At 52.1% G+C, this 115,343-nt stretch carries 100 protein-coding genes (2 of these 100 running past the window's edge); 32 read left to right on the forward strand and 68 right to left on the reverse strand.

Going from position 1 to position 115,343, the window contains the following annotated elements:
• The 6 genes from AC0YN4_RS22990 to AC0YN4_RS23015 form a co-directional block, all read right to left on the reverse strand.
• Positions 1 to 1,078 carry the start of a helix-turn-helix domain-containing protein gene (locus tag AC0YN4_RS22990; RefSeq protein WP_475836860.1) on the reverse strand. 1,133 nt of this gene lie to the left of the window's left edge, so only the first 1,078 of its 2,211 coding nucleotides appear in the window; it begins with the start codon at positions 1,076 to 1,078; its stop codon lies beyond the left edge, outside the window.
• Positions 1,079 to 1,186: 108 nt separating this feature from the next.
• Positions 1,187 to 2,569: an alpha-L-fucosidase gene (locus tag AC0YN4_RS22995; RefSeq protein ID WP_475782807.1), complete on the reverse strand. Its 1,383-nt coding sequence runs from the start codon at positions 2,567 to 2,569 to the stop codon at positions 1,187 to 1,189.
• Between the two features lie 35 nt (positions 2,570 to 2,604).
• Complete coding sequence (locus AC0YN4_RS23000) at positions 2,605 to 3,870, reverse strand: glycoside hydrolase family 125 protein (RefSeq protein WP_475782936.1); 1,266 nt, start codon at positions 3,868 to 3,870, stop codon at positions 2,605 to 2,607.
• A gap of 95 nt (positions 3,871 to 3,965) precedes the next feature.
• Positions 3,966 to 5,747 (reverse strand): beta-galactosidase, encoded by a 1,782-nt coding sequence (locus tag AC0YN4_RS23005; RefSeq protein WP_475836938.1) that lies wholly within the window; start codon positions 5,745 to 5,747, stop codon positions 3,966 to 3,968.
• A 263-nt stretch (positions 5,748 to 6,010) separates the two neighbouring features.
• Positions 6,011 to 6,919: an AraC family transcriptional regulator gene (locus AC0YN4_RS23010; RefSeq protein WP_475782808.1), complete on the reverse strand. Its 909-nt coding sequence runs from the start codon at positions 6,917 to 6,919 to the stop codon at positions 6,011 to 6,013.
• Between the two features lie 158 nt (positions 6,920 to 7,077).
• Positions 7,078 to 7,731, reverse strand: coding sequence for a glycosyltransferase (locus AC0YN4_RS23015; RefSeq protein WP_475836939.1), 654 nt, complete (start codon positions 7,729 to 7,731; stop codon positions 7,078 to 7,080).
• Between the two features lie 503 nt (positions 7,732 to 8,234).
• Here AC0YN4_RS23015 and AC0YN4_RS23020 point away from each other — a divergent pair.
• Positions 8,235 to 8,510, forward strand: coding sequence for a hypothetical protein (locus AC0YN4_RS23020; protein ID WP_475836861.1), 276 nt, complete (start codon positions 8,235 to 8,237; stop codon positions 8,508 to 8,510).
• 100 nt (positions 8,511 to 8,610) lie between these two features.
• Here the strand turns inward: AC0YN4_RS23020 and AC0YN4_RS23025 are convergent, their stop codons facing one another.
• Complete coding sequence (locus AC0YN4_RS23025) at positions 8,611 to 10,518, reverse strand: beta-L-arabinofuranosidase domain-containing protein (RefSeq protein ID WP_475836862.1); 1,908 nt, start codon at positions 10,516 to 10,518, stop codon at positions 8,611 to 8,613.
• Positions 10,519 to 10,713: 195 nt separating this feature from the next.
• Between AC0YN4_RS23025 and AC0YN4_RS23030 the strand changes: the two genes are divergently transcribed.
• Positions 10,714 to 11,571 carry a helix-turn-helix domain-containing protein gene (locus tag AC0YN4_RS23030; RefSeq protein ID WP_475836863.1) on the forward strand — a complete coding sequence of 286 codons (858 nt, stop codon included), beginning with the start codon at positions 10,714 to 10,716 and terminating at the stop codon, positions 11,569 to 11,571.
• Positions 11,572 to 11,648: 77 nt separating this feature from the next.
• Here AC0YN4_RS23030 and AC0YN4_RS23035 read toward each other — a convergent pair whose 3' ends face one another.
• The 3 genes from AC0YN4_RS23035 to AC0YN4_RS23045 all read right to left on the reverse strand — a co-directional run bounded on the left by AC0YN4_RS23035 (position 11,649) and on the right by AC0YN4_RS23045 (position 14,428).
• Positions 11,649 to 12,077, reverse strand: a complete 429-nt coding sequence (locus AC0YN4_RS23035) for an SRPBCC family protein (RefSeq protein WP_475836864.1) — start codon at positions 12,075 to 12,077, stop codon at positions 11,649 to 11,651.
• A gap of 62 nt (positions 12,078 to 12,139) precedes the next feature.
• A complete protein-coding gene (locus AC0YN4_RS23040) occupies positions 12,140 to 12,613 on the reverse strand; it encodes an N-acetyltransferase family protein (protein ID WP_475836865.1) in 474 nt (157 codons plus the stop codon).
• A gap of 351 nt (positions 12,614 to 12,964) precedes the next feature.
• A complete protein-coding gene (locus tag AC0YN4_RS23045) occupies positions 12,965 to 14,428 on the reverse strand; it encodes an MDR family MFS transporter (protein WP_475782814.1) in 1,464 nt (487 codons plus the stop codon).
• 155 nt (positions 14,429 to 14,583) lie between these two features.
• Here AC0YN4_RS23045 and AC0YN4_RS23050 point away from each other — a divergent pair, with 155 nt between their 5' ends.
• Both AC0YN4_RS23050 and AC0YN4_RS23055 read left to right on the forward strand, forming a co-directional pair.
• On the forward strand, positions 14,584 to 15,105 hold the full coding sequence (locus AC0YN4_RS23050; protein ID WP_475782815.1) for a PadR family transcriptional regulator: 522 nt from the start codon (positions 14,584 to 14,586) through the stop codon (positions 15,103 to 15,105).
• Between the two features lie 162 nt (positions 15,106 to 15,267).
• Positions 15,268 to 18,600, forward strand: coding sequence for a DEAD/DEAH box helicase (locus AC0YN4_RS23055; RefSeq protein ID WP_475836866.1), 3,333 nt, complete (start codon positions 15,268 to 15,270; stop codon positions 18,598 to 18,600).
• A 69-nt stretch (positions 18,601 to 18,669) separates the two neighbouring features.
• Here AC0YN4_RS23055 and AC0YN4_RS23060 read toward each other — a convergent pair whose 3' ends face one another.
• Positions 18,670 to 19,059 (reverse strand): VOC family protein, encoded by a 390-nt coding sequence (locus AC0YN4_RS23060; protein WP_475836867.1) that lies wholly within the window; start codon positions 19,057 to 19,059, stop codon positions 18,670 to 18,672.
• Between the two features lie 41 nt (positions 19,060 to 19,100).
• Complete coding sequence (locus AC0YN4_RS23065) at positions 19,101 to 20,276, reverse strand: sialidase family protein (protein ID WP_475836868.1); 1,176 nt, start codon at positions 20,274 to 20,276, stop codon at positions 19,101 to 19,103.
• A gap of 196 nt (positions 20,277 to 20,472) precedes the next feature.
• Between AC0YN4_RS23065 and AC0YN4_RS23070 the strand changes: the two genes are divergently transcribed.
• Complete coding sequence (locus tag AC0YN4_RS23070; RefSeq protein ID WP_475782819.1) at positions 20,473 to 20,727, forward strand: hypothetical protein; 255 nt, start codon at positions 20,473 to 20,475, stop codon at positions 20,725 to 20,727.
• A 122-nt stretch (positions 20,728 to 20,849) separates the two neighbouring features.
• Here AC0YN4_RS23070 and AC0YN4_RS23075 read toward each other — a convergent pair whose 3' ends face one another.
• A complete protein-coding gene (locus AC0YN4_RS23075; protein WP_475782820.1) occupies positions 20,850 to 21,410 on the reverse strand; it encodes a hypothetical protein in 561 nt (186 codons plus the stop codon).
• A 321-nt stretch (positions 21,411 to 21,731) separates the two neighbouring features.
• Between AC0YN4_RS23075 and AC0YN4_RS23080 the strand changes: the two genes are divergently transcribed.
• Genes AC0YN4_RS23080 through AC0YN4_RS23090 form a run of 3 tightly spaced genes read left to right on the forward strand, consistent with a single transcriptional unit; the run spans position 21,732 to position 25,356 of the window.
• The gene (locus tag AC0YN4_RS23080) at positions 21,732 to 22,811 is read left to right on the forward strand and encodes a LacI family DNA-binding transcriptional regulator (protein ID WP_475782821.1); all 1,080 of its coding nucleotides are present in this window, start codon (positions 21,732 to 21,734) and stop codon (positions 22,809 to 22,811) included.
• Between the two features lie 8 nt (positions 22,812 to 22,819).
• Positions 22,820 to 25,198: an alpha-L-rhamnosidase-related protein gene (locus tag AC0YN4_RS23085; protein WP_475836869.1), complete on the forward strand. Its 2,379-nt coding sequence runs from the start codon at positions 22,820 to 22,822 to the stop codon at positions 25,196 to 25,198.
• Positions 25,199 to 25,209: 11 nt separating this feature from the next.
• Positions 25,210 to 25,356, forward strand: coding sequence for a hypothetical protein (locus AC0YN4_RS23090; RefSeq protein WP_475836870.1), 147 nt, complete (start codon positions 25,210 to 25,212; stop codon positions 25,354 to 25,356).
• Positions 25,357 to 25,640: 284 nt separating this feature from the next.
• Here AC0YN4_RS23090 and AC0YN4_RS23095 read toward each other — a convergent pair whose 3' ends face one another.
• The 11 genes from AC0YN4_RS23095 to AC0YN4_RS23145 form a co-directional block, all read right to left on the reverse strand.
• A complete protein-coding gene (locus tag AC0YN4_RS23095; protein WP_475782824.1) occupies positions 25,641 to 26,519 on the reverse strand; it encodes an ROK family protein in 879 nt (292 codons plus the stop codon).
• A gap of 92 nt (positions 26,520 to 26,611) precedes the next feature.
• Positions 26,612 to 27,352: an alpha/beta hydrolase family protein gene (locus tag AC0YN4_RS23100; RefSeq protein WP_475836871.1), complete on the reverse strand. Its 741-nt coding sequence runs from the start codon at positions 27,350 to 27,352 to the stop codon at positions 26,612 to 26,614.
• Positions 27,345 to 28,634, reverse strand: coding sequence for a M48 family metallopeptidase (locus AC0YN4_RS23105; RefSeq protein WP_475836872.1), 1,290 nt, complete (start codon positions 28,632 to 28,634; stop codon positions 27,345 to 27,347). The genes AC0YN4_RS23100 and AC0YN4_RS23105 overlap by 8 nt, the downstream gene beginning before the upstream one ends.
• Positions 28,635 to 28,732: 98 nt before the next feature.
• On the reverse strand, positions 28,733 to 29,818 hold the full coding sequence (locus AC0YN4_RS23110; protein WP_475836873.1) for a glycoside hydrolase family 172 protein: 1,086 nt from the start codon (positions 29,816 to 29,818) through the stop codon (positions 28,733 to 28,735).
• A 140-nt stretch (positions 29,819 to 29,958) separates the two neighbouring features.
• Positions 29,959 to 31,311, reverse strand: a complete 1,353-nt coding sequence (locus AC0YN4_RS23115; RefSeq protein WP_475836874.1) for an ABC transporter substrate-binding protein — start codon at positions 31,309 to 31,311, stop codon at positions 29,959 to 29,961.
• A gap of 1 nt (position 31,312) precedes the next feature.
• A complete protein-coding gene (locus AC0YN4_RS23120; protein WP_475836875.1) occupies positions 31,313 to 33,598 on the reverse strand; it encodes a putative bifunctional diguanylate cyclase/phosphodiesterase in 2,286 nt (761 codons plus the stop codon).
• Positions 33,599 to 33,795: 197 nt separating this feature from the next.
• Complete coding sequence (locus tag AC0YN4_RS23125) at positions 33,796 to 34,104, reverse strand: thioredoxin family protein (RefSeq protein WP_475782830.1); 309 nt, start codon at positions 34,102 to 34,104, stop codon at positions 33,796 to 33,798.
• A 45-nt stretch (positions 34,105 to 34,149) separates the two neighbouring features.
• The gene (gene rnhA / locus AC0YN4_RS23130; RefSeq protein ID WP_475836876.1) at positions 34,150 to 34,809 is read right to left on the reverse strand and encodes a ribonuclease H; all 660 of its coding nucleotides are present in this window, start codon (positions 34,807 to 34,809) and stop codon (positions 34,150 to 34,152) included.
• A gap of 4 nt (positions 34,810 to 34,813) precedes the next feature.
• Complete coding sequence (locus AC0YN4_RS23135; RefSeq protein ID WP_475836877.1) at positions 34,814 to 36,136, reverse strand: diguanylate cyclase domain-containing protein; 1,323 nt, start codon at positions 36,134 to 36,136, stop codon at positions 34,814 to 34,816.
• A gap of 174 nt (positions 36,137 to 36,310) precedes the next feature.
• A complete protein-coding gene (locus tag AC0YN4_RS23140; RefSeq protein ID WP_475836878.1) occupies positions 36,311 to 36,778 on the reverse strand; it encodes a chemotaxis protein CheD in 468 nt (155 codons plus the stop codon).
• A gap of 132 nt (positions 36,779 to 36,910) precedes the next feature.
• Positions 36,911 to 38,209, reverse strand: a complete 1,299-nt coding sequence (locus AC0YN4_RS23145) for an NCS2 family permease (RefSeq protein WP_475836879.1) — start codon at positions 38,207 to 38,209, stop codon at positions 36,911 to 36,913.
• A gap of 182 nt (positions 38,210 to 38,391) precedes the next feature.
• On the opposite strand from AC0YN4_RS23145, the gene AC0YN4_RS23150 reads away from it, so the two are divergent.
• Both AC0YN4_RS23150 and AC0YN4_RS23155 read left to right on the forward strand, forming a co-directional pair.
• Positions 38,392 to 40,056: an SWIM zinc finger family protein gene (locus tag AC0YN4_RS23150; RefSeq protein ID WP_475836880.1), complete on the forward strand. Its 1,665-nt coding sequence runs from the start codon at positions 38,392 to 38,394 to the stop codon at positions 40,054 to 40,056.
• Positions 40,053 to 43,097 carry a DEAD/DEAH box helicase gene (locus AC0YN4_RS23155; RefSeq protein ID WP_475836881.1) on the forward strand — a complete coding sequence of 1,015 codons (3,045 nt, stop codon included), beginning with the start codon at positions 40,053 to 40,055 and terminating at the stop codon, positions 43,095 to 43,097. Before AC0YN4_RS23150 ends, AC0YN4_RS23155 begins: the two co-directional genes overlap by 4 nt.
• A gap of 431 nt (positions 43,098 to 43,528) precedes the next feature.
• On the opposite strand, the gene AC0YN4_RS23160 is transcribed toward AC0YN4_RS23155, so the two are convergent.
• The 5 genes from AC0YN4_RS23160 to AC0YN4_RS23180 form a co-directional block, all read right to left on the reverse strand.
• The gene (locus tag AC0YN4_RS23160) at positions 43,529 to 44,014 is read right to left on the reverse strand and encodes a hypothetical protein (RefSeq protein ID WP_475836882.1); all 486 of its coding nucleotides are present in this window, start codon (positions 44,012 to 44,014) and stop codon (positions 43,529 to 43,531) included.
• Positions 44,015 to 44,111: 97 nt separating this feature from the next.
• Complete coding sequence (locus AC0YN4_RS23165; RefSeq protein ID WP_475836883.1) at positions 44,112 to 44,783, reverse strand: carboxylesterase family protein; 672 nt, start codon at positions 44,781 to 44,783, stop codon at positions 44,112 to 44,114.
• 100 nt (positions 44,784 to 44,883) lie between these two features.
• A complete protein-coding gene (locus tag AC0YN4_RS23170; protein ID WP_475782839.1) occupies positions 44,884 to 45,750 on the reverse strand; it encodes a metallophosphoesterase family protein in 867 nt (288 codons plus the stop codon).
• 31 nt (positions 45,751 to 45,781) lie between these two features.
• A complete protein-coding gene (locus AC0YN4_RS23175; RefSeq protein WP_475836940.1) occupies positions 45,782 to 46,123 on the reverse strand; it encodes a DMT family transporter in 342 nt (113 codons plus the stop codon).
• A complete protein-coding gene (locus tag AC0YN4_RS23180; protein WP_475836884.1) occupies positions 46,123 to 46,905 on the reverse strand; it encodes an HAD family hydrolase in 783 nt (260 codons plus the stop codon). Before AC0YN4_RS23180 ends, AC0YN4_RS23175 begins: the two co-directional genes overlap by 1 nt.
• A gap of 222 nt (positions 46,906 to 47,127) precedes the next feature.
• Here AC0YN4_RS23180 and AC0YN4_RS23185 point away from each other — a divergent pair, with 222 nt between their 5' ends.
• On the forward strand, positions 47,128 to 47,685 hold the full coding sequence (locus AC0YN4_RS23185) for a GbsR/MarR family transcriptional regulator (RefSeq protein ID WP_475782842.1): 558 nt from the start codon (positions 47,128 to 47,130) through the stop codon (positions 47,683 to 47,685).
• A 71-nt stretch (positions 47,686 to 47,756) separates the two neighbouring features.
• On the opposite strand, the gene AC0YN4_RS23190 is transcribed toward AC0YN4_RS23185, so the two are convergent.
• Positions 47,757 to 48,563 (reverse strand): polysaccharide deacetylase family protein, encoded by an 807-nt coding sequence (locus AC0YN4_RS23190; RefSeq protein ID WP_475836885.1) that lies wholly within the window; start codon positions 48,561 to 48,563, stop codon positions 47,757 to 47,759.
• 164 nt (positions 48,564 to 48,727) lie between these two features.
• Between AC0YN4_RS23190 and modA the strand changes: the two genes are divergently transcribed.
• Both modA and modB read left to right on the forward strand, forming a co-directional pair.
• Entirely contained in the window at positions 48,728 to 49,507 is a 780-nt protein-coding gene (gene modA / locus AC0YN4_RS23195) for a molybdate ABC transporter substrate-binding protein (protein WP_475836886.1), read from the forward strand.
• A 23-nt stretch (positions 49,508 to 49,530) separates the two neighbouring features.
• Positions 49,531 to 50,199: a molybdate ABC transporter permease subunit gene (gene modB / locus AC0YN4_RS23200; RefSeq protein ID WP_475836887.1), complete on the forward strand. Its 669-nt coding sequence runs from the start codon at positions 49,531 to 49,533 to the stop codon at positions 50,197 to 50,199.
• A gap of 113 nt (positions 50,200 to 50,312) precedes the next feature.
• Here the strand turns inward: modB and AC0YN4_RS23205 are convergent, their stop codons facing one another.
• Positions 50,313 to 51,311 carry a substrate-binding domain-containing protein gene (locus AC0YN4_RS23205; protein WP_475836888.1) on the reverse strand — a complete coding sequence of 333 codons (999 nt, stop codon included), beginning with the start codon at positions 51,309 to 51,311 and terminating at the stop codon, positions 50,313 to 50,315.
• A 118-nt stretch (positions 51,312 to 51,429) separates the two neighbouring features.
• Between AC0YN4_RS23205 and AC0YN4_RS23210 the strand changes: the two genes are divergently transcribed.
• On the forward strand, positions 51,430 to 52,695 hold the full coding sequence (locus AC0YN4_RS23210; RefSeq protein ID WP_475782847.1) for an MDR family MFS transporter: 1,266 nt from the start codon (positions 51,430 to 51,432) through the stop codon (positions 52,693 to 52,695).
• A gap of 464 nt (positions 52,696 to 53,159) precedes the next feature.
• On the opposite strand, the gene AC0YN4_RS23215 is transcribed toward AC0YN4_RS23210, so the two are convergent.
• From AC0YN4_RS23215 to AC0YN4_RS23230, 4 genes are read right to left on the reverse strand one after another with little or no spacing between them, the layout of a single operon-like run.
• On the reverse strand, positions 53,160 to 53,864 hold the full coding sequence (locus tag AC0YN4_RS23215; RefSeq protein ID WP_475782848.1) for a hypothetical protein: 705 nt from the start codon (positions 53,862 to 53,864) through the stop codon (positions 53,160 to 53,162).
• Between the two features lies 1 nt (position 53,865).
• Positions 53,866 to 55,854 carry a DUF8034 domain-containing protein gene (locus AC0YN4_RS23220; protein ID WP_475836889.1) on the reverse strand — a complete coding sequence of 663 codons (1,989 nt, stop codon included), beginning with the start codon at positions 55,852 to 55,854 and terminating at the stop codon, positions 53,866 to 53,868.
• Positions 55,841 to 56,590 carry an RraA family protein gene (locus AC0YN4_RS23225; protein ID WP_475782850.1) on the reverse strand — a complete coding sequence of 250 codons (750 nt, stop codon included), beginning with the start codon at positions 56,588 to 56,590 and terminating at the stop codon, positions 55,841 to 55,843. The genes AC0YN4_RS23220 and AC0YN4_RS23225 overlap by 14 nt, the downstream gene beginning before the upstream one ends.
• A 59-nt stretch (positions 56,591 to 56,649) precedes the next feature.
• A complete protein-coding gene (locus AC0YN4_RS23230) occupies positions 56,650 to 57,555 on the reverse strand; it encodes an aldo/keto reductase (protein WP_475782851.1) in 906 nt (301 codons plus the stop codon).
• Positions 57,556 to 57,694: 139 nt separating this feature from the next.
• Here AC0YN4_RS23230 and AC0YN4_RS23235 point away from each other — a divergent pair, with 139 nt between their 5' ends.
• Positions 57,695 to 58,543 carry a helix-turn-helix transcriptional regulator gene (locus tag AC0YN4_RS23235; RefSeq protein WP_475836890.1) on the forward strand — a complete coding sequence of 283 codons (849 nt, stop codon included), beginning with the start codon at positions 57,695 to 57,697 and terminating at the stop codon, positions 58,541 to 58,543.
• A gap of 127 nt (positions 58,544 to 58,670) precedes the next feature.
• Here AC0YN4_RS23235 and AC0YN4_RS23240 read toward each other — a convergent pair whose 3' ends face one another.
• The 8 genes from AC0YN4_RS23240 to AC0YN4_RS23275 all read right to left on the reverse strand — a co-directional run bounded on the left by AC0YN4_RS23240 (position 58,671) and on the right by AC0YN4_RS23275 (position 67,724).
• Entirely contained in the window at positions 58,671 to 59,141 is a 471-nt protein-coding gene (locus tag AC0YN4_RS23240) for a hypothetical protein (RefSeq protein WP_475782939.1), read from the reverse strand.
• Between the two features lie 31 nt (positions 59,142 to 59,172).
• Entirely contained in the window at positions 59,173 to 60,075 is a 903-nt protein-coding gene (locus tag AC0YN4_RS23245) for an ABC transporter ATP-binding protein (RefSeq protein ID WP_475836891.1), read from the reverse strand.
• Positions 60,068 to 61,057, reverse strand: coding sequence for an ABC transporter ATP-binding protein (locus tag AC0YN4_RS23250; protein WP_475836892.1), 990 nt, complete (start codon positions 61,055 to 61,057; stop codon positions 60,068 to 60,070). Before AC0YN4_RS23250 ends, AC0YN4_RS23245 begins: the two co-directional genes overlap by 8 nt.
• Before the next feature lie 33 nt (positions 61,058 to 61,090).
• Complete coding sequence (locus tag AC0YN4_RS23255; protein WP_475836893.1) at positions 61,091 to 61,936, reverse strand: ABC transporter permease; 846 nt, start codon at positions 61,934 to 61,936, stop codon at positions 61,091 to 61,093.
• 4 nt (positions 61,937 to 61,940) lie between these two features.
• Complete coding sequence (locus AC0YN4_RS23260) at positions 61,941 to 62,891, reverse strand: ABC transporter permease (RefSeq protein WP_475782856.1); 951 nt, start codon at positions 62,889 to 62,891, stop codon at positions 61,941 to 61,943.
• 69 nt (positions 62,892 to 62,960) lie between these two features.
• Positions 62,961 to 64,604 carry an ABC transporter substrate-binding protein gene (locus AC0YN4_RS23265; RefSeq protein WP_475836894.1) on the reverse strand — a complete coding sequence of 548 codons (1,644 nt, stop codon included), beginning with the start codon at positions 64,602 to 64,604 and terminating at the stop codon, positions 62,961 to 62,963.
• A 241-nt stretch (positions 64,605 to 64,845) separates the two neighbouring features.
• Positions 64,846 to 65,937 (reverse strand): Gfo/Idh/MocA family protein, encoded by a 1,092-nt coding sequence (locus AC0YN4_RS23270; RefSeq protein WP_475836895.1) that lies wholly within the window; start codon positions 65,935 to 65,937, stop codon positions 64,846 to 64,848.
• 161 nt (positions 65,938 to 66,098) lie between these two features.
• A complete protein-coding gene (locus AC0YN4_RS23275; RefSeq protein WP_475836896.1) occupies positions 66,099 to 67,724 on the reverse strand; it encodes a type 2 periplasmic-binding domain-containing protein in 1,626 nt (541 codons plus the stop codon).
• A 148-nt stretch (positions 67,725 to 67,872) separates the two neighbouring features.
• On the opposite strand from AC0YN4_RS23275, the gene AC0YN4_RS23280 reads away from it, so the two are divergent.
• Both AC0YN4_RS23280 and AC0YN4_RS23285 read left to right on the forward strand, forming a co-directional pair.
• On the forward strand, positions 67,873 to 69,675 hold the full coding sequence (locus tag AC0YN4_RS23280; RefSeq protein WP_475782859.1) for a sensor histidine kinase: 1,803 nt from the start codon (positions 67,873 to 67,875) through the stop codon (positions 69,673 to 69,675).
• The gene (locus tag AC0YN4_RS23285) at positions 69,656 to 70,441 is read left to right on the forward strand and encodes a response regulator transcription factor (RefSeq protein WP_475836897.1); all 786 of its coding nucleotides are present in this window, start codon (positions 69,656 to 69,658) and stop codon (positions 70,439 to 70,441) included. The genes AC0YN4_RS23280 and AC0YN4_RS23285 overlap by 20 nt, the downstream gene beginning before the upstream one ends.
• A gap of 72 nt (positions 70,442 to 70,513) precedes the next feature.
• Here AC0YN4_RS23285 and AC0YN4_RS23290 read toward each other — a convergent pair whose 3' ends face one another.
• The 6 genes from AC0YN4_RS23290 to AC0YN4_RS23315 all read right to left on the reverse strand — a co-directional run bounded on the left by AC0YN4_RS23290 (position 70,514) and on the right by AC0YN4_RS23315 (position 77,514).
• On the reverse strand, positions 70,514 to 71,395 hold the full coding sequence (locus AC0YN4_RS23290; RefSeq protein WP_475782861.1) for a carbohydrate ABC transporter permease: 882 nt from the start codon (positions 71,393 to 71,395) through the stop codon (positions 70,514 to 70,516).
• Between the two features lie 19 nt (positions 71,396 to 71,414).
• Positions 71,415 to 72,314, reverse strand: coding sequence for an ABC transporter permease (locus AC0YN4_RS23295; protein WP_090982813.1), 900 nt, complete (start codon positions 72,312 to 72,314; stop codon positions 71,415 to 71,417).
• A 97-nt stretch (positions 72,315 to 72,411) separates the two neighbouring features.
• A complete protein-coding gene (locus tag AC0YN4_RS23300) occupies positions 72,412 to 74,157 on the reverse strand; it encodes a type 2 periplasmic-binding domain-containing protein (protein ID WP_475836898.1) in 1,746 nt (581 codons plus the stop codon).
• Between the two features lie 782 nt (positions 74,158 to 74,939).
• Entirely contained in the window at positions 74,940 to 75,452 is a 513-nt protein-coding gene (locus AC0YN4_RS23305; protein WP_475782863.1) for an acyl-CoA thioesterase, read from the reverse strand.
• A gap of 60 nt (positions 75,453 to 75,512) precedes the next feature.
• Entirely contained in the window at positions 75,513 to 76,241 is a 729-nt protein-coding gene (locus AC0YN4_RS23310) for a polysaccharide deacetylase family protein (protein WP_475782864.1), read from the reverse strand.
• Positions 76,242 to 76,389: 148 nt separating this feature from the next.
• On the reverse strand, positions 76,390 to 77,514 hold the full coding sequence (locus AC0YN4_RS23315; protein WP_475836899.1) for a phosphodiester glycosidase family protein: 1,125 nt from the start codon (positions 77,512 to 77,514) through the stop codon (positions 76,390 to 76,392).
• A gap of 225 nt (positions 77,515 to 77,739) precedes the next feature.
• Here AC0YN4_RS23315 and AC0YN4_RS23320 point away from each other — a divergent pair, with 225 nt between their 5' ends.
• From AC0YN4_RS23320 to AC0YN4_RS23330, 3 genes are all read left to right on the forward strand, one after another.
• Positions 77,740 to 78,015: a hypothetical protein gene (locus tag AC0YN4_RS23320; RefSeq protein WP_475782866.1), complete on the forward strand. Its 276-nt coding sequence runs from the start codon at positions 77,740 to 77,742 to the stop codon at positions 78,013 to 78,015.
• 18 nt (positions 78,016 to 78,033) lie between these two features.
• Positions 78,034 to 78,390, forward strand: a complete 357-nt coding sequence (locus AC0YN4_RS23325) for a spore coat protein (protein WP_475836900.1) — start codon at positions 78,034 to 78,036, stop codon at positions 78,388 to 78,390.
• A 157-nt stretch (positions 78,391 to 78,547) separates the two neighbouring features.
• Positions 78,548 to 80,032, forward strand: coding sequence for an RCC1 domain-containing protein (locus AC0YN4_RS23330; protein WP_475836901.1), 1,485 nt, complete (start codon positions 78,548 to 78,550; stop codon positions 80,030 to 80,032).
• A 49-nt stretch (positions 80,033 to 80,081) separates the two neighbouring features.
• Here the strand turns inward: AC0YN4_RS23330 and htpG are convergent, their stop codons facing one another.
• Both htpG and AC0YN4_RS23340 read right to left on the reverse strand, forming a co-directional pair.
• Positions 80,082 to 81,974 carry a molecular chaperone HtpG gene (gene htpG, locus AC0YN4_RS23335; RefSeq protein WP_475836902.1) on the reverse strand — a complete coding sequence of 631 codons (1,893 nt, stop codon included), beginning with the start codon at positions 81,972 to 81,974 and terminating at the stop codon, positions 80,082 to 80,084.
• A gap of 119 nt (positions 81,975 to 82,093) precedes the next feature.
• Positions 82,094 to 82,525, reverse strand: coding sequence for an organic hydroperoxide resistance protein (locus tag AC0YN4_RS23340; RefSeq protein WP_475782870.1), 432 nt, complete (start codon positions 82,523 to 82,525; stop codon positions 82,094 to 82,096).
• Positions 82,526 to 82,748: 223 nt separating this feature from the next.
• Here AC0YN4_RS23340 and AC0YN4_RS23345 point away from each other — a divergent pair, with 223 nt between their 5' ends.
• Positions 82,749 to 83,312, forward strand: coding sequence for a hypothetical protein (locus AC0YN4_RS23345; RefSeq protein WP_475836903.1), 564 nt, complete (start codon positions 82,749 to 82,751; stop codon positions 83,310 to 83,312).
• Positions 83,313 to 83,320: 8 nt separating this feature from the next.
• On the opposite strand, the gene AC0YN4_RS23350 is transcribed toward AC0YN4_RS23345, so the two are convergent.
• The 5 genes from AC0YN4_RS23350 to AC0YN4_RS23370 form a co-directional block, all read right to left on the reverse strand.
• The gene (locus AC0YN4_RS23350) at positions 83,321 to 84,970 is read right to left on the reverse strand and encodes a thiamine pyrophosphate-binding protein (RefSeq protein ID WP_475836904.1); all 1,650 of its coding nucleotides are present in this window, start codon (positions 84,968 to 84,970) and stop codon (positions 83,321 to 83,323) included.
• A 21-nt stretch (positions 84,971 to 84,991) separates the two neighbouring features.
• Complete coding sequence (locus AC0YN4_RS23355; protein ID WP_475782873.1) at positions 84,992 to 87,766, reverse strand: EAL domain-containing protein; 2,775 nt, start codon at positions 87,764 to 87,766, stop codon at positions 84,992 to 84,994.
• Between the two features lie 266 nt (positions 87,767 to 88,032).
• Entirely contained in the window at positions 88,033 to 90,156 is a 2,124-nt protein-coding gene (locus AC0YN4_RS23360) for a CocE/NonD family hydrolase (RefSeq protein ID WP_475836905.1), read from the reverse strand.
• Between the two features lie 17 nt (positions 90,157 to 90,173).
• Entirely contained in the window at positions 90,174 to 91,337 is a 1,164-nt protein-coding gene (locus AC0YN4_RS23365; RefSeq protein WP_475836906.1) for a dipeptidase, read from the reverse strand.
• A gap of 15 nt (positions 91,338 to 91,352) precedes the next feature.
• Complete coding sequence (locus AC0YN4_RS23370) at positions 91,353 to 92,333, reverse strand: ornithine cyclodeaminase family protein (RefSeq protein WP_475836907.1); 981 nt, start codon at positions 92,331 to 92,333, stop codon at positions 91,353 to 91,355.
• 184 nt (positions 92,334 to 92,517) lie between these two features.
• On the opposite strand from AC0YN4_RS23370, the gene AC0YN4_RS23375 reads away from it, so the two are divergent.
• From AC0YN4_RS23375 to AC0YN4_RS23390, 4 genes are read left to right on the forward strand one after another with little or no spacing between them, the layout of a single operon-like run.
• Positions 92,518 to 94,062, forward strand: coding sequence for a sensor histidine kinase (locus AC0YN4_RS23375; RefSeq protein ID WP_475836908.1), 1,545 nt, complete (start codon positions 92,518 to 92,520; stop codon positions 94,060 to 94,062).
• The gene (locus tag AC0YN4_RS23380) at positions 94,059 to 94,763 is read left to right on the forward strand and encodes a response regulator transcription factor (RefSeq protein WP_475836909.1); all 705 of its coding nucleotides are present in this window, start codon (positions 94,059 to 94,061) and stop codon (positions 94,761 to 94,763) included. The genes AC0YN4_RS23375 and AC0YN4_RS23380 overlap by 4 nt, the downstream gene beginning before the upstream one ends.
• A gap of 21 nt (positions 94,764 to 94,784) precedes the next feature.
• Complete coding sequence (locus AC0YN4_RS23385; protein WP_475836910.1) at positions 94,785 to 95,318, forward strand: hypothetical protein; 534 nt, start codon at positions 94,785 to 94,787, stop codon at positions 95,316 to 95,318.
• Positions 95,315 to 95,683, forward strand: coding sequence for a DUF6220 domain-containing protein (locus AC0YN4_RS23390; protein WP_475782880.1), 369 nt, complete (start codon positions 95,315 to 95,317; stop codon positions 95,681 to 95,683). Before AC0YN4_RS23385 ends, AC0YN4_RS23390 begins: the two co-directional genes overlap by 4 nt.
• 196 nt (positions 95,684 to 95,879) lie before the next feature.
• Here the strand turns inward: AC0YN4_RS23390 and AC0YN4_RS23395 are convergent, their stop codons facing one another.
• On the reverse strand, positions 95,880 to 96,698 hold the full coding sequence (locus AC0YN4_RS23395) for a phytanoyl-CoA dioxygenase family protein (protein WP_090982727.1): 819 nt from the start codon (positions 96,696 to 96,698) through the stop codon (positions 95,880 to 95,882).
• A gap of 105 nt (positions 96,699 to 96,803) precedes the next feature.
• Here AC0YN4_RS23395 and AC0YN4_RS23400 point away from each other — a divergent pair, with 105 nt between their 5' ends.
• Together AC0YN4_RS23400 and AC0YN4_RS23405 are read left to right on the forward strand one after the other, a co-directional pair.
• Positions 96,804 to 97,652, forward strand: coding sequence for an AraC family transcriptional regulator (locus tag AC0YN4_RS23400; RefSeq protein ID WP_475836911.1), 849 nt, complete (start codon positions 96,804 to 96,806; stop codon positions 97,650 to 97,652).
• An 83-nt stretch (positions 97,653 to 97,735) separates the two neighbouring features.
• Positions 97,736 to 98,653 carry an aldo/keto reductase gene (locus AC0YN4_RS23405; RefSeq protein ID WP_475836912.1) on the forward strand — a complete coding sequence of 306 codons (918 nt, stop codon included), beginning with the start codon at positions 97,736 to 97,738 and terminating at the stop codon, positions 98,651 to 98,653.
• Positions 98,654 to 98,733: 80 nt separating this feature from the next.
• On the opposite strand, the gene AC0YN4_RS23410 is transcribed toward AC0YN4_RS23405, so the two are convergent.
• The 4 genes from AC0YN4_RS23410 to AC0YN4_RS23425 form a co-directional block, all read right to left on the reverse strand.
• Positions 98,734 to 99,585, reverse strand: a complete 852-nt coding sequence (locus tag AC0YN4_RS23410) for an aldo/keto reductase (protein ID WP_475782883.1) — start codon at positions 99,583 to 99,585, stop codon at positions 98,734 to 98,736.
• A 120-nt stretch (positions 99,586 to 99,705) separates the two neighbouring features.
• Positions 99,706 to 101,100, reverse strand: a complete 1,395-nt coding sequence (locus AC0YN4_RS23415; RefSeq protein WP_475836913.1) for an MATE family efflux transporter — start codon at positions 101,098 to 101,100, stop codon at positions 99,706 to 99,708.
• A 150-nt stretch (positions 101,101 to 101,250) separates the two neighbouring features.
• Positions 101,251 to 102,105: a patatin-like phospholipase family protein gene (locus AC0YN4_RS23420; RefSeq protein ID WP_475836914.1), complete on the reverse strand. Its 855-nt coding sequence runs from the start codon at positions 102,103 to 102,105 to the stop codon at positions 101,251 to 101,253.
• A 130-nt stretch (positions 102,106 to 102,235) separates the two neighbouring features.
• On the reverse strand, positions 102,236 to 102,727 hold the full coding sequence (locus AC0YN4_RS23425) for an HPP family protein (RefSeq protein WP_475782886.1): 492 nt from the start codon (positions 102,725 to 102,727) through the stop codon (positions 102,236 to 102,238).
• 155 nt (positions 102,728 to 102,882) lie between these two features.
• Here AC0YN4_RS23425 and AC0YN4_RS23430 point away from each other — a divergent pair, with 155 nt between their 5' ends.
• Entirely contained in the window at positions 102,883 to 103,329 is a 447-nt protein-coding gene (locus tag AC0YN4_RS23430; RefSeq protein WP_475782887.1) for a DUF4395 domain-containing protein, read from the forward strand.
• Between the two features lie 61 nt (positions 103,330 to 103,390).
• On the opposite strand, the gene AC0YN4_RS23435 is transcribed toward AC0YN4_RS23430, so the two are convergent.
• On the reverse strand, positions 103,391 to 103,786 hold the full coding sequence (locus AC0YN4_RS23435; protein WP_475782888.1) for a hypothetical protein: 396 nt from the start codon (positions 103,784 to 103,786) through the stop codon (positions 103,391 to 103,393).
• A gap of 314 nt (positions 103,787 to 104,100) precedes the next feature.
• Between AC0YN4_RS23435 and AC0YN4_RS23440 the strand changes: the two genes are divergently transcribed.
• The 3 genes from AC0YN4_RS23440 (at position 104,101) to AC0YN4_RS23450 (ending at position 107,430) form a co-directional block, all read left to right on the forward strand.
• Positions 104,101 to 105,102 (forward strand): Gfo/Idh/MocA family protein, encoded by a 1,002-nt coding sequence (locus AC0YN4_RS23440; RefSeq protein WP_475782889.1) that lies wholly within the window; start codon positions 104,101 to 104,103, stop codon positions 105,100 to 105,102.
• A gap of 1 nt (position 105,103) precedes the next feature.
• Complete coding sequence (locus AC0YN4_RS23445) at positions 105,104 to 106,096, forward strand: Gfo/Idh/MocA family protein (RefSeq protein WP_475782890.1); 993 nt, start codon at positions 105,104 to 105,106, stop codon at positions 106,094 to 106,096.
• 296 nt (positions 106,097 to 106,392) lie between these two features.
• The gene (locus tag AC0YN4_RS23450) at positions 106,393 to 107,430 is read left to right on the forward strand and encodes a CapA family protein (RefSeq protein WP_475782891.1); all 1,038 of its coding nucleotides are present in this window, start codon (positions 106,393 to 106,395) and stop codon (positions 107,428 to 107,430) included.
• An 82-nt stretch (positions 107,431 to 107,512) separates the two neighbouring features.
• Here the strand turns inward: AC0YN4_RS23450 and kynB are convergent, their stop codons facing one another.
• From kynB to kynU, 3 genes are read right to left on the reverse strand one after another with little or no spacing between them, the layout of a single operon-like run.
• Positions 107,513 to 108,133: an arylformamidase gene (kynB, locus tag AC0YN4_RS23455; protein ID WP_475836915.1), complete on the reverse strand. Its 621-nt coding sequence runs from the start codon at positions 108,131 to 108,133 to the stop codon at positions 107,513 to 107,515.
• Between the two features lie 52 nt (positions 108,134 to 108,185).
• Positions 108,186 to 109,037: a tryptophan 2,3-dioxygenase gene (gene kynA / locus AC0YN4_RS23460; RefSeq protein ID WP_475782893.1), complete on the reverse strand. Its 852-nt coding sequence runs from the start codon at positions 109,035 to 109,037 to the stop codon at positions 108,186 to 108,188.
• A gap of 26 nt (positions 109,038 to 109,063) precedes the next feature.
• Positions 109,064 to 110,350 (reverse strand): kynureninase, encoded by a 1,287-nt coding sequence (kynU, locus tag AC0YN4_RS23465; protein WP_475782894.1) that lies wholly within the window; start codon positions 110,348 to 110,350, stop codon positions 109,064 to 109,066.
• Positions 110,351 to 110,530: 180 nt separating this feature from the next.
• Here kynU and AC0YN4_RS23470 point away from each other — a divergent pair, with 180 nt between their 5' ends.
• Positions 110,531 to 111,145, forward strand: a complete 615-nt coding sequence (locus AC0YN4_RS23470; RefSeq protein WP_475782895.1) for a TetR/AcrR family transcriptional regulator — start codon at positions 110,531 to 110,533, stop codon at positions 111,143 to 111,145.
• A 42-nt stretch (positions 111,146 to 111,187) separates the two neighbouring features.
• Here the strand turns inward: AC0YN4_RS23470 and AC0YN4_RS23475 are convergent, their stop codons facing one another.
• From AC0YN4_RS23475 to AC0YN4_RS23485, 3 genes are all read right to left on the reverse strand, one after another.
• Positions 111,188 to 112,885 (reverse strand): S-layer homology domain-containing protein, encoded by a 1,698-nt coding sequence (locus tag AC0YN4_RS23475; RefSeq protein ID WP_475836916.1) that lies wholly within the window; start codon positions 112,883 to 112,885, stop codon positions 111,188 to 111,190.
• Between the two features lie 63 nt (positions 112,886 to 112,948).
• Entirely contained in the window at positions 112,949 to 114,043 is a 1,095-nt protein-coding gene (locus AC0YN4_RS23480) for an S-layer homology domain-containing protein (protein ID WP_475836941.1), read from the reverse strand.
• Between the two features lie 249 nt (positions 114,044 to 114,292).
• Positions 114,293 to 115,343, reverse strand: partial view of a methyl-accepting chemotaxis protein gene (locus AC0YN4_RS23485; protein WP_475836917.1) — the 3' portion only. It continues 707 nt past the right edge of the window; only the last 1,051 of its 1,758 coding nucleotides appear in the window; the start codon falls outside the window, past its right edge; the stop codon is at positions 114,293 to 114,295.

The following is a 115,343-nucleotide window of genomic DNA, read 5'->3' on the forward strand; positions in this document are numbered from 1 at the left end:
GAATAGGCACCCGTCCTTCCATGGCCTCATGAAAGCGATGCTTCTTCTTCAGAATAACTGTTTCTTTGTTCTGCTCCCTTGTCTTCGTCGTTTCCTCCATCAGATGCTCCAGCGCACCGCGGATAAACCCGAATTCATTGTCTCCGGTTTTGCCATCCTCCGGTTTAATTAACGCACTTGTGCGAATCAGGGAAACTAACTGACTGATCGGTTTATAATTGCGCCTCGTCACGTGGACGACCCAGATAACGCCCAGGAGAACCGCAACGATGGCAATGATGACCCAAATGCTATAGAAATTGAGGGCAAGCCGCGACAAAACCGAATCAACCGGCCCGCTCTCCACTTCCCATCCCGTATAAGGAGAAACGTAATGGGAAAGCACACTTCTGCTTCCTTGGCTTGCCGCGCTGTTATCCACTAAGCTGCTGCCAAGCTTGTCGCTGATGTGAACAAAAGTGAGATTCTGATTGTACATCGGCGTAATGGAGGCTTTCAATTTGGACAAGCTGACATTCACGACGATATAACCCTTCTTCTCCGTCGTAAAATGCGGATAATCCTGCACAAGCGTAATGACATCCTTCAGTTTCTCAGCCGTATAGGGTTTATAGCTTCTTTTTCCTGTCCATTTCCCCGGCGGCAGTCTCTGCTCTATGTAAGGTTGTATAAATGGCTTGTCCACGAAGTCTGCGGTGATGCCGGATCCGTCGCCAACGACGAAATCATCCTTTAACCGGATGAGATACGCGGAATCTATGATCGGATAATTAAGCTTCCAGTCATCCATGAGCGTATTCGCTTGCATCGTGATGTACACATCTTCGCTCTTCGCATTAAAGAACTTCCTTAGCTCCGCAGTCGAAAGCGTGTCCCGCAGGATGCGGTAATCCAGCGTTTTGAGCGAATTGTCTGTGAACCGTACAACCTGCTGGGCAAGAAATTCATTGGCCTTAATCGCTTCTTTGCGGTTCTGTTCATTCAGCGTTTGGAAGAAAACCACGAATAGTATGGTTACCACGACAAAAAACACGGGAAGATAAGATAATAGTAATTTACGGAACCAATTGCTGTTCATGTTCATCCCCCATTATCTTATGTTCCCGCGCTACCGGTTAAAAATACACTTTATTCTACACTAATCAATCGCTTATTTCCAATCCCCCAAGTAAAACGATTCTATCATTTACTTCGTAGCCATGCGGAAAACATGTGCAATCGGAGCTGCTCCGACAAGCTGACTCTTCGGAAGATGTACGATTATGCCTTCTTGATCCAGCGTGTAGAACACATTTTCTTCCGTTCCCACGAGCTCGATGCCCGTAATCGCTTCTGTATACGGAATTCGGATCTGTTCGGAAACCGGCGAATCTTCGCTTGCATACAGATACGTGCAGTATACGGTGTCACCTTTGCGCGTAAATGCACAATCACTAGTATAGTAAGGCGCGCAAATGCGCGTGCCATAGACCGCTTCGCCATACACTTTCATCCAAGCTCCGAGATCCTTCATGCTCTTCACTGCGCCTTTAGGCAATCTGCCGTCAGGCTGTGGTCCGACATTGAGCGCCAGGTTGCCGCCTTTAGCTACAACCTCCATCAAGATATGAACCAATTGGCGCGCCGACTTGTACTTGTCCTCGAAGCCGAACGAGAACGACGTACCAATCGTGATGCAGCTTTCCCATGGCACATGCAGCGGACGATCCGGGATCGTTTGCTCCGGTGTGACGTAGTTCTCATACGCGCCGCCAACTGTACGGTCAGCCGACAGCAGCCATGGCTGCGATGTCTGACGTGCACGCTCGACCACTTCGCCCAAACGAATATCTTGATTCACTTTACCGCCATCTCGTACCCAACCGGCATCCAGCCATAGAATGTCGATACGGCCGTAGCGAGTCATCAGCTCCATAATTTGCTCATGCGTGAACTGGACAAATTTCTCCCACATGGAAGGATGCTCCGCCGGATTGTAAGAAGGTCCGCGCCACATATGGCGGCCTCTCTCCATTCCCGGTGCCCAGTAATAAGGGGTATTCCAGTCCGCTTTAGAGAAATACGTCGCGATCGCAAGCCCTTTATCACGGAAGGCATCGAATACATTCTTGCAAATGTCCGCGTAACGGTGCGCATGGAAAGGCGTTTCCTTGCCAGTAATGCGGTAATCCGTCGTATGCGTGTCCCACATGCAGAAGCCATCGTGATGCTTAGTCGTGAAGATCAAATATTTGAAACCGCCCTCGGCAGCTACTTCAGCCCACTTCTCCGGTTCGAAGCGAATCGGATTGAACGTCTTGTTCAGCGCGAAATACTCGCGTTTCATTTCTTCATAGTCATTCGTCCAATCGACGTCGTTTCGTGCCCAGTCGCCGTCTTCGTCACTAAGTGTCCACGATTCCACCATGCCGATTTGGGAATAGGGACCCCAGTGCATCATCAAGGCGAGCTTCTGATCCTGGAACCATTCCAGACGCTCCAAGGTTATAGGGTCTGTCGGTTTGACCCATTCAGATTCACTGCTATAATTATGAACGCCATTTTCCACTTCATGTACGGTTTCACTCATGTATTTAGCCTCCTTAATAGTTAACGATGCTTCGCTTAGGCGAGCATGGCTCCAATCTTCTTCTCATTCATCAGCTTCAGAATCAGCTCGCCGAACAACGTGTTTGCCCAAGCAAACCACGATCTTGTGAATTGCGCCGGATCATCCACGCTGAAGCCTTCATGCATGAAGCCGGTATTGCCATCTGTCGCGATCAGCAGCTTCACCAGCTCCGCGATCTCCTGATCGTCGGTCGAGGTGAGTGCTTGCATGACCAAGCTGATATGCCAGATATAACGCGGCGGTGTATGCGGGCTTCCGATGCCTTTCGCACAGCTGCCTTCGTAGTAATAAGGGTTGTCCTTGCTTAGGATGAATCGGCGCGTATTCAGGTAAATCGGATCGTCCTTGGCTGCATAGCCCAGGTAAGGAATAGACAACAGGCTTGGCACGTTTGCATCGTCCATCAGCGTGTAATTGCCCTGCCCATCGGTTTCATAGGCGTACATATCGCCGTACACCGGATGCTTGTAGATGCCGAAATCGCGAATGCCAAGGTCAATCTCTTCCTGCAGCGCCAGCGCTTCGCTCTGCAGAGATGCATCGCCCAGCACCTCGTTTGCGATTTCAGCCAAATAACCCAGCACCACGCTCGCGAACATGTTAGCCGGAACCAGATATCCATAGGCGCACGCATCATCACTTGGCCGGAAGCCGGACCATGTCATGCCTGTGTAGCTGACCGGTGCGCCCATTCCGTTGTTGTGGATCGTATCGCTCGGCGGGCCGGACAGACGAGTGAAGCGGTAAGGCGACTCCTCTACATGCTTCTGCTCCGTGCGCCATAGCTGTAGAATTCGTACCGCCGCCTGCTTGAAATCGTCATCGAAAGCAGCTGTGCTGCCTGTTTGTTTCCAGTACAGGTAGCTGATCTGGAGCGGATAACAGAGGGAATCAATCTCGTATTTGCGCTCCCATACCCATGGGCTTGGTGCAGGCAATTCGGTCACATCGTTCTCGTAGCGCATGTCGTTGGCCTCTTCATTGAAGGCATTCGCATAGGGATCGATGAGGATGCAGCGGAATTGGCGTTTCAACAGCCCTTCAATAATGCCGCGAAGCTCCGGATCTTCCGAAGCCAGCTGAATATAGGGCCTGACCTGTGCACTGGAATCTCGCAGCCACATCGCCGGGATGTCGCCGGTAAATACGAAGGATGTTCCGTCTTCCAGCTGGCGTGTAGTTGTTTCCAATGTGTTCGGGAAGCATTGCTTAAACATATGAAGCAGCTTCGGGTGCAAGGCTAGCTCGGCCTCCGCCATAGCTAGGATGTTTTCGATGGATTGCGGCAGTTTCGGTTTCAATTCAGTAGTCAGAGGATTCACCTTCTTATGTGTATTTTTCTTATTTCTTACGTTTAGTTGGCTGCTTGCTGCGGCTGGTGATTCAGCACCGGCGTATCCGTAAGCATAACCGTCGATGCTTGCGACGCATCATGCAGCTCGAATACGATGATTTCATTGCTGCCTTCACGGAGAAGAGGGGCTGGCACATACAGCGTTTGCTGAGGGCCTTTGCTCCAGTAACGCCCCAGGTTGAAGCCATTTATGAAGACGACACCTTTCGTCCAGCCCTGCATGTCCAGGAACGTATCTGCGCCGGCCTCCGAAACGTGGAAAGTTCCTTTATAGAACCGAGGTCTATCCGTATTCGAGCTGTTCGCGGCCCAAGCCAGCTTCGATAAGTCTTCAAGCGGAATCGGCCGAATGGTCCAATTGAAGAGAAATTGGAACCCCAGTCGAACCCCTTCCGTGATCCCTTTGCGGTCTCTTAGGTAAGGGCCATAGTTGATTCTGCCCATATTCTCAACGAGAATATCCAGCCTCGCGCCTCCGGCCGGCACTTCAATCGCCAGCGATTGCGGCGTCTGCGATCGTTCGATTACGCCTCTGAATTCGCCATCCACATAAACCAATGCCCGGTCGCGTACCTCTTGCAGATAGAGCTGCTCTGAAGGCCGCGGTCCGGAAATGTGCGTTGAATACAAAATAAAACCATAATTCTGTCCAACCTTCTCCATCGGAAGCGGTGTAACGGATTGGAACGGTGCCGACAGAACGTCGAGCTGCTCCCATAATGCTGCCTGCTCAGTTAATTCGACTTGCCCGTAGGCACGGCGAGGGATAACAGGAGGTAACTCCAACGGACCGAGCTCCTCATACCGTGCAATGACTTCTCGGACCGCATAATACTTGGCTGTTGGCACACCAGTCTCATCCAACGGAGAATCGTAGTCATAGCTCGTAATCGTGGGCTCGAAGAGATTAGGCTCCTGGCAGTTTGCGCCATTATAGAAGCCGAAATTTGTACCGCCATGGAACATGTAGAAGTTGACGGAAGCGCCGGCAGCCAGCATTTCGTCCAGCACTGCTGCCGCGTCTGCAGCATCGCGTGTATGATGCGGTTTGCCCCAATGGTCAAACCACCCATTCCAATACTCCATGCACATAAGCGGCGAATCCGGCTGATATTCCTTCAGCTTATCGAAGGAAGAGGTCGGATTGGAGCCAAAGTTGACCGTTGACAGCACGCCTTGGACAGATCCGCCCTGCAGCAGCGCATCAGTGGGTCCATCGGAGGTGAACAGCGGTACATCAATACCGCGTTTAATAAGCGCCTGTTGCAAATAGTCCAGGTACACGGCGTCGTTGCCATAGCTGCCATATTCGTTCTCGATTTGTACGGCGATAATCGGTCCGCCATTTGTACAAAGCAGCGGTTTCAACCGCGGAATGAGTACATCATAATAAGCATCAACCTTGCTCAGATAAGCGGGATAGCTGCATCTCAGCTGCATATCGGAATCAGCCAGCAGCCATGCAGGCAGACCGCCAAATTCCCATTCCGCACAAATATATGGACTCGGACGAACAATGACATGCAAGCCGAGGCTGCCCGCAAGCTCGATATAAGCAAACACATCGGCAAGTCCATCGAAACAGAACTGCCCTTCGTACGGCTCATGTACATTCCAGGGAATGTACGTCTCCACCGTGTTTAGTCCGCAAGCTTTCAACTTCATTAAACGGTCTTGCCAGTACTGAGGGACAATCCGGAAATAATGCATAGCGCCGGACAGAAGGCGGACAGGCTTGCCTTCATACACAAACGCACTTCCTTCTATCGAAAAATGGGTCAACATGCTCGCTCCTTACCTCTGTCTTGTAGACATAGGATAAACGCGGTACTTCCTGCGCTCAACGGGATTTTTTCGGGAAGTTCCCCTTTTTCCACCCTAAACAGGGCACTACACCATTTTCCCAAGCCCCTTCTACGTTGAAAAAGGAGAAGTCGGCGAAACTTGCATCCTCCATGACGCAAAATTCGCCTGCCGGCAGCAATAAGAAAAGGCGCATCCGATTATCGGCTGCGCCTCTTCTTAGCAGACCTATAGGTTAAAGCTTACGCTTCTTTGCGTTTCACAGGGAGATAAATGTCCATCTCCACGAGCTCTCGGCCCGGATGGCAGCGATAATCATACAGCTCGAACTCCGCGGAGCCGGCATGCTCATAACCGGAATGCGGGAACCACTCGCCGAAGATCGCTCCCCATGTGCTTTGGATCGTGTTAGAGAACTGCTCGGTCGGCACCTTCGGTGTCGTAAACACCGCATATTCAGCAGCTCCGAACTCGCGGCAGACGAGACCCTCCGGCACATTGTCGAAGTTCTCGGCTTCCATGCCAATCAGGTACTTGAAGCTTCCGGTCGCCATGTCGAAGCCGTGGCAGATGCCGAGCTCGATCGGGCTTTCCTTATGAACGCGGTTCGGAATACGGCCCGCCCAGCCGTTCTTCAGATACTCCTGCCAGTATGCCGGAATCTGGCGTTGATTCTCGCCATCGTTCGTGGATGTTGTAAGCTCGTAGCCGATGACCTTGTAAGCGGGTTTCGTTTCAATCCGATAATCCATGCGAATGCCTCCCAAATAAGGATTGTATTTGCGCTGCAGCACATTTAGCTTCGAGTAAGCCGGCGGCTTGATCCCTTGCTTGCGGTAGTCAGCCGGCGTCATCTCGAACATGCGCTTGAAGGCGCGGGTGAACGTTTCATGATTCTGAAAGCCATAGTTCAGCGCAATGTCGAGCAGCCTTGTATCCGAATAGGCAACCTGCCAAGCCGATAACGCCAGACGACGCTTACGCACGTATTCCATTACGGTATCTCCCGCCATGGACAGAAAGACCCGGTGGAAATGAAAGTCGGACAGCCTCGCGACTTGCGCCAGCCGCGATAAGGACAGCTCCTCCGCTACATGTGCTTCTACGTAATCAATAGTCGTTTGGATCTGCAGCAGGTAATCCTCCCTCATTCGAGATGCATGACCTCCTCTTCCTTGCTGTACTCGTACTCCTTGTATTGTAACGTGGCTCCATGCTAATTTCTTGATGATTCTTGCTGAATCCTGCTCGCAGCATAAAAAAAGACCACCGTACTTTCCCGGCGGCCACTTCGTGCAATTTAAGCTACTTATTTGAACTTATCAGGAAACTGAGCAACGATCCCCTGTGCGAGAATATCCGCAAACATCAGCATGTGTGCCAGTCCTTCATCGAAAGCAAGAATATCGCCATTCCAGTCCTTCTTCAGCCTCGCGGTCACCGCAACCGTAATGAGCTGCAAATGCCGATCCATCATGCTCTTGATTTCTTTGTGCGTCCAATTCGGGTTAGCGCCGCTTAGAAATTTGGCAATATCGTCGGCATTGCGGTACCACGCTTTATTGTGCTTCTCCAAGTCCGCCTGATTCTCAGCCTTCGCCGCTTCAAGCACTTGTCCGGCAATCAGGATATGCTCCCGCAGCAGCTCAGCCAGCTTGTTGCCTGCGTTCTCGCCATAGTACGGCTTAATGGCGTTGCCGAGATCCTGCTGATTGCGAAGCAGGCGCTCCAGCACCTTATCGCGGTCCGCAAGTCCCTCGGTCGCGCTCACAATGTAGGATCTTGTCCAGTAGACATGGTCGCCCCACTGCTTCCGGAGCTCTTTGTTCAGGTTTACCATCGACTGCGTATAGCGAAGTTGATGGGCATGATGATCTTGCCTTGACGCTGAGGCATGTATTGGAGTAACTCCCAGCCCAAGCAGCACGCATACGAGCGTTAGGCTTAGCCATTGTTTTCTCATCCGCATTGTTGTTCTTCTCCTTTTGTGAGGCCGGTATAGTCGGTATGGTTAGCTCCTTTATTGTGGACATTTCCATTCATTTCATACACACAAGGTGAAACAGCCCGACCTTCACAGCGCAGCGCGTTTCATTCCGGTGTAATAGAAGCATTGTAGAAGGTGAGACTTATACTTTCTTCTATGTAGAGGCAGAAACCCGTACCCTTTGGCCACTCTCGGCATCTATTAACAGGAGTATAGCAACTAGCAGCGACATGAATGAGAGAGTAGGAGATAAGAGAATGTCGATGAGGAGAAACAGCAGTAGAGTCGTCACAAGCAGCAGCAAAACACGAGGAAATACCGTCAAAAACAGCCGAAAAGTTCGAAGCAGCAGCATGTCATGCACCGCCGGGAGCGGCTACAGTAGAGCCGTTTATTCCACGGGAATAATTCGGCGAAATCCCGGTACCAACTTCGCCCTCGTTGACCTCGTCAACCTTGGCTATAGAAATGCCTTACGAATGAGTTTTCGAGTATTCGACTGGTCGAGCGGCCTGCCTGTCGCACTCACGTTGGCGCCGTGTAACACGACCAACTGCTTCGTATCCCTGGCCCCAGGCACGTCGAATTTCGTGTACGCGGACGTATCGAGCGTGAAGTATAAGTACGAAGTGCGCATCAGCCGCAGCACAGCGAATCGCAACGTGATCCTCAACGTGTTCGGCCTTAGCCAAGAGCCTGTCACGCCGCAGATTGGCAACAACGTGCTGCAGCATGCGCTTGTCCGCATTAGATGAGATTGCATCATTCATCTCTTTACCATCACGATAAAGCACCAAAAAGTGGCTGAACAGAGTCCCCTCGGTTCAGCCACTTCGTTTACACATCCAGCTTCGCTTATACCCGCTTCTTCCACGCCTTCTCGCGTTCCCCGATCAGCGGGAATTCGCCAATCCGCAGGCGCGCGCTGCCGTAAGGGACAAGCGTCAATTCCGCGATCTCCTGACCTTCGGTCTTCGGATAGATCGGCGGCGTCCCCGCGTTGTTGCCCTCCATCTTCCACTCCCGCACCAGCTGACCGATTGCCTTCAACGTAACAGGCGCATGCTCGGCATCGAATGGTTGATACGGCACTTCACTCTCGCTAACCGCATAGTCGTTGTCTGCCAACAGGCCGTATTTCCAAGGCGTGCCCGGGTAAACCTCCCAGTCGTGAAACTTCGCCCGCTTCGTGAGCAGCTGCCAGTTCTCTTGAATCGGCAGGGCATAGACAAGCGGTCCGCGCTCAACGCTAATCGCATACAGATTGCGGGATGTCGTCGTAACGACCATCGGCAAACCAAGCGTCAGCACGTCTCCGTTCTTCCACTCGCGCTCCACGCGCGCATAACCATTAACGACGTTTAGCGAAACGTTAGCGCCGTTAACCGACAAGCTTGGCGAACCGCACCAGGCCGGAATGCGCAGCGAAATGGAGAAGGCTTCACTCGGACGATCCAGCGCCACAGCTATGTTAACTGTATCACGAAACGGATACTCACCGCTCACCGTTACCGTTGCCGTCGCACCGCTTCCAACCGACGCGTTCACCACGCTAGGCGCATACGACACAGCCGCCAAGCCGCCGTTCCCGTCACCCATCCACAGATGGGACGTAAACTTAGGCCAGCCCTGATGCATATTCGACGTGCAGCAGCCGAAATGCGGCTCCAGACCAAACAAGTTCGCATCGGGGCCGTTGCTCCAAGTCCGCGGAGCCACGTTGCACACGATTTGATTGACCTGCTGATCATATTGATGCGAAGTCCAGTCCTTAGAGATTGCGGCCGGGAGCGCGTTGAAAGCCACCTTTTCCAAAATATCCCCAAACCGTCCTTCGCCGAACACGCGTGTCAGATGCTCCATGGAATACATATACTCGACCACGGCGCACAGCTCGACGCCTTGACTTGGGCTCGTCCCCGATAACCACTCGTCTCCGGAGAACATGCCATGCGCTTGACCATGGTACGTCATCAAGCTGTCGATTCCGCGATGAACGGCAGCAAGCTCAACCTCTTCACCGCTTAGCTCATACCGGATCGCCGGGGTTTTGATGCCCATTGCCACATTGACGACATGCGTGCTCCAATCCCACTCCTCCACTTTGCGCCAGTACGGGAAGTCGTGAAACACATCGGTCCAATCGAGCGTCTGCTCGGCTACCGTCGCTGCCAGCTCCAGCAAGAACGCATCCCCTGTCTCTTTGTACAGCCATTGCACGCACAGTACCATCTCTGCGCCGCGTGCCTTGGCCCATCCCTCAAGCGGGTTAGCTGCAATATGACTGTGCACGTAACGGAAATATCGGGTCAAGAACGGAACAATACGCTCATCCCCCGTCACTTCCGCATATTGGGTCATCACCTTGAGCATGATCATGTAATGCCACCAGTCGTGCTTCTTGTTGATGTCATTATTGACCGATTGAATCGTTCCGCGCGGACCGAAATTGCCATCCTCCCCTTGGCTTGCGAGCGACCATTCCACCCAGCGCTGCGCTTTGGCAATCAGCCCCTCGTCCTCCAGCAAATAAGCAAGCGGCAGCAGTCCGTCCAAATAATAAGGCCCGCGCTCCCAGCTCTCCCCTTGACCGCCAATCCAACCGTTATCCGGCCCAACATCGCTCCAATGCTCTTCCAAATGTCCGGTTAATCCATCTGCCTGAATACGCAGCTGATTGCGGAGCCAGCCTGCAGGCTTAATCGCCCCTAGCGGTAAAGCTTGAAATGCTGTGGCGATCAGCTTATTTATCGTCGTCTCCATATAAGTCGTCTCCTTCAGATCCTCATAGTAAGATTGCTATGAAGCGAATATAGCATGGTTACGTGTATACAGCCGATAGCCGATGACAACCCTTTTTTATCTAATCACAACATGAATTCAAATTCGCCCATATGGCACAATTCCTGATAAACACTTATGATAAAAGCAAAACTCTCCGAAAGGAGCGACTCTCGAATGTTCCGATTTACTTCTCCGCCCATGCCGCACTATATCACTTCGGGCGAGGATACCTATACAGCAGGCGGCAAGCATCCGGGCCGTGCAAGCATCGGTGTATTCGATCTGCTCGCCGTAACACGCGGCACGCTCTATCTGGAAGAGGATGGTGTGCCGCTCACCGTTAGTGCCAATCAGTTTGCCATTCTGCGTCCGGATCGCGCGCACAAGACCGTGATTCCCTGCCAAGAGGAGACGCATTTCTACTGGCTTCATTTTCAAACGCTTGGCAGCTGGAGTGTTGTAGCGGAACGCGAACCGCATATGCCCCCGCCTATTAATGATCCCTACCCACAGATCGAAACCTTCGCGTTTCATGTGCCGAGATTCGGTGAGCTGCTCGCAAGGGAAGGCGTCTATGAACGGCTGCAAAATCTGCTGCTGCTCCATGCCGACTTCCATGCTGCAGCCCGTTTTCGCCAGCAAACCCTGCTGCTCGAGCTGCTGCTCCAGCTGCAAGAGGAGGGCAGCCATACCGCTGCTGCCAAGGACACGCAGCTTGCGCTCGCGGATGAAGCGGCTGCTTTCTTGCGCCGCAATTACCGGGAACAGCTCAGCTACAAGGAGCTGTCGGATCAGCTGCATTTTCACGCCAACTACATCGCGCTCTGCATGAAGAAAGCATTCGGCTGCACGCCGCAGGACTACCTCACACGCTACCGCATCGAGCAGGCGAAGCAGCTGCTCATTCATACCAGTGAGCCCATCGGTAAGATTGCCGAAGAAACCGGCTTCCAGACCTTCCCCTACTTCGTCCGCTGCTTCAGCAAGCACACGGGCGCTCGCCCGAAGGAGTTCCGGCTTCGATATCGATGATCAGCGAATGACAAAAGGCAGCTCAGCTTAGGACAACTTGCTTTCGTCCTGAGCCGAACTGCCTTTGCTAAACGGATTTATTTGACAATTCCCGTCCGGAGCTGCGTCACGCCGAACTCCAAGTACCCTTTCAAGCACGTCAGCACAAACACCCAGCCTTCTTTGTTGTCCACGATTTTACTCAGCAGCTCAGGATCATGATCTTGAAAGCCCTCTTCATTAATGGCAATAATCGTACACTCGTCAGGCTGCTCTTCCAAGGTAATGGTGACAATATGATCCTCGCCGGCCCATTGAAACACGATCTTCTTATCTGCCTCAACCTCAAGCAGCGTTATGCCCACTTCGGCATTGTACTCTTTGTAAATCAGCGTAACGCTCTTGCCTTTCTCCCATCGCTCCGAGCTGGTAGAGAACCAGAAGTTACCGATCTTAGCAGGGTCTACGAAGGCTTCGAACAGGTCGCGTGCCGGTCTGGCGATTCGAAATTTGGTTAGGTTATTCATAGGTATGTATCTCCTTTTGTCGCTCGGATTCATGGGAATGCGTGTGCCGGTGGCCCCGCTTCCTATTCTAGGATCTTCTGATAACTGGCAATGTCGAGCCACCTGCCAAACTTATGACCCACTTCTTTGAATAGTGCCGCTCGCTCGTAACCTAGTCGCTCAAACATTCGAATACTTCGCTCATTCTCCGTGCACACCGTGGCAACAAGCACATGAAACTCGCTCGCCCGCGCTTTCGTCTCCAGAAAAGCAACCATCTCTGCGCCAATTCGCTTGCCGAGATGCCCCGGAGCCAGATAAATCGTGACCTCCGCCGTCGTATTGTAGGCCTGCTTGTTCTTATGCTGCGCAAGCAATCCGTAGCCTATTATCGCACCTTCTTCTTCACACACATAGGTGCTGTACAGCGGATTGGCAGGCAGTACATTCGGCCGAATTTCGTCCATCGTCAGGGGAAGCGTGTGAAAAGAAACCGTCGTATGCACGACATAATGATTGTAAATCTCCAACACCTGCGGCAGATAACGTTCTTCCATCCGGGCAAATCGCATGATATTCGTCCCTTTCAGCAGTAGGTTCGACTCCCAATCCGCAATCCACTTTAACTCTACTCACCATACCATATTTTAGCGCGCAAAACGTAACCTATCGCGCCACCTGCAACAAACTAACCATGCTTATTCTAACGAACCATGGGGGCCTTATTTGGTCTCAAATGACGGCCAAAAAATTCTAACGAACCCACAGGGCCTTATTCAGTGAATTTCAGGTCCGTTGGGGCATGTTTTCTCCGAATAAGACCTGCTGGGTTCGTTAGAGTATCGAGCGGCGAGCGCAAAAAAGCCTCCCGTCGTCTCATCAGACAACGGAGAGGCTCCCTTCCACTTTTACGCCGATTGGCGTGCTTCCACGGCAGCAACCTTCTGCTGCTTCGCTTTGCCGACGAACAGCGCAAGCGGGAATGCAACAGCAGCGATTAAGGTTGCCAGCAGATATACATCGTTGACACTCATCGTGAACGCCATGTTCGCGATGTGCAGCTCATTCGTATCGCCGGCCATCGCGAGATCAGTACCGTGTTGAACGGAACGCGACGCAAGCAAGGTGGTGAAGATCGCAATCGCGAAGGAACCGAATACGTTACGCGTCCAGTTGGAGATCGAGGAAGCATGACCAACCAAGTGACGCGGAATTTGCTCCATCGCCGCGTTGCTCGCAGGCATCATAACCATCGCGATGCCGAGGTTACGAACCGTCATCCACCAAAGGATGTAGGAATGAGAAACGTCGATACTGAGCCAGCTAAGCGTCAGCGTACCGAGCGCAAGCAGCGGGATGCCCATCGCCATCAGCCAGCGCGGTCCGATTTTGCCATATAATTTGCCGACAACAGGCATAATAAGAGCCATAGCCAGCGAAGCCGGAAGAAGAATCAGCCCCGTGTCCATCGCAGACACATGCTGAATGCGCTGCAGGAAGATCGGCGTCAGGAATGTACCGGAGTACAAGCTGATCGTGAGAACAATCGTAATGATTAAGTTCAGCGTATAACGTCCGTTCTTAAACACATGCAAATTAAGCAGCGGAGTATCGGTCGTAAGCTCCCGCCAAATGAAGAGTACCAGCATCACAACACCTACGACGAGAAGCGAAATAATCCGGCCCGAATCCCAGCCCCAGTTGTGACCTTGACCAAGCGCAAGCAGCAACGAAGAACTGCTGACAAGGACGGTAATAAACCCGATGCCATCGAAGCTCTTCGGCACACTGAGACGATAGAATGGAATAAAGGCAAACACCAGCACGATCGAAATCAAGCCGATTGGAATGTTCATCAAGAACAGCCACTGCCAAGCGAAATTCTCCAGCAGCCAGCCGCTGAACGTCGGTCCGATTGCCGGAGCCATCATCGCAGCAAGCGACCAGAGCGCAATCGCCATCGCTTGTTTCTCACGCGGAACCACTTGATAGATAATAGCCATCGATGCCGGCAAGATCAAGCCGCTGAATGCGCCCTGCATAACACGGAATGCGATAAGCGAATACTCATCCCAAGATGCGGCACAAAGCACAGATGCAACAACGAAGCCGATAAGCGCGAATAAATAAAGCCGCTTATAGCTGAATTTCTCTCCCAAGTATCCAACGATCGGAGCCAGTGTGCCCATCGCCAGCATAAAGCCCGTCAGCGTCCATTGAATGGAGCCGAGCGTGGTATGAAAATGGTCCTGCAAAATCGGCAGCGCAATATTAATCGTACTCGATGCCAAAACACACAAAAAAGAGCCGACAAAAATCGCCGTCATAATCGGCCAAAACTTTACTTTGTCCTGCTGCTCCTGTTCAGTCAACTTCATTTCCCCCTCAATACCAGAGCATCTTCTCAAACAGGCACCTCTCCCGGCACCGTTGCATATATGTCGGTATTTACATATAATCAAAACCAATGACAATCATATACCACTACCAATAATATGTCAAAACTAACATATGGGAAGGACATCCTATGAACACCCTTGCTTATGGGCTCCTTAGTCTACTCTCTTATTCTCCTGATTCAGGTTATGACCTGATGTTAAAAATCCAGTCCTGTTGGCCCGCCAAGCACAGCCAAATCTATCCGCTCCTCTCCCAGATGGAGAGCGAGGGCTATGTTCGGCACGTACTCGTCACCCAAACCGATAAGCCGGATAAGAAGGTTTATTCGATAACCGATAAGGGTCGCGACGCCCTTCGCGCCTGGCTGACTGTACCTGCCAACGACCCCGTAATACGTGATGAGCTTATACTCAAAGTATTTGCCATGGATCAAGGTGACCCGGACGATATGAAGCGCCAGCTGGAGCTTCGCATCAATTACTGCCGCGACAGGGTACACTGGCTGGATCGCAGAATCGAATTCTATTCCTCGAAGGAGCCGCCTCCTTCACGGGGCATGCGGCTGCTGCTGGAGAGAGGACGGTTCGCCACGCAGTCCGATCTGAACTGGGCGGAATGGGCGCTTGAACAGCTGGAAGACGAATCGTAAACAAGAAGAGCTGAGATCCGGCGGACAATGCCAGGGACTCAGCTCTTTTATCTTATAGAGATGCAATAAGCTGGTGCAGCCATGATCAAAACGGTTATGATGCTGATAGAGCTTCACGAGCAGACCTTGCCCGATAGGGCACAAAGGAAAGGAATACCGCACATGAGCTACCATCTGACGCAGTCCGCTATTCTTTCGATGTGCGGGCAGCTTTCCTATAAGAAAGGGGAATCCGCTTTCCGCAGCCGGAAAGTAGCGATTACCTATTATGATCCGGACGCCGCTCGATGCGAGGCGACAGTCAAGCTGCAGGAAACGTTCGAAGTCAGCATCCGTTTCGATGACGATGGCGATGTTGCCGCCAAATGCAACTGCCCCTCCTTATCTTCCTACGACAAATATTGCTCCCATGTCGCGGCCGTCCTCTTGCTCTTGTACGATGCGCAGCAGAGCGGCCGAGCTCCGATGGGAGGGGGTAGCCAAACCGCACAAACCGCACATGCCGGCAACAGCCCTACTTCCGGTTCTGCCTCCCTAGAGTCGAGCGGCGAGCTCGCCCGCGAGCTGCTCTCCATGTTCGCTCCGGCGAGCTCGCGGAAGTCCATTCGCAGCGCTCAGACTCAGTTCGATACCCGCGAACCGCTTGCCGTCACCTTCGTCTGCAAGCCGTTTACTTACAGCGGCGGCAAGCTGCTGCTTGGCATCGAGCTGAAGGTCGGAACGAAGCGGCCGATCATCGTACAGCAGATTCGCGAGTTTCTCCGTCACATTGAACTCGGCGAGCCGTTTACGATTGCGAAATCCTTTCACTATGATCCGCAGCTGCACAGCTTCCTGCCGGAAGACTTCGAGGTGATCCGGCAGCTGATTGCGGTGCTGCAGCAGGAACGCTTATACCAAGAAACATCGAGCATCTATGCCATACATGCGGCTCCGCTCAGCGGCCAGCGTATGCTGCCGATCCCGCCCGGTGCTTGGAAGCCTCTGCTCGCCACGTTGATCAGCGCGCCTTCGACGATGCTCGAGCAAGGCAATACCGCTTATCCAACCATTGCGATATCCGAAGAGCGGATTCCGCCACTAACCTTCGATCTCCGGCAGCTTCATGAAAGCGGCGCTCCAATTCGCGACCGAGGCAGCTATCACGTTCAAGCGCAAGGCTTGGACCAACTGGTCATCATTGAAGCCTACGGTCTTATTCTCGTGGATGGCAGATTTATCGAGCTGCCGCCAGCCGCTTGCCGCCGACTGGCAGTGCTGCAGCAGCTGCAAGAACGGTCCTCCTTGCCTTATATCCCGATCCTTCCGGAACAAATCGAGCCCTTCATGGAGCGCGTAGTGCCGGAGCTGCTGAAGCTGGGCACTGTCCATATCGCGGAAGACGTGTCGCGCCGCATCACGCATCGGCCGCTCAAGGCTAAGCTGTTCCTCGACCGCGTCCGGGACAGACTTCTCGCTGCGCTGGAATTCCACTATGGCGACCTGGTCATCAATCCGCTGGAAGCCGAGAGCGAGGTCCGTACGAACGGACCGATTCTCGTGCGTGATGGCGAGCAGGAACGCCAGATTCTCACGCTTATGGAAGAGGCTTCTTTCGCCAAAACGGAGGCCGGCTACTTCTTAGGTGACGAGGACAGTGAATATCACTTCCTCTACCATGTCGTGCCGCAGCTGGAGAAGCTGCTGACGGTCCATGCCACTTCGGCCGTACGTACACGCATCCATACGGGAAGCGTACCGCCGATTGTGAAAGTCCAGTTTAACGAACGAACGAATTGGCTGGATTTCAAATTCGATATCGATGGCATACCTGAGGCCGAAATTCGCAAGCTGCTTAAGTCCATTGAGGAGAAGCGCAAATTTCACCGCTTGGCAACCGGCGCTCTAATGCCGCTTGAGACGGAAGCGATGCAGGAAATCATTCGCATGATTAACGAGGCTCGGTTCACGCTGAAGGATCTGCGCGATTCCGGCATTTCCATCCCGCTCTTCCGTGGTCTGCATCTGATGGATACGCCGAGGCAAGGCAGCTCGGTCAAGCTCGATAAACCGCTCAGACAGCTGCTCGAGAATCTCCGAAATCCGGATAATCTGGATTTCGAACTGCCGGAAGGCATGTCCGGCGTGCTGCGGGACTATCAAAGCTATGGTTATCAGTGGATGCGGACGCTGGCCAGATATGGCTTCGGCGGAATTCTTGCAGATGATATGGGGCTTGGCAAGACGTTGCAGGCCATCGCGTTCCTACAATCGTTCCTACCGGATATTCGCGAAGAACGACTGCCCGCACTAATCGTCGCCCCCGCTTCCATCACCTACAACTGGCGAAATGAGCTGCGTAAATTCGCGCCAAGCCTTCGCGTCGCGATTGTCGATGGGACGAAGCAAGAGCGAGACGCAATACTGAGAAGAAGCTCGACCCTTGATGTCTTAATTACATCTTATCCGCTGTTGCGGCGGGACATCGAAGCTTATGCCGGCATGTCCTTTCACACCTTGATTCTGGATGAAGCGCAAGCATTCAAGAATTACACCACTCAGACTGCGCAAAGCGTAAAGCTGCTGAAGGCGCGTCATCATTTCGCTCTGACAGGAACGCCTGTAGAGAATCGATTGGAGGATCTGTGGTCGATCTTCGATGCGGTGTGCCCCGAGCTCTTCCCGGCAAGACGCGCCTTCGGCGATCTGCCGCGCGAAGTCGTCGCGAAGCGCTCGCGTCCGTTCTTGCTGCGCCGCGTGAAGACCGACGTTCTGAAGGAGCTGCCGGAGAAGATCGAGTCCACGCAGGTGTCGAAGCTGCTGCCGGAGCAGAAGAAGCTGTATGCCGCCTATCTCGCCAAGCTTCGCGAGGAGACGCTGAAGCATCTGAACAAGGATACGCTGCATAAGAATCGGATCCGCATCTTAGCCGGCCTTACCCGTCTGCGCCAGCTATGCTGCCATCCCGCCCTCTTCATCGAGGACTATGCGGGCAGTTCAGCCAAGCTGGAGCAGCTGCTGGAGCTGATCGACGAATGCCGCGAAGCAGGCAAGCGGCTGCTCGTATTCTCGCAGTTCGTGGAGATGCTGAAGATCATCAAGCTGGAAATGCAGCGGCGCGAAATCCCCCATTTCTACTTGGATGGCAGTACGCCGTCCTCGGAACGAGCTGAGCTAAGCACAAGGTTCAACGATGGCGAGCGGGATTTATTCCTCATCTCGCTGAAAGCCGGCGGTACGGGACTTAACCTCACGGGTGCAGACACCGTCATTCTCTATGACCTCTGGTGGAACCCTGCCGTAGAGCAGCAGGCCGCCGACCGCGCGCATCGCATCGGACAGAAGAAGGTCGTCCAAGTCATCCGACTCGTCTCCGAAGGCACAGTCGAGGACAAAATGTACGAGCTGCAGCAGCGCAAGAAGAACCTCATCGACGAGGTGATTCAGCCCGGTCAAGAGGCGCTCTCTGCCCTCACCGCCGAGGAAATACAGGAGCTGCTTATGATCGAAGGATAGCTCCGCAGCACAAAAAAGACCGACTCCCCCGCGTAACGGCTACGCGTTCGGAATCGGTCTTTTTTCTACTTAGGAATCGTGCCGGGCGGCATTGAGCTCAATCACATTACTATCGGGATCGAGCAGGAAAATCTGAGAGAAACCCGTGATACTGTTACGGTTGTGACGATGCGGGATGCCGCACTCATTCAGCCAATCGATTGTTTCGTCAAAGTCGGCCACGCGAATCGCAAAATGTCCGTCCCTCGTATCAATGCCACTGGTGCGCTTCGTCTCGCCGTCATGTACGAGCAAATGCAGCTGCTGACCACCGCCGCCAACGGCATACCAAGCCCCTTCAAAATCAAACGCCGGCCGCTGAATCTCCTGTAAGCCGATCACATCTCGATAAAATGCCTTCGCCCGCTCGATATCTGTAACGATCAAGCTCACATGATGAATGCCCTCGTGGTGAATCATCGCGCTCGTTCACCGCCTTTTTCCCACCATTATAGCATCATTTACTGAGGCTCTGGCAGCGAAAATCGTTTCGTCCACGTCTTCCCGCCGTCAACGGTCCGGTAGACGCCGGACTTCGACAGGCTCGTTACCGCCAGATAGCCGGTAGTCGGCGACACGAACGAAAGCTTCCCTTCATACCCGGGCACAGCTATCGGCAAATTGCTCCATGTCTTGCCATCATCCAGCGATCGGCCGAATTGCAGATTATCCAGCGCTCCGCTGCCGGCTGCCAGGAATGCCCCTTGGCGCCCAAGCACCGCCATATCTGTCGGCCTTCCCGCCGGTCCTTCAAGTGTACCCGCAGGAGCAACCGGTCCCGGCGCCGGTCCGCCACCCGCAGTAGGATGCGAGATCACTTGCTTCCAGTGCGCGCCTGCATCCGCGGTATGGAACAACGAGTAGGACGTCTGCGACATCCCGGAATCGCCAACCAGCAGCACCCATATATCAGAGCTGTCCGTGCCATAGATGGCTCCGCCATAGTTGAGGGATGCTTTGACCTTAAGGGAATCGGTCCAGTGGCGACCGCCGTCAGTCGTGCGCTTCACCTCATACCCGCCGGCAGCCAGCACCGTAATGACCCAGCCTTTATTTTCCGTTACGAAATGAACATAGCGGGAGTTCGGCGGTGTCGTCAATTTGGTCCATGTTTGGCCGCCATTCGTCGTCTTGAAGGTGAATGCACGCGTAAACCCGTAACCCACTTGCTCGTTCAGAAAATCAATCCGCTCAAAACCATACTGCCCTGTAGGCACCCATGTATAGTCGCCGCCGCCATTTGTCGTTTTGAGCAGCGTATTCTGCTTCGTTGCACTCGTCTTTGCCAGCACATAGCCAACCGAATTGGTCAAGAACTCCATCTGGCTGAAGCTCAGCTTGCCTGTGTTATAGATGGCTTGCCAGTGGCAGCCCCCGTCTGATGTGCCGATCATGAAGCCGTTCCCGGCCGCGCGTCCGATAGTGGCGCCTAAGAACTGAATCGCCTGTATATGCGGAGCGTTCGTATCCGTCATCGCCTGTAAGTTCAATCCATGATTATCGGTTCTGCAGGCTGCGGAAGCCTCCGGTTCCGGCGCTGCCGCCTGTGCAGAAGCGTTATACCTCGCCGGCACCCATAAAGATGTCCCAAGCAGCACGGCCATCACCCACATCGCAACTCTTCTTCCTCTTCTCATCAACATCGCCTCATATTCGTAAATTACCCAACGTTCCCCATTCTCTATCTCTTCTTCCTCTGACGAGTGAACGAAGCGGCCGGTTGCAGGACACGGAACCAAAATCTAACACTGCTTTTACAATTCTCACATCTTCCTCTAATCATTCGTTGCTATACTGGGTTCAACTAAACCACGAAGGAGCTGCACCAAATCCATGTCCACGTCTACGTCTACGAATTCCAGCATCATCTACACCACCAGGTTGAGCGAAAGTGACACCATGACCAACAAACTGATTTACCAAGTGAAACAGAATCAACTGTCAGATCAAGAGCTAAACAGACTTCAAACCCGCTGCAGTAAAGAACTAAGCGACCTGCGTAACGAACTGAACGTCTTGCTTCAAGAGCTTCGCATGATCGCAGATCGCAATACGGACAAGCCCCTTTCCCCTTCGAAAGCTGCCTAATCCTCGTTTTCATTCTTATCTACATGTTCATCGACCTATCCTCTACACCTACAACCAAACCCTGACTAAGCCAAAACAAGCCCGCGGTCACATAATCAAGTGCCGGGGCTTGTTTGCTTCTATTATTCACCTGCGATATTCCAGCGATGACGATATTGTTCCAGCTTAGGATGCAGCGATTGCGATGGTTTAGATGCCAGCAGCAATCTTAATTTGACGATCCACTCCTCGAACGAAGAGTAAGAGGCGAACAAATTAGCCGTCTCCGGCGTGATATACAAGAAGTAGGGGGATGGGTAGGACTCTGCCAGATGGCGCAGTGCCGCTTCGATCGGCGTATATTTCTTCCGCTTGCCTTCCAGCCCCTCTATGACAATGGTTAGCCCTCCGCTGTCTCTTCCGCCGACCTCATGCTGAGCTTCAAGCTCACGTTTCCAATCATGCAGTCGATCCAGCCTTTTATAATAAGGCAGCACGGTTTCCTTCGTCATCCGTCTGATTGTCTCTTCATGCAGCGGGTACAGCACCAGCTTGGCAAAACGATGCTTTACCGCCGTTTCCACGGCAAAAGCAAGACTCTCGTTTGACATCCGCTGGAAGGAATCATACACAATCATGGTTCCTTTTAGCTGCTCCTTAGGCGGCTCATAGCCATATGGAACGGTCTGGCCAATTTGATTCAAATCCGATCTCCTCCCTCCCAAGGTACTCTTTACCTGCTTGCTGTACTGAGTATACCCCGGCATTTGTGAATTGATGTCGTACTTGCGAAGGTTAAAACGTTTTAATTATGAGTCTAGCGACAAAGTTGCATAGCCCACTCCCACTTATTCTAACGAATCGTAGAAGTCTTATTTGCCCGAAAATAACCCCTTCTCAGATGTAACGAATCGTGGGGGTCTTATTTCGGGACCCCTTACTTATCATAACAAATTCCATATATTGACGCTCTCAAATCGGTGTGCTACGTTAGCCGTATAAAACGTTTTTAGAGGGTGCGAGCGATGAGAAAGTCAGACCGCAGCGTCACGATCAAAGATATTGCGCGAGAAGCCGGCGTATCGATTTCTACGGTTTCTTTCGCCTTTAATGGCACCGCACCTGTCGCACCTGATACGAAAGACCGCATATTCGAGGTTATCAAACGGCTGAACTATCAGCCAAACTCTGCAGCCCGCGGCCTTGTCACACGCAAGACGAACAATATTTGTTTGTTTACGCCTCAGCCTGCTTCTAATTTCTTCTCCTTTGCAGGCAACAGCGTGTTTCCCCATCTGCTGCAAGGCATAGGCGAGATACTGGATCAGAAGGATTATAATCTGCTGATTTCCTGGGATAATCAAGGCCATAAAGCCAAAACACCGAAGCTCATCAAGCTGATGCGCGAGCGTGCGATGGACGGTGTGCTGATCTGCTTGCCTAGCCACGATTCCTCGGTCATCGAAGAGCTGCTGGGCCATCATTTTCCCGTCGTCATCATTGGCAGCAATGGTCTGAAGAACCAGGTCAATTCCGTCGACGTCGATAATTACGATATCGCCTACCGCAACGTGCAGCATCTACTGGCGCTCGGGCATACGCGAATCGCATTCATCAGCCCGGGACCACTCGAATTTCTCGTATGTGAGGATCGGCTTGAAGGCTATCGTGGCGCCCTTGAAGAGGCAGGAATTCGGTACCGCGATGAGTACCTGTTTATCGGTGATGAGCTTGAAGGAAGCGGCTACCGCGCTGCGAATGCTTTGCTTAGCTTGAAGGAGCCGCCGACTGCCATCGTATCCGGACGGGATACACAAGCTGTCGGGGTGTACGAATATGCGAGGGAGCATCGCATATCCATCCCGGATGACCTCGCACTCATCAGCTTCGAGAACTCCGAGCTCGCCGAGAAATACGGTATTTCATCGGCGACAACAGATCTGCATGAGATCGGCAAGGAAGGCGCGAGGCTCCTCTATAAACTGCTCACCCGCAAGAAAGAACGCAGCGCTCAGAATATCGTCATCCCGTCGGAGCTTATTATTAGGTCCAGCTGTGGCGGCGCGAATCAGAAGATAGATAAGATAACCCATTCCCGGAGGTAGAACTCGCTATGTTTAAACATGCACGCCCCATCTGGCCGGAAGGGCTAGAGCAGGAAATGAATTGCACCGGCGGCTTTAGAGCTCAGTTTCAAGGGATTGGGACGGAACGCCGGATTGTAAGAATCACGGCTTCCTCCCGTTATCGCGTTTATGTGAATGGGCATTTCTGCGGGCATGGCCCGGCGGCAGGACCGCACGGCCATTACCGCGTCGATGAATGGGAGCTTTCGCCGAGTGTGGTGCAGGAAGGTCTGAACAGCGTCGCCATTGAAGTCGCGGGCTATAATGTGAACAGCTTTTACACGCTTGACCAGCCTTCTTTTGTCCAGGCAGAGGTTGAGCTTGATGGCGTTGTCGCAGCTGCGACAGGTGATTCGGCTCGAGGTTTCGACGTGTTCGTGCTTCCGGAACGCGTGCAGAAGGTGCAGCGTTACAGCTTCCAGCGTGCTTTTATCGAGGCGTATCAGTTGGATGCGCATGTTCATGAGTGGCGCACAAACGCGGATTCGATCCCCGCTTCCCCGGCGGCTTCGAGTGCTATTATGGAAGAGAAACAGCTTCTGCCGCGGCGGGTAAGTTATTCGGACTTTACGGTCAAAGCTCCGGCTGCCATCGTTGCCTCCGGCACGGTTGCGAAACGCGCCGATGGCGGGGCTGACGCAAATTCCCCTTGGCGGGACCGTGCGTTAACCGGAATTGGCCCCTTGTTCAAAGGCTTCGAGATCAGCGAGCTGGCGCTCCTGCCTACGGATGAGTTGGGGGAGCTCGAGACGAGCCTGCCCAGTGATGCGGCAGCCGTTGCGTATGATGGGCAACCACTTCAATTGGGCACACAGGATACTTCGATACTGGCTTTTGACCGCAATCTATCCGGGTTTATTGGCATTCAGTTCACATGTGAGCGTGCTTCGCGCATTGCGATTACATTCGATGAGATTCTCTTGCATGGCGATGTCGATCATCTGCGGCTGGAATGCTCGAACGTCATCCATCTCGCCTGCGAGCCTGGTGCTTATGCCTTCGAATCGATTGAACCGTATACGCTGAAATATATGAAAATCATCGTTCTCGAAGGTGACTGCCTTCTCTCCGGCTGCACCTTACGGGAATATGCGAATCCGGATGCGGATCGCGCGAATTTCAGCAGCTCTGATGAGGCACTAGGGAAAATCTTCGAAGCAGCGAGGGAATCGTTCCGTCAGAATGCGGTTGATATTTTCATGGACTGCCCTTCTCGTGAACGTGCCGGCTGGTTGTGCGACAGCTTCTTCACAGCACGTGTTGAGGCCGATTTGACCGGACGCTCCGTCATTGAGCACAATTTCCTTGAGAATTTTGCGCTGCCGGAGCATTTCGCTCATCTGCCTGAGGGCATGCTGCCCATGTGTTATCCCGCGGATCATTACAGCGGCGAGTTCATTCCCAATTGGTCGCTGTGGTTCATTATTCAGCTGGAGGAATTCCGTTCGCGCGGCGGGGATGAGGCGCTGATTCGTTCCCTGCAGCCGCGAGTGGATGCGCTGCTGCGTTATTTTGAAGGCTTCCATAATGAGTTTGGGCTGCTGGAGAACTTGGAGAGCTGGGTGTTTATCGAATGGTCGAAGGCGAACAGCTTTGTTAGCGGCATTAACTTCCCTTCCAACATGCTCTACGCCGGGGCACTGGAAGCAGCAGGCCGGCTTTACCATAACGACGATTACTTGGCGCAAGGGGTCGCACTGAAGCAGGTCATTCGGGAATTTTCGTTCGATGGGAAGTTCTTCGTCGATCAGGCGATTGAGAATGCGGATGGCGAAATCGAAATGACCGACAACCGCACCGAAGTGTGCCAATACTACGCTGCCTTCTTCGGGATTGCGGATGCCGAGACGCAGCACGATTGGTACGCGAGCCTCGTTCACGATTTCAGCCCGAGCCGCGGCGCGGAGGAACCAACCATCGCCGATATTAGCGAGATCCATCCAGCAAACGCGTTTATCGGCTATTATTTGCGCATGGAGCTGTTATCGCAATTAGGCGCCTCCGCACAGCTGCTGGAGGAGATCAAAGCTTTCTTCGGCTTAATGGCTGAGCAAACCGGTACGCTCTGGGAGCATAACCGTACGACTGCCAGCTGCAACCACGGCTTTGCCTCCCATGTCGTACGCAGTCTGTACCGCGATGCGCTTGGCATCGAATCGCTCGATCTGAAGCGGAATAAGCTGTCGATCGTCTTCACGAACACGTCGCTGCAATGGTGCAGCGGGAAGCTGCCGACACCGGAGGGGCTTGTCGAACTGGAATGGCGCATCGAGGATGGCGAGCTTCGTTACCGGATATCGGCACCGCCGCAGCTTACGGTTGAGGTGCGTAATTTCAGCGGGAAGCCGCTTGTTCGTGAGGAGTAGGAGGAACGAGTATGTCGCACTATGAGCACATGTACAACGAAATCGGCGATCAGCTGGTCGTAAGCGATGAAGTCGTGAAGGGCAGCATGTTCGGCGCAAAATGTTTGAAAATCAACGCACCATCACGCATCATCACGACCATCACACCTCGCACGTGATTGAGAAAATGCTGCCTTTCATGCAACATTTATCGGGAAATGGTGGCCTCACGGAGGAAATGTTGCGCTAACTACAACATTTTCATCTCATCAAGCCATATATGGGCCATTCTTCATTGAAATGCTGCCATTTGTGCTACATTGGGCTCCATTTACCCACCGATGAGGGTGAAATGTTGCATTTCCGGCATCATTTCCGCCTCCAACAGCCCGGTCCGCTCGCACAAAACAAAAAGCTGCTCCAAAAGTCGCCTAATCGCAACTATTGGAGCAGCTTTTATTGATTACTTCGCGCTAAGCGCTCGCAGGCCAAGTGCCAACGCACCGCTCAAGCCGGCGTTGTCGCCAAGACCCGGAGGCACGATGTACTCGTCGATGCCGCCAAGCAACGCTTCCGCGCTGACGTAACCGTTCAGGTTCTTGCGAACCTCTTCACGGATGAGCGGGAAGAGATGCTCCTGATGCATAACGCCGCCGCCCAGAATAATACGCTTCGGCGACATGAGCAGAACCGCACTCGATACGGCCTGTCCAATATAGAAAGCCTCCATCGCCCAAGCCGGATGATCCACACCTAGCTCGCTGCCCTTCACTTTCCATCTGCCCTCAAGCGCCGGACCTGCAGCCATGCCTTCCAAGCAATCGCCATGATACGGGCAGAAGCCTTCATACGTATCCTCCGGATGACGACGCGTCAACACGTGTCCGCCCTCCGGATGAACCAATCCATGAACGAGCTTGCCTTCTGCATATACGCCGACACCGACACCGGTACCGATCGTGTAATAGAGACAGCTGTCCAGTCCGGCAGCCGCGCCCCAAGTTGCTTCACCGAGTGCAGCCGCGTTTACATCCGTATCCCAGCCAAAAGGAACGTCAAACACCTTGCGCAGCTCCGGCAGGAATGGATAGTTGCCCCAGCCCGGCTTCGGCGTTGTCGTAACATAGCCGTATAACGGACTATTCGGATCAATATTAATCGGACCGAACGAGCCGATCCCGATAGCTTCTACTTCTTTCTCACGGAAATACGCAATCACGTTCGCCAGCGTTTTCTCCGGCTGCTCGGTCGGGAAGCTCACCCGATCCAGAATTTCGCCTTTCTCATTACCGATCCCACAAACAAACTTCGTACCGCCGGCTTCCACCGCTCCAATAAGCATTATCCCCAGTTCCTCCCAGTCATAGTGTCACCATAATTAGTTTGTATACTATGCAAAATAGCAAAATTACCAGAGAACAGCAAGACTTTGTTCTAGATGATTCCGCTAAGCCAGCCCCATACCGCCTGCAGCGTCAGCCAATGGTTCGACAAGCCCATCCGATTCGTATACGGTGCATGCTCTCGAAAATAATCCGCATGTTTGCCAATAATCGGTACGCCGCATGCTCCGGCCGGCCCATGCTTATCCGGCTGCCATACAGGCAGGAAGCCGCGCTGCCCGCGAGCCCAGCCGCCGAATGTGCCCAGCCGGCTTATCTTATCAATCGCTCGGTCGCCAACAGACTCCGGCGACTCCGCGGTAGCATGAACAAACAGCACCGACTGCCGCAGCTCCTGCGCAATGCGGCATCGCGGCGAGCCAATCATCACTACCGGGCTCGGTGCCCCGCCCTCTTGCTCATGCAGAAGCTTCGCCGCTTGCACGGCTGCTACGCCGCCGCCGCTGTGGCCGATCAGAATCGTCCGGCCTCCCTGCAGCCCTCGGCGAAGTCGTCCGGCCTGAATCTCAGCGACCACGCGCTTCCCTCCAATGGAGCGAGCAGCATGCCGCGAACTAAGCCGCATATCACGCCCGATTTCCCAAAGCTGCGGGATGACGTTCCGGCTCCAATCCCCATAGGGGAAGAGCAGCTGCGAAGCACCTACCTCGTAGCCTTCTCGAGTCAGTATAGCATGCAGCGCAGCTCGAAAGCTCTCCATGAATTGCGGAGCGGTCGCCAGACCGCTCAGCAGATAGAGCGAGACCTCGCCTTTGGCAGGAGAATTACTCATGCGTTCCTTCCCCTTTATGCTCACGTTCGAATGTCATAGCCGCCGCAATCCGCTCCAGATCGCTGGGATGCGTATCCCGGAACCAGCGCACCAGCAGCGGCGGGTTAATATCGCTCAGCGTAATAACCGCAGTCTTCTGCTGCATCGAGATAGAGCCGTCCGCACTGCCGAGCAAATCCATCGCATAGGCATCAGCCGCGGATTCCGCGCCTCGCGACACGAGATTGCTAACCGGCAGCGACGCGAAAGACAGCACAGCGATAATCAGCAGCAAGAACGGCAGTGCCGTCATATCGGAGCGACTGCGAATGCCGAAGCGATCCCCGTAGCGGCGAATGCTCCATGTATAGATCCAGCCGCCAACAACAATAACCACAAGGGACGAACCGACAGCGCCTAGTGCGCTCCACTCTAAGTGGTGCATCACATAGTGCCCCATCTCATGCGCCATAATGAGCAGAATCTCCTGCTCGGTCAGCTGTTTCAGCGTCGTGTCCCACAGCACGATGCGCAGAGAAGAACCAATCCCAGTCACATAAGCGTTGATCGCATTGGTCTTGGTGGACATATCCGCCTCATACACACGATCAGCCGGTATATCTGCTTTGGCAGCGAGCTCCAGAATTCTTGCTTCCAGCTGCGGATTAGACAGCTCCGTAAAATGATTGTACAGCGGATCAATGACGACCGGCTGCACATACATCATGAACACCGTGAACGGCACCGAGATCAGCCACAGCTTCAGCCACCATCGGCCCTTGCGAGAGAGAATCCAGAATGCTACCGCAGAAACAGCCAGCAGCGTCACATACCCCACGCCAAAGGCAACCAGTTTATCCCGAATCCACCCCGGTACAGGCTGCGTCGTAATGCCATACGACTTCGACAAGCTATAGCCAAACACGCGAAGCGGCAAATATAACACAAACGAAGCCGCGTCAACTAGCAGCACGAATAGCGGAAACCGCACAACAAGCGGCAGCCCCCGGCGCTCCAATGCATCCCGCCAATAACGAGCGAGACCGCCGAAGAGCAGAAACAGATAAATCAGCCATTCCCATGGCCCGCTAATGAAGAATATCCAATTACGCAGCGCATTCAACACCGCACTGTCCTTCAGCTGCTCCGCGCTGAAGAATGTCGCCGGATCGGCGGCGGTCCCGACATACGCAGCCGGTACGTTATTCGGCGAGGTAAACCAGACATATACAGCCATCAAGACCGCATAGCCGGCCGTTAGTGCGATCCATTTCCATAACCCGGCGAACTTTCGCGAAGGCATAGAGTTACCACCTGCTTTTCCAATGTTTGGGATGAGATTATCATAGCACAGAAAAGAAGCCGACTCATCTTGAGCCGGCTTCCATCCACAAACACGAATTAAATAACTTCCCGCTCGTCATTGCCCGGCAAAGCTGGGAATGGCGCATGCGGTTCCGCTTGATACCAGAAGGTCGTAGAAGCGATATCGCTTTGCTGAGGCAGGTAGCGGCCGCCGGAACGCCAGCCCAGATCTTGAATCGTCACGCGCAGCTCGGATTCGAAACGAATCGGATCCTGAACATGCCAACGATACATTCCGAAACGTTGTTGGCTGCGGTACAGGCCATCCGGCTTAATGACTTGGTGCATACCGAGGAATGGCGTGGAGTAAACCCCATATTGTCCCTGCGGATGCTCCCAGTTCCATGCACCGCCGAAATAATCCTCCGTACCCGTTCCGCAGATCGTCGGGAACTCGCTGTCGCCGTCCATGAAGAACTTGATTTCGCCTTCGCCCCACCAGCCGGTGTTATTGACTTGCCAAGCGAGATAAGTACCCACGTAATGGCCTTTACCTTTAACGCCGTCAATTAACGTATGAACATCCTTGTAAGCGACCGGATTGCTTCTTCTCCACTGGGCGTGGAAATAAGCCATATCCTCCGGCACTTCCGTAAGGGTGTAATCGATTTGATAGTACAGGACAGCCTTGTCCGACTTCGACGTATTCTCCATTGTGAGGCGCGCCGAGCCGCGGAAAGGCATTTGCCAGTAGCTGTTCATGCCTCCGGCCGGATTAACCGCAACCGGGAACGAATTCACGTTGCAGCGCTCTTGCCAGCCGTTACAGAAGAAGTCGCCGACAGGTACTTCTACGGAAGGCGTCTCCTCATTGTCCCAATAAATGCGGAAGATCATATTTCTCCACGAACCGGGATGGCAGGTCAACCAAATATGTTGAATCGCACCGGGTCCGGTAATTTCGCCCATCGTTAATGTTTCTCCCGCCGCGATTTCGACGGATGGCGATACTTTCCAGCTGACTCCCAAATCACGTGCGCAGTTTGCGCCTGTACCCTCAGCAGCCATGGCGCCCTTGCCTGGCTCACCCGTAAAGTTCTCCGGGCTGATCGATCTCGTCTTCGCATTCGACAGTCTTGCTAGGTTTCCAATTCCCAAATCCAAACCATTAAAGTTATACAAGTCGCTGTACACTCCTCACGATAGAATGAAAACGGTTTACTTTTGTAACATGGCACCTATGCTACTCCCGCTTGGGACAAACTGTCAACGTTTTTTTGTAAAAAAAAGCAAGTCCACCCAACCGGCGGACTTGCTTCTTACTAACGCTGCATGAGCTCCTTCTGTTCCTTCCAGAAGGTATCCCAAGCCGTCAACGTTTCCTTCAACGTTGCTTCCCCGAGGAGCATCTGCTGTTCTGCTTTGGTCGAGCGTCTCTCCCATTCGGAATAGCTGGGGTATTGAATCGGAAGTCGATAGTACATGTATTTATCCGGGTTATTGTTCATTTCGATCAATGGTTTATAGGGACCTGTCATAAAAAACGGATCTGCAGCCGCAGTCGTGTGAATCGGCACCAATCCGTATCGTTTGCCCATAGAGATGTTCTGCTCCGGGCTCGACAGATACGCAATCAGCTTCCATGCCTCTTCCTTATGCAGCGATTGCGTGGGAATTCCCCAGCCTGCCGCTCCGACTGTAATTAACGCCTTGCCATTCGGTCCTGCTGGCATCGGGGCTGTGGCCCATGTGCCATGCGGCATCTTAGCCTGAAGCGTCTGAATGACATCGGAATCCTGGAGCAGCATAGCAGTCTGACCCGAGGTGAACGCATTGACCTGCTCTTCAAACCCAAAATACAACGACTCCTCCGGCGAGGCGTTCTTATAGAGCAGTTCAAATAACGAAAGTGCTTGCTCCGCTTCAGGCGACGAATACGCACTCGTGCCGTCTTTGCGGAAGGCGCCGTCATCCACATTCATCCCATCGCCATTGTACGTCCGGACCATCGTATCAAAGATCGAATTGGCTCCCTTCGCGCCGCGGAAGGAGAATCCGTAGCGGTTCTTGCTGCGATCGGTCAGCTTCACGGCCGTCTCATACAGCTCCTGCCACGTTGCCGGCGGCATCAGCTTCTGACTGTCGAACCAATCCTTGCGATAATAGAGCTGCCGTTCATACAGTCCGTTGGCCAGAAAATAAAGCTGTCCCTGCACACTGCCCACATTCAGCGGAATTTCCGCCACGGTCGAGAAATCCTTCCAGCTCGCAGCATACGTATCCAGGGGATCAATGTACTGTTTACTTACATAATCCGCAATATTAACATCCCGTACCTCGATCACGTCCAGATCTTGTTTAGCGGCAAGCATCGTTCGAATCGTCTCGTCCGCTTGGTCGAATGGAGGCGAGATTAACTCCACATGAATCATCGGGTTCTGCGCTTCGAATTTCGCAATTTGTTCTTTCAAGATGCCTGTTCGCTGAGGGTTCGTCAAACTTTCCATCATCTTAAGGGTAACCTTCTCCGATGGCGCATTCGCCTGCACCGGCTCGCTCCTTAGACTGCCATTCTCCGAACTCGAATTATTCTTGGCGCTGCAGCCTGTTACCATGGTCAACATCATCAATGCGTAAACAAACGGGCGCAGCTTTCTAGTAGGATGAACTCCCATGCTATAGCCTCCTGCCTGCATAACTGACATTTTCGACTAAACGATTCGCGCATTCCTCTGGTAAGAGAGGACGACTGAATATGTATCCCTGAACATCATCACAGTTCAATTCGCTCAGTAGCTTCACTTGTTCCATCGTCTCGACGCCTTCGGCCGTTACGCATAAATTCAAACTGTGCGACATGACGATGATCGCTCCGACAATCGCGCGCTCCTTCGGGTTCTGGATCATATCGTCCAAGAAGGACTTGTCCACCTTCAGTCGATGAATGGGGAAGTTCTTCAAGTAGCTGAGCGAAGAGTAACCTGTTCCAAAATCATCGATGGAAATTTTGACACCCAGCTCAGAAAGGCCTTGCAGCGTAAGAATGACCTTCTCGACATCCTGCATCGCGATCGATTCCGTAATTTCAAGCTCCAGATATTGCGGTGAAAGGCCTGTCTGTTGCAAAATGTTCGATACCGTTTCAATAATGCCGTTGCTCTGAAATTGATGAATGGATAAGTTGACGGAAACTTGTACCGCGGGTAATCCGGCGTCTTGCCATGCCTTATTCTGCTTGCAGGCTGTATATAGAATCCATTCCCCTATCGGAATGATGAGACGGGAATCCTCGGCGATCGGGATAAATTCAGCCGGCGAAATAAGTCCATGCTCGTGATGTCTCCACCTGACCAGCGCCTCGACACCGGCGATTCGTCCGGTTGCGAGCTCATATTGCGGCTGATACATCAGCAGCAGCTGCTCCCGCTCCAGCGCCTTGCGCAAATCCCGCTCCAGCGACAGGTTGCCGTATGACTTCTTATCCATCGCTGCATCGTAAAACCTGTGACTGCTTCGTCCGCTTTCTTTGACGCTGTACATCGCCATATCGGCATTCTTAATGAGCGACTGTCCATCCTCGCCGTGGTGCGGATAAATACTGACACCGATGCTGGCGGAAACAAACAATTCTTTATCCTGATAATAAATAGGCTGCTGGATGAGTGCTGCAATTTCATAAATAACCGTTTCAACCTCGTCATACTCACTGATTTGAGGCATTAATACAAGAAACTCATCCCCGCCGAATCGTGCTATGGTGAAGGCTTTATTGAGGTGCCGCTTCAGCTTATCCGAAATATCAACGAGCAGCTTGTCACCCGCACCATGTCCGAAGGTATCGTTAATGATCTTGAGTCGATCCAAGTCAATAAACAGGACGGCAAAACGCTGCCCATGCTGCTTGGCAATGACGATCTCCTTCTCCAAGAGTTCGTTAAACAGCTTGCGGTTGGCCAAATCGGTCAAATGGTCATGATACGCCATATAGCGGATCCTGGCATCACTTCGCCTGCGCTGGTACAAATAATTGAGCAAATACGTCACAATCGCAATGGTAAGCACGCTTGCGAGTGTTGTATTGCGAATTTTACGTGTATCCTTCACAAGCTCCGAGACCGGAATCACCGCCTCAACCTTCCAACCCGCGGTGGACAGCTTGCCGGCCACAATCAACTGCTGCGTGCCGTTCACCTTGATCGTAGCGGTATCGATCGTCGACAAGGAGGCATCCTTGTCTATATCGGTCCGGTTCAGTGCAGGAACCGCGTAAACCTCTCCTTCACCGGCACCACGCGCCGCGCTTAGCAGATGGTTGCTCCCATCTAACAGGACAATTTCGCCGCTGTCCCCAAGCTGTCTATCGGAGAGCGTATCATTCAACACACGAGTACTAATCTCGACCATGAGAAGATATCGTCGGCCGGAGCTCAGTGTCAAATTGCGGCTGATCGCAAACGACGACAAGCCGGACATGTAACCCTCGCTCTTCGTTTCATGCCATACGATCCTGCCTCCGGCCAAAGCTTGTTTATACCAATCGGTATGGGTGTAATCGATACTAGGTACATCAGGAGGGGTGGTCGTGATGACCTTCAAATCGGAATCCCGAGGCAAGAGGTGGACGGCCGTGATTTCGCCTTTGCTGAAGAAACGGACGGCAATGGTTGTTTTGATCGCATTCGAAGCGGTGTAACGTTCCAGCTGTCCGCTGCTGGTGCTGCTGTAATCGGCCAAATTGCTTAAGATCACGCCGTCTGTAATAAAGTTGTACGTCAGGTCCTCATAACTCCGTAACGTGAGGTTCAATTTATCGACAGACTGCATAACCATCTGCTGCGTCGAGAGCGTCATCTTCTCTTTCAGTATGGACTTGGACTGTGAGTAAGAGAAGAAGCTGATTCCGGCGACCAGCAAGGTAGAGCATAATAATATAAATAGAAAGGGCTTGAAATTCGCCTTCACAAACTCCGCCTCCTCAATCAGCATCTATATGTAGTAAAGCGGCATTTTCGACAAATTCCACCAAAAATCGTGCTTTTGGACTAATCTGATACTAATGTACCACACAGTCGTTAGTAAAGTTATTTAGTAACTGTTAGATTTCTATTTTTTCTCAAAAAAATAGAAAAAAAACGTTCCGATCTGTGAGGAAAGGAACGTTACTTAAGCAGTCGATAGAGGTCATCAACAGACCTCATCGCGTATTCGAACCGGACCGGCTCTCCATCCTCCAGAAGGACGAGACAAGGTACACTGGCGATTCGCCATTCATCTCGCAGGGTCGGTGAGAAATTGATATTCATCGTCCGAATCGGTGTCGTGCTGCCGGCTGCTTCTACGATTTCGAGCATGCGCAGCCCCAGCTTGCATGTCCCGCATAGCGGCGTGAAGAAGTAGATCGCTTCCCGCCCCTTCTTCGCTTTGGGCTGTCCCAGCCATTCCTGTTCGGTCATCTCTTGAAAAGCCATATGCATACTCCAATCATCTGCCTGTATTCGGCGTAGAACGGACGCTTACTTGCGCCCGTAATCCGCTTTAATCTCGCCCCACTGCTTCGTCTGCCACTTGAGTACTTTATTCGAATACGTATTGGTTTGCAGCCACTTGACGGCACGGTCTACCATGCCCCAAATTTCTGCCGTTGACGCATCCCTGACAAGCGTAGAGGATACTTCCTTCTGTCTCACCCATTTGAGTGCATTCATCGAATCGCTGTATACCGTCTTATTACTGCCAAGTTTCTTCAAATAAGCCAGTCCATGTACAATGGCGAGAAACTCTCCGAGGTTATTCGTGCCTTTGGATACCGGGCCTACGGCGAAGATCACTTCGCCCGTTTGCGTATCCACGCCTTTATATTCCACGGGTCCGGGATTACCGTTTGTGCCAACGTCTACGGAGATGCTGTTATAATCTATCTCTTCGCTGCCTGCTTCCGCTGCGGAGCTCTTCCGTTTAAAGTTCTGCCCGGAACTGCTCGAGGCGCTGCTGCTGCCTTGTCCCCAATGTCTCTTCCATCCGCCTTGATAGGCTTCGTCGGCTGCTGCCTTTGTTTCATAGGACTTGAATTTCGCATCGTCAAATCCGCTCGTTTGAGCCTGACACTCACTCCAATTGCTGTATACGCCTGGCTTTCTTCCTACCCAAACGACATAAAACTTCTGCTTGGCCACCTGCCTACACACCTTCTTTAATCAAAGATTCACTGCCATAGACCTTCATTTGATTCCGGCCCCGCTGCTTGGCCTCATAGAGTCCCTTGTCCGCATGCCGAACGAGCATCTCTTTGTCGATCAAGACCGTCGGCCTTAAGGCTGCTACACCTACACTAATTGTAACCGAGCTGCTAACGTGCGAAGCACGATGCGGGATACCCAGCTTCTTGATTTGATTGCCCAGCATGCTGCCAAACACCGCTGCATCTTCAATGTTCGTTTCCGGAAGCAGCACGATAAATTCCTCACCGCCGTATCGCGCAACAAATCCGCCGTTCGGCAGCGGTAAACTGCTTAGTACGCCGGCGACTTGCCGCAAGCAGGAATCCCCTTCTTGATGTCCATAGCTATCATTATACGCTTTAAAATAGTCGATGTCGCAAAGGATAACCGACAACGAAAGCGCCCCCTGAACAGCCAGCTCCCACTCTTTGTCGAACATTTCATCAAAATGTCGGCGGTTAGCAATGCCCGTCAGTCCGTCGACATGGGCTAGTTGAGAAAGCAGCTTATTCGTTTCCTGCAATTGCTGTTTCTCAAGCTTACGCTGCGTGATATCTCGGAAAATGACCATAACGGCAGGCTCGCCATTATATTGCATCCAAGATGCTGTCACTTCCACATCGATCGACTGCCCATCCACGCGCAAATAGACGCTCTCGAAGGGCCGCAGGACGTCCCTGTTCTCAAGCACTTGCTGGACATGCTTGCTTGCTCTTGCCAAATAATCCGGATGCACCATCGCCCGAAGCGGACGCTCCATTAACTGTTCGAGACTGCCATCGCCCAGAAATTGAACCGCCTTCTGATTGGCGAGTACAAGCTCGCTCTTCACGATAACCATAATCGCATCCGGCGACAGATCTACTAAACGGCGATAGCGGTCTTCACTTTCTTGCATGTCCTGCTCCGCTTTCTTCCGCCCGGTGATATCGCTGCCAACTATGATGACTTCCACCGTTTCGCCGTCTTTCCTAATCGGCATGACACTGTTCAGATAGGTATATCCCTTTAGCTCGGACTCGTATTGAAACTGTTCCCCTGCCCATGCCCGGTCGTATATGCTTCTAATATAGCTGTGCATACTCTCCGGCATGATATCTTCCATGGTCTTGCCAATGTCCGCTTGCGTCAGCCCGAGCCTATAGAATAGTTGGCCGTCAGCCATCGTGTAATGATAGCGGCCATCTACCTTCTTAATCTTAAACGTAATTCCCTGCTGCTCTCGCAGCAAGGTCGCATATTCTAACTGAAGCGCTTTGAACTGCGCCACCGCTCTGCTCATCCGAACGTAATAGAAGCGGCCCCCTAAGAGAGCCGCTGAAATTGCACCTATAATTGTGGTTGTACTTATCCAAGTCGTCATGTCTGTGCACCTGCTTGATAGGTTTATCAGTCATCATTCGACAACAATGGTGAATTTTCCTCTAAATGTAATATCGCCGATTGTCTACTCAACTTACGAACTGAGAGGTAACGTGGAGAGCTTAATCTCGCCTGTCTTCACACTCATAATAAGCGTACGGCTTACTTGGCCGCCGACTTCAGCCTTAATGGGCTCTATGTTCATGTGCTGCAGCATGAGCTGCACTTGCTCCAGGTTGCGGCTTCCGATCCGGAAGTAATCACGCTTCTTCGGCTGTGCGCCTCCGAACAGCTGGATAATCAGGTTGTGCTTGCGGCAGCCAAACTGCTCCACCATCTTGCGAATAAGTAATGGAACGCCTGTTGTGGCAAAATGTCCCGGTCGTTTAAGCTCGTCCTTCACGGAAAGCGGCTGCGGAAGCACAATATGAATTAAGCCCGCTACTTTCTTAACCGGGCAGTAAGCTGTAACCGCCACACAGGTGGACAGGGAGAAGGTTGTGATAGTCTCTACTTGGTTGCCTGAACAAACCCATTCTCCCAATCCAACGACTCTATTCATGCTGACTGACTCCTATCCCCTGTGGCGGCTACATTTGTTTGCTGCTCTGTCAGTATAGCAAGAAAATGTTAGATTTCTTCTAGCGTACAAGTTGTATTCAAGAAAGTTTCACTCATACTTTTCAAACTTTTTTTAATGATTGAAAAATGCGAGCTGGATGAAGAATAAGACCGCGAACAAATAGAAGATCGGGTGGACATCTTTGCTTCTGCCGCGTACCAGCTTCAGAACCGGATAGACGATAAATCCTACGCCGATGCCTGTCGCTATGCTATACGTTAAAGGCATAAGGACAACGATGAGGAATGCAGGGAATGCTTCCTCGATGTCATGCCACTCGATTTTGCGCAGCACATTCAGCATCAAGAAACCGACGATAATAAGTGCAGGCGCTGTAATTGCCGGAATGCCTGCCAGTATGGATACCACAGGTGAGAAGAATAAGGTTACCGCGAGAAGGATACTAACGACTACAGCTGTAAGCCCTGTTCTGCCGCCGATCGCAACGCCTGCACTGGATTCAATATAAGCGGAAGTCGGACTTGTTCCAAGCAGCGCACCGACCGTTGTACCGGCAGCATCAGCCAGCAGCGCCCCTTGCGAACGCGGAAATTTATTGTCTTGTAACAGATTGGCCTGCTCGGCCACCCCCAGCATGGTTCCTGTCGTATCAAACAAGGTGATCAGCAGGAAGGTGAAAATGACCGAATAGAGCCCTTTCGCAAACACGCTGCCAATATCCAGCTGGAAGGCTGTTGCAGACAGTCCGCTAGGCATGGAAACAATGGCATCGGGAAAGTGCATCTGCCCGGTTATCAACGCTATGATGGCTGTAATGATCATGCCTATAAATAGAAACCCGCGTACCCGGTAAGCCATTAGGATAAGAGAAATAACAAGGCCTACTATAGTAAGCAGCGTCATCGGCGCAGAGAGATCGCCCAGTGTCAGCAGTGTTGCCGGAGAGTCGACGATGATCTTTGCATTTTGCAAGCCGATGAAGGTAATGAACAACCCGATCCCTGCCGTGATGGCATGTTTCAGACTTGTAGGAATCGCATCGAGCAGCGCGTAGCGGAACGAAGTGAGTGACAGCAGCACGAACAGAATTCCCGCAACAAACACGGCTCCAAGCGCTACCTGCCACGATATCCCGCTTCCACCTACGACACTGAAGGCAAAGTAGGCGTTTAACCCCATCCCGGGCGCAATAACGATCGGATAGTTTGCGAATAAACCCATAATTAGCGTTGCGACTATACTGGCCAGCACCGTTGCGATGAATACGCCGTGAAAATCCATGCCCGCTTCGCTCAGAATGCCCGGGTTTACGATGACGATATAAACCATGGTTAGAAACGTCGTGATCCCTGCCATGATTTCGGTTGACACCGTAGTGCCACGTTCTTGCAGTTTAAATAGGTTGTCCATGTCTTGCAGCGCCTCCTGTAAACCTTGTTGACCTAGCTTCCCCCAAATCAAAAAAACCTAACCTGCACGCATAGGGATAGTCATAGATACACGTATTCTATGGGCTGCCGATGAAATTTACAGGAATATTGTCTCTGTTCGCCTTTGTGTGAATCGAAACCTGATATAATAGAATGCAGTTTATGAGAATTCAATTGCAGGAGACGATTATGACGATATCACTCCCTTTTTCCATTAATGACACCGAGTGGACCGCGCTCGTTATGCAGGTGGGTACCCATTTCGACGACCTCACGATCAAACGAGGCTTCCAATACTATAAACAGGACCGGGTCCATTCGGCCATCATGACCGAACCTACAGTAATAGAAGCTTCGGTGGACGGCTCAGAGATGTACGATGTAAGTTTGTACCTGGATGATCTTCCGGAAAGCACGTGCACTTGTCCTGTCAAATCGAAAGGCTGCAAGCATGTTGTCGCAGTCTTGCTCTATTACGCCGCCTCGCAAGGGCGTTCCGTGCATGCCATTGTGAATGCTCGCTCCGCGGCAACTGCTCATGCAAATGCCGCGGCTAAAGGCGCTATAGGGACCGGAAAGGCTCAACCGGCCGTTCGCCCCGCAGCACTTCGTGCGGATGAGCTCGCAGCACTGAGCATAGCCGAGTGGCATGCGCGGTTTGGCAAGACGTTAGGCCCTTTCAATCACAGCCCTCGCTTCTTGCAGGAAGCGAAGGAAATGCTCTCGGGCATCCACAGCATGAAGCCGCCTCTCACACTGGTGCCGGAGCAGCTGTTTAATCTGCATGCTTACTTGTTCGTGCTGGAGAAGCTGGTGAAGCCGGCCCAGGAGGACTGGCGCCATTCCGGCCATTTCATGGGGTATCATACCCAGCTTGCGATGGATGAGCTGCTCGAAGCTGCGCTTCGCTGTTTAACCGAACCGCTGCCTATTGGTTCAGAGTCCGATTATTGGCCGCGCCTGAAGGAAACGCTGGCTTATTTGCGAGCGCATATGCTGAGGGAAGATCGCAGCTTGAACTGTTTTGCCAAGCTGTATCAGCTGTTCTGGATGAAGTGGATCCGTCCAAACTTGGATGGCAGCGAAGAGCTGGTGCAAGACGAATTGCGCGAGCTGCAGCAGGCCGAAGACGTTCATGGGCAGCATCTGTCCCGTGTGCCTTGGATGCTGGCGCAATGTTTGCTGTTCTTCGAACTGCACCAAGACGAGGACGCTTGGGCGCTGCTTCAAGCAGAAGGTAAACGAGCCTCTCTGCAGCCGAGCCAAGTAGACCCTTTATTAGAAGCGCTCGTGCAGGCTGAGGCATGGCCAAGGCTCGTGAACTGGCTGGAACAGGTCGGTCCGATGCTCAGCCGTTATCGCAGCGATGACTTCAATTCCTATGGCGGCTATTGGGAGACTGCGCTCACGCATGTTCAAGATGCGGAGCCGCGGATGTGGGCGACGCTTGGCGCCATGCTCCCCTATTCCCGCAGTCTCTACGAAGAGGCGCTGCTGACCTACGGCAGATGGCAGCAGTGGATGGATTATCAAATCAGCTCTGGTAAAGAGCCCCTTGCGTTTAAGGTCGGTGTGCTGAAGCCGATCGAGAAAGAAGCGCCGGAGCTGCTGCTTCCTTTCTACCATCAAGCCGTTGAGCGTTACGTGCTGCTGAAGAATAGAGACAGCTATAAGGCTGCCGTGAAGCTGTTGAAACGTCTGAACAAGCTGTATAAGAAAACCAAGCAGGACGAGCGCTGGGAAGTCTTCATCGGCGGTTTTGTTGCCCGCCACAGCCGCCTTCGGGCCTTGCAAGAAGAGCTTCGGAAAGGAGGATTGCTGTCATGAGCACGTACACGGAGACGATCTCGATTCAAGTCAGCCTGACTTCGCATGGGGATGCACTCATTCACGGCACGATACCGGGCCTCCTCGTAACGGGCGTATACGTGAAGCATCGGCTATTCGCATGGCACGCGCCTTCCTTCTACGGAACGGAGCTGGAGATCGAGAAGGTCCAGGACATGGAACTTGTGGTGCTCCCCTCAGAGCATGTCATTTCCTTCTTTGGCGAGCGCCGGCTGCTGGAGCATATGGAGTGGAATTGGGAAAATGATGCCGAGGCGCTGGTAAAGCTGGCACCTGTTCTCTCCGCATGTCTAGAGGAACGGAAGTATGCGCCAAGCTTCGCGGCTTACCGGAGCGGCAAGCTGCAGTGGATCTGGGACGAGGCGCAGCTGGATGCCGAGGCTATTGGGCTGCTTCGGCAATATGGATTGCAGGCCGAAGCCGGTGTTGATGACGGTGGGGAAAGCGAAGATGATGCTTTCTTCGCCGGTTTGCGCGCCGCGTTCTCGGCGGCTGTGTACGCGCGCTATTATGGAACGGAAGAGACAGCGGCAGATTTGCGCCGCGACTTCCCGATGCTCTTCGCGAAGGATCGTGCATCGGCAGTCGCCGGCATGGATGCACAAGCCTGGCTTGTCGCAGCCGGCTGGAAGGCCGATACGTCGCCGTTCCGGCCCTTGCTGCAGCTGCTTGAGCCGTCGGATGAAGGCGAGGATGAGTGGCAGCTTGCGCTCGTGCTGCAAGATAAGCGCGAGCCTTCGCTGCTCGTTCCGCTGCGGCTGACGAGGGATGGCTCGGCGCTAGGCTCGTGGCCGACTTCTTGGACGCCGCATGTGCGCGAGCGTTCGGCCGCTTGGCTGACGCATCTGCAGGCAAGCTTGCCTGCAGAACGGCTTGACGGCGGCGACGACGATGTCTTGAATGGCCCGCTGACCGATGCTGATGCATGGCAATTCTTGACCGAGGGCAGCCAGCGGCTGCTCGCAGCGGGCTGGCAAGTGCTGCTTCCCGCTTGGTGGGAAGCAGCCAGCCGCAAGAAACCGCGGCTGCGGGCCAAGGTTCGTCCGGGCGCAGGCGGTGATCGCACAAGCGGCGACGGTTCGCTGTTCGGTCTTGATTCGCTCGTGGATTTCGACTGGCGGATTGCGATCGGGGATACCGATCTGACCGAGGAGGAATTCATGGAGCTTGTTGCCCGCGGCGAACGTCTCGTCCGTTTCCGGGGCCGCTGGGTGCCGCTGGATCCGGTGCTTCTCGCGCAAATTCGCAAAGCGATGGCTAGTGTGGATCGCAGCAGCGGCTTGTCTTTTCAAGACATTATGCAGCTGCATTTGCTTGGGAACGGTGCGGATGGCGCGGTTGACGGTGCCGCAGATAGCGGCGGCGCTGTCGGCGGCGAGGCAGATCCGGGCCGTGTTCAGCTTGAAGTGGAGCTTAATGAGCATCTGACGAAGCTCATGGCGCAGCTGACGCAGCAGACGGAATGGCCTTCGGTCCCTATTCCTGCAGGCTTGCAGGCGGAGCTGCGCAGCTATCAACGGGATGGCTTTGCATGGCTCGCCTTCCTGCGCCGCTTCGGACTCGGCGCTTGTCTCGCCGACGACATGGGGCTTGGCAAAACCGTTCAGTTTATTACCTACCTCCTCCATGTGAAGGAGATGACTGAGCTTAACGGCGATGGTCGTGGTGATGGCTGCGGTGGGGCGGTTTCGGTACCTTCTCTGCTTATTTGTCCGACCTCCGTGCTCGGCAATTGGCAGAAGGAGCTCAAGCGATTCGCCCCCTCGCTGCGCATCATGCTTCATTACGGAAGCAGGCGGCAGAGCGGCGAAGCTTTCCTCGCAGAGGCGAAGGAAGCGGATCTTGTGCTCACTTCGTTTGCTACCGCTGCGCTGGATCAGGATACAATCAGCAGTTTTAACTGGTCTTCGGTCTGCCTGGATGAGGCGCAGAACATTAAGAACGCCGGGACCAAACAATCTGTGGCCATCCGCAGCTTCCCTGCTCGGCACCGCATTGCGCTGACCGGTACTCCCATTGAGAATCGACTTTCCGAGCTATGGTCGATCTATGATTTTATCAATCCGGGGTATCTCGGCAGCTCTCGCGCCTTCAATGAGCAATTCAGCCAAGCCATCGAGAAGGCGCGCGATGAGGAACGTACGCAGGATTTGCAGAAGCTGGTGAAGCCGTTCATGCTTCGCCGCAAGAAGAAGGATCCCGCGATTCAGCTCGATCTGCCGGATAAGAATGAGATGAAAACCTACATTAATCTCACCGCAGAGCAAGGCGCGCTCTACGATCAGACAGTTAATCAGCTGATGGAGAAGATGCAGTCGCTGGAGGGCATTGAGCGCAAAGGCGCCATTCTCGCTGCGCTTACCCAGCTCAAGCAGCTATGTGATCATCCGATGCTGCTCACGAAGGAACCGATTCCGGAACCGGATGAGGAAGGGTTGCTGGCTACGGAGCCCTTGATCGGCCGATCGGCTAAGCTGGAGCGACTGCTGGCGATGGTAAGGGAGTTGCGCGAGGAAGGCGAGCGCTGTTTGATTTTCACGCAGTATATTGGGATGGGGCAGATGCTGCAGCGGGTGCTGGGGCAGGAATTGCAGGAGCCGGTGCTCTATTTGCACGGCGGAACGTCCAAGACGGGCCGCGACCGGATGATCGAGCAGTTCCAGTCACAGTCTCTTCCGGCTGCGGAACAGCCGAACGTGTTTGTGCTGTCCATTAAGGCCGGAGGAGTCGGGCTGAATTTGACAGCGGCGAACCATGTCTTCCACTTTGATAGGTGGTGGAACCCGGCTGTAGAGAACCAAGCCACCGACCGGGCATACCGGATGGGCCAGACTCGCGATGTGCAGGTGCACAAGTTCATCTCGCTCGGCACGCTGGAGGAACGCATCGACGAAATGCTGGAGAGCAAGCAGCAACTGAGCGACAACGTCATCACTAGCTCCGAAGGCTGGATCACCGAACTGTCGACCGAAGCGCTGAAGGACATGTTCACCCTGCGCCGCGATTGGATGGTAGGTTAGCCGGTTTGATAATAATGCTTTCTCAAAATTGCCGCATTAGGGCGGCTTTTTGAGAAAGCTTTTTTTGTGTCGTGCTGCGCAAGCACCAGATGCCTCGTTCGCCGCTCCTGCAAACTAAGCAGTTTGTTCCTGAACGATCCACCCGTTGTCATTTTGCGATTCGAAAATTCTAACGAACCGTAGAGGTCTTATTCGGTGAAATTCGAACAATATAAGGCTGTAAATTCAATAATAAGACCTGTAGGATCCGTTAGATTTTAAAAAGCACTCTTTTACCCCAAATAAGCCCTCAGTGGTTCGTTAGCGTGTAAGTCTGCTGAGAAACTGTTGCGATGGCATCGACAATCGAGCGAGGACAGCGGACAGCCCCGCAGTTGAAGGGCATTGGAGTCAACAACAAAGGCGACCCTTCCAAGGCCGCCTTCTTCTATCTATTTCACCTCAACCGCAAAATAAAACTCTGCCTGCCCTTGGTCAAGGAACCACTCGCAATGAATGTGGTACAAGTAAACACCTTTCTCGGCGGGGACGTAGTAGGGATCACCCTGATAATCCTTGCTTGTATGGGTCAGCGTGAACTCTTTAATCCCCGGCGGCGGGACTTGCTCTATTAGAGCACCACCTCCGACGACGACGGATTCCACTTCCGGTATAGATGCATCCACACTTGTGCAGGTTGCAGAATCCCGAGCGGATGAGCCGCACCACGAGTAGGCGCTTAGTTTCACGGGAATCGTTTCCCCATCGATAACGATCTTCGGTAATGGAGGTTTATCCCCTTTGATCCATCTTGAAGCGATTGCTTCCTGGACCGCCCCTTCCCCTGCCTTGTTCTGATGCGAGCCGAGGAGGAATCCTCCATAGAATGCACATGCGAGCGCAATCAGCTCAATCAATATGATGTTAGTTCTATTCATGCCAGCTCCCCCCTTTACCTCACCAGACGGCCGCTCTACATAGAAGGTTGCACGCACAGCACACTCACAGCTCCGTTTCAAGCAAAGAGCCCAGCCACTAACCGGCTGAGCTCTCTCTCCGTTCATGCTGCAAAAACCACTGGTACAGCTCCGTATTCCGGTACGTCTCACTCATGATGGGGTGCTTCAGCCCCGGGTAGCTCGTGAAGGCGATATTGCCGCCGATCGCTTGGAGTGCCTGCACCATATCGCGAGAACCGCTCACTGGCACAACATCGTCGTCTTCGCCGTGGAACGCCCAGATCGGGACGTCCTTCAGCAAGGCCGCTGCCTCGGGCTGGTACCAACCGGAGAGCGGAGCCACCGCCGCGAAGCGCTCCGGATAACGAGCCGCCAGATCCCATGCCCCGTTGCCGCCCATACTAAACCCGGTTAAATAAAGACGCCGCTCATCAATCCGGCAGGTCGCAACGAGATGATCGATCATCGCCATCACGCCATCGCGCTCGATCGGCCAGAACGAATGTGTCCTACACTGCGGAGCCGCGACGACAAATTTGAAAATGCCGCGGCTCTCCGCAATTGCCGGCAGCCCGTATCCGTCAAGCGCGCTCAGGTCGTCGCCGCGACGATTAATGCCGTGAAGAAACACGATCAGCGGCCAATTCTTCTCTTCGTGCTCGTCATAGCCCGATGGCAGAAAGAGCTGATAGCCAATCGAGATCGGCTTCCTGATTTCGGTCTGCAAGCTTTGCTTATACAATGCCATTCACAGCGTCCTCCCGCCAATTAACTTGGTAAAATAATACATCCACCAAGTCCGAATGACAACAATAAAATAGGACACCTACAAAGGTGCCCTGCTACAACTAAGATGAGACCGGATAATTCACTTGAAATTGCGCGCCTTCCACCCATTCGCCTCGTTCAAAGTCCCTGCCGATCACGAGCACACGATCGGGATACACTTCTACATAATAGCCTTGACTGCCGTCCTTATGCTCATCCTCATCGGTCCATAGGTAAGCCGTCGAAGCGGCATTAAACATCGCCGGCAGCTGCCCGCCCCCGTCGAAGAAATTATGCGGTGCATCCAGCTCCCAGTGCGTGTGACCGGTGAATAGAATCGCTTGGCGATGTTTGGCCAGCACGGCTTTGAGCTCCGCATCCTGCGTGACGCCATACCAGTTCTGCGCTTCCAGCGAGCCTGCAACCGTATCCTTCAGCGGCTGATGCAAGAAGACAAACACCGGCTTATCGGGCGAGGCCTCTTCGCCAAGCTTCGCATCCAGCCAAGCAAGCTGCGTCTCCGACAAGGTGCAGTACAGACCGATCCCCTCCTCCGTTCCGAGGAAGATAAAATGATACCCTTCAATCCAATGGTCATGATACATGCCGCTCATGCCGGTTTGCGCTAAGAATAGCTCCATGTGATGCTGCCATTCATCACCAATATCATGATTGCCGCTCGTCACGTACAACTTCGGGAGCGCCTCTCGGCTCGCATTCCAAATCCGGTTAAATTCCTCATACTCCTCGATAAACCCGTTATCCGTCAAATCGCCGGCATGCATGATACCGCAGCTTCCTTCACCATTCGCCGCAATATCGGCCAGCGCCCGCTCCAAATTCCGATTATGCTCATGCGCCGGATCATTGTTAATATGCGTGTCCGTTATGACTTGGAAGGAGAGCAAAGGCCGCTCCGAGAGCTCTTGATTAATTTTGATTTCCATAGAATGCAAATATCCCCCTTTGAAGTCGGTTTCAATGCGCCTTACTGCTCACTTGCAATCCGATAACACCAACAAGGATCAAACCAATCCATAAGAAGGAGACCGGAGGCAGTTTCTCGTCGAAAATAAAATACCCGGCAATCGTAATCAGCACGATTCCGACACCTGACCAAACGGCATAGACAACGCTAACCTGCAAATAACCAAGCGCGTAATTAATTAATGTGAAGCTTGCTGCATAGCAGACAAACATGATAATCGAAGGAATCAGCTTCGTGAAGCTTGCGGACAATTTCATCGAAATCGTACCGGTTAGCTCGAAGGCGATAGCAATCGCTAATAGAATCCAACCCACGGTGCTCTCACCTTTCATCATAGCTGCTTACGCAGTTCTAATTCAGACATAGAGACGATAACGGCATCCGCATCGGGCAGCTTCGCCCTAGCGCCATCACTAGCGTCGGCCGCAATACCGATGGCAACTGCCGCTCCGGCGAATCGGGCCATCTTCATATCGCCATTGGTATCCCCGATGACAGCCACCCTCGAAGGAGAAAGCGACAGCCTCGAGCAGGCCAGCTCCACCATATCCGGGAACGGCTTGCCCCGCTCCACCTGATCCGTACCGATACAGGCTGCAAAATAGGACGTAAGCCCAAGCCATTCCAATTGCTTGACGGCTGCCTCGGTCTCATCCGCAGTTACGACAGCAAGGGTAAGCCCGTTCTCGCGGCATTGCTCCAGGAAAGGAATGACGCCGGGAAGCGCTTTGGCTGCTCGCGCCGCGTTAAGCTGCTCATCCGCATATTGCCGGCATTGCTGCACGGCGAGCTTCGCCTCGGCCCATGATAGGCCCGCGAGATAACCTTGCCAGGCGAGCACGGCAACCAGATCATCGATCGTGCCCATCGCAAGGGGACCATTGCGATCGTAGTCGATGATCTCCCCATTCGAGGCATGACGCGTCCCCCATAGGGTTGCGATATCGAGCTGCATCGGCGGCAATTGGTTTGCCTCGAGCTGGTTAGCGAACGCGTCCAGCATATGCTCGCTCCATTTGCCCCAAGTGAAGATAAAATCGATTAACGTGCCGTCCTTATCAAATAAAATAGCATCAATCGGATAACTAACACCTGCTGCCGTCAATTGATTCAAGTCTTCATCCCCCTCATTACCACTATACTCATATCATGCGCCTTCATCAATCGCAATTTGTTCAATAAATATTTAATTTTTGTCCAATAACAGCATATTCACGTATTTAATGATTTAAATTCAATAATTATTGAACTAAATAAACAAGGTTATTTCGTTTCTCCCATCGGTTTGGTATAATTTCTCGGAACCCTTGTACATTCGGAGGCGGAGGCGTAGAACGTGAAGAAAGTCACTTCGGGGAAACTGAAAGAACCGGTGTCGCCGCGCGAGCAGTTTCGCATGAAGGTCATCGATGCCATTGCAAAAACAATGGACTTGTACGGCGTTAATTATTCCTTTGGCCAGCTCTACGGCATTATGCTCTTCGAGGATCGGCCGATGACCCAAGAAGAGATGCAAGCCAGCATGAACATGAGCAAGAGCAATATGAGCTACGCCGTCCGCGCATTAATCGATTCCAAAATGATGGTCAAACTCGAAGAGAAGGCTGACCGTAAAGAGCTCTATGAAGTCGAAACGGATTTCTTCAAAGCGTTCCAACAATTCTTCGCAGCGAAGCTGCAGCGGGAAATCGATGTCATGCGCAGCGCTATTGACGAAGTGTTCCCTTCCTTATCGGAGATGATCCTCGAGCTGGACACCTCGGAGGAAGAGCGGATGTTATGTCTTAAGGACCTCCATAAATTAAAACACGCCGTACGTTATTATGAATGGCTGCAGCAATTCGTCAACCAGCTGGAGAGCGGACAATTCTTTCAGGGCTACTCAACTGAATAACACGTATATGCAAAAGAACCTTCAAACCCACTATTGCAGTGGCGTTGAAGGTTCTTTTTTCATAAACGCGATTAGCTTTCACCTTGTGGCTCCATCTTCTGCTCAAACGCAGGCAGATCCAGCTCACCGGAGATGAACAGCCGCTTTAGAAGATATGGATTCTGCAACGAGGTTGTCATGCCATCATCGAACGTAAATGCATAATCATACCCGCTGTCCTTCACGATCTTCATGGTCTCAAAGCTGCGCAGTCCATACGGATAAGCGATGACACGAACAGGTTTGGAGAAATGATTCTCAAGTGCGGCCTTGGAACCGGCAATTTCATCAACCTGGCCTTTCGCCGTGTGGAGGGGCAAATACGGATGCGTCCTCGTATGTGACATCAGATCCCAGCCGCTGCTGCCGAGCTGATCAACTTCGCTCCAATTCATATAGTCCGGCCCGCCAACCCAGTTGGTCACCAGAAACTCCACAGCCACATAACCATACTTGTTCAAGATCGGATAGGCATTCGTATAGTTGTCCTTATAGCCGTCATCGAACGTGATCAGCACATTTCGTCCATCGTTCGGCATTTTTCCATTCATTAATAGCTCGAATTGATCCAAGTTAATGCTCCGATAGCCTTGTTCGTGCAGCCATTGCATCTGTTCCTCGAGGTGAGCCGGACTGACCACATACTCCCCTGATTTCTTATCCGTAATCGAATGATAGCAGAGCACCGGAATCTGAACCTCTGACTCCCTGCCCGAGGCGAAAACAACCACCGCTTTCTTGTAGGTAAGCAGCTGATTGACACCAATAGTGAAGGATAGAATTGCAAAAATAAAACCAACGCACAGAATAAGAAGCTTGCGCTTGTAACGTCTATTCACTATGATCTTTTCTCCCGATTTTGCAGATTAGTTTTCACACTAGTTATTACTAAACCATACTAAATAGATCTAAATATAAAATAGAGATTCAATTCAGTAGGCTACTATGTTACGATACATCACATACATGATTTCATAGACGATGAAATGGAGTGTTCTTACTTATGATGAAACGCACTGCTGTGAAGATGCTGAGCATCGCCTTGCCAGTGGCTCTTCTTGCTGCAACGGCACAACCTGCAATCGCTGCTTCGAAGAAAACAGAGCTGCTTGTTTCGGCTGCCGCAAGCTTGAAGGACAGCCTTGCTGAAATCGAGAAAGGCTATGAAGCCAGCCATCCTACGATTGACTTGGTGTTTAACCTTGGTTCATCCGGTACCTTGCAGAAGCAAATCGAGCAAGGCGCTCCTGCTGACTTGTTCCTCTCTGCAGGTCAGAAACAAATGGACGCACTTAGTGATGCGAAGCTAATTGACCGCAGCTCGCTGCTGCTGAAGAATGAGCTCATCATGGTCGTACCAACCGACAGCAAGAAAGCATTTACTACCGTTAAGCAAATGGCGGATAAAGATATCGAAACGATTGCGATCGGTCAACCGGAATCCGTTCCGGCCGGTCAATATGCGAAAGAAACGTTAACTACTCGCAAGGTATGGGATTCTGTTACATCCAAACTGGTCTACGCTAAAGACGTTCGCCAAGTGCTGACTTACGTAGAGACCGGGAATGTAGATGCAGGTTTCGTCTATAGGACAGATGCGCTCACTTCCAAGAAAGTAAAAGTGGCTCTTCGTATTATTCCGGGCGTTCATAAGCCGATTCTTTATCCGGCCGGTATCGTGAAAGACACGAAACATCTGAAAGAGGCTGCTGATTTCTATACGTATTTACAAGGCAGCAAGGCTGATGCTATATTCGTCAAATACGGTTTTATGCTGCCATAAGTCATAAGTCAGGATGATGAACAATGGATTGGCCAACCTTTCTTGAACCCATATCACTTTCCATCCAAGTATCGCTGATCGCCAGTGTCATCATGCTGGTGTTATCCGTCTTCATCGCTTGGCGGATGGCCCGAATGCGATTCTTCGGCAAAAGCATTGTCGATGCGATTCTGATGCTCCCGCTCGTGCTTCCGCCAACGGTCATCGGGTTCATCCTGCTCATTACCTTCGGTCGGCGAAGCTGGGCCGGCAAGCTCTATGAGCAGCTGTTCGGCGGTCCGATTATTTTCACTTGGGAAGCTGCCGTCATCGCTGCTGTAGTCGTCGCGTTTCCGCTAGCTTATCGTACAATGAAAGCCGGCTTTGAGGGAATAGACCGCTCACTGGAAAATTCGGCAAGGGTGTACGGAGCGTCCGAATGGCAGGTGTTTCGATATATTACGCTTCCTCTCGCTTTTCGCTCGGTGACGACCGGCTATATTCTGGGCTTCGCACGCGGGCTCGGCGAATTCGGAGCAACGCTCATGATCGCCGGGAATATTCCGGGCAGAACGCAGACGATTCCTACCGCCATCTATGTTGCGATGGACGGAGGCAGCATGCGGATGGCATGGGCGTGGGCCGGATCCATGGTGGTGCTCTCCTTTATCATGCTCCTGATCGTCAATCGAATAACCAAAGAAGATCACTAATTGGAGAATCTCCTTTGCCTCGCATGCTGCGTGGCGAAGGGGATTTCATGCATAAGAGCCCCTCGCCGTGCACATCGAAGTGAAGTGCTCGCCGAGGGGCTCTCTTTGTCATTTTACATATCGAGCAGAATCCGTCCGCTCTCCTGCAAATCATAACCGCGAATGCTCCGCAGCTCACTTTGATAAGCGTCGGATTGCAGAATCTGCACGACAGCTTCAATCCACCGCAGATTATCCGGTCGCTTCAGCATGACCAGATCGTAACGCTCCTGAATAAGCGGCACGAATTCCACGCCTCCGACGATGTTTGCTGCCTGCTCGATCCCAACGCCAACATCGGCTTCACCCGAGGCGATTTTGCCGGCGATAGCCAGATGGCTATGTTCTTCATCCCGGTAACCGTCAAGCTGCTGCGCTGAAATCTGATGCAGCCTCAGCTGTTCATCGAGCAGCACGCGCGCACCCGAGCCTTGCTCGCGGTTCACGATTCTTAGCCCCGGCTGACTCAAATCTCCCCATGTCCGGACCTGCTTCGGATTCCCTTGTTTGACATAGAAGCCAGCCGAACGCGCGAGCAGATGAACGACAATGACCGGCTTGCCGACAAGTAACTTGCGAATATAGGGCAAATTATATGTACCTGTATCCCCGTCAAGCAAATGGGTGCTTACGATGTCGGATTCGCCCTTGTACATGGAGATCAAACTGTCCATGCTGCCGACGAATGAACGCAGCGGCCGATAGCCTGGCAATTGCTTCTCCATATGCTTACTCAGCATGTCGAGGCTAATATCATGGCCGGTGATGACAAGCGAGCGTTCTGAAGCAGTACCCGGCTGCGGTGCAAACGGAAAAGTCGAGGCCGACGACGATGTGAGTCCCTGCGACTGCGAGTGTGACTGTAATTGCTGGTGCGCGGCTCCTTGACCGGAGGCTCCGGTTCCTTGGGCCCGATGCTTGTACACGTCAAGAGCGGAAGCATCCACCCGGATCTGCTTCCCGACCCGGTAAGAAGGGAGCTCGCCTTTCTTGATCAGATCATACACGGTGAGCTTGGATATTTTGAGCAGCTTGGCTATTTCTTCGGTCGTATAAGACGTATCGCTGGACATAGACACCTCTTTGTCATTTGTACTGTTCGTTCAATTATGACAGCCATTTCTTGTTGTTTCAATATGAATAGAAGGTGTATGATGGTTAAACACTTAGAACCAGAGGGATTTGCACAACATGAAAATCAGAGATTGGGATTCAAATTTAAAAATCCGCCTTGGCGGGGAAGCTGCTTTTAACGTTATTTTCTGGACCTTCTTTCCTTTCCTCTCCATCTATTTCACCCGCGAGTTCGGCAAAGGCTGGACCGGTGTCCTCCTCGTATTGTCTCAGCTGTTATCCGTATTTGCGAATTTGCTCGGTGGCTACTGCGCGGACCGTTTCGGACGCAAGCGCATGATGGTGTTTGCCGCATATGGACAAGCCATCGGTTATGGACTGTTCGCCCTTGCCGCATCTCCGTGGCTGTCGATGCCGATTCTCGGTTTCACCGGCTTCACCATGGCGAGCTTCTTCGGTGCCTTGTACTGGCCTGCCAGCCAAGCGATGGTCGCCGATGTGGTCGAGGAGAAAGACCAGGCGAGTGTCTTCGCCATCTTCTATACCGCGGCCAACGTAGCCGTTGTTGTCGGACCGTTGCTCGGGTCGCTATTATATGAGGATAATCCATATTCGGTATTGATGGGAGCCGCCATTATCTGTATGCTGCTCGCGCTCTTCATGAACTACCGCCTGCAGGAGACGCTTCCGGAGAAACTCGCCGAACGCAAACGCTCGAATGCCGGCGATCCTTGGTACCGTGCAGTCGCTGTGCAACTGCGGGACTACAAGGTTATCGCGTCGGACCGCGTCTTTCTGCTCTTCACCATAGCGGGCGTTCTGCTCTCGCAAACGTTCATGCAGCTCGACCTCTTGTTCCCGGTCTTCTTGAAGGAAACCATTCAGCAAGCCACGATCTTCTCGTTCAAGGACTGGCATCTGGAAGTCACCGGACAACAGTTGTTTGGCCTGATCGTATCGGAGAACGGACTGCTCGTCGCCCTCTTCACCGTCCTTGTGACCAAGTGGATTGTCGGCTTCCGCGATCGGTACATCTTCATCGGAGGTGCCTTACTCTATGCCGTAGGCATTCAGATGTTCGGCCTCATGTCCACCTTCTGGGGCTTCACGCTCGCGATTGCCATCTTCACCTTAGCTGAGCTGATGTCCGCAGGACCGCAGCAGGCCTTCATTGCAAGGCTTGCGCCGGAAGAGATGCGCGGGCAATATTTTGCCGCCGCCAGCTTGCGCTACACGCTCGGACGGACACTCTCGCCGCTCACCATTCCGCTAACCAGCTGGATTGGCTTCACATGGACGTTTACGTTGCTGGCCGTCCTCGCCGCATTCTCTGCGGTCATTTATAACAGCATGTTTAACTTATTCGATAAGCAGTCGGCATAAGCGGAAGGTCAGCGCTAGAGTGCGTCGAGAAAACCGACGTTTGATACTAGATCGTGCCGTGTGCCGGAAGGTAGAAAACCGATGTTAGGACTCCGACCGCCGCGATGAGCGCATGCTTGATCGTCGCATTTCAGCGCTAACGGTTGTCACAGTGGTTATTTGGCCCCAATTTCCCCTTTTTATTTTCTAACGGTTGCCAGCGAGCTTATTTGAACGATTTCCACTGGGAATCGACCCATTTGCCGCAAATAACGTCTGCCACAACCGTAGATTTTCAAAATAGCTGATTTGCATGAAATAGTTACGCTGACAACCGTTAGGACAAACTCAGCCTGCTCCAGTTGTCGGCCTCATAAAGATGTAAGTGCATACAGAAATACAGAAAAACCTTATCCTGCATGGGCGGCTCGCAACGTTCGCGGTACCTCCAAGCTAGGTAAGGTTTATTCATGTTATGCAGCTGCCTACTCTCGGCCCATATAGAACAGCTCTTCCATCACACACCAAAGTCGCTCCGCTTCCGGTTTATCCGTCCACGGCTCGAAATGCGGCTCCATCGCTACGCCCCAATCAGGCGGTGTTTCGTTCGTTGAGAGCAGTCCCTTTCGAGGTGCCTCCACAATTGCGGGGAGCTCCTGATAGGAGAAGATATATTCGCCCAGACTGCCGATTATATAATATTTGTTGAACAATCTCGGTTTCTCTTCCTGCAGCTGATAATGCAAGAATACATAACTGGCGTACTGATCCGGCTTCAGCCTCGACAGACTGCCGACCCGCTGCGTTGGCCGGTAGTCCGGATGCCGCCAAGGTACGTCAGAGTGCGGAAGGTCATCGTGAAAAATATCATTCATCCGCAGCTCGAGGCTGCCCCCATCTCCGCCGATATTCGGCCATGTTTCCAGCAGTGCTGACAGCTTCTCATCGGCAGCCCATAAGCGAGCCCGCTCGACCTGATTGCTGGTGCCGTCGCTATTGCCGCCTTGCAACTGCTCCAAATAAGTAAACAGGTACCGCCCTTCGCGAAATACGCTGCATGTTTCTACGCCGCACTGCTTCAGCCGCGCCTTTAATGAAGCATCCGCTCCAGCCAGCTCGGTCAGGAATGCCTCCTCCATACCCGGCTTAATGGCAGAAATCCAGATGATCCGTTCGATCTCATTAGACATGTTATTCACTCCAAGGCTCCTGATAGGATGGATCGTTTGCGAACCGGGCCATGCCGAGTTCAAGCGTCGTATGGCTGCCTGGCTCAATCGTCACTTGCAGCCACTTATCGTTTACCTCTGCAGCAGCTGTTGCCGATTGCGGATTGAACAAGCCGCTTGGCAGCTTCTCCATCGTCGTGGACGCGCTAAGCTGGCTGCCATCGTTCACAGCAGCGCCAAACACCGTATACGCCACATTCGTGAATTGATGCTCGCCGAATGCGCCTGCTTGCAAGATTACGCTGCGGGACTCTGTCGGGTGAAGATTGACCAGCTTCACCGTCGTCCGTTCCGCTTCCAGCTTCTCAACCAGCGCCGCCACATCGGCAGGCAATCCCGGTCGCTTCGCATCGGCATCGTAATAACGGAGCCTCGCCTGCAGCAGACCACCGTTATACAGCGGAGACGGCGCACCGAGTGTAAGCTGCAGCAACCCTTCCAGCGTTACCGTATTGCGAATTTGCAAGTAATCGTCCCGGTAGCCGGCCGGATCTTCCGTATCCGTCCTCATGAAGCTGAGACGTTGATAAATCTGCGTCAAATTATAGTTCAGAATCTCTTCCGGATAGCTCGGATATTCCCCTTCCAAATAGGAAACCCAGCAATAATCATGCCCGGCTTGGTCCTTGTTCCGGAAATAACGGATTTGATTGTAATCCGGCTTAGCATAATTGCGAAGCGATTTTAGAAGCGTATGGTCGGCTTCCTCCATCGACATGTACCAGAGATGCGTCGGATAGAACGGCTCGATGGTCGTGAACTCGAACGCATGATCCTTCCACGTCACCGTCTTCCCATCATCATCGAGAATAATATTGGAGGTCGTATACTGATACCAACCCGGATCGCCGAATTTATTAGGCAAATAGCGGGTACCATCTTCCCCAACAATCGCCTTGTCGTTCATGATGGTCAGCTGTGAGCGCAGAAACTCCATGTATGCCGGATCCCGTTCGAGCAGCAGTGCATTTTGCGCAGCTACACCAACGCCTTGACCAATACTTACCCAGCCATGCGGCCAAGTCCAGCCATACCAACCGCCGTACCACTTGCCGCCGTTATGCTCCCCGATGATCCCGTTCAAGCCGACATTATCCGGAATCAGGCCGCCGTTCTGTTTTGCCCTGTCGATCCAAGCATCAACGTACTCCTTCACCCATGTTTTGTACTTCGGATCGCCCGTGTGCAAATACGCATTCGTCACCATGCTGGTGGCGAGCAAATTCAGCGGAATATCGCCGCGCGAGGCACGTTCGACAATCGCCTTGCCCATCGCCAGCGCGCCTTCGTCATGCTTCAAATCATCCAGCGTTGCCACGCCCGGCACATCCTGGAAGTGCAGTCCGTAGTGCTTCATCCAATCGATATAGTACCAGCCGCTAAAATGAGTCGTGAAATTGCGGTCAGTCGCACCTTTGCTGCCTGAATGCGGATAAGGTATGATGCGATGCTCCGGGTCATAATTGATCGCTTCCGGGTCTTCGTTTAGGAATAGTCCGGCAAAACGCTTCGCCCGCTCTTTGATAACCGGATCATTCGGGTCCATCAAACCCATATGGTAGAACATCGTATACCCTTCGCCTTGGTGGAACCAGTCATAGCCCTGCTCATATTCCTTCTCGACCATTTTGTGGCCGGTACCGGAATCGTAACGCGCGAATTGCGTCGTAATCGCGTCGAATTCCTTCTTGGACAACGTCTTAAACTTCTCATGACCGCCTAAGATATAGAACAACGGCCAATTGAAAAAGCTCTCGTACATATCGTCCAACGCATCGATGCCGGTATGAGTATCCGTGGTTGGCCACAGAATCGTGCCGTCCGGACGAATATACCGTTCCAATAACGGCTCTACCGCGTCGTTCATCAGATTGATGAGCTGACGCTCCAGCAGCGCCCACTTCGGCGGCTCATAGAAAGCAAGATTAGCATGCAGTTTAAGCATAGCCATGCTCCTTCTTCCAGTTCTCGAATTCAATCTTCGCTTCTGCGTTTGGCGGGTAATGCGTGTGCAGAGACGCGCCTTCGTCCAGCTTCATCTTAATCCAGCGCTCCTCCAGCTCATCATGCGCTCTGGCAATCTTGACGATATCCTCCACGCATTGCGGCGGAATCGCTACAGCCCCATCACGGTCTACCAAAATAATATCGCCCGGCACGACAGACACCCCGCCGCAGCGAATCGGTTCATTGAAACCAACGGACATCAACGACCGCGGAATCGCGCCGCCGTGAACGCCTCTGGCCAGCACCGGGAAATTCACTGCTTTTACCCGCTGCAAGTCGCGGATACAGCCATCCACGATAATGGCTTGACCACCAAGGTAACGCAGACGACGTGTAAAAATATCACCGATTACGCCGGTTTCCATATGGCTGCCGGTATCAATCACGAGCACATCATTCGGCGTAATCGACTCCAGCGCAACCCGGTGCGGCGATTCCGGAAGGGTGTCATACTGCTGCTTCACGAGATCCTCACGAAGTGGGACGAAACGCAAGGTTACCGCGCGGCCTACCGCACTTTCCTGACCTTCGGGGAAGCTTAGCGGCATAATGCCTTGCATATAGGCGTTGCGGTACCCCATCTCAACAAGGGTATGGGAAGCTGTGCTTACACTGACCAGTTTCAATTCCTCCAGCAATTCATCGCTGATCGTATGGGTGTTTTTCACAATATAGGTCATGGTCGCAAACGCTCCTTTAGATGGTTAATTAGTTGGGATCATGAATGGGATTAATAGGATTAGGCAAATAAGGACGGGCTGTCGGCGAACAAACTCATCACTCGGCTGTGATCTTCCGGCGCCAAGCCTTGGCCGTCGCAATAGGAGATGTTGGCACGCAATGAGCGGCTTGAAGCGGTGCCGGTCAGCGTGACATGAATATCCGGATTTTGCAGGCTAAAACGCATCCCCGGCTCAACCAGCCCTTTGGGCTCCGTGCGCCGCAGGAACGCTAAACTCTCCATACGTCTGGCTGCTTCGCTGGTCAGTTCTTCATTCAGGAACTTCGCAGGCGCATCCGCAAGAAGCCCCATGCCGAGAACGCTGCCGTTAATCACCGCGATGTTCTTCTCCTTGGCGAGCGGAATGATCTCCTTGGCAGCTGAATAATCGAGCAGCATATAACGTGCGTAGAATTGAATGGAATCGAACAAATCGGTCTCCATATAACGTTTCAGCAAATCTAGGTTGCGAGTCGTTACACCGAGATAACGAATCTTGCCTTCTTCCCGCAGCTTCTGCATCGCCGGAATCGCTTCGTTGATAATGACGTCATACGGTTTCTTCTCCACATCATGGAGCTGAAGCAGATCGATATAATCCGTCTGTAAGCGCTTTAGACTTTCTTCGACGGAGTTCATGATGCCCGCGTAATCGTAATCCTTATCGAAACGCGCCGCTTTCGTGGCGAGTACAATCTTCTCGCGTCTTCCACCGACGAGTGCCCGGCCGAAGCGTTCTTCCGATAAGCCGCCTCCGTATAACGGAGCCGTGTCGATGAAATTAACGCCCAGATCCAGCGACTCGTGAATGACGCGCTCGATTTCCGCTTCATTGACATCCTTGAAGTCGCCTCCGATTGGTGCGCCTCCCAGGCCAAGCTTGGATACCTTAAGTCCCGTTCGTCCAAATGTCGTATACTCCATGCCTCAGCGTCCTTCCACTTAAGAAGTATATTGATTTTGTTATTTCGTCTTCCATAAACTCAATATATACTATTATTATCGCGAATCGGATACCTGTTTTTTGCGATTTATATACCAACTTTTTGCGGAGCTGATGAAGATGTACGATGCCCACTTTTTAGCCAAACCCGATTTCAACCGTTTCCCGGCATACCCAATTGGCATTGGCCATATCTTCGATGAGCCCAATCACTTCGTTAATGGCATGCGTTATGCACAGAATTTCTACAATATTCACTTTGTCGTACGAGGCAGCGGGTGGCTCCGAACGAGTGTCGGATCCGTTGAGCTGAAGCCCGGCATGGGCTTCGTCTATGCGGAGGATCAGCATCAGCACTTCGGGACCTACGCGGATGACCCGTGGGAAGTGTGGTGGATTTACTTGAGCGGGGAAGGAATCCGGGATTTGATCGGCGATAAGCGGATCGGAGATGTCTGGGCTTTCTCGTATGTAGGCAATACGCGGCTGATCGCGCTTATGGAAGAGCTTTGGGACGCGGCAAGCAAGAACGATATGGCCTGCGTACCACGGTATGCCGCCTTATCGTATGAGATCCTGCTCGAAATTCTGCTCCATTCCGCTGACTTGAACGCGCCAAGCGAGCCCGGCTTGGTGCATGCCATCAGGCGCGCCGCCGAATTCATGCGCATGAACTGCGCCAAGGATTTGCCGCTGCAGAAGCTGGCCGATCAATGCGGAATAAGCCCGGCTTATTTCAGCCGGACTTTCCACATGCAGATGGGGATGCCGCCGCTAACCTATCTGAATATGCAGCGCATTGAGCTTTCGAAGCAAATGCTGATTACGACGTCCAAACCCGTGAAACAGATCGCCATTGAGGTCGGCTTCTCGAAGCCGAGCTACTACATCGAGCGCTTCCGCCTCGCCGAAGGCGTAACGCCCTCTGTGTTCCGTGACCGGTACATGAGGCCGGAGGCGCTGCCTTAGTAAAGAGGAGAGACGCCGCGCAAGCAATACTACGCAATAGAGGCGCCAATACTGCAACACAAAAAAGCTGCCCCCAAGTCACAAGATGCACTTGGGGAACAGCTATTCATGGAGCTACTTTATGCCGTTAAGCCTGCGGCTGCGGTACGATCCGATACACCGCCGCACCTGTGCCAGCACCGGCCTCCGCTTCACTCTCGTCGCCGAGAATTGTCCAGCCATGCGACAAGACCCCCGACAGGCGCGCCTTCTCCGCCGGCGTCAGCGTAGTGACAACCGCTTCGCGGCCTTCCTCGAGCACAAGCTCAGGCTCCTGAACGAATGCAATGGCAATCCAGCTGCGAATGCCGCGAATGGTATTGTATTTGATCTGATACCCGGAGCGAACCGCCGCTTCGAACGTTGCCGGTTCTTTGGCAGCGAAAGCCGCCAGCTCCTCGTAGTTGAACTCATAAATGCTGGTGTCATCCTTCGGCAGGTCGCCTTGCTGAGTACGACGAATCAGTTCATCGTCCGACCAGCCCAGTACACGCAGCGATTCAATCAGCATTGCGTCCCATTGGGATAATTTCACCCGTTCCGTTCCTTCTGCTGCCATCATGATTTCCTCCCTACTGTATCAATCCATTCTACTCCAGCGCTACAAAATGACCCGGGCTGACTTCCCGCAAATCCGGCACGATTGCCCCGGCATCTTTCGTCCAGATCACGCGCTCGCTTACTGCACGCGGGTCCGGTACCGGGATCGAGGATAACAGCGCCTTCGTATAAGGATGCAGCGGATTCTCGTACAACTCCTCGCTTGATGCTACCTCGACCAACCGGCCGCCGTACATGACGCCAATCCGGTCCGAAATATGCCGTACCATCGACAAGTCATGCGCAATGAAGAGATACGTTAAGCCAAACTCCTGCTGCAAATCTTCCAGCATGTTAATGACCTGCGCCTGAACGGATACGTCGAGTGCCGAGATCGGCTCGTCGCATACGACAAAATCCGGTCGCACCGACAATGCTCTGGCAATTGAAATCCGCTGACGCTGACCGCCGCTGAACTCATGCGGATAACGAAGCAGATGCTCCCGCTTCAGTCCAACCCGCTCGAGCAGCGCAGCCACGGCGTCCTTGCGTTCAGCGCCGCGATGCAGCCCGTGAATATCCATAGGTTCCCCAATTAGCTCCAGCACGTTCATGCCGGGATTAAGCGATGAATACGGATCTTGGAAAATCGATTGGATGCGGCGACGGAACGGCTTCAACTGCCGCTCGCCAAGCGATGACAGCTGATGGCCGTCAAAGTGAACCTCACCCGCTGTATAGTCATAAAGCCGAAGCAAGCAGCGGCCGACAGTAGACTTACCGCTGCCGGACTCGCCGACAAGGCCGAACGTTTCTCCGCGTTTGATGCCGAAGCTGACGCCGTCAACGGCCTTCAGCACCGCGGTCGGTCTTCCCCATACATCTGTGCTCTTCGTGAAATGCTTCTTCAATCCTCGCACTTCTACGAGCAAATCATCACGTCGTTCACTCATGGTTGCCGACCTCCTTATCAACCGTTAACCAGCACAGCGAACGGTGCCCCGGCGAAACCTCCGTGACCGGCGGCAGTGCTGCGCACTTGGACATGGCATGCGGACAACGCGCCATGAACGGGCAACCCGGCGGCGGGTCTATTAAATTAGGCGGAGTGCCGTCGATTGGCACCAGCCGCTCCTTGGAGCCATTGCCCGGCTTCGGCAAGGAACGAAGCAATCCTTGTGTGTAAGGATGCTGCGGACTGTAGAAGATCTGCTCTACCGGTCCTTCCTCCATCACCATGCCGCCGTACATGACGACAACGCGGCTGCACACCTGCGCAACTACGCCTAAATCATGCGTAATGAGCGCGATTGCAGTCTGGGAGCGTTCTTTCAACTCCTTGAGCAAATCCAGAATTTGCGCCTGAATCGTCACGTCGAGCGCCGTTGTCGGCTCATCGGCAATGAGCAGCTCCGGCTGGCAGGATAGCGCCATCGCGATCATGACCCGCTGACGCATACCCCCGCTGAACTCATGCGGGTATTGACGCACGCGCCGCTCCGGCTCCGTAATGCCGACTTGTCGCAGCATCTCGATCGCCTCGGCGAGCGCGGCTTTCGGTCTCAAGCCGCGATGCCGCTCAATAATCTCCGACATCTGCTTCCCGATCCGCTGTACGGGATTGAGCGCCGTCATCGGGTCCTGGAACACCATCGCGATCCGATTGCCGCGCAGCTTGCGCCATTCTTTATCCGTTAGATTGGTGATTGATCTCCTGTCAAACTCAATATCCCCTTGAAGCACTTTGCCCGGCGGCGGAATAAGTCCCATCAGCGCTTTGGCTGTTACACTCTTACCGCTGCCGGATTCGCCGACGATGCCGACGGTTTCCCCTGCATCAATATGAAAGCTGACGCCGCGGACAGCTTGATTCTCCCCCTCACGGGTAAAGAACGAAACCTTAAGGTCCGTGGCGGTCAGTAAGCGTTTTGTCATCTGTGACTCACTCCCTTGTGCCTGGTTCACCGGTTATCTCCGAGTGAGCTTCGGTTCAAATCCGACGCGCAGAATATCACCCAGCACGTTGAAGCTAAGAACCGTCAGTAATATAAATAGTCCTGGAAACACCGCCAAGTAAGGCGCCTGTGCGATATAGCCCTGCGCATTGTTGAGCATGCTGCCCCACGTTGCGCTAGGCGGCTGCACCCCAAAGCCCAGAAAGCTAAGAGATGACTCCATCATAATCGCGTTACCGATCGTATTCGTAGCGCCTACGATAATGACAGGCATCAGGTTCGGCAGAATATGCCGAATGATAATGCCGACGGCGCTCTGCCCGGAAGCTTTGGCATATAGCACGAATTCACGTTCTTTCACCGTCATCGTCTCGGCCCTTATAATTCGAGCGATATTCATCCACATTAATAATGCAATAATTAGAATAATGCTGCCGACATTCGGCTTCAAGAAAATGCTGAGCAAGAGCAGGACTAGGAACGAAGGAATCGACATGATGACCTCCACGCCCCGCATGAGTACATTATCCAGCTTGCCGCCGAAATAGCCGCTGATCACCCCGATGGTGACGCCAATACCCGTCGCCACTAACATGGATGCGAAGCCAACCATCAGCGACACACGACCACCGAACAAAGCCCTTGTAAAATAATCACGACCGAAGTCATCCGTCCCGAACCAGTGGGCCGAGCTCGGCTTCTTCAGCCGTTCCAATACATTCAATTGATTGGGATCCTGCGAGGAGAGAAACGCCAGAATAGCGCCGATCGTCAGCACCGCCAAGATAACGACGGCCGCGATCCCAAATTTATTCGACAGTAGCTCGATTCTAACATTGCGCCATTTGGTGCGATTCATGAAGTCACCTCGTCTGTTTGATTCTCGGATCGGCAATGCCGTACAGCAGATCCGCGGCCAGATTCCCTATTATCAGCATCACGGATGAGAACAGCGTTATGCCCATAATAACGGGATAATCCATTCCCCTCGCGGCTGTCATGCCCAGTGATCCGATACCCGGCCAGGAAAATATCGTTTCCGTCACGATAGCGCCTGCCACCAAATCGGCCATGGACAGCCCAAGCAGCGTAATAACAGGCAGCAGCACATGCTTCATGACATGGCGATACAGAATCTTCATTCGAGTTGAACCGAATGCATATTGGATTTGTACATAGTCTTCTTTCAATTGTCCGATCGTACTCGAACGGATATAGCGCACATAGCCGGGCATGAACCCGAATGCCAACACGAGACAAGGCAGAATGCCATGCTTAATGACATCCCAAGCAGAGCTCGTACCGATTGTCCGCATGCCCATACTTGGCAGCCAGTGCAGCTTAACCGCAAAGAAATAAATAAACAGAATGGCAAGCCAGAACAGCGGCACAGAAATACCGATATAGGATAGGAAATTAATCAGCTTGTCCACCCATTTATTGCGGTATGCCCCTGCCAACAGCCCCAGCGGGATCGCAAGCAGTACGGCCAATCCAATCGCGGCGCCCATCAGCCCTGCCGTTGCAGGTAACCGATCGATGATTTGCTCTGTCACCGGCTGATGATTAATGAAGGAGTAACCCAGGTTACCTGTAAGGCAAGCTTTCAGCCACTCCCAATACTGTACAATCGCGGGCTGATCGAGCCCCATATTATGCCGAATCCGTTCAATATCGTCCGCATGCATGGCTGGCGTAACGAACGAAAGCACCGGATCGCCCGGAGCCATCTTAATCATAGCAAAGCAGACAACCGAGACGAAGAAGAGCATCGGGATGGTCTGCAATAATCGTTTGGCAATGAGCTGTCTCATGCTGGATTCTCCTTGCTTTCAAGTAGCAAAAAATAAGCTGGAACGATCCAGCTTATTTTTTGAACGTTCTTATTTCAAATATAGTTTGGACGGATCTTCGAAGATTACGACTGGTTTCAGAACCGCTTCGTCAATGCCGCCATAGCGTTTGTCCATGGCAACGATTGTTTTCGTGTAACCGATTGGGAAGAGAGGAGCATCATCCGCAACGATTTCTTGAATCTTCTTGTACACTTCACCGCGTTTTGCAGTATCGCCTTCCGCAGCGCCTTGCTTCCACAAGCCGTCTACTTCCGCATTGGAGTAATGTGTCGTGTTATAGTCAGCACCTGTCGCGTACAAGATGCTGTATGCATCAGGGTCAGAACCCATAATGTAACCACCAACGAAGAATTCGAAATCGGCTGCCTTCGGATCGTAAGCCTTATCGCCGAAAGCCGATGCATCCATATTTTGCAGTTCTACATTAAGACCGACTTCTTTAAGCTTCTGTTGCACGTATAGGGAAACCGACTCTTGAACTTTGTTGCCGCTCGACACGATGAAACGCAGCTTCTGTCCTTCTTTAACGCCTGCTGCTTTCAACAGCTCTTTCGCTTTCGCTGTATCATTGTCAAATGAAGCAACGTCATTCGTTTGGTAAAGGGTATCCGGCGTCAGGATCGAATGAGCCTGCTCTGCATAATCAGCAGAGGAGTAAGCCGCTTGAATGAGTTCTTCACGGTTTAGCGCATAAGACAGAGCTTGACGAACTTCTTTCTTCTTCAGAATGCCGGTGTCGCTGTTTGCATTGAAGTTCAGGTAAGACAGACGACCTTCGCTATAAGGCTTAATTTCGAAATTGCCTGTAGCATCAATTGTCGCTACGTCTTGCGGATCCAAGTATTTCACGTTGATTTCGCCGCTTTGCAGCGCTAGGTTCGCTGCATTCGTATCCTTAGCAACACGGTACGTAATGGAATCCAGATGCGGTTTGCCGCCAAAATAGTTATCGAAACGATCAAGCGTCAGGTACTCGCCTGTTTTGTATTCTTTGAATTTGAATGCACCGGAACCGATTGGCGCTGCATTCTTCGTGCTTTTCTCAATATCCGCTTCGTTCTCGAAGACGTGCTTCGGAATCGGCGTGATTTGTACCAAGGTTGCTTCGAATGCCGGGCTAACGCTCGGAAGCTTGAAGTCAACAGTAGTATCATCCACTTTAACCGCTTCGATTGGCTTGCCGCCAATGATCAGGTTGCCGCGCAGGAAGCTGTTTTGTTTCTCTTCCAGAATCTTATTGAATGTGAAGACAACGTCATCGGCAGTCAGTTTCTCGCCATCGTGCCAAGTCAGGCCGCTCTTCAGCTTTAAGGTATAAGTTAGGTTATCGGCAGATGGCGTCAAGCTCTCTGCAAGATAGAATGTTTTCTTGCCGTTGTTGATTTGAAACAATGGTGCATATAGAGCTTGGTCAATTGTCAGGCTGACACGGTCGCTTGCATAGTTCGGGTTAAGGATTGTCGGATCAGCCGCTACAGCAATAATGAGGCTGCCGCCATCCTTCGGCTGCGATGCGTCGGTACCCGCATTGTCAGAGCTCTGTGTATTATTGGCCGGAGCGTTATTCGAAGCTGTGTTGTTCGAGTTCGAATTGCCACCGGAGCATGCACTGATTACCAGGGTAAGTAGGGCTAGAACGATAACGACGGGTAAACTTCTCTTGCTGCGCATTCTCTCATCCTCCAAGTATCTCTATGAAGAGTTTCAATTTGATATTCGTAATCATACATCGGAATACTCGGAATTACAATACCCATTCCAATAAGTATTCGTTAAATCTTAATTTTACCCATTATACTTCATTTATGAATCGCTGTGCGCGGGCAAATAAGGCAAAAAAGCGACCATTTACTGGCAAAATGCCGAGAATGATCGCTTTTTCTCAAAGACGTCTATACCTTCATAAAACAAACTAGCCGCGTGTAACGGATTGAATGTTGCCGGATGCCGCGCTCTCATATACCGCTTGGATACATTTGAAGTTAAACACCGCATCTTCGTTCAAGAGCGCAGCCGAATCATGACCCAGTACGCGTTCTACGAAGAAGTAAAGCGGCGCATCCATAAAGCTGTACGCATTGTCATTCGGAACTTGCGCTTCTTTCTCGGCTACAGAGCCTTGCTCGTCGAAGCGTTGAACGACTGCATCGCCGCCGAAATACGGCGACCATTTCACTGCGCCCAGCGTACCTTCAATCTCAACCAAGGAATAAGCTTCGCCATGCGTACAGGAAGAACGCTCATATTGCACGAGCACAGGACGGTCTTGGCCTTGTGCATGATAGCGCATTAGAGCGCCGGAGTTATGCTCCACATCGTAAACGACATCTTGCGGATCTGCGCCTGTTATAGGCTTTGCGATCCAGCCGCCAAGCACATCTACAGCCGATGGCTGAAGAATATCAGCAAGTACGGTGAAATCGTACGGACCCCAGTCCGTCAGAATGCCGCCGCCGCAAAGCTTGCTGTTCAAGAACCAACGGCTCTCCGGTTGGTACTCGACGCCTGCTCTTCCGCGTTGATCGCGGTGAATGAAGCTCACTTTGTAGATTTCGCCCAGGGCGCCGGAAGCTACAATCGCCTTCACTTGCTCTGTCTTCGGCAGACCGATAAAGCGGTCGCTGCAGTCGCCAAACAGCTTGCCTTGGTCCTTCGCCAGCTGCGAAAGCTCATCTGCTTCGGCAGCGTTCATCACAAGCGGCTTCTCGCAAAGTACGTGTCGGCCGGATTTCAGCGCATAGCTGGACAGCTCGAAATGCGTGAATGGCGGTGTGCATACAACAACGACATCATGCTCTTGTGCTTCTTCTGCCAGCATATCCTTCATATCGCTGAACGTAACCGCATGCGGAAACTGCTCAACAAAACTAGCCAATGCTTTCGGATTCGGATCCGCGACCTTCAGTTCGATGTCTGTCGGTGTTTCCCCGTAAAATTTATAAGCTGCTTCTGCGTGTGTGCGGGCGATGAAGCCTGCGCCAATCAGGTAAATTCTTGTTGTCATTCATGCTCACTCCTATACGTATAATGATAACCAGTCCCGAACTTCGTGCGCGGGCACGGAATACGTTATTATAACCCGAAAACGGTTACTCTATCAATCGTTATTCCGAAAAACCACGTCTCGCTTCCAACCCTGTCCAAATGTGCCACGGAAAGAGCCCCTTACTTCTTCAGCTCTTCCTTTACTTCCTCGACGATTTTGTCGCCGCCTTGCTCCTTCCAGTCCTTTACGAACTGGTCAAACGCATTTATCGGCTCATCGCCCAGTACGATCTTGTAGAAGGTTTCGGTCTCCATCGTCTGCAGGTTCGCCCAGCGAGTCTCCATCGTCTTCGTCATAGCCGAATACACCGGTTCGGTCACGTTCATCGGTAGTTTCAGTATGCCCGCTCCCATTAAATATGCTGCAGGCGGAGCCCAATCATCTGCATTCTTTCTCGGGTTCTTCCGATCGCGCAGCTCTTGCTCATAGACCAGCTGCATCTCGCCGTCCATCTCTTCCTTCTTCACCTTGCCGGCCAACGCATCCAGCAGCAGATCATGCTTACGCGTAGCCGCATCGGCATAGTCGATCGTCATCAGAAGCGGCCATAGGCCATGTCCAGAATCCAGCTTGATCGCCTGCTCATCAGGCGTACGCTCCGCCTGCACGCGCATGTTGGAGTACACAACCGCCGCCTCCGGATGCTCATAACCTTTTCGCACAACGAGAAAATTGTTACTTACCGGAACGCTCGCAATATTATATTGACCTTTCTCATCTTCAATCATGAATGGCTTCCAATCCGCTTCGGGATTCTTCTTCACGGCATCGACGAGTGCCCACGGCACCCACCAGGGGCCGAAGAAGGCTCCGCTCTTCCCGTTTAGGACCAGCTCGTCCGGATTCTTGCGAAGCGCAAACTCCTTATCAATCAAGCCTTCCGCATACATATCGTGAATCGCGTTAAGCGCTTGCTTCGTCCCGAACGTCGTAGATCCGTATACAACATCGCCATTCTCATCCTTGATCCAGATCATCGGATAGGCATGAAAGGCATTAAAGATGCCTTTGAAATCATGAATGCCGCCGCCCTCTGTTGCAAGCTGAAAGCTATTCCCCGTTAGTCCAATCGTGTCCGCTTGTCCATTGCCGTCCGGGTCCTTCTCGATGAATGCATGGAGTACCTGTTTCAGCTCATCGATTGTCCTCGGCGCCTTGAGATTCACTTTATCCAGCCAGTCTTTGCGAAGCCACAGAATGGACGGTGCATCCGCTTGAATCGCCACGCTTGGCAGCGCCATCAGCTTGCCGTCATAAGTGGCTTTCTCCAGCGCCTTGTCCTCTGTCGACTTATAGAAATCCTTCATTTGAGCCGAAGCGTATCGCTTGTAGACAGTCGTTAGATCCTCAAGCTGATTGGCTGCAGCCATGGCGCGAAAGGTCTTCTCATCCACAATCATCGCGTCCGGTATCTCGTCATTTGCGATCGCGAGCTGCATCTTCTGATCGAAATCCGTAGAAGAAGCGTCCCATAGCACCTTGGTCTTAATATTCGTTTTGTTAAATACATAATCCGTATATTCATTATCTTCAATCGTTTCCCCCGACTTCAACTTCAGACCGGGTCCAACGGATTTAATAACGCTCATTTCCACCGGCTCCGGGAGCTTGAAATAATCAACCTTCTCGGGATTGGCCTCATCGCTGCCGACATTCCCCGTCTTGTCCGCGTTGCCGCCTCCGCAGCCTGCCAATACTAAGGATGCAGCCATAACTAAAGAAACGGCTTTCATTAGCTTGTTCAATTCGCAATAGCCCCCTCTCCCGGTTGCTTGCCGTGCTGCTTCCATCATAGCATGAAAATTGAATGATATTAAATGCCTATGCCATGTAGTATATTACACGGCAAGTGAATTATAATTGTGGGGGAGATCACGCTTACATCAGGAGAAGGTGAATGGACTGAAACTGCGCAAACCTCGAATCGGCATCGTGAAGAAAATGATTATCGGCTATATCGTCATCATTCTGCTGCCCACCATCTGCATCGGGTTGCTGTACTATAAACAGATTCATAATAACGCGATGAAGGATTTTGCCAATAACCGCGAATACTTCATCCAGCAGTTCGGCTCCTCCCTGACGATGAACATGAATCAGATCGAGATGATTCATGATATTTTTCAAACGAATAAGGTGCTGAGCGGCCTGCTATCCGGCAAGTACAAACAGGAGTCTGAGCAGGTCGGGGTCTATCTGAAGGAGCTCGTTCCGTTATTTTCCTTCTATAAAAGCAATTCGTTCTACATCGATCAAATCCGGATCTATAAGACAGACCCGAAGGTGCGGAGCATGGGGACAAGCATCGTGGACAGCGATGGCAGCATCCCGTCGCGAGCCTCCGGCCTGAAGGTCGGGGAAGGCTATTGGCTGCAGGAAATGTCTACGCCGTCTGCGCTGCAAATGATCTATTACAAGAAACTGTACAATGAGAATTTCACCCAAGCGATTGGACTTATGGAGATCAGGTTGAAATACACGTTCCTCTCCAGCATGTTCCACTCCTCTGATGTGAAAGGTACGCCGCTGCACTATTACATGGCCGAAGACAGCAATCCGAGAAAAGGCATCACCCATACCGAAATTGTGGCATTATCGGCCAAGCTGCCGCTCGAAAGTTCCGACAAGATGCGGATCTACTCGTCCGTTCAGCAGTCCAAATCGCTGCAGTACCTGGATTCGGAGCTTGGCCTGCTGATGATGAACAGCTTCTATGTACCGCGGCTGTCCTCCACGATCTTGACCGTGACACCGACCAGCGAGCTCTTCCAGAAAACGAAAAATTCCGTACGATTCTACTTGCTGATGATTAGCGCCTTGCTGCTCATCCTCTCATTCGCCTATTTCTTTACCGTCTCAACTGTCGTGCAACGCATCGTCAAGCTCGGCAAGCATATGCGAGGTAACCTGCTGGCCAAATATAAAGAAGAACAAGACAGCGATGAGATCGCCTTCCTCGTCTCTTCCTACAATAAAATGATCGATCGCAATGACGAGCTGATGAGCAAAGTAGACATTTCGCAGCTTCGGCAGAAGGAAGCCGCTTATCTGGCGCTGCAGGCCCAGATTAACCCTCATTTTATCTACAACGGGCTTGAAGCGATTCGAATGGCCGCAGAGGAAAGCGACAGCCCTGACGTAGCCAAAATGATCTATGCGCTCGGACAATCGATCCGTTACAGCTTGTCCAAGAGCCAGTATGTCGTGCTGCGGGACGAGCTCTCGCATATTCGCAGCTACCTGCAAATTTATAAGGTTCGGATGGAAGAGCGGCTTCAATACGAAATTGATGTCGAGGATGAGAGCCTCCTTCGCATCGCCTGTCCGCGATTTATCATCCAACCGCTGGTGGAGAACGCCATCGTGCACGGCATATCCAAGAAGCGCGGCACAGGTACGCTGCGCATCCGCTTGTACAGCGAAGGCGCCTTAGCCTTGGTTCGCATTCAAGATGACGGGGCCGGTATCCCGCCGGAGCGGCTTGAGATGCTTCGTCAGAAGCTTGATGGCTTCGTGGGTACGCAGGAGCCTGAACAGGAGCAGGGCGGAATCGGCGTTATGAATGTCCATGAGCGAATGATCAGCCATTTTGGACCCGCTTATGGGCTTAGGATAGAGAGTGAGCCAGGAGTCGGAACGACGATTACATTATCCATGCCGAAGGAGGGAAATGCCGTTGAAGCTCCTCATCGTTGAAGATGAAGCGCCAATCTTGCGGGGATTGCTGCGCAAAATCAAACAATTCCATACCCCCTTCACGGACATTACAGGTGCCTCCGGCGCGGCGGAAGCACTGGAGACGCTGCGGCAGCATGGGGCTGATCTGGTCATGACCGACATCAACATGCCGGAGATGAACGGGCTGGAGCTCATCCAAACCGCTAAGAGCGAAGGGCTATGCAGCCGCTTCATTATTTTGTCCGGTTATGATGATTTCTCTTATGCGCGGGATGCGCTGCGGCTGCAGGTCATCGACTATCTGCTCAAGCCTATCGATGATGAACAGCTTGAAGAGCTGCTCACCCGGCTTGGCCAAGCCGCCCTCGCTGAACATGAGAAACATGAGGCCGAAGAGCAGGAGACCTTCACTGAGGTCGCTGAGCATGACTATGTGGAGAAGCCGGAAGCCAGCAAGCAAATGCTGGAGTATATTGAAGCGAACTACGTGAGAGATCTGTCTCTCAGTTCCGTTGCGGAGCATGTCGGCCTGCACCCTAACTATGTGAGCCATCTGTTCAAGAAAGAAACCGGCATGAATGTGCTCGCCTATATCCAGCAGCTCAGGGTCATCAAAGCGAAGGAGCTGCTCATCTCGCGGCCTTCTCTGCCGCTTAGCGAGGTGGCGATGCAGACCGGCTTCGAGAGTCAGCGGCATTTCTTCAAGGTGTTTAAGAAACATACGAACATGACGCCTCGCCAATTCGGCGAAGCCCAGCATCCGGCGAAGAAGGAAACGCATTAACGCCGAACCATCACTGTTGACAGACAATATTTAAAGCCGACCCCACAAGGGTCGGCTTTTTAGCTGCATGACCTATTCTTTTACCGCACCGACCATCATGCCGGATACGAAATACTTCTGCATGAACGGATAGACGAGCAGAATCGGAAGCGAAGCGATAAACACTTGCGACGCCTGGATCGTACGATTCGATACTTTGTTCATAAGCTGCGCTTGCGCCTTCGTAAGCAGTCTGCTGTTCGATTCCACAAGGATGGTCTGCAAGTAAGACTGCAGCGGGTAGTCCTTCTGGCTTTTCAAATAGATCAATCCGTCAAACCATGCATTCCAGTGTCCAACCGCCGAGAATACGATCAGCGTTGCAATAATCGGCATCGACAAAGCGAGGTACAGCGTACCGAGAATGCGGAAATGTCCTGCACCGTCCATGTACGCGGACTCTTCAATATCCTTCGGAATATTCCGGAAGAAGTTGGAGAGGAGCAGCACGTTAAATACCGAGATCGCGCCCGGAATGACGAGCGACCAAATCGTACCGTACAGATGGGTGTTCTTCACGATCATAAAGGTCGGAATAAGACCGCCCGAGAACAGCATCGTGACGACAAAGTACCAGGCAAAGAACGACTGATGCTTAAAATTCTGTTGGCTCTTGGAGAGTGGGTATGCCGCCAGTACCGTGAGGAACATGCTGATTGCCACGCCAAGAAAGACACGTTTCACAGAAACGAACATCGCCGTCCAAAATTCGGAGTTGCTTAGAATATATTCATACGACTTCAGCGAGAACTGTACCGGCCAGAACGTAACCTCGCCGGCCGTTACCGCGCTGCTCTTGCTGAAAGAAATCGCAAGTACGTGAAGCATAGGAATGAGACAGGCAAGTGAGAACAGAATGAACAGCAAGCCGTTCAAGTTCAAGAAAATACGTCTGCCTAACGAACGATCTACCATTTAATTTCCCCTCCAGACTTTAGAAAATGCGATGATCCGATATTTTGCGGGCCAGATAGTACGATGCAACAATGAGGATTAGGCTGACAACGGAACGGAACAAGCCGATCGCAGCACCTAACGAATATTGAGCCTGCTGAATCCCCATCCGATAGACCCATGTATCGATAACATCGCCTGTCGAGTAGACAGCCGAAGAGTAGAGCATAAGTACTTGTTCAAAGCCGGCATTAAGAATGTAGCCAAGACTTAGTGTCCCCATAAGAACAATGGTCGATTTCATGCCTGGAAGCGTAATATTCAGCGTTTGTCTCCAGCGGCTTGCGCCGTCCATAACAGACGCTTCGTAAAGCGTCGGATCGATTGTCGTAATTGCTGCAAGATATACAATCGTACCGAAGCCGGTTATTTGCCATGTCTCAGTAGCTACAAGAATATAAGGAAACCACGAAGCTTTCTCAAGGAAAATAATCGGGTCAAAGCCCATTTTGCCAAGCATCACATTAATTAAACCGTCACGAGAGAGCATATCCCGGAAGATGCCGCCGAGGATAACCCACGAAAGGAAGTAAGGAAAATAAACAATGGTTTGCACGGTACGCTTGAACACTTTTGATACAATTTCATTGAGAAGAATGGCAACCGCAATGGCTGCGAACGTTTCGACGATAATTTTCATCGTTGCGATAAAGAGCGTGTTGGCAACGACTTGCTTCACATCAGGAATTTGCATGAGACGTCTGAAATGATCCAAGCCTACCCATTTGGAGCCAAAGAAACCTTGCGTCGGCTCATATTTCTGGAAAGCCATGATAACCCCGAACATCGGGAGATAGGAATAGATAAATACGACAACGACTGGAAGAATTAGCATGAGATACAGCGCCAGCTGCTTCTTCGGAATTTTGAAAGCGTTCATAAGCTCGCCCCTTACGATGACTAAATTTAAGGCTAAGAATAGATGCAGAGAACGGATGCACGTGCCATCCGAACTCTGCAGGTTCTACTCCAATTCCTTATTTCTTCTCAAACCACTCTTGAACGCTTTCTTTGTTCTTCGCTTCAAACCATTTGTTCACGACCGGATTTACAGCGGAAGCATACATGGAATCGTATTGCTTCAAGAAATCGTCATACGCGCTGATGTCTGCACCTTTCACTACGTTCAGGAACATAACATCCCATGCTTTTTTGATGATTGGTGCATTGTCGAGCATTTCTTGTGTCGGCATAGCTGTGTACTCGTTCATCGCGAATCTTTTTTCCTTGATGTACTGATCTACAACAGCAAGGGAGCCTTTGTCTGTGTAGGACAGGTAGGACGGGAATCCGGCAGCATCATTCTTATCTGCATAGGATTTGGATTGATCATAGAACAGTTTATACGCTTCGGACAGCTTATCCGTCGAGCCTGTTTTGAATGCATCGCTAATGTCTAGGAATGCTTGATAGTTGAACGATGGGTTGTAGATTGGCATCGAGTACAGTTGGAAAATACCAGCGTTCGTTGTCGGATCTGTGTTGTATTTACCGAACTGCATCGTCTCCGGATTGTTGTTCAAATCATGGAATAGGTTCGCCATCGTTACAAGCGCCTCAGGGTGTTTAACGCCCTTCTTCGCTACATTGACACCAAGAACGGTTGCTGCTGTAACGGACGATTTGCCCGGTTTGTCGTCTACGGATGGAATGCCTACCGGCTCCCATTTCGCATTCGGGTTCTTCTCCAGCTCTAGGTTAAGCGGCCACCAAGCATCCCACAGTCCGCCGAAAGCGACGAACGATTGTGCATTCACGATTTGCTCGTTGTATTTCGCACTGTCAAGCGATGCGAAGTCTGGGTGGATGTAGCCTTTCTTGTAGTACTCTTGCAGTTTCAGAAGCGCAGCACGCGTGTTTTCACGTGTTTCTGAACCGAACATCCCGTGCTCGAGCTCGCCTTTGCTGTTCTTCACCCAAATGTCCGGATACGAATGGAACATATTGAAGAACGCGCCGCCGATACCCCAGTTAACGGAATCCATGCTGGCGTCTGCCAGTGGAATCGGGTATTTCTCTCCGCCTGTGCCGTCGTAGTCGTTCTTCTTGAACGTTTCAAGCACTTTGTCCAAATCAGCAACTGTCTTAGGCGCCTCTAGGCCGGCTTTCTTCAAGTTGTCTTCACGGATCCAGAGCATGTTGCCTTGATCGTGGTAAGTCATACCGTTAGGCAAACCGTAGATTTTGCCATTCTTCGTTACGCCTTCAAGCAATCCCAAGTAGTCGCCTGTCAAATACTGCTTGGTATATTTAGACGCATAGTCTTGAACGACTTTCGTAATATCCTCCAGTTGGCCGGTCGATGCAAGCTTCTCGAATTGTGGAGGCGTTACATAGAAGAAGTCAGGCAAGTCGCCGCTTGCAATCATCAGGTTCATCTTCTCTTCGGCTTGCTCGGCGGGTGAAGTCCAATTATATTTCAGCTTGATGCCAAGCTTCTCTTCCCAAGTCTTTGTATAAATGTTGTTTTCAATCGTGATATCTTTGGGCATATTTTGCAGAACGCCGTTGTTCGTATGAACCGTCGTTACTTCAATGGCCGGCGAATATTTGCCAGGATCTTTGGGCTCCGAGTTCGGATCCAGCAGTTTGGAGATGTCAGCGGTTTCATTTGAATCGGAAGAACCGCTATTATTGTTGTTGTTTCCACAAGCTGCGAGTGATAGCGATAACGATAGACACAATGTAAGAGAGGCAAGCTTAACTTTGTAATTCTTTTTCATCTTTAAAATCCCCCTGTTTACTTGAAGTAATGGTGCAAATCCGCTATTTCCAAACTTTACTTTAGGCCAATTGCTGAGTAACTCCGACTCATGAGCTTAGCGTTCGCACGACTTGCTTCTACACAGAATAGAAACGTTTCAAAGACCGGGAGTTTCTTCAACGCTTCGCTATTGAATGCGCTTCCCAATGAAGATCGCGTGCGTATCAGGTATCCGTCTACCTCCTTCATTTCTATATCCACACTATACATGAAGCGCTTTCAAGATGAATACGGATCATTTCTTATATGATAGTGACCAAAATTAAGATTGCTTGTTTAAGTGTCGTTTATACAGGGAAAATCAGCTGCGAAAATGGGATAATGAGGCGGAATTGCGAAACGTTTCACTAATTCCGATGGAGTCGCGGATGTTTGGCGATAAATCGCAAGTTGCTGCTGGCTCGATGTCGCAGAGATTCGACTTATTCGAGTATGAGAGTGCCTAGGAAGCTACTTTGGTGGTCGGTCGGCGGAATAGGTGAATGACTGGGGTAACTAGGGAACTGCTTATGCGGGAATTGGGCGGAATGTGCGCATGAAGCGTACCAGCAGTAGTCGTGGGAGCTACTCTTTGCTCGATTCTGCCGCGTTTCGGAGGATGTGTGGTCCTGGGAGCTTTTAGTTATTTGGAGGCGAAATGTTGCCGGAAAAGCAACATTCCTCAACAAAATGAACGCCCACTTCCGCAGAAAGCGGAAATAGACGTTCACTGGCGATCAAAAGCATACTAGCAGAAACAAGCTACTCCCACGGATACTTCGTCAGCAAGAAATCCGCGAATTTCTTGCTTTCTTCTCTGCGGTGCTTTCGCATTTCGGCGCGGCGCTCGGCGGTTTCGTGCAGCTTCTTCTCTTCCTCCGTCTCCGGTACAATCTCCGGAACGCCTGTCGGACGGTTGTTCTCATCCAGCGCTACGAAGGTGAGAAAAGCGGTCGCGGCGATTTTGCGGTCACCGCTTCTTAGGTCCTCGCGGATAACCTTCACGAAGACCTCCATTGAGCTCGTGCCCGTCCACGTGATGAACGATTCCAGCGAGACCGAGTCGGTTGGGCGTATCGGCTGCAAGAAATCTACGGAATCCGTTGAGGCCGTTACCGCCGTAGCTCGGCACAGCTTCGAGACGGAAATCGAAGCAATATCGTCGATATACGACATCAGCTTCCCGCCAAACAGCGTATTGTGATTGTTGACATCCGTCGGAAACACCCGTGACACTTTGAAGCACCGCGTTTCCCTGACTGTCTTGGTTTCCAAAACCGTTCACCCACCTCAAAGGTACATTTGTGTTATGGGTACGCAGATTTACGCATTTTGTTACGGATATGCATGTGCTTTCTCTTCGATTAGCTCCGATACGGTGACAAACTTAAACCCTCGCCGCGCAAGCTCCGGAAGGATAATCCGCAGCGCCTTCACTGTATGGATAGAACCGGGAATATAGTCATGGAGCAGAACAATATCCCCGTTCCTTGCATTCTTGAGCACCTTGCGCACAATATAATTCACGCCCGGACTGCGCCAATCGCTGGTATCCTGATGCCAGGACCAGAGCACTGTCGTGTAGCCGAGCTTGCGTGCAACTTGAATCGTCTGATCACTGTAGAAGCCGCCCGGAGGACGGAATAAATGCGGCTTCTTGCCGGTCAGCGCGACCAGCGAATCCTCCGTCTGCATAATCTCATTCTGAATCGTCGAGAGCGCGGTGCCCTTCGTCAGAAAAGCATGGCTATATGTATGATTGGCAACCTCATGACCTTCCGCGACTTCTCGCCTAATTAGTTCCGGAAATTCTTTGACACGGTAACCCAGTACGAAGAACGTCGCTTTGGCATTGTACAGCTTAAGCAGATCCAGTATGTCATTCGTCATTTCCGGATAGGGACCATCATCGAAGGTGAGCGCAATCTTCTTCTCATTGAGCGGCACCTCCCATATGATATCCCCCCGGCTCTCATAGAAATAACGGTCTTTCTTCGGCAGCTGAAACCCGCATAACAGGCAAAAGCACAGCAGAACTGCCGAGCAGCGCCATACCACAACCACATGCGTTCCTCCTGTTCATCCATTCAACACCTTATACTATGTGCACGCAAACTGGGATTTATCCTCAAAATAGCGACCGACCCATATATAAAAAGCCTCCATGTCCACCACACAATAGGGGACACGAAGGCATTTGCCATCAAAAGAATTATGAGGCCTGCTGCTGCGTACGCTTCTTCGAAGAGTCGAAGTTATTCATGTCGATGCCCGCCCAAATATTCGGCAGCTTCACATCCTCGGGATGATCGAATACGAGAAAAGCCGTTGGCAAGTAACGCGCGCCGTACTTACTTGAAGGTTTATTGACTACTTCGTCATCCTTCACCATGACCGTGGATGAACCGCCATCCAAATTCGCAGCCGTCACGGCACCCTTCTCAAGCAAAATCTTCTGCACATCATACAACGTTGCACCGACCGAATAGCCAGGCTGGCGCCCGTCGATTACGACGAATACGATCGTGCCGTCTTTCAGCTGCGCCATACAAGTACGAGGCGCGATTCCCCAGCCGTCGGCCTCGCTCTTAATAAGGCCTTTGCCGTTCACGATAAATTTGGGCTGGAAGGTTACCGCATCCGATACCCCCATGGCTAGCAGCTGTTTAGGCGAATAACGACCCGCCACCATCAAACCGTTGCGGTCAATACCGACCACATTTACTTTCGCATTCATACCGTTGCCTTTGTACAGCACTTTCCCGCCGGACATGACGATACCGGCCGGCTTGAAGCCATTACCATTCCAGTTCGGATCATCAAATGCGCCGCCGTTCACGCCGGCAATGGCACCTGTCCGCTTCACCATGCTCTCCACTCGTTCGCCTGAACCGACTATGCTGGTCGTGACGACACGGATCATTTTCGGATCATGCACATACATCAAATAGCCTTTGAACCCTTTACGCGAAATCGGCTCAATCGTCACCGTCCCCTTCGGGTGTGAGGCCAGATTGACATTATGATTATCTTTGACGTCTGCCATCGCATCGAACTGCTCGTTATACGCCGCTACACGGTTATCTAGCTCTGCTTGTCCGATCAAATATTTCGCCAAATAACGATGCTTGCTCGTAATCAGCGTATCCGCCATCATGTACCGAATATCGGAGCCGGATGGCGTCAGGTAGAACCATCCGCTGCCAGCCAGCACGGCCACAACCAGTAAGGCAGACAACCGCTTGACCGTTCGCTGCCAACGTTTCTTTGTGCGTTGCACAGGATGGGAAGTTCGCCTTCTGGGCGTCATCGATGTCGTTTCTAAGTTGTTGTCCATTATGCTGCACCCCTTTGTTGTATGGTCTGTATGTTTAGTCGCGGCTTCCACACCGTGACTTCTCGTTTTGCATCATCACATCCCATCACTATAGAAGCTAAATCTTAAGAAAAGCTTAAAATCGTCATAAGTTACCATGGCAATAAAAGTGAATCACGGAGGCACGGAGTTATTTTGGCGGAATTGCGCAAGCTATACGGGAATACGTAAAGGAGGTCATTTCACGTGCAGCAAACGCAATCCACTCAGCAGCAGGCAGGCATCATGCCGGTGCCGCCCAAAGTCATTACAACCAAAGACGCGTCTTATTTGAAAGACCAATTGTCCTGGCTTCTTCTGGCCATGAAGAAATGCAGCCATTTTGCCCGAGAATGCTCTGACCCTGAAATCGGCCAAGCCATTCATAAAGCAGGCAAGATGCATGAACGCCACTATACCCTTCTGCTCAAGCATCTGCAGAACAACAACACGCAGGAAATGAAGAACGTTCCCCAACATTAGAAAGGAGGTACACCGATCGTGAGCCCGAACAATCAGAATTCGATCCAAAATCCGAAACCGCCCTATGAGCCGCAGGTAAAAGGCCCCGAGTTAACGGATCGCGACCGCATCAACGATATCCTGGCGACGGAAAAGTATTTGGGTGACAGCTTCAGCATCGCAGCCAATGAAGCCAGTCATACCTCCCTCCATCAGGATATTATGACGGTGATGACTGAGACGCATCAATGCCAGCACGAGATCTTCGAGCTGATGTTCCGCAAGGGACATTACAAGCTGGAAGCCGAAGAGCAGACGAAACTCGACGAAGCTTACCAGCAGTTCAACGGCTATTCCAGTCAGTTCCCATACGGCGCCTCGAATACATTGCAATAAGCTCAGCCGGATGGTTTACCAATAACAGCGATCTTGTCTCGGGACTTGTTCCTTACCGAGGGAAGGTCGCTTTTTTCACATTGCATGCACGCCGCCTGAAACTTCTGGTCCGTTAGCTGCGTCAAATGGTTAACGTTTATCAAGAGGAGTGTGCTCAATGACTTCAATGACTAAGAAGAGCTACCGGCAATCACCTAGAAGAGCTTTGCTGGGTGTAATGCTCACGATATCGTTATTGACCCCAACTATGGCAGCTGCTGCTAACGGAAATGCCTCAGACAAGCTTCTCACCGCTATCACGCAGATGGACTCCGGGGCGCATAGCTCCTATGCGGTACAGTCGGACGGCAGCGTTTGGGCATGGGGCGGAGGCACCGCCTCGATCGGTAATGGAGCTACGACTCCCGCCTATACACCTATGCAATTACATTTGGATCATGTGACCAGAGTTTCCGGTGGATACCGGCATGCCTTGTTTCTGCAGGATGACGGCTCCGTTTGGTCAGTCGGGGGCAATGAGCATGGACAGCTTGGGAATGACAAACAGACTACGGCGATTACCACTTCCCCGATTAAAGTGAATGGATTGTCCGATATCATCATGGTTTCTGCCGGTGATAACCACAGCCTTGTGCTGCGACAAGATGGAACCGTCTGGGGGTTCGGCGGCAATGAGAAAGGGCAGCTAGGCAACGATTCGCGTCAAAATGCCTTAAAGCCGGTGCAAATAGAGAATCTGCCCTCCATCGTCTCCATCGCGGCCGGGATGTACACGTCTGCTGCGCTGGGCAATGGCGGCGAGATTTGGGTTTGGGGGCTGGAAGCTTACGGCGGCGGAAAGTCGGATGTCATTCGCAAGCCTTCCATGGTCAAGGGAGACGGCGAATATACCGCCATGGATATCGATCAATTCTATGGAACGGCGCTGCGCGCTGACGGTACGGTATGGATGTGGACCAATCAAGCGTGGTATCAGCCGGAGCGAACGATGTTGAAGCCATTTCAAGTACCGGGGCTGACAGATATCGTCTCCATTAGTATGGATGCTGCCGTTAAAGCCGACGGTACGGTATGGACCTGGACCGTAGACCATCACGGCATTCCTCATGCTGCACAAGTGCCCGGCATCACAGGCGCAGTTTCGATTTCTTCTTCCGGTCTTAACCATCTCGTTCGCTTACAAGATGGCCATGTCATGTCATGGGGAGCTAATCAATATGGGCAAACCGGGCTTGGCGCACTGGAAACGGAAATCAAGACACCGCAATTCGTGAGAAAGCCGATTGCCGTCTACCTCAATGACCAAGAAACCGAGCTGACCATGCCGCCGCTGCTGCTTCATAACTCGGCTTATGTGCCGATACGGGGAGTTTTTCAGCAAATGGGGGCGGAGGTTCGCTGGGATATCCCAACCCGATCCGTCATTGCGAAGAATGCCACTTCTACGATTGTGCTGAACTCCGTCACCGGCCGCACCACGCTTAACGGCAGCGTCGTGCCTTCGCAAGAGAAGCCGGTCTTCGTGAACGACAGCGTGTTCGTCCCGCTTCGCCTCCTATCGGAGACGCTCGGTGCCCATGTCACATGGGATGAACCAGCCAACGCGGTGAGAATTGAGCAAGCTGCTCAAGCTGCGAACTAAATAAGATCGCACGAAAAAAGAGACCTCACACGAGGTCTCTTTCTCATTTCTATACCATTACTTTGCAAATCGCATTGGTAAAAGCAACCGGATCTTGAATCGGCAAGCCTTCAATCAGCAGCGCTTGGTTGTAAAGCAGTTGTGTATACAGGTCCAGCTTCTCCGCATCCTTGTCGGCCGCTTCCTTCAGCGATTGGAATACCGGGTGATTGACGTTAATCTCAAGCACTTTCTCCGCCTGCACGTCTTGGTTGTTCGGCATCGCCTTCAGGATTTTCTCCATCTCAATGGATACTTCGCCTTCGCTGGAGAGGCACACTGGGTGGCTCTTCAGGCGCTTCGATGCTTTAACTTTGATTACTTTGCCGCTAAGGATCGTTTGCATTTGCTCGAACAGCTCTTTGCTGCCGCTCTCTTCTGCATCCTGCCCATCCTTATCCGCATCCGATTCAATACCGAGATCGCCGCTCGAGACGGACTTGAACTGCTTCTCTTTGTAGCTCATGATCGACTTGATTGCGAACTCATCGATATCGTCGGTGAAGTAGAGAATTTCATAGCCCTTGTCCGAAACAACCTCGATTGCCGGAAGCTTCTCGATCCGCTCGATGGAATCACCTGCAGCGTAGTAGATAAACTTCTGGTCTTCAGGCATTCTCGACACGTATTCGTCCAGCGAAACCAGCTTCTTCTCCTTGGAAGAGTGGAACAGCAGCAGATCCTGCAGCGTGTCCTTGTTCATGCCGTAGTCGCTGTACACGCCGAATTTCAGTTGGCGACCGAATGCTTTGTAGAAGGTTTCGTACTTGTCGCGCTCGTCCTTCTGCAGGCTTTGCAGCTGGCTCTTGATCTTGTTCTTAATGTTCTTCGCGATGAGCGTCAGCTGACGGTCATGCTGCAGCATCTCACGGGAGATGTTCAGCGACAGATCCTCGGAATCGACCATCCCTTTGACGAAGCTGAAATAGTCCGGCAGCAGATCCGCGCATTTATTCATGATCAGAACGCCGTTGGAATAGAGCTCAAGTCCTTTCTCGTATTCCTTCGTGTAGTAATCGAACGGCGTGCTCTCCGGAATGTACAGAATCGCTTGGTATACAACCGCGCCGTCTGCACTGATATGGATATGCTTGAGCGGCTTATCGAAGCCGTAACGCTTCTCATTGTAGAACTGCTCGTAATCTGCTGCAGTCAGCTCGCTCTTATTCTTGCGCCAGATCGGCACCATGCTGTTCACGGTTTGCTCTTCCACATACGATTCCAGTTCAGCCTCTTCTTCGCCCTCGCTGCCCGCTTTCGGACGTTGCCCCTTCACATCCATCTTGATCGGGTAACGAATGAAGTCCGAGTACTTCTTGATGACGGTGCGCAGACGGTATTCCTCAAGGAACTCGTCATAGTTGTCGTCTTCTGTGTTCGGCTTGATGTGGAGCACGATCTCTGTGCCGACGGTCGCCTTCTCGCCTGGCGCGATCGTGTAGCCGTCCGCCCCTTCGGATTCCCACTTGAACGCTTCGTCGCTGCCAAGTGCACGGCTGGTTACCGTCACGCGGTCCGCTACCATGAACGCTGCATAGAAGCCAACACCGAACTGGCCGATAATGTTATGGCCATCTTTGCTTTCATTATCTTTCTTGAACGCCAGAGAGCCGCTCTTCGCGATGACGCCAAGATTGTTCTCCAGCTCTTCTTGCGTCATACCGATACCGGTATCCGTGAGCGTGAGCGTGCGTGCTTCCTTATCGGCCGTCACTTTCACATAATAATCAGCCTGGTTAAATACCAGGTTATCGTCCGTTAATGCCTTGTAGTAAATCTTATCGATGGCATCACTCGCATTGGAGATCAGCTCCCGCAAGAAGATTTCTCGCTGCGTGTAGATGGAATTAATCATCATTTCGAGCAGTCGCTTGGACTCTGCCTTAAACTCTTGCTTGATCATTAGTCGATACCCTCCCAAAAAATGTCGCAGTCATGTCGTTAGCACTCTAGCTTTCGGAGTGCTAAACACTCTCTTTTTTATAGCATTTTTTTGGGAATGGCACAAGTACAATCGAAGTGTTAGCCTACAGGCTGTCCATTTACAACAAGCTTCGTTTCGATATTTCCGCGTGTTGCTTTGGAGTACGGACATACGCCTTTCGCCGCTTTGACCAGCTCTTCCGCCGTGTGCTGCTCCACGCCATCGATGTTCACGTGAAGCTGTACAGCCAGCCCGAATCCGCCTTCCGCATCTTTGCCGATGCTCACGTGCGCAGTTACATCCGTGCCGGAATGCTGGACCTTCTGCGAGCGAGCCACCAAGTTCAATGCACTGTCAAAGCAAGCCGAGTAGCCTGCTGCGAACAGCTGCTCCGGATTTGTACCTTCTTCACCGTTACCGCCCAGCGACTTCGGCATACGTAAATCCAGATTAAGCACACCGTCGGAGGAAGTTATCTTGCCATTCCGTCCGCCCTCTACTGTTGCGATTGCCGTATATAATGTTTCCATGTCTAATCTCTCCCTTGTCATTTTAGTTGCATACAATTTAATTGTGTAAAACCAATCTAACATCTTTCCCTGAAGTCGTCAACAAAAAAAAGCTAAGCCGAATAATCGGCCCAGCTCTACTGGTAAATCGTCGCTTTGAAAGGCGACCTTTAGTTTTATCCATTAATTGCCGAATAAATAGTTAGATGGCACTATCCAACGGTAAAGGTGGTTAAGATATCGGATGACGAAAGCCGCACAAATGGACAAGCTCCTTGACGCACATCATGAAGGAATCAACAGCTCTGATCTGATCGCAATCATCCAGCGCATTTTCAACTTCAATCTCGAAACCCTTCAGGTATCGCCTCTGCCGCGAGACGTATTGGATGCGTTCCTCCAGCAGGCCGCTGGTTCAGTGACTGGCACAGAGGTGCGCAGGATGATCAATGAAACGTTCGCGATTAATCTGGATGCTTTATCAGCACTGGAGCAGGCTCGAATTTCCCTCTATTCCAAAGGGCAATGGATGCTGCGGCATGAACGGGACTTGTTCGTCGTCCACACAGGGACCGATGACGTAGGAGTGAGCATTTACCCCACCCCCTATTATGCGGAGCACGCCGGCACCGCTCAGCTGCCGCAGGAGCTGCTGGAAGCCTTGGTCAGCTTGGGGTTCACCTGCGATGTGGAATCTCGATCTTGTTCGTACGCAAGCCCCCTAGGCGAACCTGTTCCGGACGCCTTTAAGGGTCAAACGATGAAATCGGTTATGGCAACCATTCGAACCGTCTGCGCTCACCTCTAACACTGCTTCTACTTGCCGAAGGATGAGAGAAACTTAACGCGATCCCCCATCGGGGGGGTGCTGTTGTCCTTTAAGGACACCTCTAGAATCGCCGGTCCCTTTAATGCCGTTAACGGCTCAATAAGCTCGGAACGGATATCGTCCATCCCGTTAATGCGGTAGCTCGGTATCCCCATCGCAGCAGCCATTCCCGCGATACTGACGGCTTCTTGCTCGAAGGAAGGATGGGTCCGCTTAAATTGCAGCGAATGCCCGTGATACACCATACCCAGTCGGGCATTATTAACCACAATAAACAAGATCGGCAATCCCAATTCCTTGGCTGTCAGGATTTCCATCCCGTGCATGAAGAAACAGCCGTCTCCTGTAATGCATGCCACCGGACGATCCGGTTCCGCCAATTTGGAGCCGATCGCCGATGCAATCCCCGTTCCCATCGCCCCGAAGTGAACATTGATGTTGTACGAATCCCAATCCCGCACCTTCATATAATGAATGACGTAGGACATGAACTCCCCGATATCTACCGTATACCGCATATCCGTTGGGAGGCACTCTTGAATGTTCAGCAGCACATTTCTTGTGTTATAGTCTTCGGCTGCATCAAGAAGCGGCCGATGCCGCTCTTTAACTACGGCAACTTCCCTCCTTTGACCCGAAGCCCCAAGCGCTCTAAGCTCTTCGATCAACATCAGCAAGCTCAAATGGATGTCGCCAAGAATAGGCAAATCAATCATATATTTGCGGTTAAACACCGTCTCGTCAAAATCCAGCTGCACCGTATAGCGGCCCTTAGTCAGATTCGTATTGTAGTTGTTCGTAGCGGTCTCGCCTAAGCTGGAGCCCACAATTAACAATGCGCCGCCGTCATCCTCGGCAATCAAAGCCGAAGCCGCTTCATGGCCGGCGAAACCAAACACGCCGACATACAAAGGATGGCTTTCCGGAATATAGCCTTTGGCCTGCGGCGTTGTGACGATCGGCCATGCCAGCAGCTCTGCCAGCTCAATCAAGGATTCCACCGAACCCCTAACCCCTTGTCCGACAAAGATGCAGCCTTTCTGCCTCTTCCGCAGCGCTTTCGCCGCTGTCTCTATCGTAGTAAGCTGAGGAATCATCGGTTTGCGCGGGAGTAAGGGCGGTAGGATCGGGTTGCCGATATCCGCATGCTGAACGTCTATCGGAATCGCCACGTGAACAGGTCCAGGCACGCCGGAGATGGCGATTTGGCAGGCTCTGGCTACTTCACGAAGCAGATCCTTCGCTTCCGTGACCAACACACTATACTTGGTCACGGGACGAAATACAGGAGCGACATCAAGCTCCTGCGAAGCATTCAATCCCATTGTGCTGACGGGAACAGCCCCGGTAATAAACAAAACCGGCAGATGCTCCCGCATCGCGTTAGCAGCGCCTGTCACCAAATTCGTTGCGCCCGGCCCGCTGCAGCCGATAGCTACGCTCAGCTGGCCGGTGTATTTGGCGTAGGCCGCAGCCATATACGAAGCTGCGCCTTCATGCTTTGTAACAATGGGTTCGATTTCCGGCATGTCATATAACTCATCGAAGAATGCATTAACGGAGCCTGCCGGAATTCCGAATAGATGCTTCACCCCATTTTCCCGTAAAAACTCCAATACCGCCCCTGCTGCTCTCATGTCTCCAGCCTCCCAATCGCATTAAATATGAAGAAATTGTTCTGCAATATCCTCCGCCTTCATAGGGCGACTGAAGTAATAGCCTTGCATTAAGTAACAGTCACGGGCAAATAGAAATTGAACATGCTGCTGGGTTTCAACACCTTCAGCAATAACGCTTAAGTTCAAGTTCTGTGCCAGCGTAATAATAATGTTCGTAATGGCCGCATTGTCATCGTCGTTGGTGATATCCTGCATGAATGATTTGTCGATCTTGAGCGTATCGATCGGCAAGCTCTTCAAGTAGCCAAGTGACGAGTACCCCGTTCCGAAGTCGTCGATGGCGATCTTGATCCCGAGCCCCTTGAGCTCCTTCATTGTTTTGAGCGTCAATTCCCGATTCTTGATGATCAGGTTCTCGGTGAGCTCCAGCTCCAAATGCTCGGGAGACAATCCAACTTCCCTGAGTACGTTATTGATCATCGAGAACAAATTGTTCTGTTCAAACTGACGAACAGACAAATTGACCGACATCCGGAACAGCGGATAGCCAAGGTTCTGCCATTCCTTTAACTGCCTGCATGCCTCTCTAAGCACCCATTCGCCGATCGGTACGATTAATGCCGTCTCTTCTGCAATCGGAATGAACTGATCCGGCGCAATAAGGCCTCTCTTCGGATGATTCCATCTGAGCAGCGCTTCCACACCGACAATCCGCTTCGTTTTGTAGTTGATTTGCGGCTGGTAATAAATCTCAAGCTCATTCTGATCAAGCGCCTTATAGAGATCGTTCTCCAGCTTCACGCGCTCGAACGTTCTGGTGTCCATGCCCTCGCTGAAGAAATGATAGCTGTTTCCCGAAATTTCCTTGGATTTGTACATGGCCGTGTCCGCGTTCTTGATTAAGGTTTCGCTCGTATCCCCGTTGTCCGGATAGAGGCTGATGCCGATGCTTGCCTTCATGTAGATCTCATTGTCCAGCAGCTGGAACGGATCCGTGAAGGAATCGACAACCAGCTGGACAACCTTCAGCACTTCGTTCTCGTTTTTAATATTAGGCAAGAAGATCGTGAACTCGTCGCCGCCCTGCCGCGAAACTGTCGCTCCCAGCGGCACGCAGTCACTGAGCCGTTTGGCCACATCCCGCAGCAAGAGGTCGCCGTAGCTGTGACCCATTGAATCGTTAATAAACTTGAAGCGATCCAAATCCAGGTACAGCACCGCTAGCTTCTCGTTATTGATCTGAGCTTGTGTCAGCCCTTGATTCAGCCTGTCCTTCAGCAGAAGGCGATTGGGCAAATCGGTCAAGCTGTCGAAATACGCGCGATATTTGATCTCTTCTTCCATCTGTTTCCGCTGCGTAATATCTTTGAAAGTTACAACTTCCCCTACGATTTCGTTACCTTCTCGGATGGAGGAGATCACATATTCAACCGGGAAGACGGATTTATCTTTTCTGCAGAACTTCTCATCCTGATAATGCCGGTTCCAATTGCCATCGCTTCCGGTCGGAGGATCTTGGCCCGTCACAATGGTGCAGGAGTCCTGTCCGATGATCTCTTGGCTTGAATCATAACCTAACATGGCGATGCCAGCCGGATTACAGAATGTAATCTTACGATCAAGATCCAAGCCGAAGATGCCCTCGCCGGCCGAGTTAAGGATCAGTTCCTTCTCTCGGCTGAGCTGCCGCAGCTCCGTCACGACACGTTCAAGCTCCTTGTTCTTCACCGTAACTTCCGAGGTTCTCTCTTTGATAATGATTTCTTGCTTCTCCATGTAGAGCAGGTTCGATAACGTCGAAGCGGTCGCATCGACAATCGACTGCCCGAGCTGAATAGTCGCTTCCGAGAAGACAAAGCTGCCTTCCTCCAAATTCACGACCGGAATAACCCCCAATACCTCGCCCATCGAGACGATCGGCAGCACGAGCATCCCCTTCATGCCAAAATTGCGGCATACTTCATGGTTAGGCCGTTCATCTGCGAAGACATCCGGGATCAGCACAGCCTTCTTCGTCCGAATGACCTCTTGGATCACCGGGTCGTTGCTCTCGTCAATGCGGATTTTGCTATGGGCTTCAATCCAGTCTTCTTCCGTCCAGTCGCTGTTCTTGCTCAGCTTCGCCGGCCGAATATGACTCTCCGTAATGGGGTCCAAGAGATGGACGCCGATGTTGTAATTATCGAGCACCTTGCCCAGATAGAAGAAACAGCTGTCCAAGCTCTCCTGCATCGTGGAGCACATCGCCAAATCACGCGTCACATCAAGGAGCAGCTGCTTCTCGGAAATCAGATTTTCTTTATGCGTTAAGTTCTTGGCATTTTGAATCGCAACAGCCGCCATATTCACATAAGCTTCAACCGTCTGAATCTCAGAGTGAGTCAGGTTCATCGGAATCCCATAGTCGAATAAAAATACAAGTCCAAACAGCTCTTGCTCGAACGAAATGGGGAGTACCAGCAGGGATTTTATTTGAAAACCTTGCACAGCTCGCGGGTCAGGACGCGTATCTCGGGAGGTGTCGGGGATATAGATCGTTTTTTTCGTTTCAATGACTTCTTTGGCCAGCAAATCCATCTCGGTATCGATGACATGCATATCGATGGTCCAGCCGTTGATGACGCTCGGCTTGCCGACATAACCGCGGAATGTGCCGTCCTCCTGAGGCAAATAGATACCTACCGAATTGCAGCGTACAATTTCCTCGGATATCGCCGTTGTCACATGCTCCAACACTTCACGCAGCTCAAGCTTCGTATTGATTAGCTTCGTTAAATTCGCGAGACGTGAATATCTCATTTGTTCTTTTAACATAAATGGATCCCCATTCCCCTAGTTTCTAGAACATCCGACGGTATGCAAATTTATCTATTAGTATAAAAATACTATGGAAGCCTTACAAATTTCTACACAAAAATATGAAAACGCCTTCAAAATGCGAAATTATTTTAATAATGTTAGGAAAAATGGCCTAAACTGTCATTTCGCGCTGCAAAGTGGTCAACAGCTCGGGACTACTGTCGATTGCAGCATTAAAAAAACCGAATCCGCCGGTTGGCAGATTCGGTCTTTGGCTAGGTCTAAAGTACAGGCAGCAGCACTCTGCTCGGATATTCAGCCGAGTGATAGATCGTCTGCTTTACGATCACCGGCTGCGGATCGTCGTATGGATTCAGGCCGGTATTCGTGTTCGGGAAGGCAACGAGCTTACTCGAGGACGTGATCGTGAATCGAATGCGATGTCCCGCTTTGAACGTATGCGCAATATTTTGCAGGAAGATCGTATACTTCTCTACCTTGCCCGGCGTTAGCAGTTCAGGTACATCGAAGCCATTGCGATACTTGGCCCTCACGATATAGTTGGAAAGTCGAATGGAGTTACCCTTCTCATCTACGTCGCTCAGCGTCACGACCCAATCCGTATCGACGCCTGCGCTCGCCGCATACAGCTCACAAGACAACTCGCCGGCAACGGTCAGCTCCTCCGTCAACGCCTCGCCTGTATAGACAAGGATATCGCTGCGCAGCTCATGCTTGCGCATATTCTCCGGCTCTCGCTCCCCGCTGTCTGCCACAGGCTCATCCGGATTGTACAGATACGAATCCGGCTCCGACTGAGCTGCCGTCGCAGGCGCGGCTCCCAGCACGCCATCGCCGAGACTCGAATTCGCTCGGCCGCCGCTGCCTAGGTAGAAGCTGCGCATCTCCGCTTCAACAGGCGTCCAATCCTCAGAGGTCCGCCATTCATTGGTTCCGACCACATAATAAGCGGCTCTCGGCTCCCGGTCGATGCCGTTGTCCATGCCTTTAAGGAAACGATCGAACCAGCGCAGCACGTTCACATCATAATCATAAACGACCGCTTCGTTGCTGAAGCTTACGCCCATGAGATCCCGTGCCCGGTTCGGGCCATGCTCCCATGGTCCGAGCCACAGCTTGCGGTTCGGCACATCATGCTCTGTCAGCATGCGCCACGTTTCCGAGACGCCTGCACTGTCGCCATCGTACCAACCGGAGATAACGAACATCGGCGCCTTCACCTGATGGCCTCGCTCGGAGTACGTGCAGTTCCGCCAGAAATCATCGTACTCCGGATGCTCGCTCCACAAGTCCCAGGGCCCGGATGCTCGTCCGATCATTTGCTGCGGAATGTCGCGGATCGGCCTCGCATCGACAGCCTTCTCCGGATTCACCGTAATCCCCGCGAAGATATTAAAGTCCGTCCGCGTCCCCACCGACTGCGCCAGCGTCCAGCACAGCAAGGGCCACGAGCATACCGTGCCGCCCTTACGCACCGTATCCACGAACGGTGAGCCTACGTTAACCTCGTTAACGACGGCCTTTAAATTCGGATGTCCGCTGGTGGCTGCAGCCGTAACGACATAACCGAGGTACGATGCGCCCCACATGCCAACGTTACCGTCCGACCAGTCTTGCGCAATAATCCAATCGATCGTGTCAGAGCTGTCATCCCGCTCGTAATAGAACGGCACAAGCTCCCCTTCCGAATCTGCCCGTCCGCGGACATCCTGATTGACGACAGCGTAGCCTTTGTTCGCCCAGCGTTTCAGCTGATCCTTCTTCATATGGCGGTCATAGCAGGTACGAATCAGAATGGCCGGCAGCTTCGCCCCGGGCTCGATGCCCTCTGGCAGATATACATCCGTCGCAAGACGAACGCCATCCCGCATCGGGATTAAGTCCGTTCCCAGCTCCTGAATGCCATATCGTGCCTGCGATAACGTTGGCGAATCGTAGATCACCAGCGGAGTCAGCGCCTCATAACCTTCGGCAACGAGAATTTCCATCCCGTACCGGTTCGGTGCCACGAAGCCAATGACGCGTCCATCCACCGTCACCACATCCATTGCCGTATCCAGCCGCCGCGCCCACACTTGCGAAGTTACTTCACGGCCATCCATGCCAGCGGTATAGCGGATATGCTGACGATACACGTCTCCGTTCGCCAGCTTAACCTCTTCCCCGCTCCAAGCCGCTCCCTCGTACTGATCAAGGAACTGCTTGATTCGCTGCAAGGGCAGCATGTAGGGAGCCTGCTCCGACAGTACATTTTCCTGCATTTGCGTCCGACGTCTTGCATCTACCTTGGCATGCATAATCTTATCTGCCGTAAATCGAATCCGTCCTTCATACACGCCTGCACAATAGAGCTTAAACATTGTCTCTTGTAGTCCTTTACTCATACTCGTCTCGCTGCCCCCTATCCCCATACCTGCTCAAACACGCGCAGCCAATTGCCGCCCATAATCTTCGCGATTTCTTCGTCCCGATACCCTCTGGCAACCAAACCCCGCGTAAAGTTGATAAAATGACTGTACTTCTCCAGCCCCTTCACCGTCTCCGTGGAAGGCCCGTCCCCTTTGGCAAAACCAAGCATCGGCGCCACATGCTCCTTGAAATGGACAAGCGCCCACTCCACATCGCTCATCGGCCAGTCGGTGCCGATGCCGACATGATCAACGCCTACGAGCCGCACAATATAGTCGATATGATGGAGCACATGCTCCATCGTCGTATCGTTCGGATCGCCGTGTACGAACCATGGCATGGCGAACACACCGATAACGCCGCCTGTTGCGGCAATCGCCTTTATTTCCTCATCGCTTTTGCAGCGAGCATGCCCGTATATGGCTTCAGCTCCGGTATGCGAAGCAATAACAGGCTGAGCGGATAGGCTGCACGCATCAAGCGTCGTTTGTTTGCCGCAGTGACTTGTATCGACGATAATGCCGAGCTCGTTCATACGGCCGATGAAACGCGCACCGAATTTGCTTACGCCTCCGTCCGAAGGTTCCATGCAGCCGGAAGCCACATAGTTCTGATTGTTGTACGTCAGTTGTAGAATTCGGAGTCCGAAGTGATGAAGCGTATCGAGCAAATCCAAGTTTTTGCCCAGGCCATCGTTCTCCTGCGCCGTTACGATGCCGGCTTTCCGTCCGCTGCGCTTGGCCTCTCGAATATCCTCAGCCGTCAGCGCTTTATCCAGCCAGTCCACGGCATCGAACTGGCGCTGCACGTCGCCCATGCTCGTGACGACGCTCTCCGGGCTCGATAGATCGAGCTCCCGATTACCAGCTGTAATGCCGGAGCGGTACCATTCTTCTTTGAACTCAGCAAGCTCCCCGCGGGCAATCATGCCTTTGATGAGTTTGGCTGGCATCATGCTGTATTCCATCGGTTGATCCCGATAAGGTTCGCATTGTTCGCGCAATTGTTCGGATACCTCCGCAGGTATCGCCTTCGGTGACAGCGGTCCTTGGAACAGCAGATCAATGATGATCATCTGCTCATGCAGCTGTCTTGCTCGCTCTTCTTCCTCCGCCGATAACGGGAAAGGGTACAGTCCCTCTGGTTGGTGATTCATGCTGAATTCCCTCTCCTACAAGTCAATTGGTGTGCCTTTATGTAAACGAATCGCTTCTTTCCATATAAAACCAGCTGCTGCCAAATCCTCGCTCGCCAGTCCAAGCGCCTTGAACAAGGTAATCGCTTGTTCCGTGCTTCGCCCCTGCTCGCTGCCTGTCAACAGTTCGCCAAGCTCGCCTCGAATATGCGCCTCCGTAATCACGCCTTCCGCAAGCGGAATAAGGTAATCGCCTGCTTCATTGACGGCAGATTCCCTGCGGTCAACATACAGCTCCGAGCGCCGCACGAGCTCGGAGTCCAGCTCCCTGTCCTTCGCTCGGCATGCCCCTACCGCGTTGACATGTGCGCCATCCTTGACCCATTCTCCTTGGATAACAGGGGTCGTTGATGCCGTAACGGTGCAAATAATATCGGCCTCGGCCACCGCTTGCTCCGCAGTCGGCATCGTTTCTACGATGACGTGCGCGCCGAAGCGCTGCTCGGTCTCCAGCTTAAGCTGCGCCGCATGGGCCGGGTTCGGCCCCCATATCGCAATGCGCTTAATGGGCCGCACGAGCAGCATCGCTTCAATATGACTGCGCGCTTGCTCGCCGGTCCCAATGACCGCAAGCGCTGCCGCGTCTTCGCGAGCAAGCAGCTTCGTCGCCGCTGCGCTGACTGCCGCAGTGCGGATGGCCGTAATCTGCCTGCCGTCCACGATGGCTTCGAGCTCTCCCGTAACCGCATCAAACAGCGATACGAACCCTTGATGCGACGGTAATCGCTTCGCATGATTATCCGGGAAGACGGTAATGATTTTGGCGCCAACCTTCTCCTCCCGCTTCAAGTACGCAGGCATGAGTCCCATCAAATTGCCCCCGTGTACCGGAACAACGCTTCGTAGGGATTGCACCGCTTCTCCCGTAGTCAGGTCGGCCAGCACCTCTTCCATGATGCCGATACATCCCTTCATGGTCAGCAGTTCTTTGACTTCACTCTGTGTAATAACCAACATGCGATTCACCTGTTTCTTTATTTGCTCGTTCCAGTATAGCAGAATCTGTGTTACCTTTACTCGGACTCCGGCACCATGAATCGTTATGGCTCGCTGCCGGGCATTGTTTATACTTTTTTTAGAACTGGTTTATGGAATATTTACGGGTAGATACTACAATGAAATGGAAGGAGGCTTCCACGCCATGTCCATCCGAACGAAATTGTTATTCTCTTATATTGCGATGATTGTGATTCCGGTCTTGCTGCTTGGCATTACGGTCACCTTAGCGGCAAGTGTCTTCAAACAGGATATGACTTCCCAACCCGGACAAGAAGAACCGCAAAGCCATGTCCCGTTTGCCGAAATCCGCGACTTGTTCAGCGGACGCAGCGAGCTCGCATCCGGCCTTCGGTTCGTTGCCCAACATGATCCGAAGCTGCTCAGCGATCCCGCATTCCTTGCTTCGACGGAGTCGGAGCTGGCTCAGGTAGACGCCGGCATGGTTATTATTGGCGATAATGCAACAGCTCCAGCCTATACGTCTCCGAGACTGTCAGCCGAGGAAGTTATTGCCCAGATACAAGGCGACAGCAGTGAGCAAAGCGGCCATCGACGCTTCGATCACCCGGGACCGCCGAGCGGCAACAGCCTTGATCGAATTACCTACACGCGTCCGGACGGCAAGCCGGGTTCGATTATCATCGTATCCGATATGGAACCGGTCGCGCATTTCTTCAAAAGGTTCATCCCGACCGTGCTGCTGGCATTGCTTCTTGCACTCGTGCTGACGAACGGCGTTCTCACGTTCTTCGTCTCCCGAAGCATTATTAAGCCGCTGCACGCCCTGCGGGATGCCGCGGGACAAATCCGCGAGGGCCAGCTGGACCACGCCATTCATCTGCAGCGTAAGGACGAAATCGGACAGCTTGGATCGGCCTTTGAGGACATGCGTATCCGGCTGAAAGGCTCGATTAACGCACAGCTGCAGCTGGAACAGAGCCGTAAGGAGCTCCTTGCGAACATCTCCCACGACTTGAAGACGCCGATCACCGCTATCCAAGGCTGCGTCGACTGCCTGCGCGGAGGCGTTGCCGATACGGAGGAGAAACGGAACAAATACATCGATATGATTGGCGGCAAAACGACCGATATGAATCGGATGATCGAAGAGCTGCTGCTGTACTCCACGCTGGACATCGGCAAACTGCCGTTCCGGTTTGAGACGCTGGACGTCGCGGAGTATCTCCGCCTTACCGTCGATGAGCTGAAGCTGGACCCTCGGCTGAGCGGAGCCGCGATCCAGTTCCGCAACACCGCGGAAGCAGCAAATGCCGGCCAGCCGCTGCTCGTTCGAGCGGACCGCGAGAAGCTGCATCGGGCAATCTTTAACGTCGTCAATAACAGCATTAAACATATGGACAAAGCACCGCGCGTACTGACGATTGAGCTGAGTGGCGACGAGCTTCATTCCCCCACCGCAGCTATCACCATATCGGACAACGGCGCCGGCATCTCGCCGGAAGCGCTGCCCCATGTGTTCGACCAGTTCTACCGGGCAGAGTCATCGCGCCGCCCGGATGCGGGAAGCAGCGGTCTTGGGCTTGCTATCGTAAAACAAATTATAGAGGAGCATGGAGGTACGGTAGAAGCCAGAAGCCGCGAGGGCGAAGGGACAGCAATCACACTTCATCTCCCCGCCGTGCAGCGAGTACGTTTGTCTTCTGAAGAAAGGGAGGAGCCGCAATGAATCGAGCTCGCAAACGAATCTTGATTATCGAGGATGACCCTGTCATTGCCGAGGTGCAGAAGGACTACTTGGAGGCAAGCGGCTTCTCCGCAGATATTGCGGATCGCGGCGATCTTGGGCTCGAAATGGCGCTGCGAGGGGATGGGTATGACCTCCTTCTGCTCGACCTGATGCTGCCTCGGATGGATGGCTATGACGTATGCCGACGCGTTCGGGAAGCGAGCAACATCCCCATCCTGATCGTCTCCGCGAAGAAAGAGGAAGTGGACAAAATCCGCGGATTCGGACTGGGAGCAGACGATTATATTCTGAAGCCATTCGGGCTCGGCGAGCTGGTTGCACGAGTCAAAGCGCATCTGGCACGATACGACCGGCTTGTCGGCAGCGGCGAATGGCGCAGGGATGAGCTGCAGCTGCATAACATTCGCATCGATCGGCAATCTCGGCGCGTGTATGTCAACGATGAGGAAGTACTCTTCACTGCCAAAGAGTACGATCTGCTGCTCTTCCTCGTCACGAATCCGAATCGGGTCTTCCGCAAGGAGGAATTGTTCGAGCGTATTTGGGGGCTGGACGCACTTGGCGATCATGCCACAGTCACCGTTCATATCAGCAAGCTGCGGGAGAAGCTCGAACGCGATCCGTCCAAGCCGCGGTATGTCGAGACCGTTTGGGGTGTCGGCTACAGATTCAACCTATAACCACTAGAGGAGCTGCGTTACGTGAAAAAGTTATCCTTACAAGGACGCAGAATCCTTCTGCTGCTGCATATTATGTTTGCCGCTATCATGCTTGGCGTGCAGGCTGTGTTTATCATTCTGGCGCTGACCGCTTCTGTAACCAGCGATAGTACGGTGCTGCACGCATGCTACTCCATCATGAATCTGCTTGCATCAAGCAGCGTTCGTGCCTCAACCATCGGGGTGACCGTCACCGGCATCATGCTGTCCGTGATGACTTCGTGGAAGCTGTTCCGCTACAACTGGATCATAGCCAAACAAGTGCTAACCTTGCTGTGCATCGGAGTCGGAATCATCGGTTTGTACGAATGGACGTTGAAAGGGATCGAACCGACTGCACAGGCCGGGCTTGGCGCATGGCAAACATCCGGTTTCACCGTCAATCACACGCTGCTCTGGATCGGAATCGTGCTGCAAACGGTATCGCTCGTCGTCATTTATATTTTATCGATATGGAAACCGGGCGGCGAGCGGCGGTCGTATCGCAATCCATTAAAGGGAGCTAAGCAATCATGATTCGTATATCCAAAATCATTTTCTATGCACTAGCCTTACTGTTCGGGATTTCATTATTTACGCAAGTGTTTCTGGCGGGCCTCGCTATCTTCGATAATGGCGACTGGTCCATGCACAAGTCCTTCATCCACTACTTCGAGTTTGTTCCGATTGTCATGATCGTATTCTCCCTCATCGGCCGCATGGGCTGGAGAACCGTTACGTTATCAGCCTCATTGTATGTTTGCATTATCTTTCAATACATCTCCGTCAACCTAGATACACGCGTGATCGCGGCCATCCATCCCGTTACGGCATTACTGATGCTCTGGGGCACGCTGACGATCATTCGCCGCTCCAACCCATGGAAGTCCATTAGCAGTTAGTACCTCCCCCATGCAAAGGAATACCACAAAAGAAGAGCCCCTAGGGATCCACATGTACAGGAATCCCGCCAATTTCGCACATGAAGAGCTCCTAGGGATCTTCTTGTGCGGGGATCCCTCCAATAATTTTTTCCTCCATTCATCAAAAGGCCGTCCCAAAATGGGACGGCCTCCTTTTATTTATGCGAAGTCGTGATTACCACTGCCAAGGCATTTTGACAGAAGCGCCGACTCTTTCGTGTCTGAACAGGCTTTTCACAGCTGGCGATGCTTGGTCATATGCTTCTTGTGGAACGTGAATCGATCCGCCTGCACCGTACCAGTCGTTGTTGTAGATCAATGCGATGTTCGTGCGGTTCTCTTGTGTACGGTTTGGCGTACCACGGTGCCACATGCGAATGTCACGGATAACAACCGAGCCTGCAGGCATGTAGACTTTCTCCGAGTACATCGATTTCGCAGCACGCAGCATTTCACCGTCGATGGACGTATGCTTGGTGCTCTCAGGGTCCAAATGCGTACCGCCCGGCCATACTTCAAGCGGTCCGTTCTCTTCATGAACATCCACAAGCGGAATATTCATAACCAGGCTGTATGCCGGCAGCGCTACACCAAGTGTAGGGAACAGCGGCGGTACGTCGGAGTGTACGTTTTGATAATCGGAACCTGGGCAAGCTGTATCCGAAGCGAGGTACGTACAACGAACGCCTTCGCCAAGCACAGCGTTGATTACAGGCATTGCAAATGCGTTTGCTACCATGTAGTCATTTACGAATGGTTGTAAAAAAGGTAGGTGCATCTGAGCACGGTTCGTACCTGTATTATATCCAAATCTGTCGATGTATTCGTTGAATATCGGAAGGAATGCATCCTTAATCTCTTGTACTTGCTCCTTGGACAAAACGCTTTCAAATCCGATATATCCATTCTTGCGAATTTGCTCAATAGCTACCTCGATTGTTTCTTGCTCCGGTACACCAGTCAGTTTCTCTTGCTCAGTCAATTTCAATAACATAGTTAATCACTCCTTGTTTTCGATTTATGTCCTGATTATACGTTGCAGATTCGAGGACGTATTGTATAATGGAATCGAAATTGTAAAAAAGTCAGAAAAAAGTGAGTGATAAATTTGCCAGCAAACGATAAACTCCTGTCAGGTCTCGAAGAACTCATTGCCCTTATCGACTCAGAGTGGTCCTCCCTCGACCTGCATTCCTATGGCTTGTGGCGGAACCAAGGCTGGGATGGCGTGGGCCACAGCTTCGAGCTGAACTACTATATACAAGGCAGTAATGTGATTCGCCAGGATCAAGCCAGGGTAGAAGTCAAGCAGGGAGATCTGCTTTTTCTACCGGATACGATACGCAAGAGCAGCTGTGATGACGGCAGCTTCAAGGTGATTTTCTTATCGTTCTGGTTTAAGGACGATGCGTTAAACACAAGGCTGCGTCAGATTTATAAGACGATTGCCCGTGATTCCCAGCCGCTCGCGGTGCCCGGGCTTGAGGATGATTTTGTCGCGCTCACTACGGAGCTGCGTTCCGGCCTGCGTTTCCCGCATCTGCTGAAGCATCTGTTCATCCATATACTCGTGAAAATTTACAGGGCTGTTCATATCTATCATGGCACAAGGCCCAAGCATAATAAGCATGAACAAATGATTGGAGAGATCATCAAGGAGCTGAATGAGAACTACGGCTCCGACATCTCACTCTCTGATATCGCTGCAACCTATTCGCTGAACGAACGGTACCTGAATCATATTTTCAAAGGGGCAACCGGCATTCCGCTTGGGCGTTATTTAATGAAAATTCGCATTGAGCAGGCCAAACGGCTGCTGCGCACCACCCATCTGCAAATCACCGATATCGCAATGGATACCGGTTTCTTCGACGCCGCGCATTTCTGCAAATCGTTCAAGAAACATACCGAATACACGCCCGCCGAGTACAAAGCACGCATGGAATAAGCGGCGCGCTTGAATCTCGCATGCTTGTATGTCACAATCTTCTGTAGGACTATACCTATTCGCAATTTAGGAGGATGAAACGAATGAGAACGATGAAGCTCGGAAGCAGCTCCCTTGAGGTGCCGGTTCTTGCTGTAGGGTGTATGCGTATTAATGGGCTGGAGAAAGCCGAGGCGGAACGATTCGTCCAAACTTCGCTGGAAGCAGGGGCGAACTTCTTTGACCATGCTGATATTTATGGAGGCGGTAAGTGCGAGGAAATCTTCGCGGACGCTATACATATGAACGACGACGTGCGGGAGAAAATCATCCTGCAATCCAAATGCGGTATTCGCAATGGCATGTTCGACTTCTCCAAAGAACATATCCTAGACTCTGTAGATGCTATCTTGAAGCGCCTCAGAACAGACTACCTCGATATTCTGCTGCTGCACCGTCCCGATGCCCTGGTTGAGCCGCATGAAGTAGCGGAAGCATTCGATAAACTGGAGAGCTCCGGTAAGGTTCGCCATTTCGGCGTATCCAACCAGAATCCGATGCAAATTCAACTGCTTAAGAAAGTTGTTAAGCAGCCGCTTGTTGCGAACCAGTTGCAGCTGAGCATCACGAATGCCAATATGATTTCGAACGGCATTAACGTCAATATGACGGTCGATTCGTCCATCAGCCGCGACGGCAGCATTCTGGATTACTGCCGCCTGAACGACATTACGATTCAGCCATGGTCTCCATTCCAATACGGCTTCTTCGAAGGCGTATTCCTGGGCAGCGAGAAGTTCCCAGAGCTGAATAAAGCGATCGATGAAGTCGCCGCTAAATACGAAGTGAGCAACACGACGATCGCCATTGCATGGCTGCTTCGCCATCCGGCACAAATGCAGCCGGTAACGGGCACTACAAGCGTCGAGCGGATTCTCGATTGCATCAAAGCAAGCGAAATCCACCTGACACGCGAAGAATGGTACGCCATCTACCGCGCAGCAGGCAATATTTTGCCATAAGACATAACAAAGGAGCTGAGATGTCCGTTCATTCGGACTTCCCGGCTCCTTCTTTTATTACATGTATTTCTTCATACTGCTTAACGCAGTCCCCACAGTTCCTCGAACTTATCCGGATCCATGCCGGAGCGTTCATTGCGGTTCAGCGCATCTATCCGCACCATGTCTTCTGTCGACAATTCGAAGCCGAAGATATTGGCATTCTCGCGGATTCTCTCCGTATTGGCGGATTTCGGGATCGTCACCACGCCGTTCTGCAAATCCCAGCGCAATACGATCTGCGCACCGGTGCACCCATACTTTCCGGCCAACTCTTGAATAATCGGCTCCTCCAACACTCTACCCAGCATCAGCGGGCTCCAAGCAACCAACTGAATACCCTTGCCAGTGCAATAACCCTGCAGTTCCCTCTGTGTCAGACGCGGATGATATTCCACTTGATTAACCGCCGGAACCACACTGCATTCTGCAAGCAGCGTGTCCAAGTGCCGCACCTGAAAATTACTGACACCAATCGCTCTTACTTTGCCCTCGGCATACAGCTTCTCCATCGCACGCCATGTATCCTTATAATGCTTACTAACCGGCCAGTGGATTAAGTAGAGATCGATGTACTCCATTCCCAGCTCGCTTAGCGATTTATCGAACGCCTTCAAAGTAGCGTCATAGCCTTGATTGGCGTTATCCACTTTGGTGGTAACGAATATCTCTTCTCTTGGGATCCCGCTCGCTCGGACCGCTCTGCCGACACCTTGCTCATTACGGTATGCCGCTGCCGTATCGATGCTGCGATAGCCCGCTTCAATTGCCGTACGAACCGCATGCTCCACATGCTCGCCGTCTTCCGGTCTGCCCTGCCATACCCCGAGCCCAAGCCAAGGCATAACAACTCCATTGTTCAGTGTGACACCGCTCGAAATGGTTTTCGTCATCTTGCACCTCTCCTCTACATCCGACTAATTCTACCCCATCATAGGACAGCGCACGTCGTTTGTCAGCATCGACAACCAAAAAAATCCACAACCGCATTATCCGGTCGTGGATTAATCTTCTTAAGCTTCAAGCGAATTTGTACTGGAATGTGGTGTATGCTCCCGGCTCACAATCGCCTTCTTCGTCCAAACCCCGCTCTTCCATCTAGCCAGCATCAGCAGTCCGCGTACCCATTCATCCACTGCGAACGAAATCCATACGCCGATTAAGCCCATCTCCAAATGAATGCCGAGGTAGTAGGACAACGGAACGCAAATGCCCCACATGGAGCAGAAGCCCATTAAGACCGGGAACTTCGCATCCCCGGCTGCGCGAAGCGAGTTGATGACAACAATGTTGAATACCCGCCCCGGTTCCAAAATAATCGATAGGAGCAGGATACTCGCCCCAACCGCGATGACCTTGGGATCATCGGTGAACAACCCGACCAGCTGATAGCGGAATAGCGCCGCAATGCCGACTAATACGGCTGTCAGCAGAATGCTGATCCGCAAGCTTCGCAGCAGCCGGAAGTACGCGGCTTTCTTCTCACCGGCCCCGACCATATGCCCGACTATAATCTCCGTCCCCATGCCAATCGCCATGGACAACGCCATGAAATAAGCGCTGATATTGTAGACATACACATGGGCGCTGAGCGCCTGTTGGCCAATGATATTGATAAAGCCCATAATCATCATCATCTGCGACTGCCATGCCAGATGCTCTCCGGCAGACGGGAGGCCGATACCGAGTATTTTCTTCATGTACAGCTTATCGAAGGAAATATAATCGCGAAGCCTGATTGGGCTCGGCGTTTTGCGATACAAGAGAATGATTAATACGATGAGGCCGAGAATTCGGCTTCCGATCGTAGACACGGCTGCGCCGGTTACGCCCCATTCCGGGAAGCCAAAGTTCCCGAAGATGAGCAGGTAGTTGCCCGCGACATGAATCAAATTCACACCGAGTGTCACGTACATGACGTCCCGTGTATTGCCGTTCGAACGAATAATCGACGAGACCGCATACGAAATCGCCTCGATCCAAATAAATCCGCCGATCAGCTTCAAGTAGGTGCTCGCGATCGCGATTTGCGAGGGGTCGAGATGGAGCATTCGCATGCCCGGTTCGCTAAACAAGACAATGACGATACTGACGATCACGCCGAACATCAAATTCATCATGATCGCAAGCGCGGAGATGCGGCTTGCCGTTGCTTTCTGCCCCGCTCCCAAGTACTGCGTAACCGCTACGCTCGTTCCAATCGCGACAAAGCCGAACATCATAATACAGAACATAATAATTTCATTGGCAAATCCGACGGCTCCCGCCACTTTATCGGAGATCCGGCTGAGCATGAAAACATCGGCCGTTCCGAGCATCATGCGCAGCACCGAGTCCACCAGAATCGGCCATGACAAGGCAAAGAGACTCAGCTTCTTCCAAGAAGGTACAGCATCATTCTTAATCAAAGGAACTATCTCCTATCCCATTACGTTTCATCTCTCTATACCAATGGTTATTATCCCACCTCCAAATGACCCTGTCCATGACAAAAGACCTCCAATCCCGTATAGAGATGGAGGTCCTGCAATCCATTTTCTAATTCAGCACGGCTCAGCTTATGCCTGCATCCATGCTTTCATAACAGGCATTAACCGTTTCGCATCTTCATAGCCTTCCTTATAGAGAGCATCCAGCTTTGCCGGGTCGCGCTCCATCCGCCCTACCGTCAGCTTCTGCTGCGGCCGAATGACGAAGAGATTCCCTTTACGCTCCTGCTCTTCAATATAAGCTAACGTGTCGTTGTAGATCTCATGCCGGCGAAGCATGATTTTGACAAACTCGGGATATTTCCTGTAGGCACGTCGCACGAGCCAGCTGAAACGATTGCGTGATTTGCGGTAACCCGTATCTCGGGTCAGAACGATGACATTGCGCTTAAAGCCGTCGCTCTCTGCTTTACGAAGCGGAATCGGGTCCGAGATCCCGCCATCCAGCAGGTTGCGGCCCTTATACTCCACAATCGGCGCGATAAAAGGAAGCGAGCTCGAAGCACGAATGATTTTCAACAGGTCAAAGCCCGGTTCATCCCGGTTGTAGAAGATCGTCTCCCCGGTATCGCAATCGGTCGTGCCGATGACAAACTGTTCTTTGCTCGCTTCGAAAGCTTGATAATCGAACGGAACAATGACATTCGGGAGCTCGTCGAAAATAAAATCCATGCCGAACAGCTCGCCTTTGTTGAAATAATTCTTCCACGAGATATAGCGCGGGTCCGTGACCCAACCTACATTTACCTCTCGATTGCGACCAAGCTGCCTCGATAAGTAACTTGCTGCCATGCAGGCTCCGGCCGATACGCCGATTGTATAGGGAAAGTACATGTTCTGTTCTGTAAAATAGTCCAGCACGCCGGCCGTATAGATGCCCCGCATGCCTCCGCCTTCCAGTACTAAACCGATGGATGAATCCATGACCTAACTCCTTTACCCTGTGCTTCCGTATTCGCTACATTCATTTTACCTATCGCTTAACGGCAGAGTCAATTTTACGACAAACAAGAGCCGACCTGACGCGGCCGGCTTTCTTGCTTATCTATTCGTATCAACTTGCAATGTCTCTGGAATCGACTGCTGCAGGTTTGTTTCCGAACATCGATGATAACGAATGACCGAACTTACGCTCCAGAACCTCCGCCAAGACAAGAGAGCCCATTAAACCCAGCAGCGCAGCGCATACCGATAGTGGAATTGCCCATAGATGCGGAGAATGCGAGAAGAAAGGAATCAGTGCAACTGCGGCAATCGGCGGTGCATTCCAATTGTATTTACGGATCAACCAAATGATAATGACAGCATTCACAAACAAGGTGAGCGAGCCCGGGTAGAGATAGAACAGAACCGTGCCTATCAAAGCTGATACAACAGCGCCAAAGGTAATCTTACCCAGCTCCGACATCAGATAAGTGCGAGAGAGAAACAGAAAGCTAAATGCGCCGATCGTCGGGAAAAACAGCGTATCCAGAAACGAAACATGCAGCGAGAGCCAGTAGAGCAGCACGACATACAAACAAATAGCTAAAGACTTCACATTCATTAGGTCGTTAAGGCCTCCTAATCGATTTACACCTTATTTATTATAACGACCTCTCTCGTAAAAATCACCCGAAAAATAGCCATTTATTCCTACCTGACAACTAGGTTTTAGTGTATAATGAGGATAATGATTTGACCTACAAGGAGGGCCTTGAGATGAGTAAACAACCGATTCCCCTTACGTATGAGTGCGTAGACGATGTTCCTTTACACCGTGTTCGCGGCAACCAGCTCGGTATCTTGCTTAGCATTATCATAAGTGTAAGTACAGGACAGTTGTGGATACTGGCACTTCCTCTAGTCGTCCAACTGATCAGCCGCACCTATGGCGTAAACTATAATCTGTTTGTTCGTCTATTCGCCCCGTTATTCCCTGTCAGTGCTCGGACGGAGAGCCGCGAGCTGCTTCGGTTCAACAATTTACTGGCAATCCTATTCCTAGTAATCACCTTGGCCGCCTATGCGCTCGGGTTGCTGACAGCAGCTTATGTCGTGCTGGGCATGCTCACCGTAGCCGTAGTGCTTGCCCTTAGCGGATTTTGCGTCGGCTGCTTTATGTACTTTCATTGGAAACAATATTGGTTGAGACGGAAAATATCGTAATAAACAAGTCGAACAGCCCGCCCCATTCAATGGGGCGGGCTGTTTAGTCGTTGGATGACAATCATCTTCTATATTTCGATAAGAAGACATGCTCTTTCTTCTGAACGGCTTTCTCCCGATCCTGCATAATGTCATCTTTCAGTTTCGAGACACATTTGGCACAAAGCTTCCCTTGGCGGGTAGGCTCTGAACAAAGATCGCAGGCATCGGATAAATTCGGGTAATCGAATAATTTAAGCTTGCCTTTGCGGATATACGAGCGAATCTGCTGCACGGGAACAGAAGTCTGTTCAGCCACTTGCTCATTGGTAAGCTGACGGTTGCGCCTTAAAACCTGCTCAATCGAAATAATTTGTCCATCTTCCTCGGCCGTGCATGCTGCACATAGATTACGCAGATTCTTCTGGAATACTCTCCCACAATTGGGGCAATGCGCCACATTTAGTTCTATAGCCATATCATAACCTCACTAGTAATGGTTCTTATGAACTAATGATAGCATGGAGCATGGAAAAATTCACTAGAATTCATAACTGGCGTTGAGGATCCTTCCTCGCACAACTACCGCCGATGGCGACCATTTCATAAATGGCACAACCGATGTAGGCACCACGGAGGTTCCACCCACCTCCCTTGCATCCAAGGTGTGCGTAGTAATCCGATGTAACGCTGCGTCCCGGTTCCTTTCCCCCTATCCAATGGGCTGAACTTCGTCTAAAATGACAGTGAACCAACTCGGACTACCAATATTTTGCAAAGGAGCGCATGTTCATGAAAGTCGTAGTATTAGGTTGCGGCACAATGGGATACGTACACGCCGCTGCATTCAGCCGGATGCCCGGCGTCACGCTGGCCGCTGTGTGTGATATTGATGGGGAGCGCGCAGAACGCGTCGCCTCTTCACTTGGAACGACTTCCTATACCTCGTTCGAGGAAATGATGGATGCCGTCGATGCTGACGTCGTCTCGGTAGCTTTGCCTACTCCCTTCCATAAGGAATATGTGCTGAAGGTCGCTGCATTAGGCAAACATGTCATCTGCGAGAAACCGATCGCACCAACAGCCGAGGACGCTGAAGAGATGATTGCAGCTTGTCGCGCGCAAGGCGTGCGTCTGTTTGTCGGTCATGTCGTTCGTTTCTTCCCTGAATACGTGGATCTAAGTAAACGAATTGGGTCAGGTGCCATTGGTACCGTCGGCGTCGCCAACGCGAAGCGGATCGGCTCCCATCCGGGTGACCACTCGCCTTGGTATGCGGATAAAGAAGCCAGCGGCGGCGTGATCATGGATTTGATGATTCACGATATCGACTACATGCGCTCCCTCTTCGGAGATGTGAAATCGGTTTATGCGCTAAACCGGACGGAGCCTTCACTTGATTATGCACTCGTTACGCTGCGGTTTCACAATCATTCCACCATCGTTCATCTTGAATCCCATTGGGGATATCCGGGCGCATTCACGACTGCCGTGGATTTCGCCGGTACTTCGGGTGTTCTGCAATACGACAGCAGCACTTCTAAGTCGCTGCAAGTTCGCCGCACGGAAGCAGCTGCTGCCGAGAAATCGGTTCAGGTGCCGCAAAGTCCATCCTATCGTGATCCGTATTTCATCGAGCTGGCTCATTTTATCGACTGTATCCGCAGCGGGGCAGAGCCGATCGTGACGGCAGAAGATGCGAAGAAAGCGGTCGAGGTTGCAAGAGCTGCAATGGAATCGGCTGCTACCGGCCAATTGATCCGACTACAATCGACTGCTGGGGAGGCACGCTAATATGACGACTACATCTATCTCGGTTGGCCTGCTTAGTTTCGCCCATGGTCATGCCCACAGCTACACCGGCGAGCTGCTCCGTCGTTCCGATGTGACCATCGCCGGTTTCTGGGACGATAATCAAGACCGTGCCGATTCAATCGCAGCACAATATGGCTTCCGCCATTACGAATCCTTGCAGGAGCTTCTTGGCGCAGGTATCGATGCCGTCATTATCTGCTCGGAGAACGCGAAGCATGCTGATCTGACGCTCGCAGCAGCTGCGGCTAAGAAACATGTCATGTGCGAGAAACCGCTCGGCATCTCCGTGGAAGAGATGGAGCTGATGATTCAAGCTTGCGCAGTGAACGGCGTTCAGCTGATGACCGCCTTCCCTTGCCGATACATCCCAGCCGTCGTGGAAGCGAAGAATTCGATCGACCGCGGCGATATTGGAGAGATCGTTGCCATTAAAGGGACGAACCGCGGCTCGATGCCGGGCGATTGGTTCGTTGTCCCTTCCGCATCCGGCGGCGGTGCTGTTCTCGACCATACGGTGCATGTTATGGACCTGATGAACTGGTTCGTACAATCCGACGTAGTCGACGTGTATGCAGAAGCAGCTACCCTGTTCCATCCGGAGCTGGAGGTCGAAGATGCCGGTATGGTGCATGTCCGCTTCGGCAATGGCGTGATTGCCTCCTTGGATCCAAGCTGGTCCCGCTCCCGTTCGTTCCCGACATGGGGCGACGTCACGATGGAGATCATCGGTACGAATGGCGTCATCAGCATCAATTCCTTTGCACAGAAGAATGACCTGTACAGCAATCAGGAGTCGAAGGCGCAATGGTTATACTGGGGCGACGATATGGACGCAGGTCTCGTGGATGCCTTCATCAGCGCGATTCACAGCAGTTCTGCCGTGCCGATCACGGGCGAAGATGGCTTGAAATCGGCTCGAGTCGCGCTTGCTGCACTGGAATCGGCGAGATTGGAAGCGCCGGTTAAGCTTTAGGTAGTCTTTAAAGTGCGAAAAGAACCCACGGCCGCGGCTGCGGGTTTTTGGCATGACATGATGTTGGTCTAGTCCAAGCCAAATGGGATGCATATGATGGTTTAGCATCCTTATCTTGGGAAAACGGAGCTGAAATTGCCCCTCTCCACCAAATAAAGCCTGTACGGTTCGTTAGATTTTCAAACCGCCTCAAATCGCCCAAATAAGGCCTGTGTGGTTCGTTACAGCGAATGCCTACATACCATGACTATGAGAACCACCTATGCCGTCAATGTGGAAAGGATGCGAAGCCTCCTATGGAATTCAAGCTCGCTGCTGTCGGAGATATTTTGATGATTGGGCCGATTCTGCGGTCTGCCAAGCAACAAGGGGACCGTTATGCGTTCGAACCCCTATTCCAGAAGGTTGCTCCTTACCTCAAACAAGCGGATCTGGTCATCGGCAATCTGGAAACGCCGCTCGCCGGCAGAGAGACTGCCTATACGCGAGCGAACACCAGCACAGGTTTCTCCATGTTCAACTGTCCGGATGAGCTCGCACCAGCCCTGAAGTCCGCAGGCTTCGGCGTCTTAACGACAGCCAACAACCACTGCATGGACCGCGGAATAAAGGGCCTGCTCCGAACCATTCATGCACTTAACGATAACGGTCTGGCTCATACGGGCACCTATGCTTCCGATCCGGGAGTCGACAATCATATCATCGTCGAAGTAAAGGGCCTCAAGGTCGGCATCGCCAACTATTCCAAAGGAACCAACAACATTCCCCTGCCTGCCGGAGAGTCATGGCGGGTAAACACGGTTACTCCCAGCACCTACGCCAAAACAGCCGCACACATCCGCAGACTCGCGGGGCAGGTGGATGTCGTGATTGTTTGCCTGCATATCGGCAAAGAATGCCGTCACGTTCCGCTCCGGCAATCGCGTGAACTCGTGAGGCTGCTGCTCGCTAACGGCGCACACATCATACTCGGCCACCACCCGCATGTCCTTCAGCCGGCCTTCCATACCAAAGACGACCGCTTCGCCATCTACTCGCTTGGCAATTTCGCCTCCACTCGCCTTTACAAGAACGCTGCCACCAATTGCGGCGCCATTGCCCAACTAACCGTTGTCAAAGACGACAGCGGCAAGGTGCGCGTGAAAGAGGTCGGCTACGTTCCCACGTGGACAACGAGACTGACGACATCAAACGGCATAAGCTATCGGGTTCTCCCGATCCCCCAAACCTTGAAGAAGCCAGAGCCCGGTCAATCCGCAGCAGACCGGCAATTAATGCGCAAGGTGTGGAAGAAGATGTCCCCTCTGTTGGTCGAGAAGCGCACCATCACCTGAAACCCATACTGCTCCCCCCACCGTGACCATCCCGGAGAACAGCAAAAAGCCGCATCCCGTTCGGGGATGCGGCTTCTTTCAATCATTTTCGAAGCACCGCGCGAACCGGACTTCCATCCGCCTCGGCCAGCGGCAGCGGGAGTGCGATCAGCTCATAATCCCCCGGTTCAACATGGTCTAGGACAAGTCCTTCCAGAATGTGAATGCCATGCCAAGCGAGCTCATGATGAGCGGGTAATTCTTTGCTGTCGAGCGGATCGACAGATGGCAAATCCAAGCCGATCAGCCGCACGCCATAACCTGCGAGATACGCGGCCATCTCAGGTTCGATTGGCGGTATCCACTGAGGAAACACATGCCTATCCTGCCACGCATCCGTACGAATCAACAGCCTCGTAACCCCCTCGAGCTCAACGCCGGCCAGATCATGCACGCCAATCGATGCAGGGTTTTGCAGATGAATGACTCTCGCCTGCCCAATATATAGATCAAGGTCAAGATCACGGACCCGTTTACCCTCATTGTCAAAATGAAACGGGGCATCAATATGCGTCCCCGTATGAATACTCATAACGATCTGGCCCACATTCACAGAGCCGCTCTCTTCTTTGCTCCAGCTCACCTTGTAGGAGAAGGGGGTGTCCCCCGGCCAAGTGGCGACCTTCTCATCGAGCGGCTGCGAAATATCTATCCAGGTGCTCATGCCTTCGTCTATCCCCTTCCTGCGTATCCCACCCATCACCGGCGTTCGATGCTTACAGCTTAGTGCGCATGCTCCACAGTTCAGGGAAGAACTGCTGATCCAGCGCTCTCTTCAAGTAATTAACCCCCGACGAACCGCCGGTTCCCATCTTATTGCCGATAATCCGTTCCACAGTCGTCATATGGTTAAAGCGCCAGAACTGCTGCTGGCTGCCGATATCCACGAGCTTCTCTGCCAGCTCATAGAGATCCCAATATTGATCGACATCGCGGTAAACGGTGAGCCATGCTTCTTCCACACTGGCATTCGGCTGGTAGTTTTGCGACCAATCCCGGTCCAATGCCTCTTGATCAATCGGCAAGCCGCGCGCTGCGAGCGCTCCGATAGCTGCATCATAGAGGCCCGGCTCGTTCAGTGCCTGCAGCATCTGCGTATACAGCTCGGTTTGATGCTTGAACACAGATAAGGTATGCACGTTTTTATTCCCCATTGCGAATTCAATTAACCGATTCTGATGCGATTGGAAGCCCGAGGATGAACCAAGCGCATCGCGGAAGCCCATATATTCGGCCGGTGTCAGCGTCGAGAGCACGCTCCAGGATTGGATCAATTGCTGCTGAATTCGGGACACGCGCGCCAGCATTTTGAAGGAAGGCTCCAGATCGTTATTGCGGATCGAGAGCGTAGCCGCCTGCACCTCATGCAAGATGAGCTTCATCCACAGCTCGCTCGCTTGGTGAATGATAATAAACAGCATTTCATCGTGGTGGTCCGAGCATCTATGCTGACTTTCCAAAATTTTATCCAGATGAAGATAGTCCCCGTAGGACATCGATTTGGAGAAATCGGTTTGAATATCCTTCTCCAGCTTCCCGCTGCCTTGCTGCTCTTCATGGTTGTTCATTGTGTAAAAGCCCCTCTCAGTAATCATTAGGCAACGACTTCGCGTTCATTCTTAAACTGCTCGTATTCCTTGTCTGCCATGATTCGCTTCAGCTTCTGTACGACTTCCCATACCTCGGTATAAGAGTTATACAGGGCAACCGGCGCAAGCCGAATAATATTAGGTGCCCGGAAGTCCGGAATGATGCCGTTATGTTTCAAAGACTTGCACACCCTTGCTGCTTCCGGATGCTCCAAGCTGACATGACCGCCGCGTCTTACATCGTCACGCGGGCTGCCGATCTCAAATCCAAATTCGCCTAGCTCATGTTCAATTAGGTCGATTAAATATTGATTAATATGAAGCGACTTCTCCCGAATATTCGCAATGCCCGCTTCCGCAAAGATCTCCAGCGCACCAAGTAACGGAGCTAAGCTTAGCACATGAGGCGTGCCGATCTGATATGCCCCTGCCGATTCCGCAGGTGTTAGCGTATGCTCCATATCGAATTGTTTATCTTTTCGCGAGCCGAACCAGCCTGCCAAGCCGGGGTTCTTGCCGAAATGCTTCCGGTTTACGTAGAGCCCGCCGACGCTGCCCGGCCCGCCGCCAAGATGCTTATAATTGCACCAATAAGCAAAATCAACCTCCCACTCGCTAAACGAATGCGGGATCGCTCCGACAGAATGACAACCATCAAAACCAATGAGAATGCCGCGCTTATGGGCCTCCTCCGTCAAACGCTTCATATCTAGGATCTGCCCACTGCGGTAGAGTACCGTCGGCAGTACGATCAACGCAATATCATCGGTCATCGCCGCGATAATATCCTCCTCTTCCAAGAAGCGGCCATCGCGGCTTTTCACTCGTACAAGATGTGTATCGGGATCATAACCGCGAATGCGCAGCTGACTCTGAAGCGCGTAAATATCAGAGGGGAATGTCAATTCATCCGCCAAAATCTTACTGCGCTCCCCTTGCGGCTCATAGAACGTAGCGACCAGCTGATGCAGGTTTACCGTCGTAGAACCGGTCACGATCACTTCCTCCGGGAAAGCGCCGACGAGTCCAGCGCTCATCTCACCTAGCTTCTCCGATAAGGTGAACCACGGGTGATTGCCTTGCATCCAACCGTCAATTCCGTGCTCCCTCCAGTCCGCGAGCGATTCCAGAAGCGTGCGTTCGGCCCGCTTCGACAGGAGCCCTAAGGAGTTTCCATCCATATAAATCGAATCCGGTTTCACGTAGAACTCTTCGCGAAACCTGGAAAGTTTATCTGCTGCATCTAATTGTTTAGCGTAATCTAATGTGGGTTGAAACGAATTGGTTTCCATAGCTGCTCCCTCGTTTTCACAGAATAATCGTTTGCTGAGGTGATCATATCAACCAATATGACATCGTGTCAATATGTTCAAATCGGTCAACCTTCACGCTGCGCCTACGTCTGAACGAACCTTTCATTTTCCATCCGTTTCTTATATTCTAGAAGGGTATGGACGGAGGGGGAGCACGAGATGGCCACAGAGAAAACGATAGATAAACGACACTTACGCTCCGCGCTGACTCGCCAGAAACTATTGGTTGCCGCCAAGCAGGTGTTTCTGGAGGAAGGGTTCCATAAAGCGACCATCTCGCAGATGATTCATGCCGCCTCAATCGGGTATGGAACAGCTTATGTTCATTTTCAAGGAAAAGAAGATTTGTTAAGCGTATTAATGGAGAATGTCATGGAGCAGTTTTATGAAATTGCCGCCATTTCTTTCGTGCCGGCAACGCGGGAAGAAGCGGTTCACACCATACGCAAACAAACCTTAGCTTTTCTCTTAATGGCCGAGGCAGAGCGTCATATGATGCAAGTTTTCGAGCAGGCGATCGGCATCTCATCTATCATCTCCGATAAGTGGAAGGGCATCCGCGAGAAGTTTATTCAGCGGATATCCAGCGACATCGCCTATTCGCAGTCGCATGGACTGGCACGAACCGACCTCAACCACCTGCTGATCGCACGCGGCTGGTTCTATACGAATGAAATGTACCTATGGGAAATCGTTCGGGACGAGCACCAAAGCTCGGTCGAGGAAATCGCAGTCAACATCACCGATCTCTATACGGCAGGACTATATCTCTAAAATAAAACCGGCCTCTGCAGCGAATGCAGTGGCCGGTTTCTGTTAATTGCCTGCTTGTACAATAATGCCTGACTGGTCGCCATCCACGACAATGTCCAATGTAGCGGCAGGATGACTTTGCTCACCTATAACTAGCTTGTAGCTGCCCGGGGCGATATCGGTCAGCTTAAACTCTCCATCCGAGTCCGTCCCCGGCCAGTAACTGCCGTCATTGCCGGATGTTACAAGCCTAACGGGCAAATCAGCAAGCGGGTTCCCACCGGCATCAACTGCCTTACCGCTCAAGGTGTAAGTAGGAACGGATAACTGAAGCGATATTTTGCTCAAATTTGACCCTTTAACCGTGATCTTATTCGAGGTTTGCAGTTTATAACCGGAGTAGTGAAACATAATCTTATAGGATCCGTTCGGAATTTGCTTAAACGTATAGGTGCCTGCAGCTCGATCTGCGTTCGTGACCGGATAATCGCGATCCTCGCCACGCAAATATACACCGGTATTAACGGCTTCTCCATTCAAGTCCGCCACTTGCACCGTTACGGAGTAGCCTGTTCCATTCCCCGGCTGCTGCACTTCTTCGCTGTCGCCGGCATTGTCGTTATCGCCGAGCTCAACCTTATCTTCCGTATCATCCGACTTATTATCATTGCCGAACTGATAAGCTCGCCATAGCATAGCCGCTGCCTGCGCACGGGTAACCGGCTGCTGCGGGCGGAAGGTTTCATCCGGGTATCCCGATGCAAGGCCTGTCTCGATCGCAATTGCCACAGCATCTCTGGCAAACTTGGAAATGCCGTTAAAGTCTTTAAACATCGCCTGGATCATGCTTTGATCAGGCAGATGCGTCTTGTCATAACCCTTCAGCTTAACCAGCGCGGTCGTAACATCCTCTCTAAGTGCAGGCGAACTCGGTTTAAACACCAGTTTCCCGCTGGAGAGCTTGTAACCGTTCAAGTATTGCTTCGATGCTTCAACGAACGGCGTCTCCCAATCGGACGGCTGTAGGTCGGCAAAGGTGGACTTAGTCACCTTCTTCGCTTTCATGCCGGCGGCCAGCATCATGATTTTGGCAAACTCTGCTCTCGTCACGATTTTCTCCGGTCTGAACTTGCCATCGGGATAACCGCCCAACACGCCGCGCTTCGCTAAGTCCTCAATCGCAGTCAGCGCCCAGTAATTATTGGCGACATCTTTGAAGGTTGAGCTAGCAGGCTGACCGTAATTAGGGTCGATATCATTGCCGTAATCCAGCGAGCCGCCCGGAGCAGGAGGCGCCTGGTCAGCCGGCGCTCCGCTCGATGCGCCTTTCACCACGACAACGCCGGCCTCTACATGCCATACATACTCTGTACTGATGGATGGCGCAATGAGCTGGTAAGAGACACCGTCGACCATTTTACTCAAGTCATTAATATGGAATTCAAAACCCGAGTCTGCCGGATCTCCAAACCCACCTCTGAGTTGCGCATACACATCCGGATAGCCTTCCGCCTTAAGCACAAAATCCGTTCCTGCCTTATCAATAAACACCATGTCTGAACCGTTAATATGCTCTCGCGTGGATACGATAAAGTCGAACGACACGTCTTGAATGGGCTTAATAATTCGAGGATCGCCCTTCCACAACGCTCGGTAAATATGAACATCACGGAGCTGACTTTCCGCAGCCGATGCGGAATAAGCCGGTATGAGCAGAGCGATAACCACAATAAGAAGTAACAGCTTGGATAAACCTTTCATGATCGATGCCCCTTTATAAAGAAATGAAAGGTGTCCCCGCTTAGGAGGACACCGAACTATGTGTTAAGACGGAAACTCAACGATCTCTGCTTCCTCGCCATCCACGATATCGACGACTTCCTCGTCATCGCCATTCTCTTCCTTGTTCTCATCCCCATACTGATACGCTCTCCAGAGCATCGCTGCTGCTTGCGCGCGCGTTACAGGCTGCTGCGCACGGAATGTCTCATCCGGGAAGCCGGAAACGAGGTTGTTCTCAATCGCCAGTGCCACGTAGTCCTTCGCATACGAGGAAATCGAATTGCAATCCTTAAACATCGCTTGAATAATCGTGCGGTCAGGCAGCTTCGTCTTGTTGTAGCCTTTGAGCTTCACGATCGCTACTGCAACATCCTCACGAGTTGCCGGTGCATCCGGTTTAAATACGAGCTTGCCGCTCGAAAGCTTATATCCGCTCAAGTACGATTTGGCAGCCTCTACGAAAGGAGCTTCCCAATCCGTTGCTTTAATATCGGAGAAGCTTGTTTTGGCTACTTTCGCAGGGGTAAGCCCCGCTGCCAGCACCATGATTTTCGCAAACTCAGCACGCGTAACGACTTTATCCGGTCTAAACTTGCCATCCGGATAGCCGCTGATGACGTTTCTTGTATTCAGGTCTTGAATGGCGCTGAAAGCCCAATATTGATTCGTAATATCCGAGAACTGGGATTCGCCGACACTGTTGTAGTTCGGGTCGATGTCATTGCCATAGTTATTCGGATTGGATGGCTGGCTTGGCTGTGCCGGTTGTGTCTGCTCTTCATTAAGGACCTTAACTGTCGTCTCGTTGTATGCAAGCGGGTTGCGGTTATCATCATAGAGAATCGTCAGCGCGTAATAGGTTCCGCCGCTTGGAAGGCCGCTGTTATAACCGCTTGCCGAATACGGCTCAGGCAGGCCCACATAGGCTGCAACGCCGATTTCATTAACAGCAAATGGAGCATTGGAGGATTGAACGGTAATATGCGTAAATAATTGCGCTTGTTCAGGCAGCTCTGTCCGGTTGATGACGGTTTTGAAGCTCTTCACACCCGGGATATGCTTCAGACCGGCTGTTAGCTCGACTGCACTGCTGGCAGCTGTCGTTTCCTCTGCATAGGAATAGTTCCTGAGACTCACTGTTGCCAAAACAACAATTAATGCAAAACATAGCACAGCTTTCAATGATAAATGCCGTGCGCGATTCTTTCTAATAAACCCTTCCATGTTGGCGGATGCCCCTCTCATCTTGGCAAATCTATCTATTAGTTTTATACCATAAATCACCATGTAAGAGTAGGAAATAATAGGATAAATTGCCTAGTTAACCTGCAACGTTCGACAGAACACAAGAAGGCCACATCCGCACCCGGATGTGGCCTTCACTGCTTATAGTTTAAACTTCTCAATCGCTTCTTCCAGACCCGAGCTTCGCAGCTTCAGCTGCTCCGTTGTAACGGCAATTCGCTTGGTCGCTGCCAGTTGATCGGCTGACATTCTCTGAATCAATGCGGTGTTGTCTGCAGCTGTACTCGAGATTTGCGAAATTTGCTCTACCGATGCCGCAACCTCTTCTGAGCCTGCCAGCACTTCCTCAGCCGCCGCGGAGATCTCCTGAATCTGACTGTTCACCAGATGGAATCGATCAACCGTCTGATCAAACATCATTTCCACATAACCGGACAGCTCCGTGCTCCGGTTCATCTCTGCGCTGCCTTCCAACATTCGCTTGCCGATATGAGCGGACTCCTGCGCAATCTGCCCAAGAAGCGAAGTGATGTGATTAGCAGACACAGAAGAAGCTTCAGCCAGCTTACGCACCTCACCGGCTACAATGGCAAAACCCGAGCCATGCTCTCCGGCTCTTGCCGCCTCAATGGAAGCATTCAGTGCCAATAGCTTCGTTTGATCCGCAACACTCGAGATGGAAGCAAGCACCGGCTCCATCTCTTGCATGAATGCATTCAGAGCTAAGACGGATTCGTTCGTCTGCCTTGCTACATCGGAGATGGAGACCACTTGCGTTCTTAGTTGGTGAATGGAATTACGGCCCTGTTCCGCGGAATCAAGCGCTTCTACAGAGGCGCTCGACACTTGAGATGACGCCTCGGATACGCGCTGAATCGCGTACGTAATTTCCTCCATCGATTTGGCGCTTTCTTCTGCTCCGATACGCTGATGCTGCGCGCCATCCGCCAATTGCGAGATGGATAGCTCGAGCTTCTCGTTCAAGTCGACCAGCTGCCCCGCCTCCGAGCCAAACTGATCAGTGGAATGAATGAGATCCTGCGTCGTTACCTGCATATCCCGAACTACATTGCCTAGCGTAACGCCAAGTCTGTCGCTCATTTTGTTCATCGCCGTGAAAGCTTGGCCGATCTCATCGGGCGAGCTTACTCGCATGGTGCCAAGATGTCCCTTCGCAGCAGAGAAGTCTCCT

The sequence above is a fragment of the Paenibacillus sp. J22R3 genome (genome assembly GCF_056269305.1).

Bases quoted from the DNA above. Each gene is read 5' to 3' on its own strand.
- AC0YN4_RS22995 (WP_475782807.1), bottom strand. From the start codon at position 2,569: ATGAGTGAAACCGTACATGAAGTGGAAAATGGCGTTCATAATTATAGC.
- AC0YN4_RS23000 (WP_475782936.1), bottom strand. From the start codon at position 3,870: ATGGCGGAGGCCGAGCTAGCCTTGCACCCGAAGCTGCTTCATATGTTT.
- AC0YN4_RS23010 (WP_475782808.1), bottom strand. From the start codon at position 6,919: ATGAGGGAGGATTACCTGCTGCAGATCCAAACGACTATTGATTACGTA.
- AC0YN4_RS23015 (WP_475836939.1), bottom strand. From the start codon at position 7,731: ATGAGAAAACAATGGCTAAGCCTAACGCTCGTATGCGTGCTGCTTGGG.
- AC0YN4_RS23020 (WP_475836861.1), top strand. From the start codon at position 8,235: ATGAGTTTTCGAGTATTCGACTGGTCGAGCGGCCTGCCTGTCGCACTC.
- AC0YN4_RS23025 (WP_475836862.1), bottom strand. From the start codon at position 10,518: ATGGAGACGACGATAAATAAGCTGATCGCCACAGCATTTCAAGCTTTA.
- AC0YN4_RS23030 (WP_475836863.1), top strand. From the start codon at position 10,714: ATGTTCCGATTTACTTCTCCGCCCATGCCGCACTATATCACTTCGGGC.
- AC0YN4_RS23035 (WP_475836864.1), bottom strand. From the start codon at position 12,077: ATGAATAACCTAACCAAATTTCGAATCGCCAGACCGGCACGCGACCTG.
- AC0YN4_RS23040 (WP_475836865.1), bottom strand. From the start codon at position 12,613: ATGGAAGAACGTTATCTGCCGCAGGTGTTGGAGATTTACAATCATTAT.
- AC0YN4_RS23050 (WP_475782815.1), top strand. From the start codon at position 14,584: ATGAACACCCTTGCTTATGGGCTCCTTAGTCTACTCTCTTATTCTCCT.
- AC0YN4_RS23055 (WP_475836866.1), top strand. From the start codon at position 15,268: ATGAGCTACCATCTGACGCAGTCCGCTATTCTTTCGATGTGCGGGCAG.
- AC0YN4_RS23060 (WP_475836867.1), bottom strand. From the start codon at position 19,059: ATGATTCACCACGAGGGCATTCATCATGTGAGCTTGATCGTTACAGAT.
- AC0YN4_RS23065 (WP_475836868.1), bottom strand. From the start codon at position 20,276: ATGAGAAGAGGAAGAAGAGTTGCGATGTGGGTGATGGCCGTGCTGCTT.
- AC0YN4_RS23070 (WP_475782819.1), top strand. From the start codon at position 20,473: ATGTCCACGTCTACGTCTACGAATTCCAGCATCATCTACACCACCAGG.
- AC0YN4_RS23080 (WP_475782821.1), top strand. From the start codon at position 21,732: ATGAGAAAGTCAGACCGCAGCGTCACGATCAAAGATATTGCGCGAGAA.
- AC0YN4_RS23085 (WP_475836869.1), top strand. From the start codon at position 22,820: ATGTTTAAACATGCACGCCCCATCTGGCCGGAAGGGCTAGAGCAGGAA.
- AC0YN4_RS23090 (WP_475836870.1), top strand. From the start codon at position 25,210: ATGTCGCACTATGAGCACATGTACAACGAAATCGGCGATCAGCTGGTC.
- AC0YN4_RS23095 (WP_475782824.1), bottom strand. From the start codon at position 26,519: ATGCTTATTGGAGCGGTGGAAGCCGGCGGTACGAAGTTTGTTTGTGGG.
- AC0YN4_RS23100 (WP_475836871.1), bottom strand. From the start codon at position 27,352: ATGAGTAATTCTCCTGCCAAAGGCGAGGTCTCGCTCTATCTGCTGAGC.
- AC0YN4_RS23105 (WP_475836872.1), bottom strand. From the start codon at position 28,634: ATGCCTTCGCGAAAGTTCGCCGGGTTATGGAAATGGATCGCACTAACG.
- AC0YN4_RS23115 (WP_475836874.1), bottom strand. From the start codon at position 31,311: ATGGGAGTTCATCCTACTAGAAAGCTGCGCCCGTTTGTTTACGCATTG.
- AC0YN4_RS23125 (WP_475782830.1), bottom strand. From the start codon at position 34,104: ATGGCTTTTCAAGAGATGACCGAACAGGAATGGCTGGGACAGCCCAAA.
- AC0YN4_RS23135 (WP_475836877.1), bottom strand. From the start codon at position 36,136: ATGAGCAGAGCGGTGGCGCAGTTCAAAGCGCTTCAGTTAGAATATGCG.
- AC0YN4_RS23140 (WP_475836878.1), bottom strand. From the start codon at position 36,778: ATGAATAGAGTCGTTGGATTGGGAGAATGGGTTTGTTCAGGCAACCAA.
- AC0YN4_RS23145 (WP_475836879.1), bottom strand. From the start codon at position 38,209: ATGGACAACCTATTTAAACTGCAAGAACGTGGCACTACGGTGTCAACC.
- AC0YN4_RS23150 (WP_475836880.1), top strand. From the start codon at position 38,392: ATGAGAATTCAATTGCAGGAGACGATTATGACGATATCACTCCCTTTT.
- AC0YN4_RS23155 (WP_475836881.1), top strand. From the start codon at position 40,053: ATGAGCACGTACACGGAGACGATCTCGATTCAAGTCAGCCTGACTTCG.
- AC0YN4_RS23160 (WP_475836882.1), bottom strand. From the start codon at position 44,014: ATGAATAGAACTAACATCATATTGATTGAGCTGATTGCGCTCGCATGT.
- AC0YN4_RS23165 (WP_475836883.1), bottom strand. From the start codon at position 44,783: ATGGCATTGTATAAGCAAAGCTTGCAGACCGAAATCAGGAAGCCGATC.
- AC0YN4_RS23170 (WP_475782839.1), bottom strand. From the start codon at position 45,750: ATGGAAATCAAAATTAATCAAGAGCTCTCGGAGCGGCCTTTGCTCTCC.
- AC0YN4_RS23175 (WP_475836940.1), bottom strand. From the start codon at position 46,123: ATGAAAGGTGAGAGCACCGTGGGTTGGATTCTATTAGCGATTGCTATC.
- modA (WP_475836886.1), top strand. From the start codon at position 48,728: ATGATGAAACGCACTGCTGTGAAGATGCTGAGCATCGCCTTGCCAGTG.
- modB (WP_475836887.1), top strand. From the start codon at position 49,531: ATGGATTGGCCAACCTTTCTTGAACCCATATCACTTTCCATCCAAGTA.
- AC0YN4_RS23205 (WP_475836888.1), bottom strand. From the start codon at position 51,311: ATGTCCAGCGATACGTCTTATACGACCGAAGAAATAGCCAAGCTGCTC.
- AC0YN4_RS23210 (WP_475782847.1), top strand. From the start codon at position 51,430: ATGAAAATCAGAGATTGGGATTCAAATTTAAAAATCCGCCTTGGCGGG.
- AC0YN4_RS23215 (WP_475782848.1), bottom strand. From the start codon at position 53,864: ATGTCTAATGAGATCGAACGGATCATCTGGATTTCTGCCATTAAGCCG.
- AC0YN4_RS23220 (WP_475836889.1), bottom strand. From the start codon at position 55,854: ATGGCTATGCTTAAACTGCATGCTAATCTTGCTTTCTATGAGCCGCCG.
- AC0YN4_RS23225 (WP_475782850.1), bottom strand. From the start codon at position 56,590: ATGACCTATATTGTGAAAAACACCCATACGATCAGCGATGAATTGCTG.
- AC0YN4_RS23230 (WP_475782851.1), bottom strand. From the start codon at position 57,555: ATGGAGTATACGACATTTGGACGAACGGGACTTAAGGTATCCAAGCTT.
- AC0YN4_RS23235 (WP_475836890.1), top strand. From the start codon at position 57,695: ATGTACGATGCCCACTTTTTAGCCAAACCCGATTTCAACCGTTTCCCG.
- AC0YN4_RS23240 (WP_475782939.1), bottom strand. From the start codon at position 59,141: ATGGCAGCAGAAGGAACGGAACGGGTGAAATTATCCCAATGGGACGCA.
- AC0YN4_RS23245 (WP_475836891.1), bottom strand. From the start codon at position 60,075: ATGAGTGAACGACGTGATGATTTGCTCGTAGAAGTGCGAGGATTGAAG.
- AC0YN4_RS23250 (WP_475836892.1), bottom strand. From the start codon at position 61,057: ATGACAAAACGCTTACTGACCGCCACGGACCTTAAGGTTTCGTTCTTT.
- AC0YN4_RS23255 (WP_475836893.1), bottom strand. From the start codon at position 61,936: ATGAATCGCACCAAATGGCGCAATGTTAGAATCGAGCTACTGTCGAAT.
- AC0YN4_RS23260 (WP_475782856.1), bottom strand. From the start codon at position 62,891: ATGAGACAGCTCATTGCCAAACGATTATTGCAGACCATCCCGATGCTC.
- AC0YN4_RS23265 (WP_475836894.1), bottom strand. From the start codon at position 64,604: ATGCGCAGCAAGAGAAGTTTACCCGTCGTTATCGTTCTAGCCCTACTT.
- AC0YN4_RS23270 (WP_475836895.1), bottom strand. From the start codon at position 65,937: ATGACAACAAGAATTTACCTGATTGGCGCAGGCTTCATCGCCCGCACA.
- AC0YN4_RS23290 (WP_475782861.1), bottom strand. From the start codon at position 71,395: ATGGTAGATCGTTCGTTAGGCAGACGTATTTTCTTGAACTTGAACGGC.
- AC0YN4_RS23295 (WP_090982813.1), bottom strand. From the start codon at position 72,314: ATGAACGCTTTCAAAATTCCGAAGAAGCAGCTGGCGCTGTATCTCATG.
- AC0YN4_RS23300 (WP_475836898.1), bottom strand. From the start codon at position 74,157: ATGAAAAAGAATTACAAAGTTAAGCTTGCCTCTCTTACATTGTGTCTA.
- AC0YN4_RS23315 (WP_475836899.1), bottom strand. From the start codon at position 77,514: ATGGACAACAACTTAGAAACGACATCGATGACGCCCAGAAGGCGAACT.
- AC0YN4_RS23330 (WP_475836901.1), top strand. From the start codon at position 78,548: ATGACTTCAATGACTAAGAAGAGCTACCGGCAATCACCTAGAAGAGCT.
- htpG (WP_475836902.1), bottom strand. From the start codon at position 81,974: ATGATCAAGCAAGAGTTTAAGGCAGAGTCCAAGCGACTGCTCGAAATG.
- AC0YN4_RS23340 (WP_475782870.1), bottom strand. From the start codon at position 82,525: ATGGAAACATTATATACGGCAATCGCAACAGTAGAGGGCGGACGGAAT.
- AC0YN4_RS23345 (WP_475836903.1), top strand. From the start codon at position 82,749: ATGACGAAAGCCGCACAAATGGACAAGCTCCTTGACGCACATCATGAA.
- AC0YN4_RS23350 (WP_475836904.1), bottom strand. From the start codon at position 84,970: ATGAGAGCAGCAGGGGCGGTATTGGAGTTTTTACGGGAAAATGGGGTG.
- AC0YN4_RS23355 (WP_475782873.1), bottom strand. From the start codon at position 87,766: ATGTTAAAAGAACAAATGAGATATTCACGTCTCGCGAATTTAACGAAG.
- AC0YN4_RS23360 (WP_475836905.1), bottom strand. From the start codon at position 90,156: ATGAGTAAAGGACTACAAGAGACAATGTTTAAGCTCTATTGTGCAGGC.
- AC0YN4_RS23365 (WP_475836906.1), bottom strand. From the start codon at position 91,337: ATGAATCACCAACCAGAGGGACTGTACCCTTTCCCGTTATCGGCGGAG.
- AC0YN4_RS23370 (WP_475836907.1), bottom strand. From the start codon at position 92,333: ATGTTGGTTATTACACAGAGTGAAGTCAAAGAACTGCTGACCATGAAG.
- AC0YN4_RS23375 (WP_475836908.1), top strand. From the start codon at position 92,518: ATGTCCATCCGAACGAAATTGTTATTCTCTTATATTGCGATGATTGTG.
- AC0YN4_RS23380 (WP_475836909.1), top strand. From the start codon at position 94,059: ATGAATCGAGCTCGCAAACGAATCTTGATTATCGAGGATGACCCTGTC.
- AC0YN4_RS23390 (WP_475782880.1), top strand. From the start codon at position 95,315: ATGATTCGTATATCCAAAATCATTTTCTATGCACTAGCCTTACTGTTC.
- AC0YN4_RS23395 (WP_090982727.1), bottom strand. From the start codon at position 96,698: ATGTTATTGAAATTGACTGAGCAAGAGAAACTGACTGGTGTACCGGAG.
- AC0YN4_RS23405 (WP_475836912.1), top strand. From the start codon at position 97,736: ATGAGAACGATGAAGCTCGGAAGCAGCTCCCTTGAGGTGCCGGTTCTT.
- AC0YN4_RS23410 (WP_475782883.1), bottom strand. From the start codon at position 99,585: ATGACGAAAACCATTTCGAGCGGTGTCACACTGAACAATGGAGTTGTT.
- AC0YN4_RS23420 (WP_475836914.1), bottom strand. From the start codon at position 102,105: ATGGATTCATCCATCGGTTTAGTACTGGAAGGCGGAGGCATGCGGGGC.
- AC0YN4_RS23425 (WP_475782886.1), bottom strand. From the start codon at position 102,727: ATGAATGTGAAGTCTTTAGCTATTTGTTTGTATGTCGTGCTGCTCTAC.
- AC0YN4_RS23430 (WP_475782887.1), top strand. From the start codon at position 102,883: ATGAGTAAACAACCGATTCCCCTTACGTATGAGTGCGTAGACGATGTT.
- AC0YN4_RS23435 (WP_475782888.1), bottom strand. From the start codon at position 103,786: ATGGCTATAGAACTAAATGTGGCGCATTGCCCCAATTGTGGGAGAGTA.
- AC0YN4_RS23440 (WP_475782889.1), top strand. From the start codon at position 104,101: ATGAAAGTCGTAGTATTAGGTTGCGGCACAATGGGATACGTACACGCC.
- AC0YN4_RS23445 (WP_475782890.1), top strand. From the start codon at position 105,104: ATGACGACTACATCTATCTCGGTTGGCCTGCTTAGTTTCGCCCATGGT.
- AC0YN4_RS23450 (WP_475782891.1), top strand. From the start codon at position 106,393: ATGGAATTCAAGCTCGCTGCTGTCGGAGATATTTTGATGATTGGGCCG.
- kynB (WP_475836915.1), bottom strand. From the start codon at position 108,133: ATGAGCACCTGGATAGATATTTCGCAGCCGCTCGATGAGAAGGTCGCC.
- kynA (WP_475782893.1), bottom strand. From the start codon at position 109,037: ATGAACAACCATGAAGAGCAGCAAGGCAGCGGGAAGCTGGAGAAGGAT.
- kynU (WP_475782894.1), bottom strand. From the start codon at position 110,350: ATGGAAACCAATTCGTTTCAACCCACATTAGATTACGCTAAACAATTA.
- AC0YN4_RS23470 (WP_475782895.1), top strand. From the start codon at position 110,531: ATGGCCACAGAGAAAACGATAGATAAACGACACTTACGCTCCGCGCTG.
- AC0YN4_RS23475 (WP_475836916.1), bottom strand. From the start codon at position 112,885: ATGAAAGGTTTATCCAAGCTGTTACTTCTTATTGTGGTTATCGCTCTG.